93 protein-coding genes, 1 pseudogene, 1 CRISPR repeat array and 3 other annotated features are annotated in these 115,343 nt (G+C 39.5%); of the genes and pseudogenes, 15 read left to right on the forward strand and 79 right to left on the reverse strand.

The window, feature by feature from the left end; genetic code table 11:
* The first annotated feature begins 12 nt into the window (after nucleotides 1-12).
* Nucleotides 13-920: a CRISPR direct-repeat array (repeat unit 33 nt; unit sequence ACTTCAATCCACGCCCCCCGAATAAGGAGCGAC).
* Between the two features lie 271 nt (nucleotides 921-1,191).
* The 3 genes from NFR27_RS04815 to NFR27_RS04825 form a co-directional block, all read right to left on the reverse strand.
* Nucleotides 1,192-2,007 carry a sulfite exporter TauE/SafE family protein gene (locus tag NFR27_RS04815; RefSeq protein ID WP_371875192.1) on the reverse strand — a complete coding sequence of 272 codons (816 nt, stop codon included), beginning with the start codon at nucleotides 2,005-2,007 and terminating at the stop codon, nucleotides 1,192-1,194.
* 428 nt (nucleotides 2,008-2,435) lie between these two features.
* Complete coding sequence (locus NFR27_RS04820) at nucleotides 2,436-3,155, reverse strand: LrgB family protein (RefSeq protein WP_251442057.1); 720 nt, start codon at nucleotides 3,153-3,155, stop codon at nucleotides 2,436-2,438.
* Nucleotides 3,149-3,526, reverse strand: a complete 378-nt coding sequence (locus NFR27_RS04825; RefSeq protein ID WP_251442054.1) for a CidA/LrgA family protein — start codon at nucleotides 3,524-3,526, stop codon at nucleotides 3,149-3,151. The genes NFR27_RS04820 and NFR27_RS04825 overlap by 7 nt, the downstream gene beginning before the upstream one ends.
* Before the next feature lie 201 nt (nucleotides 3,527-3,727).
* Here NFR27_RS04825 and NFR27_RS04830 point away from each other — a divergent pair, with 201 nt between their 5' ends.
* Nucleotides 3,728-4,648, forward strand: a complete 921-nt coding sequence (locus tag NFR27_RS04830) for a LysR family transcriptional regulator (RefSeq protein ID WP_251442051.1) — start codon at nucleotides 3,728-3,730, stop codon at nucleotides 4,646-4,648.
* A gap of 90 nt (nucleotides 4,649-4,738) precedes the next feature.
* On the opposite strand, the gene NFR27_RS10095 is transcribed toward NFR27_RS04830, so the two are convergent.
* The 43 genes and pseudogenes from NFR27_RS10095 to NFR27_RS05055 form a co-directional block, all read right to left on the reverse strand.
* Complete coding sequence (locus NFR27_RS10095) at nucleotides 4,739-8,035, reverse strand: YadA-like family protein (protein WP_277612530.1); 3,297 nt, start codon at nucleotides 8,033-8,035, stop codon at nucleotides 4,739-4,741.
* Nucleotides 8,036-8,094: 59 nt separating this feature from the next.
* On the reverse strand, nucleotides 8,095-11,028 hold the full coding sequence (locus NFR27_RS04850) for a YadA-like family protein (protein ID WP_251442048.1): 2,934 nt from the start codon (nucleotides 11,026-11,028) through the stop codon (nucleotides 8,095-8,097).
* 514 nt (nucleotides 11,029-11,542) lie between these two features.
* Nucleotides 11,543-11,830, reverse strand: a complete 288-nt coding sequence (locus tag NFR27_RS04855; RefSeq protein ID WP_251442044.1) for a hypothetical protein — start codon at nucleotides 11,828-11,830, stop codon at nucleotides 11,543-11,545.
* Between the two features lie 80 nt (nucleotides 11,831-11,910).
* Entirely contained in the window at nucleotides 11,911-13,320 is a 1,410-nt protein-coding gene (locus NFR27_RS04860; RefSeq protein ID WP_251442041.1) for a hypothetical protein, read from the reverse strand.
* Between the two features lie 76 nt (nucleotides 13,321-13,396).
* Entirely contained in the window at nucleotides 13,397-14,692 is a 1,296-nt protein-coding gene (larAH10, locus tag NFR27_RS04865; RefSeq protein ID WP_251442038.1) for an NPN-dependent 2-hydroxyacid racemase, LarAH10 family, read from the reverse strand.
* Nucleotides 14,679-15,875 (reverse strand): DNA polymerase IV, encoded by a 1,197-nt coding sequence (locus tag NFR27_RS04870; RefSeq protein WP_251442035.1) that lies wholly within the window; start codon nucleotides 15,873-15,875, stop codon nucleotides 14,679-14,681. Before NFR27_RS04870 ends, larAH10 begins: the two co-directional genes overlap by 14 nt.
* 11 nt (nucleotides 15,876-15,886) lie before the next feature.
* Nucleotides 15,887-16,222 carry an ArsR/SmtB family transcription factor gene (locus NFR27_RS04875; RefSeq protein WP_115310648.1) on the reverse strand — a complete coding sequence of 112 codons (336 nt, stop codon included), beginning with the start codon at nucleotides 16,220-16,222 and terminating at the stop codon, nucleotides 15,887-15,889.
* A 390-nt stretch (nucleotides 16,223-16,612) separates the two neighbouring features.
* The gene (gene ahpC, locus NFR27_RS04880; RefSeq protein WP_251442029.1) at nucleotides 16,613-17,176 is read right to left on the reverse strand and encodes an alkyl hydroperoxide reductase subunit C; all 564 of its coding nucleotides are present in this window, start codon (nucleotides 17,174-17,176) and stop codon (nucleotides 16,613-16,615) included.
* A gap of 286 nt (nucleotides 17,177-17,462) precedes the next feature.
* A pseudogene (locus tag NFR27_RS04885) lies at nucleotides 17,463-19,019 on the reverse strand (ABC transporter permease/substrate-binding protein).
* Between the two features lie 18 nt (nucleotides 19,020-19,037).
* Entirely contained in the window at nucleotides 19,038-20,165 is a 1,128-nt protein-coding gene (locus NFR27_RS04890; protein WP_251442023.1) for a betaine/proline/choline family ABC transporter ATP-binding protein, read from the reverse strand.
* Nucleotides 20,166-20,569: 404 nt separating this feature from the next.
* Nucleotides 20,570-21,214, reverse strand: coding sequence for a GntR family transcriptional regulator (locus NFR27_RS04895; RefSeq protein WP_251454668.1), 645 nt, complete (start codon nucleotides 21,212-21,214; stop codon nucleotides 20,570-20,572).
* 2 nt (nucleotides 21,215-21,216) lie between these two features.
* Nucleotides 21,217-22,830: a CTP synthase gene (locus NFR27_RS04900; protein WP_251442004.1), complete on the reverse strand. Its 1,614-nt coding sequence runs from the start codon at nucleotides 22,828-22,830 to the stop codon at nucleotides 21,217-21,219.
* Between the two features lie 124 nt (nucleotides 22,831-22,954).
* Nucleotides 22,955-24,619, reverse strand: coding sequence for an arginine--tRNA ligase (argS, locus tag NFR27_RS04905; protein WP_251454672.1), 1,665 nt, complete (start codon nucleotides 24,617-24,619; stop codon nucleotides 22,955-22,957).
* Entirely contained in the window at nucleotides 24,585-25,043 is a 459-nt protein-coding gene (locus NFR27_RS04910; protein ID WP_251454675.1) for a YwiB family protein, read from the reverse strand. The genes argS and NFR27_RS04910 overlap by 35 nt, the downstream gene beginning before the upstream one ends.
* Before the next feature lie 121 nt (nucleotides 25,044-25,164).
* The gene (locus tag NFR27_RS04915) at nucleotides 25,165-25,518 is read right to left on the reverse strand and encodes a GIY-YIG nuclease family protein (RefSeq protein WP_251454677.1); all 354 of its coding nucleotides are present in this window, start codon (nucleotides 25,516-25,518) and stop codon (nucleotides 25,165-25,167) included.
* 7 nt (nucleotides 25,519-25,525) lie between these two features.
* Nucleotides 25,526-26,197 carry a peptidylprolyl isomerase gene (locus NFR27_RS04920; protein WP_308795373.1) on the reverse strand — a complete coding sequence of 224 codons (672 nt, stop codon included), beginning with the start codon at nucleotides 26,195-26,197 and terminating at the stop codon, nucleotides 25,526-25,528.
* Nucleotides 26,198-26,297: 100 nt separating this feature from the next.
* Entirely contained in the window at nucleotides 26,298-27,071 is a 774-nt protein-coding gene (locus tag NFR27_RS04925) for an HAD family hydrolase (protein WP_251454679.1), read from the reverse strand.
* 29 nt (nucleotides 27,072-27,100) lie between these two features.
* The gene (locus NFR27_RS04930) at nucleotides 27,101-27,343 is read right to left on the reverse strand and encodes a DUF1653 domain-containing protein (protein ID WP_251454681.1); all 243 of its coding nucleotides are present in this window, start codon (nucleotides 27,341-27,343) and stop codon (nucleotides 27,101-27,103) included.
* Nucleotides 27,344-27,514: 171 nt separating this feature from the next.
* A complete protein-coding gene (gene ilvC, locus NFR27_RS04935) occupies nucleotides 27,515-28,525 on the reverse strand; it encodes a ketol-acid reductoisomerase (RefSeq protein WP_251454683.1) in 1,011 nt (336 codons plus the stop codon).
* A gap of 109 nt (nucleotides 28,526-28,634) precedes the next feature.
* The gene (ilvN, locus tag NFR27_RS04940; RefSeq protein WP_251441973.1) at nucleotides 28,635-29,123 is read right to left on the reverse strand and encodes an acetolactate synthase small subunit; all 489 of its coding nucleotides are present in this window, start codon (nucleotides 29,121-29,123) and stop codon (nucleotides 28,635-28,637) included.
* A complete protein-coding gene (gene ilvB, locus NFR27_RS04945) occupies nucleotides 29,113-30,834 on the reverse strand; it encodes a biosynthetic-type acetolactate synthase large subunit (protein ID WP_251454685.1) in 1,722 nt (573 codons plus the stop codon). The genes ilvN and ilvB overlap by 11 nt, the downstream gene beginning before the upstream one ends.
* Nucleotides 30,835-30,885: 51 nt before the next feature.
* The gene (ilvA, locus tag NFR27_RS04950; protein WP_251454686.1) at nucleotides 30,886-32,115 is read right to left on the reverse strand and encodes a threonine ammonia-lyase; all 1,230 of its coding nucleotides are present in this window, start codon (nucleotides 32,113-32,115) and stop codon (nucleotides 30,886-30,888) included.
* A 272-nt stretch (nucleotides 32,116-32,387) separates the two neighbouring features.
* Entirely contained in the window at nucleotides 32,388-34,046 is a 1,659-nt protein-coding gene (gene ilvD / locus NFR27_RS04955) for a dihydroxy-acid dehydratase (RefSeq protein ID WP_251441966.1), read from the reverse strand.
* A gap of 140 nt (nucleotides 34,047-34,186) precedes the next feature.
* Nucleotides 34,187-34,336 carry a hypothetical protein gene (locus tag NFR27_RS04960; RefSeq protein WP_251441963.1) on the reverse strand — a complete coding sequence of 50 codons (150 nt, stop codon included), beginning with the start codon at nucleotides 34,334-34,336 and terminating at the stop codon, nucleotides 34,187-34,189.
* Nucleotides 34,337-34,609: 273 nt separating this feature from the next.
* A complete protein-coding gene (locus NFR27_RS04965) occupies nucleotides 34,610-36,004 on the reverse strand; it encodes an amino acid permease (RefSeq protein ID WP_251441961.1) in 1,395 nt (464 codons plus the stop codon).
* Between the two features lie 193 nt (nucleotides 36,005-36,197).
* Entirely contained in the window at nucleotides 36,198-37,565 is a 1,368-nt protein-coding gene (gene brnQ / locus NFR27_RS04970; RefSeq protein WP_251441959.1) for a branched-chain amino acid transport system II carrier protein, read from the reverse strand.
* Between the two features lie 275 nt (nucleotides 37,566-37,840).
* A complete protein-coding gene (locus tag NFR27_RS04975; RefSeq protein WP_251441956.1) occupies nucleotides 37,841-39,853 on the reverse strand; it encodes a molybdopterin-containing oxidoreductase family protein in 2,013 nt (670 codons plus the stop codon).
* A 334-nt stretch (nucleotides 39,854-40,187) separates the two neighbouring features.
* A complete protein-coding gene (locus NFR27_RS04980) occupies nucleotides 40,188-41,318 on the reverse strand; it encodes an Ldh family oxidoreductase (protein WP_251441953.1) in 1,131 nt (376 codons plus the stop codon).
* Between the two features lie 539 nt (nucleotides 41,319-41,857).
* Nucleotides 41,858-42,979 carry a M48 family metallopeptidase gene (locus NFR27_RS04985; RefSeq protein WP_251441943.1) on the reverse strand — a complete coding sequence of 374 codons (1,122 nt, stop codon included), beginning with the start codon at nucleotides 42,977-42,979 and terminating at the stop codon, nucleotides 41,858-41,860.
* Nucleotides 42,980-42,991: 12 nt separating this feature from the next.
* Nucleotides 42,992-44,341 (reverse strand): replicative DNA helicase, encoded by a 1,350-nt coding sequence (gene dnaB, locus NFR27_RS04990; protein WP_251441940.1) that lies wholly within the window; start codon nucleotides 44,339-44,341, stop codon nucleotides 42,992-42,994.
* Nucleotides 44,342-44,343: 2 nt separating this feature from the next.
* The gene (gene rplI, locus NFR27_RS04995; RefSeq protein WP_251441937.1) at nucleotides 44,344-44,790 is read right to left on the reverse strand and encodes a 50S ribosomal protein L9; all 447 of its coding nucleotides are present in this window, start codon (nucleotides 44,788-44,790) and stop codon (nucleotides 44,344-44,346) included.
* Nucleotides 44,787-46,802, reverse strand: a complete 2,016-nt coding sequence (locus tag NFR27_RS05000; RefSeq protein ID WP_251441934.1) for a DHH family phosphoesterase — start codon at nucleotides 46,800-46,802, stop codon at nucleotides 44,787-44,789. The genes rplI and NFR27_RS05000 overlap by 4 nt, the downstream gene beginning before the upstream one ends.
* A gap of 19 nt (nucleotides 46,803-46,821) precedes the next feature.
* Nucleotides 46,822-47,781 carry a YybS family protein gene (locus NFR27_RS05005; RefSeq protein WP_251441931.1) on the reverse strand — a complete coding sequence of 320 codons (960 nt, stop codon included), beginning with the start codon at nucleotides 47,779-47,781 and terminating at the stop codon, nucleotides 46,822-46,824.
* A gap of 163 nt (nucleotides 47,782-47,944) precedes the next feature.
* The gene (locus NFR27_RS05010) at nucleotides 47,945-50,056 is read right to left on the reverse strand and encodes an RNase J family beta-CASP ribonuclease (RefSeq protein WP_277612531.1); all 2,112 of its coding nucleotides are present in this window, start codon (nucleotides 50,054-50,056) and stop codon (nucleotides 47,945-47,947) included.
* A gap of 511 nt (nucleotides 50,057-50,567) precedes the next feature.
* Entirely contained in the window at nucleotides 50,568-51,371 is an 804-nt protein-coding gene (locus NFR27_RS05015; protein WP_251442453.1) for a uracil-DNA glycosylase, read from the reverse strand.
* A gap of 81 nt (nucleotides 51,372-51,452) precedes the next feature.
* The gene (locus NFR27_RS05020; RefSeq protein WP_251441928.1) at nucleotides 51,453-53,168 is read right to left on the reverse strand and encodes an ArnT family glycosyltransferase; all 1,716 of its coding nucleotides are present in this window, start codon (nucleotides 53,166-53,168) and stop codon (nucleotides 51,453-51,455) included.
* Between the two features lie 11 nt (nucleotides 53,169-53,179).
* On the reverse strand, nucleotides 53,180-53,815 hold the full coding sequence (locus tag NFR27_RS05025) for a DedA family protein (protein WP_251441926.1): 636 nt from the start codon (nucleotides 53,813-53,815) through the stop codon (nucleotides 53,180-53,182).
* 312 nt (nucleotides 53,816-54,127) lie between these two features.
* Complete coding sequence (locus tag NFR27_RS05030; protein WP_251454688.1) at nucleotides 54,128-55,417, reverse strand: adenylosuccinate synthase; 1,290 nt, start codon at nucleotides 55,415-55,417, stop codon at nucleotides 54,128-54,130.
* Nucleotides 55,418-55,667: 250 nt separating this feature from the next.
* Entirely contained in the window at nucleotides 55,668-56,960 is a 1,293-nt protein-coding gene (gene purB / locus NFR27_RS05035; RefSeq protein ID WP_251441920.1) for an adenylosuccinate lyase, read from the reverse strand.
* A 123-nt stretch (nucleotides 56,961-57,083) separates the two neighbouring features.
* Nucleotides 57,084-57,968 carry a hypothetical protein gene (locus NFR27_RS05040; protein ID WP_251441916.1) on the reverse strand — a complete coding sequence of 295 codons (885 nt, stop codon included), beginning with the start codon at nucleotides 57,966-57,968 and terminating at the stop codon, nucleotides 57,084-57,086.
* 165 nt (nucleotides 57,969-58,133) lie between these two features.
* Nucleotides 58,134-58,541 (reverse strand): MarR family winged helix-turn-helix transcriptional regulator, encoded by a 408-nt coding sequence (locus tag NFR27_RS05045; protein ID WP_251441913.1) that lies wholly within the window; start codon nucleotides 58,539-58,541, stop codon nucleotides 58,134-58,136.
* A 153-nt stretch (nucleotides 58,542-58,694) separates the two neighbouring features.
* The gene (locus tag NFR27_RS05050; RefSeq protein ID WP_162099764.1) at nucleotides 58,695-58,907 is read right to left on the reverse strand and encodes a DUF1659 domain-containing protein; all 213 of its coding nucleotides are present in this window, start codon (nucleotides 58,905-58,907) and stop codon (nucleotides 58,695-58,697) included.
* Nucleotides 58,908-59,065: 158 nt separating this feature from the next.
* Nucleotides 59,066-59,308 carry a DUF2922 domain-containing protein gene (locus NFR27_RS05055; protein WP_251441910.1) on the reverse strand — a complete coding sequence of 81 codons (243 nt, stop codon included), beginning with the start codon at nucleotides 59,306-59,308 and terminating at the stop codon, nucleotides 59,066-59,068.
* 468 nt (nucleotides 59,309-59,776) lie between these two features.
* On the opposite strand from NFR27_RS05055, the gene NFR27_RS05060 reads away from it, so the two are divergent.
* From NFR27_RS05060 to NFR27_RS05100, 9 genes are all read left to right on the forward strand, one after another.
* Nucleotides 59,777-62,059, forward strand: coding sequence for a ribonucleoside-diphosphate reductase subunit alpha (locus tag NFR27_RS05060; RefSeq protein ID WP_251454690.1), 2,283 nt, complete (start codon nucleotides 59,777-59,779; stop codon nucleotides 62,057-62,059).
* Between the two features lie 102 nt (nucleotides 62,060-62,161).
* Entirely contained in the window at nucleotides 62,162-63,190 is a 1,029-nt protein-coding gene (locus NFR27_RS05065; RefSeq protein WP_251441897.1) for a ribonucleotide-diphosphate reductase subunit beta, read from the forward strand.
* Between the two features lie 366 nt (nucleotides 63,191-63,556).
* The gene (aroF, locus tag NFR27_RS05070; protein ID WP_251441895.1) at nucleotides 63,557-64,561 is read left to right on the forward strand and encodes a 3-deoxy-7-phosphoheptulonate synthase; all 1,005 of its coding nucleotides are present in this window, start codon (nucleotides 63,557-63,559) and stop codon (nucleotides 64,559-64,561) included.
* A 126-nt stretch (nucleotides 64,562-64,687) separates the two neighbouring features.
* Nucleotides 64,688-65,752 (forward strand): 3-dehydroquinate synthase, encoded by a 1,065-nt coding sequence (aroB, locus tag NFR27_RS05075; RefSeq protein WP_251441892.1) that lies wholly within the window; start codon nucleotides 64,688-64,690, stop codon nucleotides 65,750-65,752.
* A gap of 1 nt (nucleotide 65,753) precedes the next feature.
* The gene (gene aroA, locus NFR27_RS05080) at nucleotides 65,754-67,043 is read left to right on the forward strand and encodes a 3-phosphoshikimate 1-carboxyvinyltransferase (RefSeq protein ID WP_251441889.1); all 1,290 of its coding nucleotides are present in this window, start codon (nucleotides 65,754-65,756) and stop codon (nucleotides 67,041-67,043) included.
* Between the two features lie 162 nt (nucleotides 67,044-67,205).
* Entirely contained in the window at nucleotides 67,206-68,321 is a 1,116-nt protein-coding gene (gene aroC / locus NFR27_RS05085) for a chorismate synthase (RefSeq protein WP_251441886.1), read from the forward strand.
* A 2-nt stretch (nucleotides 68,322-68,323) separates the two neighbouring features.
* A complete protein-coding gene (locus NFR27_RS05090) occupies nucleotides 68,324-69,583 on the forward strand; it encodes a shikimate kinase (protein WP_251441883.1) in 1,260 nt (419 codons plus the stop codon).
* Nucleotides 69,564-70,001, forward strand: coding sequence for a type II 3-dehydroquinate dehydratase (gene aroQ, locus NFR27_RS05095; RefSeq protein ID WP_251441880.1), 438 nt, complete (start codon nucleotides 69,564-69,566; stop codon nucleotides 69,999-70,001). Before NFR27_RS05090 ends, aroQ begins: the two co-directional genes overlap by 20 nt.
* Before the next feature lie 562 nt (nucleotides 70,002-70,563).
* The gene (locus NFR27_RS05100; protein WP_251441877.1) at nucleotides 70,564-72,153 is read left to right on the forward strand and encodes a YadA-like family protein; all 1,590 of its coding nucleotides are present in this window, start codon (nucleotides 70,564-70,566) and stop codon (nucleotides 72,151-72,153) included.
* A 273-nt stretch (nucleotides 72,154-72,426) separates the two neighbouring features.
* Here the strand turns inward: NFR27_RS05100 and NFR27_RS05105 are convergent, their stop codons facing one another.
* The 30 genes from NFR27_RS05105 to NFR27_RS05250 all read right to left on the reverse strand — a co-directional run bounded on the left by NFR27_RS05105 (nucleotide 72,427) and on the right by NFR27_RS05250 (nucleotide 106,259).
* Nucleotides 72,427-75,909 carry a YadA-like family protein gene (locus NFR27_RS05105; RefSeq protein ID WP_251441874.1) on the reverse strand — a complete coding sequence of 1,161 codons (3,483 nt, stop codon included), beginning with the start codon at nucleotides 75,907-75,909 and terminating at the stop codon, nucleotides 72,427-72,429.
* Between the two features lie 643 nt (nucleotides 75,910-76,552).
* Nucleotides 76,553-77,188, reverse strand: a complete 636-nt coding sequence (gene epsC, locus NFR27_RS05110; RefSeq protein ID WP_251441871.1) for a serine O-acetyltransferase EpsC — start codon at nucleotides 77,186-77,188, stop codon at nucleotides 76,553-76,555.
* Between the two features lie 83 nt (nucleotides 77,189-77,271).
* On the reverse strand, nucleotides 77,272-78,213 hold the full coding sequence (locus NFR27_RS05115; RefSeq protein ID WP_251454692.1) for a PLP-dependent cysteine synthase family protein: 942 nt from the start codon (nucleotides 78,211-78,213) through the stop codon (nucleotides 77,272-77,274).
* A gap of 69 nt (nucleotides 78,214-78,282) precedes the next feature.
* Nucleotides 78,283-78,565, reverse strand: a binding site (T-box leader).
* Between the two features lie 1,225 nt (nucleotides 78,566-79,790).
* Entirely contained in the window at nucleotides 79,791-80,318 is a 528-nt protein-coding gene (locus NFR27_RS05120) for a hypothetical protein (RefSeq protein ID WP_251441866.1), read from the reverse strand.
* A gap of 738 nt (nucleotides 80,319-81,056) precedes the next feature.
* Nucleotides 81,057-81,611: an SGNH/GDSL hydrolase family protein gene (locus NFR27_RS05125; RefSeq protein WP_251441863.1), complete on the reverse strand. Its 555-nt coding sequence runs from the start codon at nucleotides 81,609-81,611 to the stop codon at nucleotides 81,057-81,059.
* A 37-nt stretch (nucleotides 81,612-81,648) separates the two neighbouring features.
* Nucleotides 81,649-82,350 carry a 7-cyano-7-deazaguanine synthase QueC gene (queC, locus tag NFR27_RS05130; protein WP_251441860.1) on the reverse strand — a complete coding sequence of 234 codons (702 nt, stop codon included), beginning with the start codon at nucleotides 82,348-82,350 and terminating at the stop codon, nucleotides 81,649-81,651.
* A gap of 136 nt (nucleotides 82,351-82,486) precedes the next feature.
* Nucleotides 82,487-83,584, reverse strand: a complete 1,098-nt coding sequence (hisC, locus tag NFR27_RS05135; RefSeq protein ID WP_251441856.1) for a histidinol-phosphate transaminase — start codon at nucleotides 83,582-83,584, stop codon at nucleotides 82,487-82,489.
* Nucleotides 83,585-83,619: 35 nt separating this feature from the next.
* A complete protein-coding gene (gene hisE / locus NFR27_RS05140) occupies nucleotides 83,620-83,943 on the reverse strand; it encodes a phosphoribosyl-ATP diphosphatase (protein ID WP_251441853.1) in 324 nt (107 codons plus the stop codon).
* A 2-nt stretch (nucleotides 83,944-83,945) separates the two neighbouring features.
* Nucleotides 83,946-84,272 (reverse strand): phosphoribosyl-AMP cyclohydrolase, encoded by a 327-nt coding sequence (gene hisI, locus NFR27_RS05145; RefSeq protein ID WP_251441850.1) that lies wholly within the window; start codon nucleotides 84,270-84,272, stop codon nucleotides 83,946-83,948.
* 140 nt (nucleotides 84,273-84,412) lie between these two features.
* Nucleotides 84,413-85,171: an imidazole glycerol phosphate synthase subunit HisF gene (hisF, locus tag NFR27_RS05150; protein WP_251441848.1), complete on the reverse strand. Its 759-nt coding sequence runs from the start codon at nucleotides 85,169-85,171 to the stop codon at nucleotides 84,413-84,415.
* Nucleotides 85,165-85,890 carry a 1-(5-phosphoribosyl)-5-[(5-phosphoribosylamino)methylideneamino]imidazole-4-carboxamide isomerase gene (gene hisA, locus NFR27_RS05155; RefSeq protein WP_251441846.1) on the reverse strand — a complete coding sequence of 242 codons (726 nt, stop codon included), beginning with the start codon at nucleotides 85,888-85,890 and terminating at the stop codon, nucleotides 85,165-85,167. The genes hisF and hisA overlap by 7 nt, the downstream gene beginning before the upstream one ends.
* Before the next feature lie 28 nt (nucleotides 85,891-85,918).
* Nucleotides 85,919-86,530 carry an imidazole glycerol phosphate synthase subunit HisH gene (gene hisH, locus NFR27_RS05160; RefSeq protein WP_251441834.1) on the reverse strand — a complete coding sequence of 204 codons (612 nt, stop codon included), beginning with the start codon at nucleotides 86,528-86,530 and terminating at the stop codon, nucleotides 85,919-85,921.
* Nucleotides 86,531-86,544: 14 nt separating this feature from the next.
* A complete protein-coding gene (hisB, locus tag NFR27_RS05165; protein ID WP_371875194.1) occupies nucleotides 86,545-87,204 on the reverse strand; it encodes an imidazoleglycerol-phosphate dehydratase HisB in 660 nt (219 codons plus the stop codon).
* 46 nt (nucleotides 87,205-87,250) lie between these two features.
* Nucleotides 87,251-88,582, reverse strand: coding sequence for a histidinol dehydrogenase (gene hisD / locus NFR27_RS05170; protein ID WP_251441830.1), 1,332 nt, complete (start codon nucleotides 88,580-88,582; stop codon nucleotides 87,251-87,253).
* A gap of 34 nt (nucleotides 88,583-88,616) precedes the next feature.
* A complete protein-coding gene (gene hisG / locus NFR27_RS05175) occupies nucleotides 88,617-89,234 on the reverse strand; it encodes an ATP phosphoribosyltransferase (protein ID WP_251441828.1) in 618 nt (205 codons plus the stop codon).
* Nucleotides 89,227-90,384: an ATP phosphoribosyltransferase regulatory subunit gene (locus NFR27_RS05180; protein WP_251441814.1), complete on the reverse strand. Its 1,158-nt coding sequence runs from the start codon at nucleotides 90,382-90,384 to the stop codon at nucleotides 89,227-89,229. Before NFR27_RS05180 ends, hisG begins: the two co-directional genes overlap by 8 nt.
* Nucleotides 90,385-90,906: 522 nt before the next feature.
* Nucleotides 90,907-91,764: a histidinol-phosphatase HisJ gene (gene hisJ / locus NFR27_RS05185; protein ID WP_251441812.1), complete on the reverse strand. Its 858-nt coding sequence runs from the start codon at nucleotides 91,762-91,764 to the stop codon at nucleotides 90,907-90,909.
* 97 nt (nucleotides 91,765-91,861) lie between these two features.
* The gene (locus NFR27_RS05190) at nucleotides 91,862-92,542 is read right to left on the reverse strand and encodes an energy-coupling factor transporter transmembrane component T family protein (protein WP_251441804.1); all 681 of its coding nucleotides are present in this window, start codon (nucleotides 92,540-92,542) and stop codon (nucleotides 91,862-91,864) included.
* Nucleotides 92,543-92,552: 10 nt separating this feature from the next.
* Nucleotides 92,553-93,362 (reverse strand): energy-coupling factor ABC transporter ATP-binding protein, encoded by an 810-nt coding sequence (locus tag NFR27_RS05195; protein ID WP_251441802.1) that lies wholly within the window; start codon nucleotides 93,360-93,362, stop codon nucleotides 92,553-92,555.
* A 10-nt stretch (nucleotides 93,363-93,372) separates the two neighbouring features.
* Entirely contained in the window at nucleotides 93,373-94,836 is a 1,464-nt protein-coding gene (locus NFR27_RS05200) for an energy-coupling factor ABC transporter ATP-binding protein (protein WP_251441799.1), read from the reverse strand.
* Nucleotides 94,837-94,888: 52 nt separating this feature from the next.
* Nucleotides 94,889-95,134, reverse strand: a binding site (T-box leader).
* 313 nt (nucleotides 95,135-95,447) lie between these two features.
* Nucleotides 95,448-96,524 (reverse strand): 3-isopropylmalate dehydrogenase, encoded by a 1,077-nt coding sequence (leuB, locus tag NFR27_RS05205; RefSeq protein ID WP_251441796.1) that lies wholly within the window; start codon nucleotides 96,522-96,524, stop codon nucleotides 95,448-95,450.
* A gap of 178 nt (nucleotides 96,525-96,702) precedes the next feature.
* On the reverse strand, nucleotides 96,703-97,191 hold the full coding sequence (locus tag NFR27_RS05210; RefSeq protein ID WP_251441795.1) for a 3-isopropylmalate dehydratase small subunit: 489 nt from the start codon (nucleotides 97,189-97,191) through the stop codon (nucleotides 96,703-96,705).
* Between the two features lies 1 nt (nucleotide 97,192).
* Nucleotides 97,193-98,452 carry a 3-isopropylmalate dehydratase large subunit gene (gene leuC, locus NFR27_RS05215; protein WP_162099749.1) on the reverse strand — a complete coding sequence of 420 codons (1,260 nt, stop codon included), beginning with the start codon at nucleotides 98,450-98,452 and terminating at the stop codon, nucleotides 97,193-97,195.
* Between the two features lie 126 nt (nucleotides 98,453-98,578).
* A complete protein-coding gene (locus NFR27_RS05220) occupies nucleotides 98,579-100,150 on the reverse strand; it encodes a 2-isopropylmalate synthase (RefSeq protein ID WP_277612534.1) in 1,572 nt (523 codons plus the stop codon).
* Nucleotides 100,151-100,509: 359 nt separating this feature from the next.
* Nucleotides 100,510-100,711, reverse strand: a binding site (T-box leader).
* Nucleotides 100,712-100,752: 41 nt separating this feature from the next.
* A complete protein-coding gene (locus tag NFR27_RS05225; protein ID WP_251441792.1) occupies nucleotides 100,753-101,334 on the reverse strand; it encodes a DUF805 domain-containing protein in 582 nt (193 codons plus the stop codon).
* Nucleotides 101,335-101,465: 131 nt separating this feature from the next.
* Nucleotides 101,466-101,858: a DUF805 domain-containing protein gene (locus NFR27_RS05230; RefSeq protein ID WP_251441787.1), complete on the reverse strand. Its 393-nt coding sequence runs from the start codon at nucleotides 101,856-101,858 to the stop codon at nucleotides 101,466-101,468.
* A 72-nt stretch (nucleotides 101,859-101,930) separates the two neighbouring features.
* Entirely contained in the window at nucleotides 101,931-102,689 is a 759-nt protein-coding gene (locus NFR27_RS05235) for an SDR family NAD(P)-dependent oxidoreductase (protein ID WP_251441784.1), read from the reverse strand.
* A gap of 50 nt (nucleotides 102,690-102,739) precedes the next feature.
* Complete coding sequence (locus NFR27_RS05240) at nucleotides 102,740-103,981, reverse strand: L-cysteine desulfidase family protein (RefSeq protein ID WP_251441781.1); 1,242 nt, start codon at nucleotides 103,979-103,981, stop codon at nucleotides 102,740-102,742.
* A 71-nt stretch (nucleotides 103,982-104,052) separates the two neighbouring features.
* On the reverse strand, nucleotides 104,053-105,273 hold the full coding sequence (locus NFR27_RS05245) for a GNAT family N-acetyltransferase (RefSeq protein WP_251441778.1): 1,221 nt from the start codon (nucleotides 105,271-105,273) through the stop codon (nucleotides 104,053-104,055).
* Nucleotides 105,274-105,350: 77 nt separating this feature from the next.
* Entirely contained in the window at nucleotides 105,351-106,259 is a 909-nt protein-coding gene (locus NFR27_RS05250) for a DUF2156 domain-containing protein (protein WP_277612535.1), read from the reverse strand.
* 354 nt (nucleotides 106,260-106,613) lie between these two features.
* Between NFR27_RS05250 and NFR27_RS05255 the strand changes: the two genes are divergently transcribed.
* Together NFR27_RS05255 and NFR27_RS05260 are read left to right on the forward strand one after the other, a co-directional pair.
* On the forward strand, nucleotides 106,614-107,516 hold the full coding sequence (locus tag NFR27_RS05255) for a LysR family transcriptional regulator (protein ID WP_251441774.1): 903 nt from the start codon (nucleotides 106,614-106,616) through the stop codon (nucleotides 107,514-107,516).
* A gap of 191 nt (nucleotides 107,517-107,707) precedes the next feature.
* Nucleotides 107,708-108,289 (forward strand): LysE family transporter, encoded by a 582-nt coding sequence (locus NFR27_RS05260; protein WP_251441764.1) that lies wholly within the window; start codon nucleotides 107,708-107,710, stop codon nucleotides 108,287-108,289.
* Nucleotides 108,290-108,394: 105 nt separating this feature from the next.
* Here the strand turns inward: NFR27_RS05260 and gyrA are convergent, their stop codons facing one another.
* Complete coding sequence (gene gyrA, locus NFR27_RS05265; protein ID WP_277612533.1) at nucleotides 108,395-110,872, reverse strand: DNA gyrase subunit A; 2,478 nt, start codon at nucleotides 110,870-110,872, stop codon at nucleotides 108,395-108,397.
* A gap of 229 nt (nucleotides 110,873-111,101) precedes the next feature.
* Nucleotides 111,102-112,268, reverse strand: coding sequence for a DNA/RNA nuclease SfsA (gene sfsA / locus NFR27_RS05270; RefSeq protein ID WP_251441757.1), 1,167 nt, complete (start codon nucleotides 112,266-112,268; stop codon nucleotides 111,102-111,104).
* A 231-nt stretch (nucleotides 112,269-112,499) separates the two neighbouring features.
* On the opposite strand from sfsA, the gene NFR27_RS05275 reads away from it, so the two are divergent.
* From NFR27_RS05275 to NFR27_RS05285, 3 genes are all read left to right on the forward strand, one after another.
* Nucleotides 112,500-113,495: a DUF1858 domain-containing protein gene (locus tag NFR27_RS05275; RefSeq protein ID WP_251441754.1), complete on the forward strand. Its 996-nt coding sequence runs from the start codon at nucleotides 112,500-112,502 to the stop codon at nucleotides 113,493-113,495.
* A 2-nt stretch (nucleotides 113,496-113,497) separates the two neighbouring features.
* Entirely contained in the window at nucleotides 113,498-114,160 is a 663-nt protein-coding gene (locus tag NFR27_RS05280) for a hypothetical protein (RefSeq protein WP_251441748.1), read from the forward strand.
* Between the two features lie 258 nt (nucleotides 114,161-114,418).
* Nucleotides 114,419-114,706 carry a cupin domain-containing protein gene (locus NFR27_RS05285; RefSeq protein WP_251441747.1) on the forward strand — a complete coding sequence of 96 codons (288 nt, stop codon included), beginning with the start codon at nucleotides 114,419-114,421 and terminating at the stop codon, nucleotides 114,704-114,706.
* A 116-nt stretch (nucleotides 114,707-114,822) separates the two neighbouring features.
* Here the strand turns inward: NFR27_RS05285 and NFR27_RS05290 are convergent, their stop codons facing one another.
* Nucleotides 114,823-115,272: an OmpH/Skp family outer membrane protein gene (locus tag NFR27_RS05290; protein WP_251441746.1), complete on the reverse strand. Its 450-nt coding sequence runs from the start codon at nucleotides 115,270-115,272 to the stop codon at nucleotides 114,823-114,825.
* Nucleotides 115,273-115,343: the final 71 nt, after the last annotated feature.

Genomic DNA, 115,343 nt, shown 5'->3' on the forward strand with positions numbered 1-115,343 from the left:
GTGCCACAAGTAACTTCAATCCACGCCCCCCGAATAAGGAGCGACCCACCCCCGCACATCAACATGCACAAAACCTTGTACTTCAATCCACGCCCCCCGAATAAGGAGCGACAAGTGTCGCAATATCGCCCCACCGTCATCAATAGACTTCAATCCACGCCCCCCGAATAAGGAGCGACTGTAAATAAACCGATTTTGTGTCAGACATACAAAACTTCAATCCACGCCCCCCGAATAAGGAGCGACTATTCGGGCTACTATTGCAGCCGCTGCGCGTGGTACTTCAATCCACGCCCCCCGAATAAGGAGCGACCATCATACTAATACTCTTTCCACATCATCTACAATACTTCAATCCACGCCCCCCGAATAAGGAGCGACAGTAGCAACTGTATTCTTAGATGTTTTATCGATGACTTCAATCCACGCCCCCCGAATAAGGAGCGACACCTTTGCGTATTCCTTTTGTCATCTCTTGAGCAGACTTCAATCCACGCCCCCCGAATAAGGAGCGACAGTAAATCTTATCGTACTTTGAAAAGTCTTCAGCACTTCAATCCACGCCCCCCGAATAAGGAGCGACGTCTTCGTCAATGATTCCTACTTCGTTCGCAAGTTACTTCAATCCACGCCCCCCGAATAAGGAGCGACAAAGACCACCCCCAGTTTTATAGATTACATATGCACTTCAATCCACGCCCCCCGAATAAGGAGCGACCTCCTTGATAATCAATAAAGGCGTGGTATGGGAAACTTCAATCCACGCCCCCCGAATAAGGAGCGACATTCTAAAGGGGAACGGCTTGGAGTGTCCCCTTTAACTTCAATCCACGCCCCCCGAATAAGGAGCGACTTTATATCTTAAAAAGATTGAACAGACAGGTACTACTTCAATCCACGCCCCCCGAATAAGGAGCGACAGCTACATATAGTAGACCAACTCTACTATACCCAGCAAACTGAGCTCTTTCATAAGCTCAGACAATTAATTTCATCAGTATATATAAATATGATAAATTAATTTTAACAACTTTAAGTGCGAAACTCCCATCATTTCACAAAATGCTACAGTTTCGCACAAGTTGATTATAAATAAGCACTATTTAAGAATAATAAAATGTCTAGTTTAAGTGCCTATATCCATCTTACCATATAAAGCACTATTTTTCATTTAATAATTATACTTTAAAACTACCACAATTTCCCAGAGGAAAAGATCAACTGTAGCGCCAACAAACCTACACCTAATGAAAATACTAATAAAATACTTGTTGCCTTCAATCGTTTAGCTATAGCCGCCCCTACTTGTGCCCCTATAACTGCACCAATGCCGCAAGCAATAGCAATATTCCACTGAATATGCCCTAAATAAAAATGAGTCGCTACTCCACTAATCGTAGACAAAAATAAGATAAATTGACTCGTAGCAGTTGCAATATGGGTTGGAAATCCCAATAAATACACGAAGGCCGCTACATGAATTAGACCGCCACCAATGCCAAAGACACTGGAAATAAACCCAACTACAACACTGATTAAACAACCAATTGTTTTACTATAAGTTAATTCATGCAACTGAAGAGATTCCTCTTTTCGTTGCCCTTTTGTAAAATTCTTATAACCAATAAACGTAGACATACATAATAAAAAAAGACCAAACCAAAATTTTAACATGGCTATGTCAAATCCTTCAGAAGCTACTGCACCTAGATAAGACCCAGGAATAGTGGCAATCGTGAACCAAATAGCCGCACTGTATAAAATTTTCTTTTGCTTAATAAACGCCGTCGAAGCTGACATAGCATTAAACATAACAATCGTAAGCGATGTTCCCACTACCATAGCAGGCGACCAATCGGTAAAAGTATATAAAAAAACAGGCACAAAGACTAAGCCGCCACCAGCACCAATTAAGGTTCCAAAAGCACCTACGCCAATGCCAAGCAAAATAAATTGTAAAAGCACACCTATAGACATGCCTAATATTACACCACTTACACCATCCATATTATTAAACTCCTAATCAACAGAATCTACTCTATTTATGACTCACTGCCTATTACCAAAGATCACCTATAGCAATAGTAATAACAATAACAATAACAATAGCAATAAAATAACATTTCAATAATTGAACTTAGTATACCCTAAAATAAACAGAAACGCCATCGCTTCCTAAGCATAACTAATAAATTAGCTATCTTATGTAGCAATGGCGTTTCTGTTTAAGTAAGTTTGTGTAAGTTTGTGTAAATACGTTTATAGTTAACTAACTGGCGAAGCCAGTCAAAGAACTACCTTAATTAGGTACGGACGTTTTTTATTCAATAAATACCGTCCAATTTTCAAATTATGTGTTAGTATAGCTACTGACTAACTATTGACTAACTACAAGTAAACTTAAAATCAAGATTACTTTTTAATCTATATAGCCCTTACAAAACGGCTGATACAGCCGTTACAATTGGTGCAATCACCGTAGTCATAATGCCCATGAAAATCATGGCTAAAGAAGCAATAGCACCCGTTTTAGGGCCATCTTCATACGCTTTAGCCGTCCCCGTGCCATGAGCCGATATACCATAAAGCATGCCTTTTAACAATCGATTATGAATATGAGCACGCTTAATCATCATCGTTGTCATAATCATACCTATTAAACCCGTTGCAATAACTAAAATGGCTGTAATCGTCGGATCCCCACCCATCGTATCAGAGGCCGCTAAAGCAAGTGGTGTTGTTACTGAACGCGGTGCCACACTGTGAACAAGTTCTGGACTTAATCCTACAAGTTCTGCTAGCCCCATCGATCCTAAAAAGGCAATGGAACAGCCCATACCAATAACCACAAGTAGAGGAATAAAATATTCTTTCACTACACTGCGGAATTTATATAAAGGCACGGCAAAGGCTACCGTCGCCGGTTGTAACATCATGGTAATATACTGACTGCCTTCTTGATACACATCATAAGGAATGTTCATCGTCACTAAGAATAAACCAATCACTACTGGCACGGCTAACAAAGGCGTAAGAAATAATTTCTTACCAGACCGTTCATACAATTTTTTGAAAAGAAAGTACAATACTACAGTACCCACTAATGATTCGATGATATGAATACTAATCATCTGAAATAATGTGTAGTTTACCATAATCTGTACCCCTTTCTACGTAATTTCATAATACTCAAAGTAATGACAGTGACAGACACTAAAAGCGTTATAATACTCGTTACGATAACACCTAGTAACATAGCCCCTGTACTACCGAAGAGTTGTGTATACTGAATAATCCCAATAGCCGAGGGAATAAAGAACAACAATAATTCCCCAATCAATACGGCTGCACCTTGCTCTACCCAGTTTAATTTAATAATCCCTGAACAAAGCAATAGGAATAATAAAATCATGCCCACTAAGGTGCCTGGCAATGGCAATTGCAACCAGTCTTTTAGGTAACCACCTAACACCCCAATTAAGGCGAGCAATAGAATTTGACCTACTACCATCGCCACACGTCTCATTCGTCCTTGCCTCCCCTAATAGATATATTCATTCTCCAAATGAATGTTAAACGAATCATTTACTTAAATTGTAATTTATCGATATCCTCTTTGGCATGACTTATTGTATCTCATTTTTTATAAAAAAAATAATATTTTTTCCCTATACGACACTATTCTTTTTAGTTATAATAAATAAAGAAAAAATTGCAGGAGGACAGTATGGATATTACCCATTTAAAATATTTTGTTGAAGTGGCTCGACAAAAAAGTTTTACTAAAGCCGCTCAAACTTTACATGTAAGTCAGCCTTCTCTCAGTAAAGCCGTTCGCCTCTTAGAAGGAGAATGGAATAAACAACTATTTCGTCGTCGTGGCCATCGTATCGAGTTAACTAACGAGGCCTGCGCCGTATTACCACAGATTGAAGCTTTAGTGCGCCAATTTGAAGTATTAGAACATCAAATGCATCACACGAACGATATGGAGTCTGGTGAATTAAGCTTAGGCATTCCGCCGATGATCGGATCTTCCTTTTTATCCCCTATCATTCGCGATTTCATGGCCGCTTACCCTCAAATATCCCTAAAAGTTAGCGAACATGGCTCACCTCAAATTGCCCAATTAGTACAAGATGGACAACTACAAGTCGGCTTTGTTACATTGCCTGTATCGGATTTTACCAATCCAGATACTCAAACCTATATTTTCAATCATCAGCCTCTATACTATGTAATGCAGCCAGACTCGCCATTTGCCAATTATGAGTCCATTACATTACAAGAAATTCGTAAAGAACCGCTTGTATTTTTTCACCCGTCTTTTTCACTCTACGATATCATCCTTGGTCGTTTTCAAGAAATCGGTGTAGTTCCACAAATTGTAGCGCAAAGTAACAATTGGGATTTCATTACGGAGCTAGTAAAAAGTGGTTTAGGTACAGCTATTTTACCGCAAACAATTTGTGAGCGCCTTGACCGCAAACATCTTATATCTATCCCAATTGAACCTCGCATCAATTGGGTCTTAGGTATGATTTGGAATGAACGCTCTATGATTGTACCTGCTATTCGTTTGTGGGTTAATTACTTCCGCTCGCATGTAATTGAACAAACAACCAGTCATGAAGAGATTTCACAATAAGGATTAATATTGTCATAATAAAAAAACTCTGACCCCATAATATGAGGTCAGAGTTTTTTGGTTTAATTAACACTGCTTTTATATAACCTTTTACTGCTTAGCAAATTGCTGTAACAATGCTTCAATCTTCTCATCTTGTTGTTTTAGACGATTTTCTTGTAAAGCTAATTGTTCTTGCTGTTGTGCTACTAAGTTTTCTAAATAATCTACTTTTTCCTGCAACACATAGCTAGAAGAAATTGGGCCTTGACGATATTCTTCTACAAGAGCGCGTTCTTTTTTGCTATCACCAAACTTCCAAGTTACACCTGCATTAGCCATCAATTTACTATTCCCACCATTCATGGCTACGCCCGCACGGAAAAGCAAAGACTCATGTTTATAATGAGCAAGCCCCAAAGCAAAGGCATTTTCACCACCATAATAACCATAGCCTGCCATAATTTGAGTTGGCTCTAATGGATCATACTGAAGTGGACTAAGCGCAGCTAAAGCAGCACCCATAGCATCAGCTCTATCACTATTTTTTTGTAATTTATTTACTGAGTGCGTTACACTTTGTCCTAAATCCCGTAATTGAGAAACATTAACGGCATCTGTATCCGCTTCTCCAGGAGCTACATTCTTGATAGTCTTACTATTAGCATTAAGGCCTGCTTCATTTATATACGTAGCATCGCCTACTTTAAAGGAATCTGCTTGAACGGTCTTAGCCGTTACTGAATTTACTTGAATATCCTTAGCAAGATTGATGGATAATACGCCGTTTTCTGTAGTTGTATGAATATTACTATCACCTTGCACATGGACCTTCGGTGTTTCTTTAGCTATAGTAATTGGCGTTATCGTGTTATCAGCGGTAATTGTGAAATCAAATACGCCATCCTGACCATCTTTTACAATTACCGATTGGCTCTCCTTTGTATTAGGATTAGTCGTCGTAATTGTTGTCTCTCCAGACTTTTCATTTTTTAATACTTCTACTATGCTTCCATCTTTACCTGGAGAACCTGTTTCCCCTTTAGGGCCCTGTGGGCCGGTATCTCCCGCATCCCCCTTAGAACCTTGTGGACCAGTACCACCCGTATCCCCTTTAGGTCCTTGTGGACCGGTAGCTCCTGTTTCACCATTGTCCCCTTTAGGGCCCTGTGGGCCAGTAGCTCCAGTTTCACCCGTATCACCCTTAGGACCTTGTGGGCCAGTACCACCCGTATCACCTTTAGGGCCTTGTGGGCCAGTTTCACCTGTATCACCTTTAGGGCCTTGTGGGCCAGTTTCACCTGTATCACCTTTAGGACCTTGTGGACCAATAGCACCATCTTTGATTATAAAGCTCTGATCATCTGTAAAGGTTACTGTAGTATTACCCTTTCCATCGGACTCAATACTCTTAATCGTAACGCCATCTTTGCCAGGTGCCCCATCAGCACCGGCTTTTATAGCCGTTTCATCAACCCCTACAAAAATTACTTTTTTGCCATCAATACCTTGTTTCTCTTCAGCATATAAACCATCGCCAAAGTCAAAGATCATACCATGAATGGCTGCATTAGTTACCACATTTGTACCTGCTGTATAACTAGTGGCTGCATTTTTGCCGCCATTTACACCAGCAGAACGCAAGGATATGGTAGGTGTAGTAACTGTATTAATTACACTATATAACTGTGATCCATTAATAGCATCAGTCGATGTAGCAGAAATAAGGCCCGCTGCTACATGTTGAATGCGCCGCTCATTCCCCACACTGCCTACACTAATAATGCCATTGCTCTTGCCACCAGCAAAAGTCAACTCCAAGGAATTAATCGTTGCCGCTCCATATTCAGTATTACCAGCAGTATTAGCTGTTTTACTAGCCGCAATACTTGATCCACTGCCTAAAGCCACGGAATTAGCTACTCCAGCACTTGCACCAGCGCCTAATGCTAAGGAATCTTCTTCTACAGCCTCAGCATTGGCACCAAAAGCACTGGCTCCTGACTTCTTAGATTTAGCCTCAGATCCTATGGCTATACCCGTAGCTACTTCAGAATTGGAGTCATTGCCAATTGCAATTGTATTAGATTTCTTAGCTAAAGCAGTATGTCCACTATTATCATTAATTCCTGCACGACTGCCGATGCTTATGTTTTTATCGCCCTGAATATATCGGCCAGACTCCACACCGATGGCCACATTATCATCGCCCGTTACAAATACACCAGCGCGAGCACCAAAAGTCATATTTTCGCCACCAGTAACAAATTGACCACTGTGTTTGCCTAAGGTCACATTACTGTCACCTTTAATATAACTGCCAGCAGCAACCCCTACAGAGAAATTATCTTGACCAGCTACATAATTCCCTGAGGAAAAACCTAATGCTATATTATGCTCTGCCCCATCAACCAGAGTGGTCCCCTTCACATTTACTTGAGGCTCACCAAAACTATCTACATTAGACACATCATAACTGCTAGCTTCATAGCCTACATAACGTCCTGCATTTTCACCAATGCCCACATTGAAATTACCTACAATATTCGAGCCAGAAAACTTACCTAACGCTATATTATTATTGCCCACAGATTGACCGGTAGCACCAGCAGTATTGACAAATTTTCGAATATTTTGACCTGCTTGAGTCCCTAATGCATAGTTACCATCACCATTTACATCTTTACCAGCATCTGTACCAAAAGCATAATTTGAGGTTCCCACAACATTTGTACCTGCCTTCGCACCAAAGGCTACATTATCATTGCCCCGCACTTGCTTACCAGTTTGTGAGCCAAAGGCATAGTTAAAACTACCTATTAAATCTGAGCCCGCTTGATAACCTATAGCTAAGTTATAATTACTATCTTCAGATTTTGCTATACCATTTTCAACAGTTGTAACACTTTGTAGGTCACTGCCAGCACCATCCATTAAAGCAATATTATTATTCCCCGTTACATTGTGGCCAGCTTCTGAACCAAATGCAAAATTATAATTGCCTTTAGATGTCATACCTGCTTTATAGCCCATGGCAAATTTAAAATCACCAGAGGACACTTCATGTGCATAGTCGCCTATACTTACATTATATTTTCCGCTTCTATCACGGCCCACTTGTTCGGAAATAACAGTATTGAAATCTCCACCAATCCAACCAGCATAATTATTACTACTATCAGCTCTGCCATTACCACGAATAAAATTATACTTGCCATTTACGGCCGTATTGCCTGCCCCACCAGCATCAGAAATTTGATTGCCTAAAATGATATTCTTTTTAGTCTCATCATAGGTAACAGTAGCGCCCCATACAGTAGAGCCAAAGTATGTCCCAAATACACCACATACTAAACTAGCTACCATTAATTTATTCAAATGATTTTGCTTTTTTTGCAACTTTCCCATTTACAACTCCTCATAATGTATTAAAGTCCAGTTTTCAGTATTACTGAAAGAATATCTACTTATAGCCCCATACGTTGCATTAACATATCAATTTTAGCTTTCATATCTGCATTATCTTTTTCTAATTGTGTATAATCAGCTATTAATTTTTCATGCATTGCTTTCATCTGAATATTTTCAGCTTCTAAAATTGCCAATTTATCTTGCAACACATAGCTAGAAGAAATTGGACCTTGACGATATTCTTCTACAAGAGCACGTTCTTTTTTACTATCGCCAAACTTCCAAGTTACCCCCGCATTAGCCATTAATTTACTATTACCACCATTCATAGCTACGCCGGCACGGAATAACAAGGACTCATGTTTATAATGTGCAAGCCCTAAAGCAAAGGCATTCTCACCGCCATAATAGCCATAACCAGCCATGATTTGTGTTGGTTCTAATGGATCATACTGAAGTGGACTAAGTGCAGCTAATGCAGCCCCCATAGCATCAGCACGATTACTATCTTTTTGTAATTTATGAATAGAATGACTCACTGTATTATTTAATTCACGCAACTGTCCTACATTCACTGCATCACTAGCCTCTTCGCCAGGCGCTACATTCTTGATAATCTTATCATTAGCATTAAGACCTTGTTCACTAATATACGTTGCCTCGCCTACTTTATACGCCTCTGCTTGAATTGTCTTCGCTGTAACTGAATCAACTGTAATATCCTTAGCAAGACTAACAGTTAACGTATTGCCATTAGCGGTCGTCTGAATATTATTATCGCCATGCACTTGAACGTGCGGTGTATCTTTTGCCACAGTAATAGGTAATACTGTTTTATCCGCTGTAATTGAGAAGTCAAAAGCACCATCTTTACCATTAACTCCATCTTTACCATCTTTTCCATCTTTTACAACAACAGATTTTTCCTCAGCCGTATTAGGATTAGTGGTAATAGTAGTTTCTCCAGTTTTTTCATCTTTTGATACTTCTACTACAGTTCCATCTTTGCCTGGAGAACCTGGCTTAATAACGCTTTGATCCACACCAACTAAAATAACTTTTTTGCCTTCACTATTTTCCTTTTCTTCCGCATATAAACCATCACCAAAGTCAAACATCATACCATGAACAGCCTGATTAGTCACTACTGGCGTGCCTTCTTTATATGTGCTATCTGCTTCTCTCCCTTTGCTAAAGATAGAAATCGTAGGACTAACAATCAGCCCTCTAACGGCCTGAAGCTGAGCCACATTGACCGCATCGGTAGGTGCCATACCAGCTGCCAAATTAGTGATTTGACGCGTATTAGTATCATTACCTACAGATACAGCCCCTAAAGTGGACTTCCAAGTTTTATCAGTTTCAGTTGATTGTATCCCTTTTACTGGATCATAGCCAGCTACGCCAACTGCAGTTCCTGCCACTGATTGTGATCCTAAAGCTACACCATCAACCACAGTAGCTTTAGCATTATGACCTATAACTACCACTTGATTAGCTGTCGCACCTGTTTCATTACCAAGAACAACTGAATTCTTTAAGCTAGTAGCAAAAGCAGATTCGTCTTTCTTATCTCTAAAGCCTAGTATAATATTCCCTTCAACAGCCTCAGTTGCTGAGCCTGCAAGAGTTTGATGATTACCGATTACAGCATTTTTCACGGCATTTTCAAGAGTATTATAGGAGCCACTAATATAGCTATGAGATACAGCTTTACCAGTGTTTTCATACCCGGTAATGGCATTAAAAGCAGCAAAAGAATTTCCATTGATAGCTTCCGTCAATTTAGTATCTCTTGAATTCAAAACAAAATTGGTATCTACACCACGCCCCGTTAAGGTATTGCCTACCCCGGAAATAGTAGAGAATAAGGCGTAATCAGCTTTATTCGCACCGCCAATAATCCCCACAGAACCCATGCGATTATCTTGAGAATACTTGCGAAGCGTTTCTGCTAATTCTTTAATTGAATTATTAGCTACTGTAGGATTTAAGGTTAATGTACCTAAAAATGGCACATTGGTAGAAAGCGAGTCCATTATGATAGGACTATCTGGAGTAATATAGGAATTAGTTATTTCATTGCCCGTACCAAAAATCAGTGCCCCATTACTCTTATTAATACGATTCGCTGTCCCAACAATATTAGAAGCCGTCCCTGAATACATAAGCCCTGAAACAGGATCAGAAGAACCACCCAACAACGAAAAGATATTAGCACTTAATTCTTCATTGCCTTCAATACTATTTAAAGAGCCACTAATACTAGAGCCAAAACCTTGAATAGCAGCCCCAGCATTATGAAGGGCATTCGTACCACGAGTTATCTGATTCCCAACCCAAGATGCCGTTGGCTTATCATACGCTTTTGATATAACATTATAGGAACCATTGATACTAGAGAAGTTCCCCATATTAAATGAGTTATCACCCACTGTAGTAGAACCTACGCCAGTTGTTACATTTGAATTCGCTAATTTTCCATTATTAGCAATTGCTGTTCCACCGATTTTGCCATTAGCCGTACTAAAATCAAAATCACCAATCTGCCCTCGATAGTCGCGATTCCCCAATTCCACATTGCCAATTCGTGCATGTGTATCTTGACCAATAGCAATACCTCCAGTAAGTACTGATTTATCTCGGCCAAAAACAATTATACTTTCATGATTGCCATTACTCATATTATGAGAATGAGCATTAGTACCTATAGCAATACCACCTATAGCGGGACCACCCTCATTATTTACCTTAGCAGTAGAGCCTATAGCTACACTATCTTTTTCTGTAGCTAATGCATTCACACCTATCGCCACTGCATTAACGCCAGTGGCACCGTCACCATTATAATTTTGTCCTGAATTTATTTCGGGATTTGTTGGGCCAATACCTAAAAATTTAGCACCTGTACTTGCTGCGTCTACACTCCCTAAGGTTGTCGCTGTTAGTCCCATTAACACTAAAACACTTAACGTAGTTTTTTTCTTCATAACCCTTTACTCCTTACTAAAAACACAAACCTTACCATTCCTTAAATCTTTTAAACTTAAATTACTCACTAAAATCCAACACACCATTTATACAAAAAAGCAAAATATTCATCATATATTAATTATTACTTTATTTTATTTCTTATTTCACTTTTTTAGATAAACTCTATATCATTATACACAAGTAATTTATATTAATCTATATTTTGACATATATTATATTTGAAATATAACATCATTATTTTACAGTTCTTTTACAATTTTTTCATTATTTTTTAATGTTTTGTTATTTTTCGTGTTTACATATTCACATTGCATAAAAGAATATCCATAGAAAATATTGATAATTTATCTCGATTTGCTGCACAGAGCTAAAAAAATTCTTATATCATCAACATTTTTTATAAATAAACTTCTAAGTTTATCGATATTTTATTGCATAATTCGCAATAATGAAGAAGAAGTTTCTTCATTTATTTTCTTTATTATAATTTTTATAACTAAAGTTTTATAGTTAATACCCTCGTTTAGCCAACGCTCTTTGCCGCTTTTTACAATTCTGTTTAACTGGTCTACAATGGTTGCTACACACTTGGCAACGCCCTTTAGCATCAGTCAACGGCAAAACAGCCCCCTGCTCAGGTTGAACAGTTCTAGTAAATTTACTAGATTTTTCAACATTTAAACTTTGCTTCTTAGGTTCTTGAGGTACTCGTATATCGGAAACCCTCTGCTCAGCCTCATTTTGTTTGCTACTTGTATTAGGCCTAGCAAATATACCAGCTAACACTCCATGAATCAACTCACCAATAAAACCACCCTTGATCGACGTAAGTTGCTTTTTATAAACATCACGTTTTGTAGTATGCCCACCAAGGTCATTTACTTTTTTGGCTTTTTTTGGATGGCTGATTCCACAATATCCAATACTTGAAGAACTGCTGAACGACCTAAATCTTGTACAGTATCCTTCACTTCGCTAGCCTTTTGTTTCACTTGCGTTGCAACGCCCTCAACATTAGCTTTTACTTCACCTGTTTTTTCTTCTGCAGTCTGTAACACTTCTGAGGCTTTTAATTTTGTAGCCTCTACAGTTTCATAAGTTTTTTCCTTTACCTGCTCCGTTGAGGCTTTAACCTCTTTAGCCAACTCTTCACTTGCCGCATCAAAATCTTGATACCATTCCTCACTACGAGCTTCTACATCCTGTTTAGCATGTTTTGCTTTTTTCAAAGCTTTTTTACTTTCTTTTTTAGCATCTTTAGCTAATTTTTTCGCTTCTTTTTTTGCTGATTTTTGAGCTTTTTTAATAGATTTTTTAGCCTGTTTAGCTAACTTTTTAAACTCTTTCCATTCAGTATGTTGCATCAAGTCTTCAATCGTAGCTTGCACTGATTCCCCTTTATTAAGACCCTTACTCAACATATTAAAAATGTCTTGCAAGAAAATCTCCCCAGTAGGGAAGCCCGTTTCTTCAGTGCTATCTTCAATCGCTTCAGAAGTTTTAGAGGAATCATTCACTACATCAGCCTTTGCAGCTTTAGAACTATTTTTTACCACATCAGATGTTTCTGTTTTTGAAGACTGAGTATCTGACTCAGCAACTGAGCTAGCAGTAGCCGCTTTTGCATTAATAACTGCATTAGTGCCCTCTACAGCGTTATCAACAGCTAAATCACTAGCCTCATCACGACCTTGTGTTAATGGCGCCCATGGTACTTCTGTATCATGAAGGGGATTAGCTGATGACACCCCTGAGGTAGCGGATTTAGAATTTGTTAAATTAGGGTTGGTTGTATTCGCTTTAGAATTAACCGAACTTAGTGTTTCACCATCAGACTGTGCTACTACAGTCCCCTCTTGTCGAGCTGCTACCGTACCAGCTTGACGCGCTGCCACAGCACTAGTCTGGCGAAGCGCAAGAGGGCGCTCGGTTACATCCACATCATCCAAATCCACTTGATCAATATCCAACTCTTCACTAGTTAATTCCTCACCTTGACTTTGGAACTCGTCTTCTAGGGAATCATATACGTGAAGTTGTGCTAATAAATCCTGCGTTTCACTGATTTCTTGCCACAAACTATCTAACAAAGCCGTATAAAATAAACGAGACTTTACTTCTTCATAGGCTTGCTTTGTAATATGTAACTCTTCATATGTCAAATCATCGGTTGCATCCAACTCTTCAATCATTTGTTGAATGTGACGATCCTCGGCATACTTATTTTGTAACGAACGACGAACTGAATCAATAACGGACTTACCAATAATGCCATGACGATTATGCATATTCCCAGCTCCTATCTTTTACAAGAAAACGTGCTATCACAATATTACTAACAACTAAAAGTCTTACGTACTGCTTCTATTTTTTCAACATAGGCACCGTATTACTTGCCAACGGCATTATGTTAACTGTGTAATCTTCACGACCTAAAATCTTCGCCGCATGAGCCAAGGCATCATCGATGGACGTAACAACATCGATTCCCACTCGATCACAAGTTTCTTTATTTTCAGGCTTAGTAACTAAAATATGATGATATTTTTGGAAGTCTTCACCTAAATGTAAAGAAATAAACCCTGGTACGGTAAAGCCATTGCGAAGTTTGATTTCACGCTCACGAAGATCACGAGTTTCAAACCAATCAATAAATTCAGCTGGCTCAGCAATGTCATCTAATTCCATCAACAAGATAACAACACCACCTGGTTTACATGCGCCTACGGCATTAACCTGTGTTTTAACCCCTTGATATAAGTTTATATCTTTTGGATAGCCACCAGCCGTAGCAATGACACAATCTGCTAATCCATTAATATCAACACCATAAATTTTTTCAACTAATTGAGTGCCTTCAAGCCATGCATCTTCCCAGTGACCACAAACAAACTTAGCCACTTTGCCTTCTGTATTAGCCACTGTATTGATTAGGAAGTCAGCCTCTACAGCACAACCATGTTCTCTTTGGTCATCATGCATAATATTATGGCTAATATTACCGCTCACAATTTCAGGATTAGTACCTTCCCCCACATTGTCACGTAAACATAAACAATGGTTCTTTTGAATTGCTTCATAGGAGGAAATACCTGGTAAAATCGCTTTGCGACCACCACCAAAGCCAGCCATTAAATGATATACACAGCCCCCTGTTAAAATGAGGCGATCTGCATCAAGTGCTAACTCATTGACTTCAATTGGTACACCATGACTAGTTACACCTAAACGACGGAATTTGCTGTCTGGATTAATGCCACTACTATGTTCAATACGAACGCGATCTACAACTTCATCCCCAAATTCAGCGCGAGATTCGGCTTCTGTTTGTAAACGATGAGCCCCATAGGCAATCAACAAGAAAATCTTTTCATCTGGCACGCCTGCCTCATTCAAGTAGTTTAATAAAGTTGGCAAGAACTTCTGATAGCCAATCCAAGCGCGCGTAATATCTGATACAACTATACAAACTGATTCATCAGGTTGAACAATATCCTTTAAAGGAGCTGTTCCCGTAGGATTATTCAAGCTTTCAACTAACGCACTGCTCATATCTTCAAGGGCTGGATATTCGGCCCCTTCCACTACATTTAATACCTCTTGTGTTGGCAAATCAAACTCTACATAGCCACGGCCATATTTTAATTTAAAATGTTTCATTGTGATTCTCTTCCTCTCTCTTCTGTTGGGTAGCCCGTTGCCAAAGAGCCCCCTTCATAACAATCCCTTCACCAAATTTCGCTTCTAGCCCATCCATCGCTCTTGCCAGTTCTTCCTGAAACGTCTCCTCCTCAAATAGAGATGTCTGCCCCAATGCACCAGCAAAATCACTGACCGTAAGACCTAATAAGCGAATTGGTTTATTTATATTGAGTTTATTATACAACATCATACCTACTCGGTACAGTGTTTCTTCATTATCTGTTGGCACTTCAATTCGTTTTTGGCGGCTCAACGTTTCAAAATCATTAAACCTAACCTTTATAGCAATGGTACGACCTTTCAAATTTTGCTGGCGCAAACGCTTAGCGACTTTATGAGCAAAAAAATACCATTCTTGATTAATAATTTGAGGATCTACTAAATCCTCCTCATAGGTCAATTCATTGCCAATGGAATGTACCTGTCGTTCATATTCAACAGGCCTGTCATCCAAACCACGTGCCATATCATATAATCGCTTAGCTTGATTACCCACAATAGGCTTCAATGCTTGTTCATCCGGCAAGGCTGCCAATTGACCAATTTTATAATAGCCTGCCTCCTGTAAGCGCTTTGCCATATGACGCCCAACGCCCCATAAGCGTTTGACTGGTAATGGAGCCACAAATTCTGCCTCTTTACCATAGGGAACCACCACAAGGCCATTGGGCTTCTTAATATCTGAGGCTAATTTCGCCAAATATTTATTAGGCGCCACCCCTACAGAGGCCACCAAACCGGTAGCCTTCCAAATGTCTTCTTTAATTGCTTTACCTAAGGCGTAAGGGCCTGTAAAGCGACCATGGAGTCCCGTAACATCTAAAAAAGCTTCGTCTAAGGATAAGGGCTCAATATAAGGCGTATAGCGGTGCATTATTTCATGGACTTGCTCTGAAATAGCATAATAGGCAGCAAATCGTGGTCGTAAATAAATCCCCTCCGGACATAGTTCCTTGGCCTTTACCATACTCATAGCAGAATGAACCCCCATTTTACGAGCTTCATAAGAGGCCGTAGCTACTACACCACGCGAAGAAAGGCCGCCAACGATTACCGGGCGGCCTCTATACTCAGGATTATCACGTTGTTCCACTGATGCATAAAAAGCATCCATATCCACATGCATAATCCAACGTCTCATAGTTACTCCTATTATTCTGGCTTATCTTCTAAGCGACAGTATTTAATCTGAGCACAAATACATTCATCTTTAGTTTTATATAACTCAGGCAGAATTTTTACTAACTCATCAAACGTAGTTTCATTAATTGAATACCGTGTCCATAAACCATTACGCTGTGAATTTACAACACCGGCATCAATGAGAATTTTCATATGATAGCTCAACGTGGATTGAGACAGATTAAAACTTGCTAAAATGTCGCAAGCACATAATTCATTACATGACAACATGTCGATTATATGCAATCTAGTCTCATCACTTAACGCCTTAAAAATACTCGCCAATCTCTCGTATGATACTTCCATACCCAATACTCCTTTTACTAAACCCTAGCTTTTCATTCCTTTAACCTTATTCTATGTAATATATTATATACTAAATTCCTCAATAAATCTAATAATTTCAATTCACCAAGTTTTTGATAATAATCATGAATAAAAATTCTAATTCATAATACTTAATTAATCAAGTTTTACTCCCTATCACACACAAGGTTATCAAAATTTTAAATAACAATCCATTTATCAGTCACCTAACTAATTATAAGAGCCGATAAAAAATTATGAACAGCCAGATAGAAAAAACCAGCGGTCGAGAAGCTCTCGCACCGCCGGTTTTTTGAGGAAAAGGGATTAAACTAATCTATGACAGTAGTTAGTGCAAAGGGGGAGGGACGCACTAACCACTTATTTATATTATAGTTTACCTACTAAGTCCAAACCTGGTTTTAAAGTATCAGCACCTGGTTTCCATTTTGCTGGACAAACCTGATCACCATGTTTTGCTACGAACTGAGCAGCCTGCACTTTACGAACTAATTCGTCAGCGGAGCGGCCAATGCCCATGTTATGGATTTCAGCTGTTTCTACTTTACCTTCTGGGTTAACTACGAAGGAGCCACGATAAGCACGGCCATCTTCTTCGGAGAAAGTTTCAAAGAAATCAGCTAATTCATGTTTTTGGTCAGCCAACATAGTGTACTGAATTTTAGCGATGTTAGGAGATGCATCAGCCCATGCTTTATGTACGAATTCAGAGTCAACGGATACGGAGAATACTTCTACGCCCATTTCCTGTAATTCTGCATAATGAGATTGTAAATCTTCAAGTTCTGTAGGGCAAACAAATGTGAAGTCAGCTGGATAGAATACGAATACGCTCCATTTACCAACAACATCTGCTTTAGTTACGGTTACTACATCTGGATTTCTGAAACCCTGTAAGGAAAATTCTGGAAGTTCTTTACCAATAATTGCCATGTGTGAGTCACTCCTTATTATCTACTATAACATCATAAGCTACCAATTAATAATTTTTAATTGATAGTTGTTAACAACAAATAATCTATATTGATTATATATTCATCATACACTATACAACGAAAAAAATCAATCTAAATTAGAAAATCTATTATGCAAACTATGAAAAATGGCGATAAGATACTTTTATCTTATCGCCACCAATATAGCTATTATCTGTAGTTTCACTGATTTCAAATTAAATCAACTCAATTTTAACTGAATCATACTACTTATATACTATTTATTATTTGATTAAACCTTTAGCTACTAAAAAGTTATGAGCTACTTCTTTAGGGTTCTTATGCTCTACGTCTACTTGATAATTCAACTCACGCATAGTTTCTGTATCTAAGGTTGCCATCATACGGTCAATAACACCTTTTAATTCAGGATGGGCTTCTAATGTTTCTTCACGAACCAAAGGTACACCATAATATGGCGGGAATACCCCTTTGTCATCCTCTAGTACTGTTAAGTTATACTTTTTCAACAAACCATCCGTAGAAAAAGCATCTACAACCTGCACGTCACCACTAGCTAATGCTACATAACGAGTAGCGCCGTCAATCCCTTTAGCATCTTTAAAGGTAAATCCATATTCTTTTTGTACCCCTAATAAACCATCTTAACGATTTAAGAATTCAAGCGTAGTCCCTGCATTCAAAGAGCTAGCAACTTGGCTCAAATCACTCATCGTATGCAAGTTATATTCTTGGGCTACTTTAGGATCTACTGCTAAGGTATACGTATTACTAAATGGTGCCGCCGTCAACAAAGCAATCTTATGTTTATCCGCTAATTCTTGCTTAGACGTATTATATACTTGCTCTGCATCATTAATAGGATCATGTTTCAAAATATCTACATACGCTGTACCAGTATAATCAATGTAGGCATCAATATCGCCTTTTTCCATGGCATTAAATAACACCTGCGTACCACCAGCGCCTAAATGACTTTCTACTTTAATATCAGTATTTTTTTCAATCATTTCAGATAACATATTACCAAGCACTAACTGCTCTGTAAACTGCTTACTACCAATTCGGATAGTATTTGGATCTTTGACAAAACTACTGTATACATTGTTACCAAACATAACAACTAACAAAGCTACAACAATACCGACGCTCCACTTTTGACGACGACGTTTCGCTGTAAGCGTAGCTCTAGTTTTTAATAATTCTGGCTGTAAACTTACAGGCGTTACCAAAGACTCTACTTGAGATAATACCCAGTCAATAACTAAGGCTAAAATACAGGCTGGAATCGCACCGGCCAAAATCATACCATTATTGACGGAACTAATACCACTAAACACTAAGAAACCTAAACCACCAGCTCCGATAAAGGCCGCTATTGTCATAAGACCGACTGCTGTTACGGCAGAAATACGAACACCAGCCATCAACATAGGCAACGTCAACGGCAACTGTACTTTCCACAAAATTTGCTGACGCGTTAAACCGATACCACGGGCGGCTTCAATCGTCCCTGGTGAAATCTGGCTAATACCAATGTAAGTATTCTTTACGATTGGCAATAGAGAGTATAGGAATACTACAATGACCGACGGCAAAGTACCAATCCCTAATAGAGGAATCGCAAAACCTAATAGAGCCATACTAGGCACGGCCTGAATTAAATTGGTTGCCCCCATAACAGGTTTATTAAGGGGTTTTACATAACTAATTAAAATACCAAGCGGCAAGCCTACAATAATCGCAAGACCTACGGCAATGGCAGTCAACTGAATATGCTCTAACAAAAGACGCATAATCTGATCTGTATTTTCAAACATATAACTAAATATACTCAATTATATTACCTCCGCATCATCTACATACTGGCTCCCTAAAGTAGTAATTAAGCTACTTTGAGTAATAACGCCTGCTAAACGTTCCGAATCATCTAAAACTAGCATATACGGACGGTGCAAGGTTTGAATTGTTTCAACAATTTCCAATAAGGAATCACCGATATGAGCCACCTTCTGAGGCTGTGCCATAATTTCACTAACAGGCCCTTGTAAACTATCTTGCTCACGAATCATACGAGCATTAACAAGGCCTCTGAAACGGCGGGTGCCACGATCAATAACGATTAAAAAGTCTTGAGGTATATCTTTAATTTTTTTCATACAACGCAACAAACTATCGGTTGGATAGGCTGTATTGGTTGCTTCTATCATAATATCTTCGGCTTTAATAAACTCTGGCGAGTTCCAAATGCGGTTTTTACCGATAAAGCTTTCTACATATTCAGTAGCTGGATTTCGTAAAATCTGCTCTGGTGTATCATACTGTTCTACATGCCCTTCACGCATCAAACAAATACGGTCAGAAATCTTAATGGCTTCGTCCATATCATGAGTTACGAATACGATAGTTTTTTTCAAAGTCTCTTGTAAACTACGCAATTCATCCTGTAAGGATACACGAGTAATAGGGTCAATCGCCGAGAATGGTTCGTCCATTAAAATAACATCGGGATCTACGATAAGTGCACGGGCTACCCCTACACGTTGTTGCTGACCACCAGATAATTCAATGGGATATCGATCTAATAAATCACGGGATAAATCAACCAAGTCCATCATTTCATTAATTTTTTCAGCACGTCCTTCTTGCGGCATATTATGAAGATTCATAACCAATTCTAAATTTTTACGAATTGTCATATGCGGAAATAAGCCGGTTTGCTGGATAACATAACCAATTTTACGGCGTAATGCTACTGGTTCTATATCATGAACATTTTCGCCATTTACATAAATATCGCCACCCGTAATTGGAATCAAGCGATTAATCATTTTAAGTAATGTTGATTTACCGCAACCACTACCACCGATAAGGGAAACGATTTCACCATCAGGGATAGATAAGGTAATATCATGTAATACTTCTTTTTTGCCATAGCGTTTTTTTACATTTTTAATTTCAATCATGTAAGACCTCCCTAAAAAAACTAACAGTTCTAGTTCTTACAGCCTTTTACAATCAATACTACAACTCACACTATCAACTGCACGCTATAATAACTACAACTGTTAATACGCTTACTTACTATATATTTTTATGTATGAGCAGTCACCTCAGGCTGCTTACACATGTATAAACTCACGTATTATATGGATTAATTAAAACTATATATTTTGCCACTCCTCTAAGTGACAACCTTATTATATCACCAAGTTGTTACTTTGGTCAAATATCGACTTTTATAAATATAGAATAATTTTTATTACCTTAATGCATAATAACTGTCTATAATCTAGTGCATACAAAAAAGCGCCCAACCACTGTTGAGCGCTCACTTGTGTTATGTTGTATAAAATTTATAAACAAGAAGCTATATTTCATCTTCCTTGTTTTCACTATATAAAAATCGTTTCAATCGAGGCCAACTATCAGCAGGCCCAATAAAATAAATCTCTTCACCAGCCGTAAAAGTAGCATATGGCCCTGGTGATATAGTCATAGTCTTATCTTGCGACTCAATGGCCACGATAGTAATCCCAGTATGTTGCCATAATTGAATAGAGCCAATAGACTGTCCTAAATAACGGCACTCTTCCGTAATGGCCATCTTCATAGGCTGCAAAGGGTTTTTATACTGATAATGTCCCACTGATTCACTTAATCGCTGCATGGTATCTTTTAAAGTCTGCATCGATTTAATCTGAGCCTCAATTTGCTGATCTAAATCACGACGCAATGAATCAACTGAGTCAAAATCATTAAACTGCATACGAAATTGCTCGGCTTTTTCTTTTGATAAAACAGTGCAACCACTGCCCTTAGTTACCTCAACAATGCCCAAATCAGCTAATAAAGCTATGGCACGGCGTGAGGTTTCAGGGGATACTCCATAGTGGACAGACAAGGCAGAGCGCGCAAAAATACGCTCCCCTTCCTTGTAACCACCCGATACAATTTTACCAGCTACATCAGCCGCAATTTGCTGGTAACGCGCTGTGCGTACAGTTTTACGCACAACTACATACCTTTAAGTTTTAAAATAGCATCAACAAAGCCTTTAAATAATGGATGTGCTTTAGTTGGACGAGATTTTAATTCTGGATGGAACTGAACCCCTACAAACCAAGGATGATCAGCCACTTCCACACATTCTACTAAACGATTATCTGGGGATGTACCACTAATAATCAAGCCTTTTTCTGTCAATAATTGACGGAATGCATTATTAAATTCATAACGATGACGATGGCGTTCGTAAATTAAGTCTTCCCCATACGCTTCCCGTACTTTAGTACCTTCCACTGTTTTACATGGATATACACCAAGGCGCATAGTACCACCTTTTTGATCCACATCCACTTGATCTGGCATTAAATCAATAACTGGGTTTGCTACGCTTTCATCAAATTCCGTAGAATTAGCATCTTCTAATCCAGCAACGTGGCGAGCAAATTCCATAACAGCGGACTGCATGCCTAAGCATAAGCCAAGATATGGCACTTTATGTTCACGGGCATACTGAATTGTGCGGATTTTGCCTTCTACCCCACGATAGCCAAAGCCACCTGGTACCACAATGCCATCTACGTCTTTATAGATTTCTGTTACATCGCAGTCATTTTCTTCTAATTCTTCAGCATCTACCCATTTAATGTTAACTTTTGTATCCGTTGCAATCCCTGCATGCGTTAACGCTTCAGCCACACTGAGGTACGCATCATGAAGGGCTACATATTTACCAACTAAAGCTACAGTAATCTCTTTATTTGGTTGAAGAATCTTTGCTACCATTTCTTTCCAAGCTTCCATATCAGCTGGCACTTCTGGTAATTGTAATTTTTTAACTACAATATCATCAAGACCTTCTTCTTGCATCATCAATGGCACTTCGTAAATCGTATTACAAGTACGGTTTTCAATAACTGCATCTGGATCAATATCACAGAATAACGCTAATTTTTCTTTCATTTCATCAGAAATGTGTTTTTCTGTACGGCATACAATGATATCTGGTTGAATACCAATACTACGTAACTCTTTAACACTATGTTGTGTCGGTTTTGTTTTCAACTCACCAGCTGCACTAATATAAGGCACTAACGTAACGTGAATGTAGAGTACATCATTACGGCCTACTTCTTTTTTTACCTGACGAATGGCTTCTAAGAATGGTAAGCTTTCAATGTCACCAACGGTACCACCGATTTCAGTAATAACTACATCAGCATTATCTTCTTTACCTACACGATATACGTTTTGTTTAATTTCATTCGTAATATGTGGAATAACTTGAACAGTGCCACCTAAATAGTCACCTTTACGTTCTTTATTAATAACAGACCAATATACTTTACCAGCTGTTACATTAGAACGTTTCCCCAAGTTAATATCAATAAAACGTTCATAATGACCAAGGTCAAGATCCGTTTCTGCTCCATCATCAGTAACGAACACTTCCCCATGTTGATATGGGCTCATCGTACCAGGGTCAATGTTGATATAAGGGTCAAATTTCTGAATCGTAACATTTAGACCACGATTCTTAAGCAAACGACCTAAGGACGCTGCTGTAATACCTTTACCTAATGAAGAAACAACCCCACCCGTTACGAAAATATACTTTGTTGCCATGATTCCTCCCAAAGCTATGAATGGTATATACACACTATCGCCGCACTGCGACAGTTTTTAAAAACTAATGTTACAAGCTTTCGCTTATGCCTTAAACGCCTAAAAGCTAACTCTTTTCAAACGCTTACATCTTTTCAGGTGCTGAAATCCCCAAGATATCTAATCCATTGTGTAAAACGGCTGCAATCGCAGTAATCAAACCTAAGCGAGCTTGTTGTAAATCACTATCTACGCCCATGATACGGCCTTGTTTATAGAATGAATGAAATAAACTAGCCAAGTCATAGAGATAGCGAGCAATACGATGAGGTGCGCGATGTTCAGCAGCAGAACGAACTTCTTCTGGATACGCCCCTAATTTCTTGATAATATCTAATTCCAACTCACTTGTTAAGGTATCAAATTTAACACCTGTCCAATCGCCATATTCAATACCAGCGTCTTTCACTTGATTGAAAATGCTATGGATACGTGCATGGGCATATTGAATATAATATACAGGATTGTCATTGCTCTTAGAGGCAGCCAAATTAATATCAAAATCCAATTGGCTATCCAAGGAACGCATAAGGAAGAAATAACGAGCCGCATCAACACCTACTTCTTCAATCAATTCATCAAGCGTTACTGACTGGCCGGTACGCTTCGACATTTTAACAAGCTCCCCATCACGATATAAAGCTACCATCTGCAATAAGAGAATTTCCAAACGATTTGGATTATAGCCTAACGCTTCCATCGAAGCTTTTACACGCGCTACATAGCCATGATGATCAGCGCCCCAAATATTAATCATTTTTTGGAAGCCCCGTTCAAATTTATTACGGTGATACGCAATATCCGATGCTAAATAGGTAGGTTCGCCATTTTCACGAATCACTACACGATCTTTGTCATCGCCATAATGAGTGGAGGCAAACCACAAAGCACCATCTTTTTCATATACATCGCCCGTATCTTTTAAGAACTGCACCGCTTTATTAACTTCCCCACTCTTATGCAAGGAACGTTCACTAAACCAACGATCAAATTCTACATTGAAATTACGAAGGCTTACACGCAAAGCATTTAACTTTTCTGTCAAACCAAATTCTTTAAAAAATGGCAACCGTTCTTCATCAGATAAAATAGCAAAGAAATCGCCACGCCAATTAATAATGCTTTGTGCTGTTTCTACAATATCTTGACCATGATACCCATTTTCTGGGAATTCATTCTTCATATCTAGTAATTCTAAATAGCGAGCATTAATTGATTTGGCTAAATTATCAATCTGATTACCGGCATCATTAATATAATACTCTGATTCTACTTTATAACCAGCAGCCCGCAATAGATTAACAAGAGCGCTCCCATAAGCAGCCCCACGACCATGACCTACATGAAGTGGCCCCGTAGGATTCGCACTTACATATTCTACTTGAATGGTATCGTCTTCACGCACTGGCTGAGTACCATAGCAAATACCTTGTTCTAACACTGATTTCAAAGTGTCATAAACCATATCATTTTTTAAGAAGAAATTGATAAAGCCTGCCCCTGCTTTTTCTGCCTTTTCCAACCAATCATAGTCCATATTAGCAATGATAATATCTGCAATAGCAGCTGGATTCATATGAGCAACTCGGGCAGACTGCATAGCAATATTCGTAGAGAAATCACCAAATTCTTTCTGTGGTGGCACTTCTAGCACAACTTCAGGGTATGTCCCTTCTGGCAATGTGCCCGCAGCCAACGCTTTTGCTAATGCAGCCTCAATTCCTTGCTTGAGCTTGTCCTTTAGTTCCATACTCTAAGTCCTCCTGTAAATTAATATCTAGTTGGTTGTAATATTGCCATTCACCACCAACAGAAATGTCATAGCCTAAATGAATTGAACCAATTCCATCTTGTAACGTTGCATCTAATTCATGAGTTTTAAATGCCATATGCAACTCCCCAAAAGGCGTTTCATATACTGTTTGGCGCGTTTCGCCAAGAACATACTCATGACGCATAGATACCTTCCCATTACGAATTAACACAATGGAATGAGGTTTCAATTTTATGGTTGTATGTGAACCCTCCATCCCAGATAGTTCGGTTTCACTATACATAATATATTTTGTATCGTTTTTTTCGTGATATTCACCGGGAGAAACCATTTCAATGACCGTGTCTTTCCCGTCAGCATCACGTTGCGTGCTTTTCACGCCAACTAAAACGCGCTTCATCGAAGTCCTCCTTCCGCGTTTTTACAACTCACTTCATAGCTTATTTTGATAAACTATACATCAGTTCATTATACCATAGAAAACAAGGAAGTTTAAGAAATTTCTTTCCCCAAATCCAAGCCTATTCTCCAAGATTCCCTTCCGATTTTTGGCCCATCTCACTACCTGACTTAGCCTCTGTCATAAGTTGTTCAATAGCCTCAGGATGTGCTTTAGCAAAAGCTACGACTAAGGCTCTTTTTTGATTTCTTGGCATGCGCTTCACTTGATATTCCATAGATTGAGCGTCTTGCTTACGCTGAAATGATGTATACCATACTAATTTAACTGGCCTACGTGCCCGTGTATACTTAGCGCCACCAGGAATTTCACCATTGTGTTTCGCTACCCGTTGTACCAAATCCATGGTCCAACCTGTATACAAAGAACCATCAGCACATTCTACCATGTAGGTATAAAAGGCGTCCTTACTCATAAGCACCTCATTTAGCACTACCTTGTGTATCCGTAATCGGTTCTAAGGTAATGGACTTAATCACCACTGGCTCAATCGGTTTATCCTTCTTATCCGTGGCTACTTTACCAATTTTAGCCACTACATCCATACCTTGTGTAACCATACCAAAAATCGTATGTTTATTATCTAACCATGGAGTCGGTCCTAAAGTAATAAAAAATTGAGCGCCCCCTGTATCAGGACCTCGGTTCGCCATCGCCAAAAGGCCCATTCTATTAAAATGTAAATCATTTACAAATTCATCAGGAATGGTATAGCCTGGCCCACCTTTCCCATCATCACCGCCTTGAATCATAAAATCATCAATAACTCGGTGGAAGGTTAAATCTTTATAGTAGCCTTGGTTAACTAAATAATCAAAGTTTTTAACTGTAATCGGTGTCTTAGTCCCAAACAGACGGACTTTAAAAGTCCCTTCTGATGTTTCAAACACAGCATAATGATCTTTTACTGGCGTATTATCTAAATTAGGGGCTTGCAAAGTTTTTACTTGCGCTGTAGCTGTGTTTCCCTGTTTAGCCGCATCCGTGTTATCCGTCTGAGCCGCACCACAAGCACTCGTTACTAATAGAGCTACACCCAATAGCCCGGCGGTACACAAACGTCGCCAATTCCCATACTGTTTTATTAGTTTCATTCGTATCTCCTATATATGAAAAACCGCTCACAAACAATATGAGCGGTACTTTTGACATTTCATTATAACATAGGCTATTAAATTACGCTAGGGCAACAACTTAAATCCAACCAAAATTTTTGCACGCTTCATAGATACCATCTCGTTTACAATCAGAGGTAATATAATCAGCCGCCGCCTTTAATTCCTCACGAGCATTACCCATAGCAATATTAAGCCACTCTGAACTGAACATGGATAAATCATTATAGCCATCACCAAAAACAACTACATCGGCTGGCTCCATACCATAATGAGCAATCATACGACGCACACCCTCTGCTTTAGCCATTGGTTCAAAGAGAATACAATTCTCTCCATAGCGAATCAAATCCTTCGTCATATGAACCACTTGTTTACTTGCTTCTTGCTCGGGTGTCATAAAGGCATAAATTTTATAAAAATGCTTTACCTGTCGATAATCAAAGGCTGGATCATATATAGTTTTAAATACATCCCAATCTGGATGCCACTGTAGCACATCTTCATAAGGGGTCACACGCACCAATTCATTCACATCTGTAACCGCCCAATGTAAACCAAGCTCATCTAAATGAGACAAATACTTGACACAAGCTTCACGATCCATGCCTTCCATAAATACAATTTCATTATTAATCGTAACGCTTTTGCCCCCATCAGCCACAAAATCAGTAACACGGGCTAACTCTGCAAATCGTTGCGCATCTTTTTGTAGACGCCCCGTCGCCAAAGCTACTCGATGGCCATTAGCTCTTAATGTATCCAACGTTTCTTGCGCACTCGCCGGAATAACGCCATCTGGCCAAACAGCCAATGTATTATCAATGTCAAAAAAGAAAAATTTCTTTTTCATCCATGCCTCCTATCATACTCGATTAATTTTTACCCTTTGTCACGACCTGACATCAATTTAAAACGTTCTTTTTGCTGTACCTCAGGATATTTTTCATGATCAACAGGACTCGCAAACATACCTAATGGACGAATATACGTCTTTCGCTCACCATATAATTGTTGATATACCACGAAAGGCTCGCCTGTTTCTGAATGGATAGCAATATCTTTTACGTAATAATACATCCCTTTAAAATGACGGTATAAGCCACCAACTACTATTTCCTGCATATAACCTCCAACAAATCGTGTTGTTACGAACGAAAATCATCTTTTATCGTCTTTTATTGTAACACATCAGTTAGAAATGCATAAAGATTTTCTTTATTAAAATTTTCACCCCATAAACACAAAGGGAACACAAATGAAACTTCATTTGTGTTCCCTTTTACAGGAGATATTTTATTTTTTAATCCAAGACATTAAGCCACGAAGTTCAGCACCTACTTTTTCAGATTCATGATTAGCTGCTTTTTCACGGCGCGCATATAATTTCTTGAAACCGTCCTTATAATCGGCTAAGAATTCATCAGCAAAATCCCCTGACTGAATATCCGCCAATACTTGTTCCATTTCTTTGCGTGTATCTTCTGTGATTAATTTAGTGCCTGTAGCATAATCACCATATTCCGCTGTATTGGAAATAGAACTACGCATAGTATGGAAACCACCTTCATAGATAAGGTCAACAATCAATTTCATTTCATGAACGCATTCAAAATAAGCATTTACTGGATGATAACCAGCTTTTGTCAATGTTTCAAAACCAGCTTGCATTAATTCACAAATACCACCGCAAAGAACTGCTTGTTCACCAAATAAATCTGTTTCTGTTTCTTCTCGGAACGTCGTACCTAAAATGCCTGCACGCCCCGCACCAATACCTGTAGCCCAAGCAAGCGCCAATTCTTTTGTGTCGCCAGATGGATCTTTTTCAACTGCATATAAGCTAGGCACACCACTGCCTTCTTGGAAGGTACGGCGTACAAGATGGCCCGGTCCTTTAGGGGCTACCATGAATACATTGGCATCAGCTGGTAGCACAATTTTTTTATAATGCACATTAAAACCATGAGCAAACCCAAGATATACACCTTGTTTTAAATTAGGTGCAATATCCTTTTCATAAGTTTCAGCCTGCAATTCATCAGGAATTAATACCATTACTACATCCGCATCTTTAACAGCTTCTGCGGTGGTCTTAACAGGAAGACCGTCTTTTTCTGCTACTTGCCAAGATTTAGAACCTTCACGAAGCCCTACGGTTACATCCATACCACTTTCTTTTAAATTAAGAGCATGGGCATGACCTTGTGAGCCATAACCTAGAACGGTAATTTTTTTACCTTTTAATGCGTCCAAATTACAATCTGCATCATAATACACTGTTGCACCATAGATAGTTCCTGCCATAATAATTCCTCTCTCTCTGCTAGTTAACTAGCTAACCTATCCTCAACGAATCACGCTATTAATTACGTCCGTCGTAGAATAATAATAAATATATCCTCTTACTATATGCTTATAATCGTTCGCCTCGACTCATAGCCGTCACGCCCGTTTTAGCCATTTCAAGCACTCCATAAGGCTTCATAATATCAATAAAACCACGGAGCTTTTCCTCATCACCAGTCAGCTCAATAATCAGTGAACTTGGCCCTACATCCAATACATTACCACGGTAAATATTGGCAATTTGTACAATTTGCGACCGCGTCTGATCGTCCGCTTTTACTTTAAGGAGCATCAGTTCACGTCGAACTACATCCGTTTTAGGAAACACTTTTACTTTAACAACATCAATAATTTTATAAATTTGTTTTTGAATTTGATCTAATGTATTACTATCTGCATCTACAGTCAACGTCATCCGCGCATAGCCTGATTGGACAGTAACCCCAGAAGTCATCTTTTTTACAGAGTAGCCACGACGGTTAAACAACGCTAACACGCGAGCACCAATACCTGGTGTATTTTTAGTAATCACTAAGATTTGATGTTCATTTGCCATCGTCGGCCACCCCCTTTGCGCCACGCATATCCCCTACAGTCATACCAGCTGGAATCATAGGATACACATTCTCTTCACGCTCTACGATACATTCAATTAATACGCCTTCATCAGATTCAAGTTCCGCTTGTAATTTTGCCTTTAAGTCATGTTGTCCTTCCACTTTAACACTGCGTACACCATAAGCAGCAGCCAAGGTTTGGAAGTCAGGGTTCACGGATAAATCAACGAAGGAATACCGTTTATCATTGAATAATTCCTGCCATTGTCGCACCATGCCCAAATAAGAATTATTTAGTAAGACTACTTTTACTGGCAACTTATATTGCTTGATAAGCAATAATTCATGAGCCGTCATTTGTAAGCCCCCATCGCCAACAATTAAGACAACCTTTTTATGTGGTTGTCCCACTTGCGCGCCAATGGCGGCTGGCAAACCAAAACCCATTGTACCGGCCCCACCAGAGGTGACAATACTATTAGGCGATTGATAGGTAAAATATTGAGCCGCCCACATTTGGTGCTGCCCTACATCGGTAACAATGATAGCGTCTCCTTGTAGCAATTCATTCAATGTAGCCAATACCTTTTGTGGTACTAATTGCGTTTCTGAAACGTCTCGATAGCGTAGGGCATATTCTTCTTTCCACCTATTCGTTTGCCCTACCCATTCTTCATGCGAAAGTTCAGTCATAGCGCTATTCATTGCTTGCAGAACTTGCTTTACATCACCTACAATGGGCACATCTACTTTGCGATTCTTTTCAATCTCAGCAGGGTCAATATCAATATGAATAATCTTAGCTTGTTTACAAAAGGCTTCTGGATTCCCTGCAATGCGATCATCAAAGCGAATCCCCGCTGCTAATACCACATCCGCTTCATCAGTAGCAAAATTGGCCGCTGCCGTGCCGTGCATGCCAAGCATTCCTAAAAATAGTTCATGATTGCCTGGAAAGGAACCAAGCCCCAACAAAGTATTCGTCACTGGAATTTGTGCTTTCGTAGCCAATTCATACAGTTCATCCGCAGCCCGCCCTTTTAATATGCCTGCCCCTGCAATAATGAGAGGCCGTTTGGCAGCTTTCAGCAAGGACACCGCCTTTTTAATCTGTAAAGGATGACCTTTATAGGTTGGCTCATAGCCTTCCAAAGCAAAGGGATCTTCACAAAGACGATCAAATTCAGCTCTCGAAATACTAGCTAACTGCACATCTTTAGGAATGTCTACTAACACTGGCCCAGGACGCCCTGTGGTAGCAATATAATGGGCTTCCCTCAAAATCCGTGGTAAATCATAAATAGATTTAACTAGGTAATTATTTTTAGTAATCGGCATAGTGATACCTACAATATCGGATTCCTGAAAGGCATCTTTACCTAGTAACGACCGCCCTACTTGTCCTGTAATAGCTAATACCGGCACTGAATCCATGTGCGCTGTCATCAGACCAGTCACTAAATTAGTTGCTCCAGGTCCTGAAGTAGCTAAACAAACACCACATTTACCGGTAGCTCTCGCATAACCATCCGCTTCATGCGCAGCCCCTTGCTCATGACGAGCAAAGTAATGGGTTAACTCATGGTATTTATAAATTTCATCATAAATAGGAATAACCGCGCCCCCAGGATAACCAAAAAAGTCCGTTACACCTATGCGATGTAATGTTTCCAGTACGATTCTAGCCCCATTGATTGTCTCTGTACTCATGTGTTCACATCCTCTCTTCTCTTTTACCGCTACCTCGACAACTCTCATTCCTTAGCGGTTATATTCGTTAACTTCACTTGTATTAATACGATGAATCGTATAGCCATGTTCTGCAAACACTTCTGTAATTCGTTGAATATGTTCTTCCCCATTTGTTTCAACCGTTACTTGCAACTCCACTTCATGGAAACGGTCAAGATTTTTAAACTGATTATGTTCTAATTTAATTACATTCGCATTTTGTCCTGCAACAATTTGTGAAACCGCCACCAACTGACCTGGCTTGTCAGGTAAATTAACAGAAAAAGTAAAAATTCGTCCTCGTAAGACAAGGCCCTTATTAATCATAGAAGCGATGGTTAATACATCAATATTGCCACCACTCAAAATAGAGACTACCTTTTTGCCTCTTTCCTTTAACTTCTTGAGCCCCGCTACAGATAAAAGGCCTGCATTTTCACCAACAATTTTGTGCTTTTCTGCTAATAATAAAAAGGCTTCCATCAATTCATAATCAGACACCGTTACAATCTCATCTACATACTCTTTTATGTATTGTAAGGTAACGTCCCCTATTTGCTTCACCGCCGCACCATCAGCAATGGTACTCACACTCTCTAATGCGACTGGCGATTCCGCTTTCAAAGCGGCTACAGCACTGGCTGCCCCTTCTGGTTCAACCCCAACAATTTTAATAGAAGGATTTTTTAATTTAGCCGCTGCCGCTACACCTGCTACTAAACCGCCACCACCAACAGGAACCAATAAAATATCAGCATCAGGTAGTTCTTCCAAAATTTCAAGAGCAATAGTACCTTGCCCTTCAATGACATCTTCATCATTAAAAGGATGAACAAACACATAACCATTCTCTTTTTGTAAACGCACCGCTTCTGCATAAGCTTCGTCATAGACCTCACCAGCTAATACAACCTCGGCCCCATATTGGCGGGTAGCCTCCACTTTAATAAGAGGGCTAGGCTTTGGCATGACAATAACCGCCTTTGTCCCTAATTTTTGAGCCCCTAAAGCAACCCCTTGGGCATGGTTGCCAGCCGACGAAGCAATAACCCCACAAGCCTTTTCCTCTTTAGTTAGCTTAGCTATCTTGTTATAAGCGCCTCGCAATTTAAAGGATCCTGTACGCTGTAAATTTTCCGGCTTAATATATACATCATTTCCCGACTCTTCAGAAAAAACGTTACTGTGAATTAACTTTGTTTTCACCGTCACAGTGCTTAATCGTTCACGGGCTTCTATAAAATCATAAAGTGTTAACATCGTACCAATCCTTTTCTTTTGCTCTCTTACTTGTATTCTCTATACCTAGTTCTCTCTACTCTCTATCCTTCAAATATCAGTTAGGGTTCTCTCAACACCCCTTATTCGATATTTCTTCTATATCTAGTTCTCTCTGCTCTCAAGTTCTCTCTAATTTTCACTAATTCTCACTAGTTCTCCCTATTATAGGGTATTGCTCTTTATAGCATATTGCGTTAAACGCTCTATATAAAATGTCCGCTCTCCCATATGACGATTTCTCACGTCGTCAATTAATATTTCTCAATAGCCCCTTCAGCGGCCGACGATACATGGCTGGCATACTTTTTCAAATACCCTGTAGCCCCTGAATCACGAGGTGTAAACTTGGCCTTACGCGCCGCTAATTCCTCATCACTCAACTGTACTGCTAACTTACGGTTCGGAATATCAATTTCGATAATGTCACCTTCTTCAATCAAAGCAATCGGCCCCCCAGCCGCCGCTTCTGGTGAAATATGACCAATGGATGCACCCCGTGTAGCGCCCGAGAAACGACCGTCTGTAATAAGAGCTACCTCTTTGCCAAGGCCCATTCCCGTAATCGTAGAGGTAGGCGTTAACATCTCAGGCATCCCAGGACCTCCTTTTGGTCCTGCATACCGAATAACAACGACGTCTCCTTTCTTAATCTGATTGCTAGTAATAGCCTCACAAGCTTCTTCCTCACTATTAAAAACTCGAGCAGGGCCACTATGTACCAACATTTCTGGATCCACCGCACCAGCCTTAACTACAGAGCCATCAGGTGCTAAATTACCAGTTAGAACGGCAATCCCGCCCGTTGGATATACTGGATCTGTCCAAGAGTGAATCACATCCTCATCTATTACCTTAGCTACTTGAGCTAACTCACCTTGCGTAACTAATGCTACAGTTTTTGCTGTTTCATGAAGCTTATGTGCTTCTTGTAAACGGTGCAATACGGCTGTAATGCCACCTGCTTCATACAAATCTTCAATGAAATACGACCCTGAAGGAGACAGCTTAGATAATTGCGGTGTAGTTTGTGCAATTCTATCAAAATCTGCTAACGTGAGTGGAACACCTGCTTCATACGCTACCGCTGGCAAGTGAAGCGCCGTATTCGAAGAACCACCTAAGACCATATCTACAGCCACTGCATTTTCAAAGGCTTCACGTGTTAAAATATCCCTTGGCCGTAAATCGGCTTTAAGAACCTCCATAATCTGTAATCCAGCTCGTTTTGCTAAGCGCAATCGTTCTGAATACACCGCAGGAATTGTACCATTACCAGGTAACGCCATTCCCAAAGCCTCAGTCAAACAATTCATTGTGTTCGCCGTGTACATACCAGAGCAAGAACCACAGGTAGGGCATGCGGTATCTTCTAACTGTGCTAGTTCTTCTTCGCTCATCAAGCCAGCCTCTACTTTGCCAACCGCTTCAAACACATCACTAAGACCGACTCGCTTACCCTTATGCTTACCGGCTAACATAGCACCACCACTTACAAAGACTGAAGGAATATTGAGTCTAGCTGCTGCCATCAACATGCCTGGCACAATTTTGTCACAATTAGGAATGAATACTAGCCCATCAAACGGGGTGGCCATCGCCGTGGCTTCAATGGAATCAGCCACAATCTGCCGCGTTACTAAGGAGTATTTCATGCCAATATGATTCATCGCCGTGCCGTCACAAATACCAATGGTATTAAATTCCATAGGAATACCACCAGCTTCGCGAATGCCATCCTTAACAGCTTGCACTAGGTTTCGTAAATGCATATGGCCCGGGATAATCTCATTGAAGGAATTCGCAATACCAATAACAGGTTTACCGATTTCTTCATTCACAAAACCCAATGCTTTTAGTAAGGACCGATGAGGTGCTCTCGCTACACCTTTTGAAAAATTATCACTACGCATGTTCTTCTCTCCTTTATCACCACTAGGTGATGTAATAAAAAAAGACGATTCCGAAGAATCGTCTCAAAAGTACCGTATAAAATATTCGTATTGTCTCGCACAAATATGAAAATGTATTACATGTCCTAAGCTACTTTATATTAGCTTGCAAAACCTCTCATTGAGGTGAGCTCAGGCCCATGATTTGTGGAAACTTTTAAGACGATGTCTGTTAAGTTGTATTCATGGCTAATGACAATAATGTCAATAATAATGAGCAAGCTAATAATGACTACTACTAAACCTAACATGACATGTCCTCCTTTCCACTGTATACGCTATGTGCTAACTAGCACGAAATTATAAATTCATCAAACAATACATCCACTGCTTGTGTATTGTTGTACACTATATTAACACCCTATTTCTAAAATAGCAAGTAAAAATTTTAATTTTTTCAAAATTTTGCGGACAAATATCCATATCTATTAAACAAAACAAATATGCACTATGAGCATATATCCACTCATAGTGCACATTGAATGCATATTCTATTTTATCTTAAATACATATTCTATGTTATCTTAAGAATCACTTCGGTGAGCCTGTCCTAACACACTATGTTTACGACTATAACCCATATAAATCAAAAATCCTAATACACTCCAAGCCATAAATAATTGAATTGTATGGGCTGATAATTGGGAAAAAACAAATGCACAGAATAAAATAGCTAAAGGCGCCACCACATATACAGCAGGACAACGGAAATCTCGTTTCACATCAGGATATACCCGACGCAATACCATAATGCCTAAAGCGGAACACATAAAAGCAAATAAGGTACCAGCGGAACACATTTCAGCCACCACATGAATAGGGGTAAACCCAGAAATCAAGGCTACTACTACGCCAACAACCATCGTAATAATATGAGGCGTACGATATTTCTTATGAATACGACATAAGCTATGTGGAATTAGACCATCTCGGCTCATAGCATAAAAAGCACGGGTCTGCGCATAAATCATAACCAACAACACCGTAGATAAACCACAAAGAGCACCAGTCCCTACAATGGCCGAACCAGCCCGCATACCTACATATTCCAACACATAGGAGGCTGGTGCTGCTGTATCTAATTGAGGATACGGTACTACGCCAGTCATAACAACGCTAACAGCAATATATAAAATCGTACATATAACGAGCGAAGCAATAATACCAATCGGCATATCTACTTTTGGATTCTTCGTTTCTTCCGCCGCTGTAGCTAACGAATCTACACCTAAATACGCAAAGAAAAGAATAGCGGTTCCCGCTGTAACCCCTTGCCAACCATAAGGTAAAAATGGATCCCAATTAGCAGGATCTACATGAGGGGCTGCTAGGAATAAAAACAAGAAGATTGTACCTACTTTGATTAATACAAGCACCCGATTTACTTTGGCACTCTCACGAATCCCCAATACTAAGAGACCTGTAGCAAATAACACCACTAAAACCGCTGGTAAATTAACGATTCCACCATCATGAGGAACCGCTGTTAAAGCATGAGGTAAATCAATTCCGGCAGCATGTAAAATCCCCACCAAATAGGCAGACCAGCCACCGGCTACAGCACTAGCGCCTACGGAGTATTCCAACACTAAGCCCCAGCCAACCCACCAGCCGAAAAACTCGCCTAGGGATGCATATGTATAGGTATAGGCACTACCAGATACAGGTAGCATAGCAACTAGTTCACTATAGGCTAAACAAACAAAGGCACAAGTAATGGCTGCCAATACGAACGAGAGCATCAAACCAGGGCCTGCATAATCAGCAGCACCAATACCCGTCAATACGAAAATACCAGTCCCAATAATAACACCTAACCCTAATAGGGTAACATCAAAAGCACTCAAGGCTTTTGACAATTTTTTCTCCTCTGCCACTGCTGTTAAATCAGCTAAGGGCTTCCTACGCAACCAACTCACCAAAAATCCTCCTATACTACTATAAGCTACTGTTTTACTTATCCATTATACACTATTTTCATAATTTGTAGACATATAAAAAATGAGTAGTTCTATGTAGAACTACTCATTTTATAAAGTTTCTGATTAAGTTTTACCTAAAATCTTATTTACTGATTGTAGTACGCTGATTCCCCCGATTAGCGTCTATCCTTTAGGCTACAGATTCTTCCTGTTCAGGTGCTACTTCTGGTTTAGATACAAGCGTTTTATGGATAAAGCCAATAATTAAACCACCTACCGTAAAGGTAATCCAACCCATACCTACATCATGGAATGGCACATACGTAGCAAACCATTGACCAAAAGCACCAAGATTTACTTCCGCTGTTTCACAACCACTTACAAAAGCACTGATTAAAGTTAAACCCATAGTCCAAACATATACACATTGACGGCCTTGGAATGTGTTATTCAAGAAAGCCAAAGTGATAATAGCAATTGTCAATGGATACAAGAACATTAATACTGGAATAGCGGCTACGATGATAGTTTTCAAGCCATACATACCAATAAAGAAGGACACTACCGAGAAAATAACAGCATAAATTTTATAATTAATGCCAGAGTATACACGGTAGAAATATTTAGCACAAGATGTTACAAGACCAATACTTGTAGTCAAGCATGCCAATAATACAATTACGGCCAAAATTAAAGCACCAATGTTACCAAATAACAATTTAGCACTTTCTGCCAATACAGGAGCACCGGTATCTAAAATACCAAGTTGACTAACGCTAGTAGCCCCAAGATTAGCTACGAAAATATATACAAAGCCTAACCAAGCCACAGCAATTAAACCTGCTTTAAAAGTAGCCGAAGTAATTTCTTCTTTTGTCTGAGCACCAGACAACTTAACAAAATCAATAACAAGAATAGCAAATACTAATGATGCCAACGCATCCATCGTATTATAACCATCTAAAACACCTTGCACAATAGCTACACCAGTAGTAGCATAGGCATCTGTCGGCTCTTGATACCCACCCATTGGTGTAACCAATGATTTAATAATTAAAGCACAAATACTAATTAATAATAATGGCGTCAACACTTTACCAATGCGATCAACTAACTTAGCTGGGTTAATAGATAACCAAAGCGTAAGGGCAAAGAACACAACTAAGAACATAGTTTGCGCTGTATCATTAGCCGCCCCACCTAAAAATGGTTTTACTGCAATTTCATAAGATACTGTACCCGTACGTGGAATCGCAAAAGCAGGTCCAATTGTCAAATATAATAATACCGTGTAAATGAAACCATACACTGGATGTACGCGACTAGCTAAAGCCTGTACGTCCTTAGAACCAGAGTAACCCATAGCCATAACACCAAGTAATGGCAGACCCACACCAGTAATGATAAAGCCTAAAATAGCCCACCAAACATTTTCGCCTGCTTGTTGTCCTAAGGACGCAGGGAAAATTAGATTACCAGCTCCAAAAAATAGAGCGAACAACATCAAGCCAATAGCGATATAGGCTCGGTTACTTAATTTAACATTTTCCGTATTCATAATCCCCATCCTCTCTCTTATTAAATTAAGGTTTGCATTAGATTATACAACGTTTTTAAGAATTGGACAAATGTATTTTGAAATATTTCCTAGTTTTATTTATTACATTTTTGCATATCTTTCTTTAAAAAGAGAAAACCATATAGAAAAAACACATTTCACCATTACAGCGAAATGCGCATTTTCCCTATATTCAAGGCATTTAAATAAACTATTTTTCACCTTTAATAGAACCACTCTATTTATAGAAAATTTTTATGAGATTGCATTAAAAATCAAGATACAGGCCGAATATCTACTTTTACATCATAAAAAGTGCTTCCTTCAGCAAAATCAGTTAACCTTGATGAGGTTAATGCATTAATACCTGCCTGAGCATCTGATGAATAACGTTGCCACCACACACCATACGATACAACCGTCTTAGGTTGTACCCCTTTATCAAAAAATACCGGCATTTGCAAAGTTCCTTGCTCATTAGCGAGTTCTACTAAATCACCTTCTTGTACCCCCAAGTTAATCCCCTCGTCAGGATGTATCCAAGCTGCCATAAGTGGTTTAGTCCTATCAAATACACGTTCACAGAACGAAGAGTCTAAAATACGAATATCAGGGGCATTAATTAAATGGTATTCACCACTAGCCACCGTTTCACTATAAGGTGCTACATAAGTAGGTAACATAGCCTGTTCCCTTGGATTATAAATCTCAATCTTACCTGATGACGTCTTAAAGTTCATCTTATAATTAGCTGGTACGGCCATCTCAACAGGTTCGCCTGCTAATAATTTAGCTTTATCCGCTTCACTAACATGAGTCGCCCTATCTAATGTATCTTGAATTAAATCGAGCGCCGTCTTATCAAAGAAGGGATCTGTAATGCCCATAGCCTTAGCCAATAAGCAAATTGTATCCCAATTAGACTTACTTTCCCCAATAGGCTCAATCGCCTTGTAACCAATAGCACTTGTATAATGGCCATAGGAATTATAAATATCATCTGCTTCTACCGAAGAGGTAGCCGGTAAAACAATGTCCGCATATTTAGCCGTATCAGTTAAAAATCTTTCATGTACTACTGTAAACAAATCCTCCCGCTGTAAACCGCGACGCACTTGATTCTGATCTGGCGCTGTAATCGCAGGATTAGAGGAGTAAATATAGAGACAGCGAATAGGATCTTCTTTTTTATTTAATATATCTCCCAATTTTACCATAGGCACGGTAGGTACTACTTTACCAGCATGAAGGTCCCAAGACATAACACCATCATTAATGTAATAACTACCTTTAGCATCACTTAACATGCCACCACCTAAGGTTTCATAAGCCCCAACTACAGCAGGCAGACATGCAATAGCTCGCACTGTCATGGCGCCATTACCATAACGGGATAAACCACTACCTAAACGGATAAAAGGCGCTTTTGCCTTCCCATAAGCCTGTGCTAAAGCTTCAATTTGTTCTACTGAAACACCTGTAATCGCCGCTACCTTAGTTGGTGTATAAGTACCTAGCTCAGCTCGAACAAGCTTATCATACCCAATAACATGCTTTTCAATAAAATCACGGTTTACAAGGTCATCTCGCTCTAGTATATGAAGAATCCCCATAGCTAAAGCTCCATCGGTGCCAGGTTTCACTACCACTACTTCATCGGCTTGATCACAAGTAATCGTATGATAAATATCAATAACCCAAACTTTAGCGCCACGAGCTTTTGCTGCCTTCACATCATGCATAATATGGATATCTGTAGCAAGTGCATTAAGACTCCACAAGATGACACAATCGCTATGACCTAACTCTTGTGGCCGTGTTCCAAAAGTATTTCCCATTATCATCTGCCAGCCATAAGTTTTAGCAGGAGAACAAATACCTCGATTATGTCGCACCGCACCTAAACGAGCAAACAGAGGAAACCCCGCCGCTTTATGAATTAGTCCCATAGTACCAGCATACGAATAGGGCATAATACTTTGACCACCATACAAAGCCAAACTCTCTTTAAATTTCTGAGCAATGCTTTGAATGGCTTCGTCCCAACTAATTGGCGTAAATTCACCAGAGCCCTTAGGTCCCGTCCGCTTTAAAGGTGTCAATAAGCGTTCTGGGGAATGAATGGTTTCCTCATAATGCGCCATTTTAGGACAGAGCATTCCCCGCGTAAAAGCATGGTTAGGATTCCCTACCACTTTAGTTACACGACCATTTTCAGTTGTTACTATTAGCCCACAGGCATCAGGACAATCGTAAGGACATACGGCATTAATCTCTCTTTTCGTCATACTGCTGACTCCTTTATCTCAAAAACTTGCTATTATGTATTCATCCTCACACTATGCATTTTATTATCACACTGTAAAGATTTTAAATACTTTTAATTACTTTTAAATATTCTATAAATACAACCAATAATTCAAATACAATTATTTTCTTTATTGTATCATGTTAAGCTATCCCTGTTGAGGAGTTATTTCAAGAAGAAACAAAACAGCCCACACTCAAGCGAGTATGGGCTGCCATTCATTCTGCTTAACAGGCTATGCCATTCCTATTAAACTGCGCAATTAAGGATTGCGTCATATGTGCTAGGTGCATTATCAATAAAATGTACTAGTATTAATAGTTACCAGTGAACATATCACCAGCTACTGGTGGTTTGTAATCGCCAAAGTATTTGGAGAAATCAAGACCTAAGTATTCGCAAAGTTCATATACTTCTGTCATTGTTTTATCAATTACAGGGATACCATTTTCTTCACGGTCTTTAACTGCTTCGATTTCTTTTTCACCATGAGTGTAGATGCGAGCTTCGCCTTCAGCTTTAGGAGCTTCACGAAGTTCAGTTAAGAATGTGGAGAAATGTTTTTTGATAGCATCAGCATCACCGAAGAATGCTGGGTTAATAGCCATGAAGCCGTGGCAAATATTGGATTTACCATCTTTCATGCAGTGGTTAGAAGTACCACCCATGGAAAGGATAGCTGCGAATAATTCAACAACCATACCATTACCATACCCTTTATGGGAACCTAATTGTTCAGTGTTACCACCAAGTGGCATGATACCGCCACCTACGTGAGCAGAGATGTTTTTCAATACGTCAGCTGCATCAGTGGAAGGGTTACCATCTTTATTCAAAGCCCAGCCATCAGGTAATTCTTTACCTAATTTATTGTACATTTCTAATTTACCACGAGTTACTACAGTAGTAGAAGCATCGAAGAAGAAGTTGTAAGGTTCAGCAGGTGCTGCCCAAGCTTGAGGGTTAGAACCTAACATTGCTTTACGAGCATATGTAGGAACCATGATAGCTTCGGAGTTTGTGCAAGAGAAGCCAATCAAACCTTCTTCTACAGCCATGTTAGCATAGTAACCAGCAATACCATAGTGGTTGGAGTTACGTACAGAAACGATACCTACACCAGATTCTTTAGCTTTTTTAATTGCTAATTCCATTGCATAATGACCATTTAATTGACCCATGCCATCATGACCATCGATTACAGCAGATACTGGAGTTTCGAAAACAACTTCTGGTTGTGCATCAACTTTGATAGTACCTTTTTCAATACCTTTATGGTAACGAACAAGACGTTGCATACCATGGCTTTGGATACCATACATATCAGACATCAATAATACATCACGAATAATTTTAGCGTCTTTTTCAGAGAAACCAAATTTCACGAAAGCATCTACGCAAAGTTGGTCAAGTTGTTCATACTTAAATTTTACTACGTTTCCCATGTGTCTAATCCTCTTTTCCGAAAACATATACCTGAAACAAGCTCTTCAAGAAATTCCTAATCTAAATCCTAATTTCTGACGTTTTTTGGTCCCCTTCTCAAATTGCTTATTTCCTTTTAAAGACAAGTTCATTATAGCACAGGCCCTTTGATTATTAAATACTCCAAAGCCCGAAAAACGTCTAAAATCCATTACTAAATCTGCATAGCCAAAGCATCTTTGACGAATAACTGACGGTATGGGATGCCCGAACCACTAGTTATCACTTGTTTTTTCCATTAATGCATTTTACTAATAGTTGCAATCCATTTTTTAAAAAATTACGTCTTTTTAGAGTTGATTATTGTAAAAAGACATCTATTTTTCAGAATAATACAATGTATTTTTAACAAAAATAGATGTCAAATTAGAAAAAACACCCCTGCCAACTTCCGGCAAAGGTGTTTTCTTTTCTATTCAAGTATCAGCTAAATTACTACAAACTGAATTACTATAAGCTGAATTGCCATAAACCGTTACAGCTTAGCAAAATTTATATTTTATTTCTTATCTTTTGCTTTTTTGTCCGCTTTTTTGTCCGCTTTTTTATCTACTTTATGATCCTGCTTAGCAATAGCTGCACTTAAAGCCTGTCCCATAGCATTCGCTTTTTCAGCAGAACTTAAAGTCACCAAAGAAGCTCCATTCATCAATACTTGATTACCTTGTACTACAGGCTCACCTACTTGATTATCATGATAATAGCGCGCTAATTTGCCAGCTACTAAATACGCACGCATAGCACCCGTGTAATTGCCGGCTGCCTCACCTGTATAGACAGGTTGATTATTAACATACACGACATCCTCTTTAACCTCTACATGCTTATTAGAATACACATGCAAACGTTTCAAATGATCTGAAATACGTTGACTCATCTTAGGATGATCATTAGGATTAATAATCTGGCCTAGACCATCCGTGTATAACTCGCCATATTTATCGCGAATTACCGCCATGGAAACAGCCGCAGCGCCTACATTAAAGTGACTATCAGCTAATAACTTAAAGCCCCATTCATCAGCTTTCTTCTCTTGGCTCATACTAAATACTTGTTCATTCAAGTAATTGCCAGCTGCATTGCCCAATATTACACTAAGACCGCCTGCATTATTTGTTGCAGCGCCTACAGCGGTCTGCAATGCCACACTTTTACGAAGACCACGAACGATATCTTTATTTTCTCCATGACCTATTTCATGACCTACTACCGAAGCCAATGCATCATCATCTAACATATCCATAAGGCCTTTGTTAATTGTCATAACACGACCTACCCCCATGCTAGCATTAGCATCTGTTTGAGGATTTACAAAAACTACATACGTCCGTTTCACATCAGGAGAGCTAGTCAAGGCCTCAAAGATTCGTTTAGCTCTATCTTGATAGGCATAATTATTATAATACCCTACTTGACTCTTACGCTGTTCAAGCATGTATTGCTGACCTTGCTCAGTATCATCTAAGTTAGAAATTCCTGTATTAACTTCTACCATATTTACTGCGCCACCGAGTAAAACATCAAATAAACTTGCTTCTACGGTAGGTCCCGAAAACCCTACGCCACTAGCTAATAATACACCTAAGGTTGTTGCTCCTAATGTTCGACGCCAACGTTTCATAGTTTTACCTCCCTACATGCCATCTTCTTCCGTACGCAAAGTTGTATCTCTAAATCTCGTTAATTCCCCTTGGAACAAGAGATTAATTGTACCCAGCGCACCATTACGATGTTTACGAATAATAACTTCAGTTATATCTTCTTGTGTATCGTCTTTACTATAATACTTATCACGATACAAAAAGACTACAATATCCGCATCCTGTTCCAAAGAGCCAGATTCACGTAAGTCACTTAATACAGGGCGCTTATCAGTACGAGATTCAACGCCACGACTTAACTGTGATAAGGCAATCAATGGAACATTCATCTCACGGGCTATTAATTTAAGATTTCGAGAAATCTCTGAAATCTCCTGCTGACGATTATCACTATTGCCACCATTACGGCCTGTCATCAACTGCACATAGTCCACAATAATTAAATCTAGGCCTTTTTCTACTTTTAAACGACGCAGTTTAGAACGCATCATCTGTACAGTAAGCCCTGGTGTATCATCAATATATAATTTAGAGGACATCAAACTATCCATCTGTTTTGCCACTTCATCCCAATCAGCTGGCTGTAACTGACCAGTCCGTAGTTTATGGGAAGGTACTTCCGTAGCCGAGGATAAAATACGACCTACTAACTGCTCCGCCGACATTTCAAGGGAGAAAAAAGCAACGGAACCTTTACCTTTAACGGCCACATTATACGCTAAATTAAGCGTAAATGCGGTTTTACCCATAGATGGTCGTGCGGCAACTAAAATAAGGTCTGACCGTTGTAAACCATTGGTAATATTATCCAAATCCTTAAAACCAGTGGATATACCAGTCAACGTATCGCCATGATTCTGTAGTTCCCCTAAGCGCGAAATTAAATTAGGCAACACATTACCTAAACTTACAAAGGACGTTTCTGCTTTTAATTGCCCTGTTACGCCAAGGATTCCTACTTCCGCATCATTGAGAATTTCAGGCACTGATTTAGTCGTCGCATAGCTTTCACCAACAATTCTATTACCTACATCTATTAACCGGCGTAACTGCGCCTTACCAGCTATAATACGAGCATGCTCTTCCACATTATATACAGCCGAGGCAGCATTCGTAATATCGGTAATATAATTAATGCCACCTACTTCTTCTAGCTTTTTAAGACGATTTAATTCTTCTACTAATAGAATCATATCCGGCCGCTGATGAGAGTGCTGAATATTCTCAATCGCTTCATACATAATTCGATGGGCATCACGGTAAAAATCGCTACGAGTAACAATGCTACTAATTGAGTCGTATACATTCTCCCCTGTAAGCAAGGCTCCCAGTACAGCTCGTTCAGCCTCTATACTATGAGGAGGGATCCGTGGTTCTGCCATAATTAACCTTCCACTAATTCAACTTTAATGGTTGTTGTAATTTCAGGATGTACACGAATTAAAACATCATGGGCACCCAAAGTTTTTAATGGCTCTTTTAATTCAATTTTCTTTTTGTCTACATCAACATCAAACTGTTTAGCCAATGCATCAGAAATATCTTTGCCCGTAACCGATCCAAAAACGCGACCAGCGTCCCCCATTTTTACAGGGATTGTTACTTCTACTTTGGCAAGTTGACTGGCTAAGATTTTAGCTTCATCAGCATTTACCTGTTTTTTATGAGCTGCTGAGGCCTGTTGCTGTTTGGCATTATTCAAGTTAGCTGGTGTACCTTCTAAAGCCTGACCTTTTTTGATCAGTACATTACGGCCATAGCCTTCACTTACTTCAATAATTTCACCTTTTTTACCTACTTTTTTTACATCTTCTAACAAAATTACTTTCATTCTGTTTCTTCCTCCTTCTTCATGGAATTAGTCCGTTCTTTTGCCGCTTTTTTAACAGCCGCAACAGCCTCTTCCATGGTCATATCATATAATTGGCCTCCAGCAACGGTTCGATGACCGCCACCACCTAAGGCCTCCATAATAAGCTGAACATTAATCGCTCCTTGGGAACGGGCACTTACGCCAATGCCGCCATCGGCCATTGGATAAAGTACAAAGCTTGCCTCAATCCCTTCAATTGTAATCAAAGTATCCGCCGTTTGTGCCGATATAATAGAGGCATTTTGAATACCATCAGGGCATATAGTTAAAGCTAAACCATCAAATCGTTCGGCGTCGGCCAACATTTTAGCCCGCAATTGAACTCCATCAAAGCTTTCCATAAATAAATGGCGTACAATCGACAAATCAGCGCCCGAACGACGCAAGAATGAAGCTGCATCAAACGTACGCGAACCTGTTTGCACAACAAAATTCTTAGTATCGACTACAATCCCGGCATAAAGAGCGCTCGCCTCTACAACATTTAACGAAATAGGGGCTACAAAATATTGAATCAATTCAGTAACCAACTCACTAGTTGAAGACGAAGCTGGCTCTAAATAGGTCAACAATGGTTTTTCTACAAAATCAGAAGCACGACGATGATGATCAATAACCACACGACGTTTTGCTTTCTGTAACGCTTTTGGTGCGGCAACCATATCAGGTCGATGTACATCCACTACAAATACCAAAGTAGAATCAGTCACAAGCTCTTCCGCTGCTTGTGGCGTAATCAATAAACTTTCAAACCCTGGTTCAGTAGGGAATAAATCAGACAATTTCTTAATAGCTACGGTTTGATCGCTCACAGCGACATGGACCGGTTTACCCGCCCCACGAGCCATAGCAGCTACACCAATAGCGCCACCAATGCTATCATAATCTTCCCGTTCATGGCCCATAACAATAACATTATCCGCATCATCCATTAACTCTTTGATAGCTTGTGCCACTACACGAGCACGCACACGTGTATTCTTCTCAGCACCCTGTGTTTTACCACCATAAAACTTTAGTTCTTCGCCAATATATACGGTCGCTTGGTCACCACCACGACCTAAGGCTAATTCTAAACCAGAACGAGCCCGTTCTGACTGTTCTTTAATGTTTTCTTCGCCAGCAGCAATCCCAATACTAATAGTGGCTGGAATACGGCGACTAGTTGGAATATTATGAACTCTTGCCAACAATGGGAAGTTCTGTTCAATCATATCCATTAGTGCATTTTTAGAAATACAGAAAATATAAGAATCCTCTGCATAGTTACGAACAAAACCATCATAACGGTCAATTTCTTCTACAATGGCATTGTTAATCTCAGCCCACAGATTCGTATATTCCACATCACTTAGCCCTTTAGTTACATCTTCAATGTTATCCATCATAAGAAAACCAAAGGCTGGTGCCATAGCTTCCGCTTCATGACGCAACTGTTCTGATTCTGTCACATCATCAAAGTAAAACGCCATATAGGATTCCACTTCGCTGGACTCTGAATCTTTACGGTCTGTGCCATCAATAAATTTATAAATAACACGATAATATTTATTTTCAATTTTTTCATTAAAATATCCCGATTTGCCCCAAATCTTATCTAAACGCAAACTAGGAATAAAAACATTCAAGCGTTGTGTTTTGTCTGGATCTTGTGGCATCCAATCACGGAATACACTATTGCACCAACAAACACGAGCTTTACTGTCAATAATAACAATAGCAGTTGGCAGATTTTGCAAAGCAAAGTTTGAAGCCTGCGTAATCCCTTTAGCAATCGTATCAAATTGTTCATAAATCTGACGACGCTGTTTATGAATGGCTCTACTGCTATATAAATAGGCTACAACAACAAACAACAAGCCAAATAAAGCTAATTGCCAGTTAAGCCAAGCAATCACTAATAGTAATGCGATAATAACAACAATCGCGGTCTTTTCAAAGGCCCCTAAAAAGCCTTGATTCCCTTTCATAGTCTCGCTCCCTATCCCTTTATTCATCATCTACTGTCTTTTTAGCCAAACGACGACGTAGATCAAAAATTAAATCAAGTATGCCAATCCATAGGGTGGCAAAATTCATTAATAAGGTCAAAAATATCAAAACTAAACGGAAAACTACAGACATCTGATAGCTTTTGAAGATATTCCACAAACAGCCTATCCCTTGTAGCACTAACATATACGTCCCTAAGGCATATAAATTATAGGCTACTAAATTAATCAATTCCGATTGATATTGGTCACCCCAATAGGTGAGTAAAATGCCTAAAGCGAAGATATAAACAGCCCATTGCGGTACGTGCCATTGATCAATCGGCGGTAAGGTAACACCTTGCCCACCAGCTCGGCGCACAACCACATTTGCCACCTTACATATAGCATAACTCATAATCACAGACGATATGAACAAAGCTGCAAAAGCTACATATATCATCTGTTTTAACATAGTCTCCATACTAGCTACCATAGGCTGTATCTGTTCTTCTAATAGACCTTGTTCACGATACGCGGTTTCCATACTAGTAAGAGTTTCTTGCTGAAACTGTTGCCACATCTGCACTAAATCTACCTGCATAACATATTGTGCAATCCCTAGTTGAACGGCAATCATTGCCATCATCGTAAGGGCTGGTAACGTCAATAACCGTGCTGTTGGCCAACGCCGTTCATACCCATAAGCGAGTACAATACCAGGAACACCTGAAGTAAGCACTTGCATAAAAGCCATTAACGGAGTAATGACAACACTCATCACCACACCAGAGGTAATAGTCGCTAACATACTCCAACGTACGCCATGTCGTGCCCCTAGCACGACCAATACGGCAGGCATTAAAATAGAAGCAAAAATACCCATAGCCGGTACGGTTAAGCCAATAAAGGTAAATACCATAATAAGAGCCGTCAAAAATCCTGTTTCCACAACGGCCCGTGTATCTGTATATTTCATGTATAAATAACTCCTAAGAAAATAGTCGTGTGACCAAGGCCACACGACTATTATATCATTTTGTATTGCTTTTGAATATCATTAACCAGTAAATCAAGGGTAGCAATTATGCAAAACACCTTATAAAATCTAGAATAACACAGCTTATAGAGACCCTAACAAATTACACGTCTTGAATAATTGGTAAGATCATCGGACGACGACGTGTCTTTTCATACAAGAATTTACCAAGCGTATCACGAACTTGTGATTTAATAGTAGCCCAATCTTTCATCTGATTCGCTTCACATTTCTCAATCACTTGCTCAATGCGTTTTTGTGCTTCATTCATAAGGTCTTCCGCATCACGAACATACACAAAACCACGAGATACAATATCTGGGCCTGCCACGATTTGACCACTAGCCCGATCCATAGCCATCACTACAATAACCATACCTTCTTGTGCCAACTGCTGACGATCACGAATTACGATGTTTCCTACATCACCTACGCCAAGACCATCTACAAAGACTTTACCAGCTGTTACATGACCGCCTTTGCGAGCTGTACGACTAGTAAATTCAAAAATCTGACCATTATCGCCTACTAATACATGATTTGGTTTTACAATCCCCATAGATACAGCTAACTCACCATGTTTTTTAAGCATGCGATATTCACCATGTACTGGAATAAAGAATTTAGGGCGTACCAAATTAAGCATTGTTTTCAAATCTTCTTGACTACCATGACCTGATACGTGAATGCCACGGTCACGACCATAAATAACATCAGCACCTAAACGCAATAAATTATCAATCGTACGACCTACGGCCGCTTCATTACCAGGAATTGGTGTCGCCGAAATAATAATTGTATCATTTGGTGTAATCTCGATAGTGCGGTGATTATTCGTTGCCATACGAGATAAGCCGGCCATCGGTTCACCCTGACTACCAGTCGTCAAAATCATGATTTCATCATCACGATAGCGATTCATTTCATCCACGTCAATCATTGTACCTTCGGGCACATTTAAGTAACCTCGTTCTTGTGCAATTTCTGAAACGTTAACCATACTGCGACCAAGAACAATGACTTTACGTTTGAACGCTACCGCTGCATCTACAGCTTGTTGTAAGCGAGATACATTAGATGCGAATGTAGCTAACACAACACGACCTCGCGCTTCTCCCACTGCTCGTAACAAAGCAGGACCTACTGTACTTTCAGAAGGTGTAAAGCCAGGTTTTTCCACATTAGTGGAGTCGGACATTAAAGCCAATACCCCTTTATTCCCAAGTTCAGCAAATTTATGTACATCCATTAATTTACCATCTACTGGAGTCTGATCTACTTTGAAGTCACCAGTATGAACTACCGTGCCCACTGGCGTTTCAAAATATACGGCACACGCATCAGGAATAGAATGGTTTGTTTGAATAAAGCCCACTTTAAAAGTACCAATGCGGATTTCATCGCCCGCTTTGACTACATTAAGTTTCACGCCGCCTACTTTATTTTCTTTTAACTTGCCTTCAATTAAGCCACATACTAAATTAGTCGCATATACAGGCACATTAATTTCTTTAAGTAAGTACGCCAAAGAACCAATATGGTCTTCATGACCATGAGTGATAACAACAGCACGCACTTTATCTTTATTTTCAATCAAGTAGCTCATGTCAGGAATAACAATATCTACCCCTGGCATGTCATTTTCTGGGAACGCCAACCCTGCATCCAAGACAATAATATCATCGCCATATTGGAATACTGTCATATTTTTACCAATTTCACCAAGACCACCTAATGGGATAATCATGAGCTTATCTTTTTTATTGGCCGTATGACGAGCATTGGCTTTAGCCGCTTCACTATTACTGTTCGCATTGTTAGTATAGCGTGTATTTTTAGTGCCTTCATTATTATTACGTGAATTATAGCGGCCATTACTCTTACTATTATTCGTGCGATTATTTGTACGTTGCGCTTTAGGTGCCCCTTCACTAGTCGCTGCTACATTCGTATTTTTACGACGCGGTGCACTCGTTTTCGTCCCCTCACCATTGGCAGTACGACGAGTTGTTGTACGCTTAGTTTCACCACGAGTTTCTTCACTACGATTGGAAGTACGACGGGTGTTACGGCGAGGTGCTCCTTCATTAGCAGTTTCCCCAGCAATTACAGCACCTGTTTCTGTAGGAATTGCTGTATTTGCTGTATTCTTAGGCCCATTAGTAGTCGCTTCGCTACTCTGGCCTGTTACTTTATTAAATAATTCTTTCAACATGAGTTCAATACTCCTCCTAAATTTTACTTAACATCTGATTAACCTATATGTACCTACATAAATCGCAAGCGCCTAGCGCTACCAATAACGACTTATCAAACGTATTGTCAGCATATAAACAAAATTCCCTTATAGTAACAGTTACCGTCAAGCCAGTCCTCATTCTGTCTTGTCCCGATAACTCTATCAAGGGAACTCGTTCATTATTAACTTGTCAGTATATGAGCCAATCTATGCACCACAAATGAAAGGATAATCTACTTCTAGACACACCTTTCCCTATGCATAGTACTACTTGTAAAGTTAAAGGGCTGTTCATCAACGAGGCCATGTATATAGCGCTTCACAAGCTTCTATATAAACATGGCGATGAAATCCATTGCCCAAAGCCGAACGAATATCTTAAATCTAGTATATCATATTTATAGCAAAACTCAAAGAACCCCCGAGCTAAGCTCGGAGGTTCTCAGTATAAACACAAACACCTTATGTAACCACAAACAGCAAATCATTAGTTACGAGCGGATAAAGTAGCATAAATTTCAGCAAACTGATCGCGATATTGTTGTGCGCCCCCATTAGCTGGATGTCGCAATGGATAGGCGAAAATAGCTTGTTCTTGTAAAACGCCTGATGATTTACGTCCTACAGCAAAAACACTCGCATTAAGACCCTCACCCGTCATCGCAGAAGCTAGTTCACGAGCCATTGTTTCATCGCCATGAAGAGCCAAATTATTTAACACTAACAATTCTTTAGCAAACGTTCCACCAATTTTTAACTCCGCCTCTGTAGGCGTGCGATTAGATAATAGCTTACCCTCTTCATGAGGGTGGAAGGGGAAAATATTCCATAACAAGGCTTTATATGTATCAATGCCATTATCGAGTAAGGTGGACCATACCACCGTATCAGTAGGTTCATTAAAACCTTCGACTTGCACCTTAGCTTTCGTAAGCAAAGGACTCGTAGCTAAACTCGTACGCTCTCCCTTTCCTTGTGGCAAAATCATGGTAGGCTTTATTTGATTATGAAAACCTAACAACATGCGTTCACAAGTAATAGCAATCCCTGAAAAGCGTCCTCCTTGATACCCCATAGCCTCGGCAATAATCACATACGGACAGCCACCAAGGCGCGCTAGTAAATACTGACGTAATTGTTCTCGGCGAATAGCTGGTGCTTCAAGAGTACTATCTAGACCGTCCTCATAATCTCGCCAAGGGTTAAATACTGTAGGCGAACCTTCATAGGAGGTCAACCGTTCAATAAATTGATTGACCTTAGCTTCTAATTCTACGTACTTATCAGTCATTTTCACAGCAATAAACCTCCTATGGCCAAAACCTATGAAATGTCATAAAGATATACCTTATGACATTTCATAAAAATAAACTTATGGAGTTTCATAAATCAACACTTTATTGATATGTTGCTTCAATTCCACCATCTTATAAAGTGGCGTATTAGCAAAATACGGTTGTAATTTTTCAGGCACAATAATCATGGCTTGTAACGGCACTGGATTATCAATCGGCATTGGGGCCGTCGCCTTTTCACCCATTGGTAAGCGCGTAGGACGCCCTTGATTATTAGTCATGGACCGTAAAATACGCTCTTCATTATACTGTGTTACTTCAAACTGTTGCACCACTTCAGCGACTGTCTTGGTAGGCATAGTATTTTTACCTTCCCAGGCAGCACTTCGCTTCTCACGGATTGACGGAATGGCGTCATCTTCAATCTTTGTAACCTCTTTGTCTGCATAATACACTAAAGAAGCGCTATAATTACCGTAAAAATAAATATTACCATCATACTTAGCTACAATCGGCGCGTAAACTTCTGAGGATCGTTGCTCAATAAGAGGCTGTACCCCTTCATGAATGACTAACCCGGCAATAGCCATAGTGGCAAAAGCAATCACAACAGGCAACATATAACGCTTTCTATTCATGTACATAAGGACTGTTAATATAATCCCTACTACAATAAATACATAGAGTAAATACCAAAAGCCCCAAGGTACAAAGAAGCTGGCCACGCCAAACAAAATCCACAAGAAAAAGGCTGGTCCCATAAGAATCCACCAACGTTTACATGGTGTACCTGGTCGCAATAGTTTAACTACCCCAAAAGCGCCTAAGAAGCTAAAAGGAATTAAACTAATAAAGGTATAGGTTGGATATTTAGTCGCCATGAGGGAGTAAAATAACAACGTACCCCACCCCATGACCATAGAGAACACATAAAATGGTTGTTTCAAACGCCAACCATAATACATACCATATATAATCGCTCCAGTCCAAGGCAATGAAGCAATCGGGAACATGGCTAAATAATACCACCAATGATTCACATCAGGATGTTCTGATTGCGTAGCTCGCACTACATTATGAAGACCTAAGAAACCATCAATAAACTCTTGACCATGCGTCAAATACATGTATCCGTACCAAGGTAAAACAACAATAATAAATGCCAATATACCTTGCCAAACAAAAATATAACGGAACATGCGCCACGAACGCATAACCAAGGCATACACTAACAATAAAATACCTGGTAATACAAGGGCGACTGGCCCTTTAGTAAGAACCCCTAGGCCGGCAAAAATATAAGCCCATACCATAAAGCGTGTCTTACCTTCGGTCAAACCACGATACGCATACGCAAAAGTACCAATCGTAGCCCATAGGAGTACCATATCTGTTACAATACCCCTAGCTAAGAGCCAGAATTCTAAAGATGAACCTAAGATCATGGCGCTCCACAAGGATAACAAGCGACGGCCTGAAATACTGCGTACCACCTGATAAAATAAACCAACGCTTAGCGCTCCAAAGAGAGCGGCCGGGAAACGAGCTGCAAAATCAGTAAAACCAAATAATTTATAACTTAAGCCGATAAGCCAATAAATCATAATCGGCTTATCATACCAATAATTATGATAAATTTGTGGCGATAACCAATCACCAGTTACTACCATTTCCTTTGCCGTCAGTGCATAATTAGACTCTACCGGATCAGTCACCGGCAGTCCTCCATTACCAATAGCATACATAGCCAAAGCAATGAGGAAACAAATAACGGTCAAACGATGAAGCCGCATCAAATCCCTCCTTAGTCTTGCTGGGTATCCTGTGTATCAGACGACGTAGCGGCCGCTTTTTTCTTTTTATTGCGATAATAATGAATACCAAAGAAAAGGGCAATCACAGCAAAAACAGCAAGCATAATCACTAAAAATTCGTGATTATATTCAATCAAATCTTGCCAATGCTCACCTAATTTAACACCTAACCATACGAGAAGAATCGTCCAAGGAATAGTGCCTAATAAAGTCCAAATCACAAAGCGCCCCATAGGGTAACGGGCAATCCCTGCCGGAAACGATATGAATGTACGAATCCCTGGCAATAAACGACCAAAAAATACAGCAGCGCCACCATATTTATTGAACATTTTTTCTGCCATTTCAAATTTATGCTCATTAAAGAAAATATAGGAGCCATATTTTTTTAATAATGGACGACCACCATGTTCACCCATCCAATACGATAGTACTGAGCCAACTACGCCAGCAGCGGTAGCTACAATCATAGTCATATTCATTTCAAACACACCTTGTGCGATCAGATAACCAGAAAAGCCCAATACAATTTCACTAGGAATCGGCACATTGGCATTTTCTAATACCATGGCGATAAACATAGCCGCATACCCATAAGTTTCTAAAAATGAAATTAAATACTCCACGTTTTGTAATCTCCTTTACGAATACAATCCATTACCTCAGTATATTCATTTCTATGAGCCTGCAGTGTCAACATAGTTTCCACTACGAATGGACTACCTCGTCGAACCACCACTAGATACTGTACGCTCATAAAAATAAATATTCAAATTTAAAATATTATGTACTACACTAAATTTTATTTTACCATATTTTGCTAAAAATTAATATAAAATCCCCTTTTTTAAGGAAAATCCTTATAAAATGTCTCTTAAGAGAGGATAAACGTAAAAAGAGTCGTAGAGCAAGCTTACTCCACGACTCTAAATTAATTCTTACGCACCAAATACGTCTTGTAATACAATCGTCTGTTTACGATTAGGACCAACAGATACAATACCAAGACGAACACCTGTTACTTCTGAAATGCGTTCTACATAACGACGTGCATTTTCTGGTAACTCTTCATAGTTGCGAATATGGCTAATATCAGTCTGCCAACCAGGTAATGTTTCGTATACTGGTTGACATTTTTCTAATTCTTGTAAATCAGCAGGGAACCCTTTTACTGGTTCACCATTTAACGTATAACCAATACAAATTTTTAACTCTGGCAATTTATCTAAAATATCAAGACGAGTAATCGCCAAATAATCAAGACTGTTCAAGTCTGCTGCATAACTAACTACAGCTAAATCTAACCAACCGCAACGGCGAGGACGACCTGTTACAGTACCAAACTCACGACCTGTTTCACGAAGCAAATCGCCGGTTTCATCTAATAACTCAGATGGGAATGGGCCAGCCCCTACACGGGTAGCATACGCTTTAACAACCCCTACAATATTTTTCAAATAGTTAGGACCTACACCAGCACCTACTGAAGCACCTCCAGAAATTGGATGGGAGCTTGTTACGAATGGATATGTACCATGGTCAAGGTCAAGCATAGTAGCCTGTGCCCCTTCAAATAATACTTTTTTACCATCTTTAATGTAGGACACTACATTGTAGTTTGTATCCGCTACATATTGACGTAAACGGTCTGCATAGCCTAAATACTCTTTAAGAATTTCATAATAATCTACTGGCTCTGCACCATATACATCACGCAAAATTTTATTTTTAAGCTTTACATTATATGTTAATTTTTCTTTGAAAACTTCTTCATTCATCAAATCGCAAATACGAATGCCAATACGATTTACTTTATCCGCATAGCATGGGCCAATACCATTTTTAGTGGTGCCAATAGAAAGAGCCCCTTTAGATGCTTCTTCCGCTTCATCCAAACGATTATGATAAGGCAAGATTACATGAGCACGATTGGAAATCTGTAAAGTTTTAGCACTTTTTCCTTCTCGTTCCAAGTTTTCAATTTCACCTAATAATACTTTAGGATCGATAACCGTACCAGTACCTACAACATTGATTTTGTCATCATACAAAATCCCACTAGGTAATAAACGAAGAGCAAATGCTTTATCGTCAACCACTACGGTATGTCCAGCATTATTGCCACCTTGACTGCGTACTACCACGTCTGCCTGTTCTGCTAAATAATCTACGATTTTACCTTTTCCTTCGTCGCCCCACTGGGTGCCGATAACCATACTGGTTGCCATAATATTAAACCTCCATTTATCTCACATAGTGTCAGTTGTTGGTATGGCCTACTCTAAATCAGAGTATTCATACACCTCATTATAGCATACCTTTGAAAAGCGTGCATTAGGTAGTTGAGGATAAAAGAGAGATTACTTTAACCATAATCTATTTCTTCAATAAACACAAGAAAAAGGTGCATCTTAGAAAGTAAAACATCTAGTTCCAAGATACACCTTTAATGTATTTATATTCTATTGTATGTCTATATTATAACCCAAAGCGAGCCATAATAGTATCTACATGACGAAGCATACGATGTGGATCAAATAAATGATCTATTTCTTCATCATTCAAATATTTTTTAATATCTTCATCACCTTTTAGACCGGCTTTAAAGTCTTTACCTTCTAACCAACGAGCCATAGCATGACGCTGTACCCAACGATATGCTTGGTCACGAACAGCTCCTTTATCAACCAAGGCTGTCAAAATTTGTTGACTGAAAATTAAACCACCCGTTAATTCCAAATTTTTCATCATGTTTTCTGGATATACTAGTAATTTATCAATTACTTTAATTGTTAAGGATAACATGTAATCCACTGTAATAGTGCTATCTGGTAAAATAACGCGTTCTACCGAACTATGAGAAATATCACGTTCGTGCCACAAAGCTACATCTTCCATAGCTGCTTGTGCATTACCGCGCACCACGCGAGCTAAGCCACAAATACGTTCACAAGTAATTGGATTGCGTTTATGAGGCATAGCGGAAGATCCTTTTTGTTTAGGGCTGAAATATTCTTCAGCTTCGCGCACTTCTGTACGTTGTAAATGACGAATTTCTAATGCAATTTTATCCAAGGTACTAGCAATAATAGCTAAGGTACTACAAAGTTCAGCATGACGGTCACGTTGAACAACCTGAGTAGCAATTTTAACTGGTTCCAAACCAAGTTTTTCACATACATATTTTTCAATAAATGGATCATTTACTGAGTAAGTACCTACAGCACCAGACATCTTGCCAACAGCTACATTTTTCTTAGCATGTTCCAAACGTTCAATATCTCGTTCAATTTCAGCCATCCAAAGGCAAAGTTTTAAACCAAATGTAGTCGGTTCGCCATGAATCCCATGAGTACGCCCCACCATCGGTGTATATTTAAATTCAGCAGCTCGACGACGAAGTACATCACGCAAAGTATGTAAATCTTCCAAAATAATATCACAAGCTTGTTTCATCATAGCTCCAAGCGCTGTATCTTTTACGTCCGTAGATGTTAAGCCAAGATGAATATATTTCGCTTCTTCCCCTACATATTCACCTACTGCAGTTACGAAGGAAATAATATCATGATTTGTTTCTTTTTCGATTTCGTGAATACGTTCTACGTCAAAATTAGCTTTTTCACGAATCACTTTAGCTGCTTCTTTAGGAATGGTTCCCAATTCCGCTTGTGCTTCACAAGCTAAAATTTCAACTTCCAACATTTGTTCAAATTCATTACGTTCGCTCCAAATGTGGCCCATTTTTTCTCTTGTATACCGTTGAATCATGTGTGTTAAACCTCCATGAAAATGACTGAATAATCTCATTTCATTCTATCATAGGACCTATAAGGGGTCAATATAAATAGCCGAACATTATAAAGTTAAAATTAAATAACATTCGGTTTTTAACTACACCTGACGATAGAAATAAATAACTTCTGTACCAGTTTTAGCAAAGGCCGCCCCTGTTACATAAGGGTGATCAAAGGTTGTGCCTACATTGAAAACATAATATTCATACGCATCTCCTAAAGGCTGCGATGTATAGGTATACGAATAATAGCCTAATAGATTTTGTTGCAATTCTTTATTAGTCGCTTCATCAAACAATTGTGAGGTAGCTTGTAAGTGCAAAGTCTGTGTCTTAGCGTCAATGCTATCGCTCCAGAAATCACGCCATGGACCTAAATTACTCAATTCCTTAGATACATTAAAGCGATAATCTGGTAATAGTTCACGTAAGCTATGAGCATAGCGCATATCAGTAGTAGATTCCATTTTAATATACACAGAGCGACTATCCTCTAAATTCGTTTGCATAATGGCTAATTTCATCGCCTCTGCACGATATGGTGCCAACTCATTAACTGTTCCTTTGAACGCAACTTGTGCTTCACCGCCCGCTTTACCAAATTGAGGTACATAAAATACTTGCACATCCTTAGCAAAACTAGGAATTTCTTTTGGGAATCCATCAAAGGCAGGAATCTGTTTATATTGTGTTACATCTGTCATCGGTAACGCTACCTTCAAGGCTTGTTGGCGATATAAAGAATTACTACTATTTGTCAATTCTGTTTTGGCCGTTGATGCTGGTAAATAGGCCTCTAATAATTTCTTTGGTACGCCTCGTTCGGCTAACGGCGCTCCAGTCACAACAGAATCTGCGGTCGTATAATTAACTACATCTTGTAAGCCGCCAGTCGGCACTGTCGCCGCCATAGCACTGCCTGAAACAAAAGTGACCCCCAACAAAGCTAAGAGCCATTTTTTACGAATTACATTCACAAACACTGTACATAACCTCCTTTATCCTTCAGCTAATACATTCCTTTAATTTTAGTATATCGAAATTTACACGCATTTCCTATATATACTATTTTACCAGTTTTTATAATATCTGTGTGCCTATTCTTTATAAAATCGTAACGCAATTTAAAATATAGCTAGACCTTTTATTTACTTAACATCTTCACTTAATTTTTTTAACATCGATAACAAAGTCTCTTGTTCTGTAGTGTCTAAATGAGCCATACTAGCTTGAATGGCTTGCACATTACGAGGTGCTAATTCACTAATAATATCATAGCCTGCTTTTGTTAAATGTAAAATACAGACTCTTCGGTCCTTAGGATCATCTAAACGTTCAATATAATTCAACTTCACCAAATTATTAACGATTAACGAGATGGTACCAACTGTACTTAAAATACGTTCACGCACTTCGCCTACCGTCATATCACCTTTACTATATAAGGCTTCCAAAACCATAAACTGACTAAAAGTTAAGCCATATTCAGCCGCTAAATCAGCAGTTTTTTTATCTAAGGTATTTACATTGCGATGTAAACCAATTAATATTTTCATCTCCGTCGGCGTCAAACTATCACCTCTCTATTCTTTACATATCTAATTAGATACATCTTACCGAGGAACCTTATTTTTGTAAAGTAAAAGGCATAAAAAAACGCTACATACTCGTCAATTCCAACGAGTATGTAGCGTTAATATATTTATCCTTTAAGCTTGAGGTGCTACAGTTGTAGTTTCTACACGAACTACATCTTTATAAGGATATGCACAAAGGGTAGCCATAGCTTGGCCTACTTCTTCAAAATCATCATTTGTCAATTCGGGATTAATATTGCCAATACTAATATTTTTTACCTTTTTATCGCCTAAATCTAAACGAATCTGAATTTTTACTACTTCTTTTACTGCTACGTCTGCCATAATTAACCTCCTAAATACTTCAATCACACTGCTTACAATATTCACAATACTTGTACTAAGCAAACTTACTTTATACACAAAACATCCTTAATCAATCGTCCCTTCTAATTCTCCTAGAATATCGGTACTTCTAGCAGTAGTCGGCACGTCTAATCCTCCTATGCCACAATCGGAGCACTAGTATTGTCTACCATATACGCCCCTTTAAAAGCAGTTAATACTTTACCTTTAGCACTTGCCATTAAATGCTTAGCTAACACCATATCAGCTACAGTTTTAACAGCTCCCAAAGTAACATCTGCTTTTGGTACAGAAATACGTACCGTAGTTTCCTTATTATCTTCATCTAAAAATACGAGTTGTAATTCATGTTTTAAAATATTTACATTGCCTGTTGCCATAATTGCCTCCTAAATCGGTACTGCTCTTAGTCATCTATGACTAAAAAGCATACATCTCACGAATTAAAATAAAATCTATCTTAAATGAAAAGTACATGTACTCTGACTTTCTCAACATTCTCATTGACCATTTGCAAACGCCATAAGCGGTTTTACTTACTTCGTAAGCCCGCTTACACCCCTATACATTCCACCTTAAGGGTCCTGTCAAGTCGAAAAATCTAAAATAAATGTCCGCGCAATGTCCATATGCAAAATTTTCAATCTATATTCAAATTTGCCCCTTTCTTTTCTAATCTGAAAAATAGTATAATGAGGTGTATCTTGTATATGATAAGTAATATCATATACAAGATATTGATTTATAAAACTTTTCAAAATAACTCAACGATAATCCATGTATTTAGAGGGACTGAGTTTTTTTAAGCCAATTAATTAACACTTTGTAAAGGGAAGGAAACGTATTTCATGGCTATTATGATTAAAAAACGAGACGGCCATTATGAACCGCTCTCAGTAGAAAAAACGAAAAAAATGATTGCTTTTGCTTGCTTGGGGCTCGATAGTTGCGATCCTATCGAACTAGAAATGGACTCCAAACTCCAATTCGTTGATGGTATGAGCACCAAAGAAATTCAAAAAATTCTCGTACAAACAGCGATTGAAAAAGTAATCCAAAAAGCAGACGACGGTTTCGGCAACATGGTAAATCGCATGAACCAAGACTGGCAATATGTAGCGGCTCGACTTTTCCTTTTCGACCTATATAAAGAAGCAGCTATCCAGCGTAAATATAAAGCTTTTGGCTACGGCAATTTCCCAGCCCTAGTTAAAACCTTGGTTGAAGCTAATCGCTACGCCGATTTTTTCCTCACTAAATATACACCAGAAGAATTAGAAGAATTGGGCGACTATATTAAACCTAAACGGGACTATTTATTTAACTACGAAGGCATTAAATTATTAGCTGATCGTTACCTAGTAAAAGGTTACAATAAAGAAGTATACGAATTACCACAAGAACGTTTTATGGCTATCGCTATGCATTTAGCCCTCATTGAAGGAGACCGCAAAGTAGAATTTGCTAAAAAATTCTATGACTTAATGAGTACCTTAAAAATGACTACGGCTACACCAACCTTGGCTAATGCAGGTACGCCATTTCATCAGCTCAGCAGTTGCTTTATCTCTGGTGTAGACGATAATTTATGGTCTATTTATGATGTAAACAGCAAGTTCTCCCGCGTATCTAAACACGGTGGTGCTCTTGGGATTTACATGGGCCGTGTTCGTGCCTTAAACAGTGACATCCGCGGTTATAAAAACTCCTCTGGTGGCGTTATTCCTTGGATTCGTTTATATAATGATACAGCCGTTGCCGTTGACCAATTAGGTAAACGTAAAGGCGGTGCTACTGTAACCCTTGATATTTGGCACAAAGACTTCTATGAATTTGTAGAACTTCGTACAAATAATGGGGATGATCGTCGTAAAGCACATGATATTTTCCCAGCGGTTGCTATTCCAGATATTTTCATGGAACGCCTTTTAGCTCGTGAAAACTTCAGTCTATTCGACCCTCATGAAGTACAACAAGTAATGGGCTTTAACTTAGAAGATTTCTATGACGACGATGATAAAAAAGCATTTACAGAACATTACTTACTCTGTGAAAACAATCCAGAGCTTCACTCAATTCAAGTTAGCGCCCTCGATATGATGAAGAAAATCATGCGCAGTGCTGTTGAAACCGGTACACCATTCATTTTCTTCCGTGATACAGCTAATCGCACAAACCCTAACAAACATGCGGGCATGATTTACGCATCTAACTTATGTCACGAAATTGCACAGAACGTTGGTTTTACTAATCTTTCTGATGAAACCATCCACCCAGATGGCTCTATTTCTACCAAAACTATCACTGGTGACATGGTAACTTGTAACTTAAACTCCATTAATCTTGGTAAAATCACTGACGAAGAATTAGAAGAAAATGTAGCCCTTCAAATTCGTATGTTAGACAATGTTATTTCCATTAACCAATTCCCTGTGCCAGAAGCTAAGATGACAAGCGAAAAATACCGCGCCATCGGCCTTGGTACAAGTGGCTACCACCACTACTTGGTGCGTCATCAAATTCAATGGGAAACAGAAGAACATATTGAAGCAGCCGACAAATTGTTTGAAAACATTGCTTACTACGCTATAAAAGCATCCATGGAACTAGCCAAAGAAAAAGGGGCTTACCCTGCCTTCAAAGGCTCCGAATGGGAAACTGGTGCTTACTTTGAGCGCCGTGGCTATACGTCTGAACGTTGGCAACAACTTCGCAAAGATGTAGCTAAATACGGTCTTCGTAACGGTTATCTTATGGCGATTGCCCCTACTGGCAGTACCTCCAATATAGCCAACACAACCGCTGGTATTGACCCAATCTTCAAAAAATTCTTCATCGAAGAAAAGAAAGGTAGCTTCACCCCTAAAACAGCGCCAGATCTTGATAATTCTACCTTCTGGCTCTACAAAGAAGCGCATACCATCGACCAACAATGGAGCATTCGTGCGTGCGCTGCCCGTCAACGTCACATTGACCAGGCACAATCTTTTAACTTGTACATTACACCACAGATGAAGGCCAAAGAAATTCTTAACTTATATGTAGAAGCGTACAAACAAGGGGTTAAAACAATTTACTACATTCGTAACCAATCTCTTGAAATGGATGAATGCACTAGCTGTTCCTCTTAATACCAAAATATTTCAGACGTTTTACAAACAGTCATGCTATACTAAAGGAAAGGCCCTCTTACGGAGGGCCTATCACTGAATCTAGAAAGGGTGAATACCATTATGGAAAAAAAATTAATTTTTAACGAACACGGCGAACGTGGCACAGAAAGTATGATTGGCGGTAACACCACCAACTTACGCGAATGGAACCGCATTAAATACGATTGGGCTACCACCCTCTATCGCACAATGCTTAACAACTTCTGGATTCCAGAAGAGATCTCACTTAACGAAGATATTAAACAGTTCCCATTCCTTACTGACAGCGAACGTCGCGCTTTCGATAAAATTATTTCTTTCCTCAACTTCCTTGACTCCATTCAAAGTGAAAATTTACCCAACTTAAGTCGTTATGTAACGGCCGCTGAAGTAGCGTCACTACTTAATATTCAAGCATTCCAAGAAGAAATTCACGCCCAAAGTTATTCCTATATTTTGGACACCGTAACCAATCCGATTACTCGTGACCGCATTTATGACGAATGGCGTACCGATGAACACCTCTTGGCTCGTAACCGCTTCATTGCTGACATCTACCAACGCTTCAGCGATGATCCATCGGAACACAACTTAATTCGCACAATCATGGCGAACTACATCCTTGAAGGGATTTACTTCTACTCTGGTTTCAGCTTCTTCTATACCTTAGCGCGCCAAGGTAAAATGACCGCTACTAGTACGATTTTCAAATATATCAATCGTGACGAAGTAACCCATCTTGTATTATTCCAGAACATTATTCGTGAACTTCGTCAAGAACGACCTGAGTTATTTACCCCAGAATTAGAAGAAGAATTGACAGACATGCTTCGCCAAGGTACTGAAAATGAAATCGCTTGGGGCCAATATATTACTGATGACAAAATTCTCGGTATTAATAATGTTCTCATTGAACGCTACATTAAATACTTAGCTAACCTTCGTCTTGATGCGATTGGTCTTAAACCGCTATATCCAGAAATTAAAGAAAATCCAATGGCTTGGATTGAAAGTTTCTCCAATCTTAATAGCACTAAAACAGACTTCTTTGAAGCAAAAGTAACAAACTATACTAAGGCAGCTGCCTTCGATTTTGATGACTTGGAATAAAAGACTTTACACTCATTTTGAAAATGTTTTGTAAAAAAGACTTGCCAAATGAAAAACATAGGTTTATAATGTTGGCAATCACTTTTAGAAAGGAGCCAATACAATGAGTATGCAAATCAGCACATTAAACAGCCAATACTTCTATTTTTGGTTCTTTATCCAGTCTACGGGTAAAGGACTATTTGGGCTACGCTGATTTAGGTATCATTGATGGCTTAGTATAGTTAGGGAGCTACCCGTAGTGCACGCGGGTGGCTCCCTTTTTGTATACTTGATAACGATATGATGTTTGATAGATAGAAGGATAGTATTATGGAAGAAACACATTTTCAAATATTCATTACGGAAAAAAGAGGAGAGATTACTATGATTATCACACTAAGAGAAAATGCAACCCCAGAGAAAATTCAAGAATTATCAGCTAAATTAGAAGCCCAAGGTGTTATCTTACACCCAGTGCAAGGGAGCAACTACTCCCTCATCGGACTAATTGGCGATACTTCACTACTCGACAAACGACAAATCGAGTCCCTTGATATTGTTGAGAAAGTAACACGCATTCAAGAGCCTTTCAAAAAAGCAAATCGTAAATTCCATCCAGAAGATACAGTCGTTGATGTAAGTGGCGTAAAAATCGGTGGTGGCCACTTCGCCATCATGGCTGGTCCTTGTTCCGTAGAAACACCAGAACAAGTAATTGCAACAGCTAAAGCGGTAAAAGAAGCGGGTGCTACTATTCTTCGTGGCGGTGCGTTCAAACCTCGTACCTCTCCATACTCCTTCCAAGGTATGGGCCCTGAAGGACTCGAACTCTTAATTTTAGCAAAAAAAGAAACTGGTCTACCTATCGTTTCAGAAGTCATGGACCCATCACAACTACAATACTTCGATGATGTAGATATGCTTCAAATCGGCGCACGAAATATGCAAAACTTCACCTTATTGAAAGAAGTAGGTAAGCTCAATAAACCCGTTCTCTTAAAACGTGGTCTTAGCGCAACTTACGAAGAATGGTTAATGGCTGCAGAATACATCATGAGTGAAGGCAATACGCAAATCGTCCTTTGTGAACGCGGTATTCGTACCTTTGAAACTAAAACTCGTAATACCTTAGATGTAACCGCTATTCCTATGATTCATGAACTTAGCCATTTACCAATAATCATGGACCCTAGCCATGCAGCTGGTATGAGCCGTATGGTTCGACCTTTATCGCTCGCTTCCACTGGTGGCGGTGCTGACGGCCTTATGATTGAAGTTCACATCGATCCTGCTAAAGCCCTTTGCGATGGACCACAAGCACTACGTCCAGACCAATTCGCCGCCCTTACTAAAGAAGTATTCGCTTTACGCGACGTATTGAGTAAGTAATGGGCCATTGTATGTAAACTTCACCAAAGCCACGATAGCCTAACGCTGGCAACTCGTGGCTTTTTTATACTAATCATTGTATACTCAGAATAGATACGTATTCAATTGCATGAGAAAGGATAGTCTATGGAACGAATTCACATCGATGCCTCTACGTCCTATGATGTTATTATCGAAGAAGAAGCACTCCAGCATATTGCCCAATATATTAAGCCTCTCAAAAGTCCACGACCTACCATTATTGTCAGCGATGATCTAGTAGCAACCCACTATTTAGACTGCGTTAAAGCACAACTTGAATCAGCAGGCTATACGGTCTATACCTATGTATTTCCCCATGGAGAAACTGAAAAAAATGCACAACGACTCCTTCATTTAGTGGAATATATGGCAGAAAAGGCCTTAACTCGCAAGGACTTACTCATTGCTCTCGGTGGCGGTGTAGTGGGTGATATGGCAGGCTTTGCTGCCGCCACCTATTTACGGGGCATTGATTATGTGCAAATTCCTACCTCCCTACTCGCAGCGGTAGATTCTTCTGTCGGCGGTAAAACAGCAGTCAATTTATCGGCCGGTAAAAATTTATGGGGTGCTTTTAAACAACCTATTCTCGTACTCTGTGATCCTACGACATTACAAACCTTACCAGCCGAAGAATTTGCTAATGGCTGTGGGGAAATCATCAAGTACGGTATGCTAGGCTATCCAGAATTATTACAAGATTTACAAACCAAACCATTAGAACAAGGTGACTTACCCCATATAGAATCAATTATTGCCCTTTGTGTGAAAGCTAAAGCAGCTATTGTAAGTCAAGATGAGCGAGAAAGTGGCATTCGAGCGCTCCTCAATTTCGGTCACACCTTTGGTCACGGTATCGAACAGTTAAGTCATTTCAAAATAAAACATGGCATGGCTGTCAGTATTGGTATGGCCCTCATGATGCGTTCCGCTTATAAAGCTGGTTATTTAAACCAAGCAGAACTTACTGCATTTTTAGACTTACTGATTAAACATAATTTACCAATTCACACAGACTATTCAGCATCTGACTTATGCCAAGCAGCTTTGCACGATAAAAAAAGTCAAGGAGAAACGATTACTATCGTTCGCCCTATCCAATGGGGCCATTGTGATTTAGTCACCATTCCCCATAACGAATTACCAAACCATGTAGTTAAGGAGGTGTAATATGCCTATATCCACCACAATCAAACAAGCCGTTCCACATGGTACTATCGCGGCTATTCCAGCTAAAGCCCATGCACATAGAGCTTTAATTGCCGCCGCCTTAGCCGATAGTCCATCTTCACTTATTATTGCGCATTATTCCGAAGACATTGATGCAACCATTGCCTCCTTGCAAGGTTTAGGCGCTCACATAGAAAAAATAGCGACAGGTGTAACTGTAACCCCTATTGCGCAATCAGAAACAATTCAAAACACAACAATTAATGCTCATGAATCGGGTACAACTTTGCGATTACTTTTACCAGTCGGTTCAGCCCTTAGTGAATCAACTAACGTCACAGCCGCAGGTCGTTTACCTGAGCGCCCGCTAGAGCCGTTAAAAAGTCAACTAGAAGACCATGGTGTTCGCTTTTCAGCGCCTAAACCACCCTTTACTATGACTGGTAAGCTTAAAGGTGGTACCTTTGAAATGGTAGGCAATGTTAGCAGCCAGTTTTTCTCTGGCTTACTGTTAGCAGCCCCTAAAATAGCACCTGTAACCATTCATAGCACTACAGCCCTACAATCTCGAGACTATGTAGAATTAACCCGTAAAGTTATGGCTGATTTTGGCGTCTTAACCACAGTAAGTGATGATGGCAATACATTTACAGTACCATCCAAACAACACTACGAAGGTCGTCAAGACTATCCTATTGAAGGAGATTGGTCTAATAGTGCCATTTGGCTCGTAGCAGCAGCTATGACAGGTAACACCCTAACAATTACTAATCTGCAAGCAGACTCTACCCAAGCTGATAAACGCATTATAGATATTATTACCTCCACTGGTGCCACCGTAACATGGCAGAATGACAACATGTCCTCAAATTTACATTGTTCAGGTCATGCTCTTAGCCCTATTACAGTAGATTTAGAACAATGCCCTGATTTACTCCCTGTACTAGCAGCCCTTGCTTGCAGTATTGAAGGGGAAAGCTGGTTTATGAATGGTGAGCGACTTCGTTTGAAAGAGTCTGATCGCCTTGCTGCCGTCGAAGAATTGGTCGCTACCTTAGGTGGCGAAGCACGAGTGGAAGGGGATAATTTATATATTACTGGTACAGGGCGTCTTTTGGGAGGTACGGTGCATTCCCATAACGATCATCGCCTAGTAATGGCCGCTACATTAATGGCGCTTATCAGTGAAGAGCCCGTTACCATCACCGATAGTGATGCTATTAACAAATCCTATCCCCTATTTTTTGAACACTGGAATCAACTTGGTGGCGACGCTATAAAAACGAAATAGCACTCATTTTAAAAATTATATATTTCTAAATATAATTTTGCGAACTCTATATTTGCTTTTATATATTTTTATATATTTTTTATGTGTGTTTATAGCCTTTTATATAATTTACTTATATTATATGTTTTTATCACTTTAATTTAATCCCTAGGAGGCCCTTCTATGAGCTCTAGTTTTGGTAAAAATCTTAAAATTTCCGTATTTGGCGCCTCTCATGGCACCGCTATTGGAGCCGTCGTAGATGGCCTCCCTTGTGGTTTTACCATTGATGAAAGCGCACTCTTACGCTTTATGAAACGTCGTGCCCCTGGGCAAAGTTTAGTAACCACGCAACGCAAAGAAGCTGATAAACCTCACTTTTTAGCGGGCCTTGTAAACAGCCAATTAAGTGGTTCCCCTCTTGCCTTTTATATTGAAAATACCAATCAACACTCCAAAGATTATAATAATCTACGCGATGTGCCACGCCCTTCCCATGCAGACTATACCGCTCGTATGCGCTATGGCGAAGCAGTAGATATGCGTGGTGGCGGTCACTTTTCAGGGCGCTTAACAGCGCCACTCTGCTGTGCTGGCGGTGTGGCCTTACAAATTTTAAAAGCAAAGGGCATTGAAATAGGCGCTCATTTACGACAAATTGGTCCTATTAAAGATAAACCAATCAGCTTCACCAAACCCGCTATGGCAGATTTACAAAAAGCTGGTTTAGAAACAGTAGCGATGATTTCTCCGCAAGAACGGCTACGAGCTATTACTTATATTGACGAACTACGTCAAGCTGGTAATTCTACTGGTGGCATTATTGAAGTATTTGCTACGGGCTTACCAGCAGGACTTGGCAATCCAAACTTTGATGGCATTGAAAATCGCTTATCCCAAGCAATTTTTGGCATTCCTGGTGTAAAAGGCGTTGCCTTTGGCAGTGGTTTTGAAGGTTGTCTTAGCACTGGTGGCGAGCAAAATGACCCCTTTATGTTAGAGGACGGAATCGTTCGTACGTTGAATAATAATAGTGGTGGTATCCAAGGTGGCATTACTAATGGCATGCCTTTAATTCTTCAAGTTGGCATGAAACCAACAGCTTCTATTGCTAAAGTACAACCAAGTTTCAGTTATGACAAGCAAGAAAATGTAGACCTTCAAATTAAAGGTCGCCATGACCCTTGTATTGCAGTCCGTGCCGTACCTGTTGTCGAAGCTGTTACCGCCTTAGTTCTATTAGATTTTTTATTAGATAACAATATACAATTTGATGCTACTACTAGCGAAAGGAAGTAACCATGAGTCAAACACCATTGCTCAGTCCCTATGGCCTACTTGGCAAAACCTTGGGGCACAGCTACTCCCCTGAAATTCATAAAGCCCTTGGCAATACGGCCTATACGCTCTTTGAACGCTCACCACATGAGTTAGCACAATTTCTAGCACAGCCTGAATTAAAGGGCCTTAATGTAACAATTCCATACAAACAAGATGTAATGAGTGCCTGTCAAAGTCTATCTGACACTGCTAAGCGCATTGGCTGTGTCAATACCATGGTACGTCAAGCCGATAACAGTTGGTACGGTCATAATACAGATTACGATGGTTTTATTTTCATGTTACAACGGGCTCACATTACTGTAAAACATAAGAAAATACTTATCCTTGGTGATGGAGCTACCTCTCATACCGTTCACATTGCCCTTGAAGATTTAGGTGCTCGTGAAATCGTACATTTATCCCGCAAAGCGTCTCCTTTCTATGAAGACGCACCACAGCACGGCCAAGATACAGATATAATCATTAATACAACACCCGTAGGGATGTATCCTAACTGCCCTGACCAGTTAATTTCCTTAGCTGATTTCACCAATCTTAGTGGCGTTGTAGATGTAGTATATAATCCGTATCGTACCGCTTTACTCATGGAAGCCGAGCAAAAAGGAATTCCTTATAGCGATGGTCTACCTATGCTCGTGGGACAAGCTGTGGCAGCCGCCACTTTATTCCAAAACACAACCTTTGGTCCTGAAGAAACAGAAAAAATTATTACTAATCTGCGAAAAAAACAAGAAAATATCATTCTTATTGGTATGCCTGGGGTTGGTAAGACCACAGTGGGGCAAAGCTTAGCTAACCAATTTAAACGACCACTAATTGATTGTGATGTTGAATTTGAAAAGCGCTATAGCCATCCTGGCGAATATATTGCTACCCATGGTGAAGCTGAATTCCGTAAAAAAGAAACCACCTTATTACAAGAGCTATGCAAAACAACCGGCGCTATTATCGCTACTGGCGGAGGCGTTGTAACTCGTCCTGAAAATTATCTAGCCCTACGCCAAAATGGTCGTATCTATTGGCTCCGTCGTCCATTAACGAGTCTAGCCACTGATAATCGTCCCCTCTCCCAAGGAGGCCTTCAGGCTTTAGAAGCACTCTATAACAAACGCGAACCTTTATATACTGCTTTTTCACAATACGCAGTAGATTTCACAAACCCAGAAGAAGGGGCTCAGCACATTGAGGAGGAATATCATGCACATTTTAATTCTTAATGGTCCTAATATTAATCTACTTGGTCTACGAGAACCTGAAATCTATGGCTCAACCACCTACGAGGATTTAGTCCATCAACTGCGGGAATACGCAGAGTCCCTTGGCATTTCAGTAAGTTTATATCAAAGCAATCATGAAGGTAGCTTAGTCGATCGCATTCAAGCGGCTCGTTTTGATGTAGATGCTATCATAATCAATCCCGCCGCCTATAGCCATACTTCTATTGCTATCTTAGATGCCTTAAAAGCCGTTCACCTACCTACGGTAGAAGTTCATATCTCCAATCCTAAAGAACGTGAAACCTTTCGCCACCATTCCTATGTAAGTGAATATGCTGAAAAAATTATTATGGGTCAAGGTGTAGCTGGCTATAATCAAGCTATTGATTACTTAGTGAACACCTATAAAAGAGCGTAAACTTCAACATTAAACATTAATCATTAAACATTGATCATCAATCATCTATAACTAAATAAGCGCCAATTACTCATCTTACAATTAATATACCTATGTATAACAACAGCTCTTTCTAGAGAATCCTAAGGTTACAAACTTTGTTTGTGGCCTATGAAGGTCTCTAAGTAGCGCTGTTGTTTTTTATTGTTTTTGTTGTTTTACTATATTATTTTTGCTGATTTAGTTCTATTTTTTATTTATTGATTTTTTTACTTTTTTGTATCTTTATATTTTACCTATTTGATTGTTAAATTCTAATTTCATAAAGATAAAATGAATACCGATACACCTAATCATCAAAAGCAATATAATCCCCATGCAAATCATTAGTATTTAACTCTTTTTTAATTATTTAGTGAATTTTCTATTGAAAATTCATAACTCATTCGGTATAATATCTCTTAGGTATCCTCTACAGGTGTACCCCCCTCCGGTAATTTATACGTCTCCAAAAGACACATATAAATTACCGGAGGGGGACATATCAATAGATATATATTTATATTTAGGGGGATTAATTATCATGACAAAAACAAAATCTTTAAAAACACTTTCTTTAGCCTTAGCTGTAGCAGCTTTGACTGGTACTATGACAACAGCCTTTGCAGCTACTAATGTAGTTGGTACAGGCAATGGCGTAGCCTTTGGCGAAGGTGCTGTAGCAACTAAAAAACCAGAAGGTTCTGTTGCTCTTGGTACTAATGCAGATGGCGCCTATAAAGGAAGCGTCGCTATCGGTAATAATGCCGCTCCAAGTGGTAATGATGCCATCGCCATTGGCACAGACGCCCACACAACAGCATCGCCTAATGCTATCTCCATTGGTAAAAATGCTGCAACATCTTGGACCAATAACATTGCTATGGGTACAGATTCCATATCCCAAGGTAGAGAAACTATTGCCATTGGTCATGAGTCTTTTGCAGATGGCGGTGAGGCCGTTTCCATCGGTGTAAAGAGCTCTGCTCAGGTTAAACAATCTGTTGCCTTAGGTAATGAATCCGTTGTTGAACGTAAAGCCACTGCTGGTGTTGCCGTTGGCCATAAAGCTAATGTTAGTGGTAAATATGGCTTAGCAATGGGCGATGAAGCCATCTCCTCAGGAAACTATTCTGCAGCAATTGGCACTAATGCAAAAGCTGAAGGCACTAAATCCTTAGCCTTCGGTCATGGTGCTAATGCTGTATCTGACAACTCTATTGCTTTGGGTAATGCTACTTCCGCTAACGTAGCAGATACTAAAGCTGAAGAATCTTATTTGAGCAAAGAAGCTTATACTTCTGAAGAAGCAGGCGTTGTGTCCGTAGGTAATGCGGACTCTAATTTATATCGCCGTATTACTAATGTAGCTGGAGGTGCTGCTGACCACGATGCAGTAAATGTATTACAATTAAAATCTTTAGAATCCAATCTTAATGATAAAATTGAAAACCTAGATTCTACTAGCGCAACTATTGGCGGTAACACAACTATCAACGAAGGTGGTATTACGGTTACATCTCCTGAAACTGGTAACACTACAGTAATTAATGGTGACTCCGTTACAACAACAACAGTTAATGCTGACAAAGTTGTAGTTGGTGGTAATACATATATCACTAAAGATGGTATAGATGCTAATAACCAAACTATTAAAAATGTAGCACCTGGTGTAAATGGTACAGATGCAGTTAATCTTGATCAATTAAACCAAGCAACTAGCACTTTGAACTCCTCTATCAGTCATTTAGAAACTAATGTTAAAAAAGTAGCTGCTGGCTCCGCTGCATTAGCTGCTTTACATCCATTAGATTTTGATTCTGATGACAAATTAACATTCGCTGTAGGTTTCGGGGCATACAAAGGTGAGCAGGCTGCTGCTATCGGTGCCTTCTACCGTCCAAATGATAACTTAATGTTCAGCATTGGTACTGCTTTAGGTAACTCCGATAACCAATACAATGCTGGTCTTTCCTTCAAATTCGGCGATTCTTCTCCATACACTAACATGAGCAAAGCTGATATGGTTAACAAATTAGAAACACAAGAAAAGAACATGGCTACATTACAAGCTGATAATGCTGAATTAAAAGCTCGTTTGGCTAAATTAGAAGCATTGGTAGCTGGTAACTAATATAGTCTAAATTAATACTTTCTAATTTAATTAAAACAAATTTAATTAAGAGTGTGAAACTAGAAAAGGTTCCACTTCATAGAGGTGGAGCCTTTTTATATAAACAATAAAATTTAAAAGAAAATAATGAATATATGAGAAATTTTTTCTTCCTATACTCATTCCAAAGAGAAATCCCTAGGACAAGTCCTAGGGATTTCTTTTTTCATTTCAAACTATCACATATTCAATCAATATCTAAGTTAATATTTTGAAACTAACGTATATTTAATTTTATTTTTGAACTACTAACGCTTCTAGCTTAGCTAAGCGATCTTTCAATGTTTCAATTTCTTGATTCTGCTTTTCTAATTTAGTCGCCATCTCTGTCTTACTCATATTAGTGTATGGCGAAGAATCACCAAAGCGGAAGGAAACGCCAGCATTGTATTGATCATTGGAATTACCAACTGTAGCACCTAAACTGAACATCAAGTCGTCATTGGCACGATAGAACGCACCAAGAGCCGCTGCATGTTCGCCTTTGTAGCCACCAAAACCTACGGCAAAACTCAATTTATCATCAGAATCAAAATCTAACGGGTGAAGTGCTGCTAAAGCGGCAGAGCCAGCTGCTACCTTATCGACGCGATTGCTCAAACGATTGACAGCAGAACCTACATTGTTAACACCTTGTGCAACTTCATTTAATTGATTCATGTTAACTGCATCTGTGCCCTTAACACCAGGCGCTACGCCAGTAATCGTTTTATCACCAGCATTTAAACCGTTTTCAGAGATATATGTATTGCCACCAACTACTACTTTATCAGCATTTACTGTACCCGTAGTAATCGTATCACCAGTAATCTTTGTAGAGCCTTCACCGTTCGGATTTTTTACCGTAATACCATCTTTATCAATGATTGTATTACCACCAATCGTTGCTTTTTCAGTGGTAAGCTCTTTACCATTATTATTGATAGCTGTGTTGATTTTAGAAATGTCACCTGCAATATGTTCAGCTAAACCTTGAAGTTGACCTTCCGTAGCCGCACGGTCAGCTTTAATAGTTTCAGGTTTATCAGGAGTCCAAGTTGTATTTGTTAAACCAGTGATTTCACCTTTACCATCTTTACCGTCAATCGCTACTTGACCAACTTGAGCCTTCTCTTCAAGGCTTACTTTGGTAGACCCATCAGCTTGCGCCTCTACTTTTACACCAGTTTTATCATCGCCCACTACATTAAGTTTTGCATTGCCATTTTCATCAGTGGTAATGAAATTATTAACATTTTCAATTGCTTTAGTAGCTTTGTCGTCTAAGCCAATAGATACTTGAGCACCCTCTCCAGTAGAAGTTACATCAACTTTTGTAAAGGAACCACCTACGAAGTTTACTTTTTTCGCCCCACTAATGGTAGCCTTATCAACACCACCACCTTGGATAGTCCACGCACCTGCCTGACTTAAGCTTGTAGGATCTACACCTAAAGTTTCAGCCAATTTAGTAGCATCAATACCGTAGGAAATCACATTGCCTTCACGTGTAATAGTCAAACCTTTATCAGCTTCTTTTACATCAAAGGTAATTTCTGGTGCTGTATCACCATCAAGAGCAATGGTTGTGCCTTCACTATCTGCAGTGCCACCTTTAATCTTAAAGCCTTGTGCCAATTTACTGGAAAGAGAATCACCTGCATTAGTTACATCGTCCTTAGTAGCAATATTTTCAATAGTAAATTTTTCATTGTCATTGCGACTAATTGTCAATGTATTACCTTCAAGCTTAGCACCTGTAATGTATTTATCTTGCAAACCATCTACAGTTACAGTACCAGTTACACCATTAGACTCTGTATTTAATGTAATCGTTCCGGTACCATCAGTATTATAAGTAGCGGTACCATCTTTTACTACTGTATCAATCGCATTAATCGTATATTTGGTATAACCAGCTGTCACATCAGTATCAATGGAGCTAATATTAGTGCCTTTTACCATTTCTACTTTAGCCGCTTTTAACTGAGCTACGTTCACCGCATCAGTGTCTAATGAACCAGCTGCTACATTGGTAATTTGACGAGACCCAGCTGGCATGAGCTGATTATTAAGCGTATATTCATCATTACCTATCGAAACAGCACCATATGTCGATTTCCAAACAACAGACTCATTTGTAGAATCCAAACCAGTTAACGGATCATAACCAAGTTTTTCACCCTTTGCACGATTCGTTACAGAGTAAGCACCAAGAGCTACACCGCTATCATGTTTAGCATTTGCCTTTTTACCTAAAGATAAGCTATCAACCTTAGTAGCATAGCTCGAATGCCCAAAAGCAGCCGCACCCTCAACTTTGGCACGAGTATCATAACCTACTGCTGTTGCTCCAACACCAATGGCACTTGAAAGGTCACCAATAGCAATCGCCCGAGGGTCAACATCTGGTAATGATGGATCAAGTACTCCATTTCTATAGCGAGGACCTTTCTCAGCTTTAGCTTTATAACCAATAGCAATCGAATTTCCCACAAGCGCACTAGCACCATTGCCTATAGCCACACTCCATTTACCTGCTTCAGTAGATTTACCAACAGCAACAGCTCCTGAGTCAACAGCTGCAGCAACAGGACCTATAGCGACGGCATTATCTCCTGTAGCCCCGTCATTAGCCAAATTACTCACCTTTCCAGCTTTCTTCTCAGCGCTAGATATAGTCTCATTAGTTAATTTAGAGTTAACAGACATGTATTTTACAGGTGTAATGGAGTCAATTTTAGCTTTAACATCATTGGATAAGCCCACAATCATACCATTAGCAGCTGCTGTAGTGGTCACATTGCCATCACCAGTAATGCTGAAGTTTTGAGTAGCTAAGTTCACTGTACCTGTGCCAACATTACCACTGAATTTTAAGTTAACATTACCAGCATTTTTAGCTAATGTAGCTACATTTTTTAACTGTGCTACGTTTACTGCATCTGTATCTTCAGTGCCAGCTGCCACATTGATAATCTGACGAGTCAATGCACCAGATTTACCAACAGAAACTGCACCGCCAACAGATTTCCACGCTGGGGAGGTTAAGCTAGAGTTTTGACCGGTCAATGGGTCATAGCCAACAGAGCCAGCAGCACGATCGGCTAAGGATTCCCAACCTAATGCCACAGAGCTAGTAGCCGAAGCATTCGCCAATGGTCCTAATGCCATGGACACATCACCTGTAGTTGCTGCTTGATCGCCTAAAGCAACAGAGCTTCTAGCGTCAGCCTTTACATCACTACCAATAGCAATAGCTTGCGGCTTTTCAGCTTTTGCCTTAGACCCAATGGCAACGCCTTTATTGAGAGATGCTGACGTATTATCCCCAATGGCCACTGCGTAGCCATTAGCATATGCATTTTGCCCAATTGCCACGCTTACTGAACCATCAGATTTAGAGTCTGTACCAATGGCGATTGAATCTTTCTCATCAGTAAATGCATTGGTACCTATCGCAATAGCATTCATAGCATGTGCCTTTGCCGTACTACCAATAGCCACAGCAGCAATGCCTGCTACTTCTGATTTTTTACCAATGGCAATGGACTGATTATATAAAGCCTTAGCTTCTTCACCAATAGCGATAGAGTCCTCAGTATTAACTGACGCCCTTGAGCCTGTACCAAGAGCTACCCCTCTACCTTCACCAACTGTATTATCTGCAGCCCATACAGCCGTTGTGACACTGCCAGTTACGGCAGCTACTACCAATGCTAAACCTAATTTTTTCATTTGTTTTAAATCTTGAGACACTAAAGATTCCCTTTCTTAATAAACCACTAATTTCACTAAACAACACATTATTAACAACTTATTATTTTTTGTTTTTATCCTATTTTATCTTTTTTATAAAATAGTCCATATTCTTAACAATAACCTTACTATAAATCAATTTATCTGATTTTTTATTAGCATCAATCAAATTAATCAGATATTCATATAAGGCTGCCTTCTAATAATAATCTATACATTTCGATATCATCAATCAAAAAAAAGTTCATAATCTCCTAAAAAGTCTTTTTGTGGTAGACATTCACAAATTTTCTACTTTATCCCAATATAATCCCTCTAAAATAATATGTTTTTAATTTTCAAGACATTCCACTCTACGTGTACTCAAATCAAAATTTACACGAATCGTGTATCCATAAATTAACTGCTAAAAAACTGCAACGTTACATCAATCTGATGTAACGTTGCAGTTCTCTATATCTATTCAAATTATTCTCTTCTCTATTTTATCAATCCCTCAGGTCTAGCCCCCGCTGAGTCCTGAGGAATTATTTCACCCAATTAGTAAGACCTATATTGCTTCACTTAAAACGTGATTGTCACATCCACATATATTATATTTACAATAAATTATGCCTATGTTTTAAATGAACCAAGCCATATCGTCTGTCATATCTTTTGGAGTGAAGGCTACTTTATGACGCGGCATATGTTTACGCGTATGACTATCTACTAAGTGAATTGTAGAGCGAATCTTGCGTACTACAATGTTTTCTGGTTCTGTTTCATAAATTATAACATTTTCAGGAACATCGCGTTTAATTACAAGATTACAACCAATGCGACTACCACTGCCAACTAAAATATCACCGAGTACCTTAGTCCCAGCGCCAATGAGCACATCATTGCCCACTGTAGGATGTCGTTTCACACGCCTAGAACTCATACCACCAAGGGTTACACCATGAAATAAAGTTACATTATCACCAATAATCGCCGTTTCACCAATCACAACTCCCATGCCATGATCGATGAATAAACCTTTGCCAATCTGTGCACCCGGATGTATTTCAATCCCAGTCACATGGCGAGAATGTAAAGCAATCCGACGGGCTAATAATTTATAGCCACGTTTATATAAGCGATGTGCAAAGAAATGCCAAAATAAAGCTGTAATATGTGGATAGGTCCACAACACCATCAATACGGACGTGGCCGCTGGATCTGAATCCATTACTCGCTTAATATTATAGCGAATCGATTGCCAAACTTCTTTCATATACCCTCCTAGCCAGTAAATCCCTAGCCTCTAACACTATACCCAATACGCGGTCAATTTATTCTCTCTTCTCAAATCCCTAATTAAGCTTTTACATATTCTACGTCATCAAATTCAAGCATAGATAAATATTTTTCTACTCCATCTGGAGCAATCGCTACTACTGGTACGCCAGGATTTTTAGCGCCTAAATCTTTGGCAACTTTAATAGCTGCACCAGCAGAAATACCAATACTAATGCCGCTTTCACGCATGAAAGTCTGAACTTGTGCAATAGCATCATCATCAGTAACTGTTACCACTTCATCCATAAGGGATTTATCAAAGTTTTCTGGAATAAAGCCAGCACCGATACCTTGAATTTTGTGAGCGCCACCTTTACCTTCAGAAATCATAGGTGAACCAGCTGGTTCAACAGCAACGGCTTTCACATCCGCTTTCTGTTCTTTTAATTTACGAGCAACCCCTGTAAAAGTACCACCAGTACCAACACCAGCAACTATGATACCTACATTAGGTACTTGTTCAATAATTTCTGTAGCTGTTGTTTCATAGTGAATACCAGGGTTAGCAGGGTTCACAAACTGGCCTAATGTAACAGCACTTGGATTAGCATCTAAAATTTCTTGTGCTTTTGCCAAAGCCCCTTTCATACCCGTTGCTTTTGGTGTCAAAATAAGCTGTGCACCATACGCTTTTACTAACTCACGGCGTTCTTTACTCATGCTTTCAGGCATTAAGATAACTACTTTAATACCCAATACTGCACCTAACATAGCTAAAGCAATACCAGTATTACCAGATGTAGCTTCTACTAAAATAGTATCTGGTTTAATCAAACCTTTTTCTTGTGCATCTTTTAACATGCCATATACAGCACGGTCTTTAACGCTACCACCAGCATTATATTTTTCTAATTTTACAAATACATTAGAATCACCAATTTGATAAACTGGCGTATTACCAATTAATTGTAATGTATCATTTACAGGTTTTGTACTCATATTAATCATCGTTCCTTTCATACAGAGTATCTCTCTTCTCTAATAGAGTATTTCTCATTTCAATAAAAAAAGCCCTTGGTCACTTTTGTGACCAAGGGCGATATATCGCGGTTCCACCTTGTTTCATTTGATCGTGCGCACAACCAAACCTCTACTGTACAGGTCAAACAATGTACTTAGAAATCAAACTCTCACTGCTTAACTGTATACAGATTCGCTGTAACGGGCGACACCCGAAAAGGACTCCCCTAATAATTAGCTTTGCCCTTATAGCTCCGAGATGCACTTCCACATATCTTTCATGACCCGCTTTCACCATCCGGGCTCGCTGCACATAAACCAATATGTGTACTTTTCTCTTCCTCGCTATGATTCCTATTCAAACCATATGCCTACTATAACACTATGAATTAAAAGTGTCAACTGTAAAATTTAACTTTTTGATTTTATTGTTATATTAACTAACAATATTTATAGTTCCTTATAAATTATATACTGTAAGGAAAGAACAGTCTATAAGAATAGACTGTTTTCCTGTTATACATATATAAATTTATGCTCGGTATAACCTATCGTAAATAGAAAACATATCCTTAGCAGGACATAAATAAAGCAAGACTACAGGGCCTGTAATTCCCGGTCAATAGAGTCCCTCATCTATTGGCTCTTCACAGGCCAAAGCCTCACTGTGAGCTATCACATAACATACTGCGTATGCTGTATTACACTCTCCGAAATAGTCATACCTATCATCTATTCGTGCTGGTTTAATACAAAAATTGATAGCTTTAAAATCTATATTAATTATAGCAAACCTTTTGTGTATAAGGAATATCTAAAATGAATTTGTCACATAAATAGTCGTATCAATTCTGCATAATAAACGTCAAAAAATGGTTTTTCTGAATCCAAAATACCAATCTATTCTCAATTACCCATTTTAAAGCAAATATGTGCCGTTTACCAATAATTACCACAGTTCATCGTTTCGTGTAATTATAAACCCTTAAAAACGTCCTAAAAATGTCAAAAACATTGATGCAATCCAATTTTATTCTTATTTTCTCATATTTAAAATTTTACACACGCCCCACGCTCTGTTGTCTCTATATTGATACTGACAGTAGCTAAGAGTATCAATATCCATCTATTACCTAAACTCATATTTAGCTTGACTTTTATTGGATACAATACGACTAAACTGCTTACTGACGCTTACTGATATAATGCATTCACTCAAAAAACACTCTTATTCCTTATATCTTTTATTCCTTATATAACAAATATTAACTCAGGTATAAACTCTAATAAGTACCAACTTAGATACAAAAAGACTGTAATCTGTGATAAGTTTGTACTATCTTGATTACAGTCTCTTTGGTGCATTGTAGTTTGTAAAGCTCTTTTCTATAAACTTTACATTCGTATATGTGTTGTGAGTATATTATAGGTTACTCTATTTTATATTATAGATGTTTTGTGTTTTTGTGTGTTTTTGTGTGTTTTTGTGTGTTTTTTGTGTTGTATTTATTTTGTGTTTATTTGTGTGTATGTTGATTAGTGTTGTTTCAAGTAAAAAGGGGATTATGTATTATAGTCTATGCATTCATAAATAGACCTGCTTGTGGAGCTGGCGGATTCTGCGGTCTCTTTTCAGAATTCTGATCAGGTTTTACAGTCGCTGGCTTTTTTGCTTCTTTTTTAGGTGGCATTGTTTTTTTCGCATCAGGCTGTACTTTTTGCTCACCTCTTGGTTTTACCATGTTACCATCTTTTGCTTTACGCTGTTCATAGTCATTGGCTAAGGCAACTCTACGTTTTTCTTTAACATCAGCATTTACCTTTGTCTGTGCTTTATCTTTAGTTACCTTAACAGGCTCTGCACCTGGCTCATTACCTGGTTTTACCTGATTTTGTTGATTGTTAATCGGTGCTGCTACCTTTGGCTGGTTACCTTCACGATTTTTTACAGCTTTATCTTGATTTTGATCAGCTTGTTGCCAAATCGCATTATTTGCCTGACCTTTTACTTCATTAAAATCTTGTGCATTTACTAAAACCCCAAAGGAATTAGCCCACAGCGTGACCGCAGCAAGAGGAACCATCAATACAAACTTACGTTTCATAACTATACCTCCTAGTACAAAAATATGCATAATTTTACATTTTCATAGAGCTAATTACTGCCCTATTTACTCTCTATATTCCGTTGTTATCTGCTAAGCAATGATTAGCATGTGTACATAATATCGCCATTCAGTGAGATAAAAATGAATTTTCTCATGAACATTTTGTGAACTTCTTCATAATTCTAATTCTAAAGCTAAGATGAATAATTATACTGCAACAAAAAAATTCTAATAGCTTTACACTATTAGAATTAATCATTAATGGGCTCATTCTGCTCACTATATAACAGGCTTCTTCTACTCACTATATAATGTACTTATTCTGTTCATTATATTATTACGCCCTTTATCCTATTATCTTACTATAGGCTTAACAAGATTATCTACAAACTATAAGAAAGCCATAATATGTATAAAAAGAAAAGTGCCGTTGCCCTTAGGGAGGAGGCAACGGCAAGTTGTTCGTACATATCTGTACTCACGATTAGGTATAGGTATTTAGAGGTTTAACAAGTGGACTCACCCATAAGTACTTCCGGGATAAAGAATTACTTCGAGCTGTAACGCCCAGTTCTGAATAACTGTTAGTTACTGTTCCCTTGTTATGAACCCATTATAACATGTAAATCTAAAAAGTTCAATACATAAAATTTATTTTTTTCGATTTAATTTAAAATTTTCCATATAACAACATCAATCAAAGCTAAATCCCTGATTTTACCTATAGATTCTATACTATTTTAATTTTGGGGCCAACACAGTTAGGGCTGTTTCAAACATATAACGATAGCCTAATTCATTAGGATGCACATCACCAGCATATAAGATTTCACCCCGCTGATCCGCTTCAGCAATCGTAGCATAGAAATCAATATATGTAATCCCATGATTCTGACAATATTGTTTTAATTGTGTATTATATGCCACCAAAACAGCGTCTTCCCCATCAGGATCACAGTCAATCTGAGGCGCTAAACCTATAATGACGTCCGCTCCCACTTTTTGTATTCGTTTCACCGAGCGCAACATATTAAAATAACAATCCTCAGCTGAGCGACCATGCAAAATATCATTGGTGCCACCCATGATACATACTATATCATAAGTCTGTTCACTCAATACCCGTTCTACATTGTTAAAAATGGCTTGCAAAGTAGCCCCATCTACACCAGCATTCACAATTTGCCCGGCCTTGCCTAGCTCCTGCTGTAACAATTCAACCCAACCTTGCCCATAAGGAACATCATAGCCACGAGTCAAACTATCACCAATACATAATATGTTCTTCATTGTATCACCTACTTCGTTCCACCTGTTTCGCCTAACCTTATGCCTTAGTGCCTTTTAAGAGAGGGTCTACTGTCCCATTAAGCTCAAAGGCCTTAATACGATCAATACAAGTACCACAAGTGCCACAAGGAGTATCGCTCCCTTCATAGCAACTCCAAGTCAATTCATAAGGCACCTTAAGATCCAGACCAACCTTCACTAATTGAGCCTTATTTTTGGCCGCAAAAGGAGCTACTACCTGCACCTTATCATAGGTACCAATAGAAATCGCTTTTGCCATAGTACTAACGAATTCTTCACTGCAATCGGCATAAGCATTACCAGCCGCATCATCGGCATGAGCGCCTAAGTAAATCTGCACTGTATCATCAGGAAACAGGCTCATGCCCAAACTAGCTACAGCAGATAACATCAAGCCATTGCGAAATGGCACATAGGTACTCACCATTCCTTCTCCCTCTTCTTCGATTTGCTCAGCATAACTCTTATGTGCAATCTCTTCGGTGGAACCTTGCAACAATGAACAATTAGAATATTTTAAAATTTGAGACACATCTAATTCATAATGTGGTACTTCATAATGAGCTGCTATGTTACGTGCACATTGCAATTCTTTATCATGTTTTTGTCCATAAAAAATTGAAACGGCCGCCACATTGTCTTTGCCCAACTGGTCAATGGCTAAGGCCAAACAAGTTGTCGAATCAACGCCACCACTAGATAAAACAATTGCTTTCATAAGAACATCCTTCCCATCTATCGCTTACAGTATTGGTTAACTATTTGTTATACCATCTAATACATCTAATAAAAGTAGCCAAAATAAGGGCGAATCTTCTCCGATTGCCCTTATCTATAGCTCTATTATTATCATATCACATGGTGCAAGTCTCTAAAAACTGCCCCAATAATTGTTGCATTATTTTACAATCTTCTGCTTCACCGATGGTAATGCGCAGCCATTGAGGCCGTAATCCTACACGAACTTGATAACCCGCTTGTAGCCACATATCAGCTACAGCCTTTGCCTCTTCTGGGGATTTAAATTCTACAAATAAAAAATTCGCTTCACTGGCATAATAATGGAGGCCTTTTTCTGCTAAATACGCTTCCCAACCTGCACGAGCCACTGCATTGGCCGCCACTACACGACGAATAAACGCTTGGTCTCCCAATGCAGCTTCCGCCGCCACTTGTGAAACGCTATTTAAGTTATAGGGTAAACGAATGGTCTGTACATAATTCACTAAAGCTTTTCCTAATACTAAATAGCCCACTCGGTAATTAGCTAAACCATACGCTTTGGAAAAGGTACGCATAATCCCTATATTTTCAAACTCAGCCAATAATGGAAGCGCACTCGGCGCTTCAACAGAAGAAACAAATTCAATATAGGCCTCATCAATAAGCACCAAAACATCCTTAGGGATTTGCTTCATAAATTTACGAATGGCCTCCACAGATACATAGGTACCTGTCGGATTATTAGGATTGCAAAGCCAGACTAATTTTGTCGTTTCATCAATAGCATCTACCATTCCCTCTAAATCAGTAGCCCCAGTCACTTCATTACAAGGTACCCCTTTAATAATGGCCCCTTCCAACTGACCATTAAGGGCATATTCTGAAAAGGTCGGCGTACTGATGACGATAGAATCGCCAGCAGTCAAAAAGGTACGACTTAATAAGGTAATCACCTCATCTAAACCGACACCAATAACTAAAGACTCTGCCGGAACTTTAATAAAATCGGCAATAGCCGTGCGAAGCGAGGTAGCGTAACCGTCAGGATATTGGCTACAATCATAACTATTTACATAAGCGAGTACCGCCTCTTTTACCTGTGACGATGTGCCATAAGGATTTTCATTGGCTGATAAACGAACCAATTTCGTTAATCCTAACCGCTCTTTCAAACGACTAATTGGTTCCTCCGGAATATATGGTTTTAATTGTTGAATACTCTCTTTCATAGCCAATCCTTTCTAACACGTATACTACCTATTACTTATAGATTTTCAATTTTAGGGCGATCCGTAGTCTTACTCACCAAGCCTTCGCGCTGTGCTAATTCCTCAGTAATCGCCTCATAAGGAACGCCTTTTTCAACTAACAATACGAGCAAATGATATAGCAAATCGGCCGTTTCACTCACCAATTCATCAGTACCCTCATTCTTAGCAGCAATCACCACTTCCGTCGCTTCTTCGCCGACTTTCTTCAAAATCTTATCTAAACCTTTAGAAAATAAATAGTTCGTATAAGACCCTTCTTTTGGCGTTTCTTTGCGGTTTTGAATAATATCATATAATTCAACTAATTCTTGTGCCATGCTTAGTTCTCTCCTTCCAAGGGGATTGTGTTAAAAAAACAACTCCTAGCCCCAGTATGACAGGCAGGCCCCTTAGGAATCACTTCTAACAACAAAGTATCGCCATCACAATCTAAGGCGGCTCGAACTACTTGTTGCGTATGCCCACTAATGCCACCTTTATGCCATAGTTCTTGACGGGAACGAGACCAAAACCAGGTTTCTTTAGTCTGTAAAGTCCGCTCATAGCTTACTTCATTCATCCAAGCCACCATGAGCACTTCTTTCGTATTTGCATCAACCACGACGGTGGGCAATAGGCCTTGTCCTTTTGCAAAATCAGGTGTCATCCATCTTACTCCTATCAAATCATACCTTTCAAATTGTATTTTTCAAATCGTATGCTTCCTATCGTATTCTTCATAGCGCACTCTTCATAGCGCACTCTTCATCTCGTACTTTTCCTATCATACCATTCATACTATATAACTTAACGGACTGGTATATTATGAGCGCGCAAGGCCTCTTTCACATCCTCAATTGTTAATTCTTGGAAGTGAAAAATAGATGCCGCTAACGCTCCTGTCACTTTAGTTTGTTGAAATACCTCCACAAAGTGTGCCACCGTACCTGCCCCACCAGAGGCAATAATCGGCACCTGCACTAAATCACCTAAGTTTTTATATAAATCAATATCAAAGCCCGATTTAGTACCATCTTTATCCATGCTAGTTACAAGCAATTCACCAGCCCCTAGCCGAACCGCTTCCTGTGCCCATTCATAGGCCAGTTTATCCGTCTTTTTACGGCCACCATGCGTATAAGCATAGCGTTTACCCGTTTCAGGGTCAGTCTTAACATCAATGGCAACTACAATGCATTGATTGCCAAATTTTTCAGCCCCTTCACGGATAAGTTCTGGATTCGCTAACGCCGCAGAATTCAAAGAAATTTTATCCGCCCCTGCTTGCAATAAACGTTGCATATCGTCGACAGTACGAATGCCACCGCCAACAGTGAGCGGCATAAATACTTCTTTAGATATAGCGGAAATTACATCCTTAAAAGTGCCTCGCCCTTCTGTCGTAGCCGTAATATCTAAAAATACTTGCTCGTCAGCACCCTGCGTTTCATAGGATGCGGCTATGGCCACTGGATCACCTACATCCACAAGATTCACAAAGTTTACGCCTTTTTTTACACGACCATTATCCACATCTAAGCAAGGAATAATTCGTTTTGCTAACATAATTCCTCCTCTAGCGCTACTACATCCGCCAAGGTTAAAGGCCCTTCATAAAGCGCTTTACCTACGATGCAATCAGTAAGCCCTTTAGCTCTTAAACTGATAATATCTTCCTTATGTCGAATCCCACCAGAGGCAATGATAACCGCTTTAGGAAACAACCTTTGTAAATCAGCGAGTAGTGTTTCATTAGCCCCTGACATAGTGCCATCACGGCTAATATCGGTGACTATAAAGTAAATGGCCCCTGCTGTTATCATTTCACGAATTAAATCAACCATAGTCACTTCTGACTGTTCTAGCCAGCCTTCGGTTGCCACTTTACCGTCAATGCCATCGACACCGATAACAATACGTTCAGCCCCGTAAGTCTTAAGCATACGTTTCGTAAAATCTGCCTGTTTCAGTGCCACTGACCCTAAAATAATTCGATTAACCCCTGCCTCCAAATAGGCCTGAATAGTTGCTTCATCACGGATACCGCCCCCCACTTCCATAATGCCTGTGAAAGCTTGACGAATGCCTACAATGGTATCATAATTAACCGGTTTGCCCGCTTTAGCCCCATCTAAATCAACTACATGAAGGGCCTTAATGCCCGCTTTCTCATAGGAAGTGGCTTGATCGACTGGATTGGGATTAATCACGACTTCTTGATTAAAGTCGCCTTTAAATAAACGCACACTTCGTTTATTTTGTATATCAATGCCAGGAAATATCATGTAAACCTCCTCAATAGCGCCTACAACTTTACACAGCGCCACATAAACTACCAAACTGTTTTAACAAACGAAGTCCAATGGCCGCACTCTTTTCAGGGTGAAACTGCATACCATAAATAGATCCTCGCCCCACAATCGCTGGTATCGTAACGCCATAATCAGCAGCAGCTACTATATATTCATCATCACAACAAGCATAATAGGAATGAACAAAATAAGTATATTCATTATCCACAAAGCTAAATGGACTGGCGGGCTTATATACTCGGTTTTGATTCCAACCTGTATGTGGCACCATAAGACCTAAATCAGTAGGAATGGCTTCTACTGTACCTGGAATTAAACCTAACCCCGCTGTCTTGCCATATTCCGTAGACGATTCAAAGAGAATCTGCATACCTAAACAAATCCCTAAGAGGGGCGTTTCCTTAGCGGCTACGTCTTGTAATACAGGCACTAACCCCCTTTGGGTGAGCGTTTCCATAGCCTGTTTAAAAGCACCTACACCCGGCACAACCACCCCATCGGCCTTAAGAATTATCTCCTTATCCGCTGTCAATACAGTAGGAATGCCTAAATGGGTGAACGCCTTTTGCACATTAAATGTATTCCCTGCATCATAATCCACTATTGCAATCATATCTATCCTTTACTCTACACAGTTAAGCTACCCTTGGTGGAATTAATGCCTACAATATCTGCATTAAATGTAACCGCCTGTCGCAACGCACGGCCTGTAGCCTTAAACATACTTTCAATAATATGATGGGTATTACGACCATACTCATTGCGCACATGAAGGTTCATTAAGCCATTCATAGCTAAAGCTTGAAAAAAATCTTCCACCAATTCTGTTTCAAAATTACCACCTAATACAGGGGTGCTAAGCGCCGCTTGATACACTAAATAAGGGCGACCACTTAAATCAATAACCACCTGAGTCAATGCTTCATCCATCGGTACCCACGCATTGCCATATCGTTCAATTTGCTCTTTAGACCCTAGGGCTTGCGTTAAAGCTTGCCCCAAAGCTAAGGCTACATCCTCTACCGTGTGATGCGCATCAATATAGGTATCCCCTTTGGCCGTAATAGTCAAGCCAAAGCGACCATGTTTGGCCAATAAGGTAAGCATATGATCTAAAAAGCCGATCCCCGTCGCAATGTCTACCCCGGTCTGCTCATCTAAATTGAGACTAACTTCTATGTTAGTTTCTGCAGTCACTCGTTTCACAACGCCACAACGCCCCGCACGCTGGCTAACCGTATCAGCCGTAACCAAATTGTTTGTATCAGCCGCAACCAACCCTTTCATATCCATAGCGTTCCCTTTAGTATTACCTAGTGGTATCTCTTTATTCTTAGTGTCCATAGGAACCTCTCGCTTCCTCATCATCAAATGTAAACTGATCGGCTGTTTCGTCAAAACGAATTTCAATAGAACGCGCATGCCCTTCTAAGCCTTCGGTGCGAGCTAAGGTTGCAATGTGAGGCGCTAATTCTTGTAAACGGGCTTTGGAGAACTGCATAAAAGAAGTACGTTTCACAAAGTCATACACACCAAGGGGCGAAGAAAAACGAGCCGTACCACTGGTAGGTAATACATGATTAGGGCCTCCCATATAATCGCCTACTGGCTCAGCCGTATAAGGGCCTAAGAATACAGAGCCTGCATTTTCAACTAAGCTCATATATTCCACAGCATTCGCCAATTGAATTTCTAAATGTTCTGGCGCCACTTCATTCATCAAGGTGAACATATCTTCAATAGAGTCAATAATAGCAATGAAACTCCGCTCTTCAATAGCCGTTCGAGCAATCGCTTCACGCGGTAATTCCTTGAGTTGCCGTTCCACTTCCTTAGCTACCGCATTGGCTAACAATTCACTATTAGTAATTAAAATAGAACGCGCTCGTTTATCATGTTCTACCTGCGATAATAAATCGGCCGCAATGTGAATAGGATTCGCCGTTTCATCAGCTAAAATACCGATTTCAGATGGGCCCGCAATCATATCAATGGATACTTGCCCAAATACTTGGCGTTTAGCGGTGGCCACATAAATATTACCAGGCCCTACAATTTTATCCACTTTTGGCACCGATTCCGTACCATAGGCTAAGGCAGCTACTGCTTGGGCCCCGCCCACTTGATACACCGCATCAACACCAGCCAATTTGGCGGCCCCCAATACGATAGGAGCAATGCCGTCTTTCTGCGGTGGCGTCACCATGATAACTTCTTTCACGCCTGCAATTTTTGCCGGCAACGCACACATTAAAATAGTAGATGGGTACGCAGCGGTGCCACCAGGCACATAAATGCCAACTCGTTTCAAAGGCGTCACCTTTTGCCCACGCAATACACCAGTTGTGTCTAAATCAATAAAGCTTTGATCAATTTCTCGTTTGTGAAAGGCTTCAATATTCGCTTTAGCCACTGTGAGGGCTTCTACTAATTCAGCAGGTAAACTATTATACGCCGCTTCAATATCTTCCTGTGGAACACGCAACACCTCAAGGGTAACACCATCGAATTGTTCGCTGTACTGACGAAGGGCTTCATCGCCACCAGCAATAACCGTTTCAATAATAGTTCGTACCTGCTGTTCAATCGCCATATCCGTCGTTTGTGCTGTATATTCATTAACTAAGTCAATCATCTTAGCTAAGGGCTCTCTATATATCTTCATCGTTCTCTCCTCTTAGTTTTCTCTATATAGGCTGTCAGACTTGAGCAGCCTTTAACTGATCCACAAATTTAAAAATCTCACTACGCTTTTGTTTCAAAGCCAATGGATTTGCCACCAAACGCGTAGAAATAGGCATCAGCCAATCAAAAATTTGCAAGTTATTTTCTCGCAAGGTCGTACCCGTTTCGGTAATATCTACAATAGCATCGGCTAAGCCAATTAAAGGGGCCAGTTCTACAGAGCCTTCAATTTTAATAATTTCTACGTCCTTACCACGACTGGCAAAATAGGCCTTAGTAATGTTAGGATATTTAGTCCCAATTGTATGTCGCCGTGGCTCATTCATGTCATAGCCTGCTAAAGAGGCTAAAATAAATTGGCAGCGTCCTGTCTGAAGGTCTAATAATTCATAGCTCGTATTTTGCTGTTCCTCTAAAATATCACTACCTACAATGCCGATGTCTACGACACCATTATTGAGGTAAGTCAAAACGTCGCCACCTTTAACTAAAATCACTTCTAAACTATCCCCTAGCTGAATTACGAGTTTACGTTTCTTATTGCGTAAAGGTTCACAATCAATGTCACAAGCCTCCAGAAGGGGAATGACCTGCTCCTCCACACGGCCTTTTGTTAGGGCTATACTAAGCATCTTCACTCACTCCTTCTTCAGTGACTACATATAATACAGCATTTTCACGCTCCGCCTGACGTCGTGCGTCCTCCAAACTATCAGCTAGCACTAAGCTATACGCCGGATGATTCACTAAATACGCAGCTGCTTTAGGCCAGGCAGTTGGCTCATAATAAACTAGCACTGGTTTAGCTTTCGGCACTTCCATTTCAGCTACTTGAGCTAGCACATCTAAATCAAAAGCCATGCCTACAGCACAAGTAGGTTCTTTTTGAAAATTAGCTAACAAACGATCATATCGGCCACCACTGACAATATAGCTAGCCACTTCATCAACATAACCTCTAAAGGTCAAGCCCGTATAATACGGCTGCGGTGGTCGACTACTTAAATCAAGGCGAACCTGCTGATTTGACATATGTTGTACCGTTTTCGCTAAATCCATCAATTGATTGACAATTCGTTGGGCTGTCATGGGTAAAATCACTTGATTTAACTCTTGCTGTACTTCTTCTACAGAGCCAAATAAACGAGGCCAAACCACTAAAAGCGGATATAAAGCATTTTCAGCATAACTTTCAATAATCGTTTCATACCGTGGCAAATTCTTATTGAATAAAGCATCAAACAAGGTCTCTTCCTCATCAGCCGTTAAGCCTAAGGCTTCCACAATCGCAGGAGCAAAACGAGCATCACTTAATTCTAAATACAGGCGATTATTTAATAACAATCGATTTACTTGATTGATAACTAGCAAACATTCCAGTTCAGCTCGATTCGACTCATAACCAACTAATTCAATGCCCGCCTGTGTCACTTGATTTGCCCAGCCACGGTGAGCCTGATTCATAGCCAACACGTCACCAATATAGTAAAATTTAGTGGGCAAGCTTACTTGTATGTTGGATAAAAACCGCGCAATTGGTAAGGTTAAGTCTGGTCTCACAACTAAACGCTCTTGCGAACTATCAACCAATTCATAGAGCTTTTGTTGAATGGCTAAATCATAATCATCAAAGACATTTTTATATTCAATTAAAGGTGTTATAATTTTTGTATATCCTCGTTTGTAAAAGCATTTCGATAATAAATTGCTAAGGAGCGCCTTCTTCTGCGCTTCCTCACCAAACTCATCACGAAAGCCTTGAGGCAAGCGTTTTTGTTTCATATCCCAAACCCTCTCTTTACTCGTACTGCCTATCTATATACATCATCAAATAGAAATGATAATGTGACTACTACTTAAATTTTAATCTTGCATTTAACTCTTTATCACTTCATCTAACTAAAGTGTTAAAGATATAATACACTGTAAGACACACTTCGTCAATATAATATTACGCATAGATTTTATGCCTTCCAGTCATATAAAGGTATAAGACCTATGTTCTTATACCTTTATATTATTATATCTTTATGCCTTTATACTCTTTATCCTTATACTCTTATATTCTTACATCTTTATATTCTTATAGTCATATCCCCTAACATCTCCTATCTCTATAAACGAAAACATAGGTGAGTAAGCCAGAACCTCCTAAAGCCATATATACAAAAACATCCTTTACTATATGTCGTCACGTATTCAACGTGAACTTCATGACAATAGTTAAAGGATGTTTTTATTTTTCTGAATCGCTATCTATTAATTATATTTCAATTTATATCAGGTAACCGGCGCTATATAACTCTAAGCCCAAGCCGTTTCAAAAGCACTCACCCCATGGGAGTCAGATCCCACCATATACGGCACGCCCAACGCATAGGCCATCCCTTGGATAAAGGAACTAGGATACATTTCACGACAATTTGTCTTGAATAAGCCAGCAATATTATAATCAAGGGTACGATTCTGGAAGCGTAACGTTTCAAGAATCTGCCGAATCACTTGCTGCGTAACACTATCATAAGTGTTTTTAAAATTAAAATGGTGCTGATACTTTTTAATCAAATCTAAATGACCAATACGCACTGGTGTGTGAGGCCCAAAGTCAGTCTGCACGCCCTCTAAAACCAGTTGGAAATACCGACGATACAGCACATCTTGCTTAGTAAGCCACGGTCCAAAGCCCTTCGCAAACTCCGCTTCACTGTAATCTACACACCAAAAGCCATCGTCCACACCGGGCATAAAATGAACAGACAACAAATTATCCCCCGTATAGGGCCCTACCAAATCTAAAAATTCGCGAGTCGCTTCCTCAAAGCCAGGCAAATAATCCACTTCAAAGCCGATAGATAGATTAATATATTGACCATACTCTCTTTGTAATTCAGTACCTAAGGCTAAATAGGGTTCTACTTGATCCATACGAATTGACGCCGTATCATAGGCTTCTTTATCCCCTTTATACCGCCGAGTAAAACCATTAGGTAGGGGGGCGTGTTCTGTTAAACACAATTTATAAAACCCCAGTTCAATAGCCTTTTCAATTAAAAGAGCAACCTTTTCACCACTCCCATGGGGGCATAATTCAGTGTGTAAATGACCATCAACCAATTGCCCCTCATATTGATTGTGACCTACGATGGAATATTGTTTACTCATAAATGGCTCCTACTTGCTAACAACAAGGCCTAACGTCTTGTACTTATGAGAGGCCCACTTAGATAATACATACTTACCTATAGTGTACAACAATATCTTAGAAAGCGCCACGCACATACATAATAATAGCTACTGTTAAAATAGCTAACACAGATACAACTACATAATCAAGCCCGCGCATCCCTACTGTAGCAACAAAGCTGTGATTTTTATTACCAAAACCACGTAACTCTAGGGAAAGTGCCATCGTTTCAGAACGGCCTAAAGATTTCAATAATAATGGCTGAATAACCGAACCGTAGGAAGCAAATCGTTTGAAAATGTTCCCGTCTAACGCTAAACCACGACAAGCCTGTGCTTCTTGTACGGCTTTACTTTCTGCAATAAAATCTGGCACAAAGCGAAGTGCCGCAGTAAACATAAACGCATATTCATAAGGAATTTTACATTGTGTCACCAAAGCTGCCGTTAAATCCTGCAACTTAGTTGTAGCCAAGAGCATAATAAATACCATCGTCATACAAAGCATGCGCAACCCTGTCACATAAGCAGATTCTAAGGTGCCACCGCCAAGATATTGTACAACTGCTAAGAATACGGCAAAGGCCGCTAAGACTAAAACAGCTTTAAACTGTTTGCCCAAAAGGCCCGTTACTAATAAAATAATAAGCTCTAAGGCTAGTAATAACGTTAATTCGTAAGGAGTTTGGAATAGAACAGCCCATACGGAAAACGCAATAGTCATCAATATTTTGGTAAAAGGTACTAATCGTTGCATGGGTTTCCTCCTAACTGCGACCCTTACGAGCTAGCATTTTTGTTTCAAAATCTTTCATAGACTTACAATAACCAAGGCCTGGTACCGCTTCGGCTAATTCCACACAAGGTGGTTTCGTAAGACCTAAATCAAATAAATCTTCACGAGCAGTAAATAATTCTTCTGGTGTACCATCAAACGCTTTGGTTCCATAACCAATAATGATAGCCCGTGTACAATGGGCCGCCATAATCTCCATATCATGCGTTACCAACAAAATGGTAAGCCCTGTAGAGCGTAAGGTTTCTAATAACTCTAATAATTCCCGTGTTTCTTTGCCATCTTGGCCACTCGTTGGCTCATCTAAAATTAAAATTTTAGACTTCATAGCTAAAGCCGATGCAATCGCTACTCGCTGTTTTTCCCCACGGCGAAGCGTTGGCGGATAAGCATCACGCAAATGGCTAATCCCTGTGGCTGCCAATGCCTTCGACGTAATATCAGCTACTTCTGCTTTCGTATAACCTAATTGTTCAGGGCCAAAGCCTACTTCTTCAGCTACGGTAGGACGAAACATCTGACGGTCTGGTTGTTGAAACACATACCCGATAAAACGACCACGATCAGCAGGGGATAAATTAGTAATATCTTCCCCATCATAGTACATCTTGCCACTTCGTGGCTTTTCAAGACCCATCAGCAAACGAGTAACTGTTGTTTTACCACAGCCATTACGACCGCCAACGGCAATAAATTCACCTTCACCGATAGTAAAATCTACATTATCTATAATATCTTGCCCTAGGACATAGCCAAAGCGCAAGCCTTTAACTTCTAGCATAGTAACCTCCTTATGATACGCGTAAACCAGATTTAGCAGCGGTTACACTGAGCCATGGCTGTTCAAATTCATAACCGGCTTCTTCTAAGCGCATATAGGTTGTAAAGATAGATGGTAAGGCATCTACATAAATAGTATGGTTATACATATAACGCAATGTGTTTTCAGGCACATCATCACAGCGAAGTTCCCCGTCCACCATAAGGGCCATACGATTGGCATATGGTAATACAGCATGTAAATCATGATCAATAACCACAACGGTAATGCCATATTCTTTATTCAAAGAACCTACTAAACGATATAATTCATCGGTACCTTCTGGGTCAAGTGAGCTGGTTGGCTCATCCAACACTAAAATAGAAGGATTCGTAGCTAACACCGAGGCAATCGCCAAGCGTTGACGTTGGCCACCAGAAAGGCTTGTAATCTTACGCTGTTCCATGCCTTCAAGGCCGACTTGTTTAAACACGATAGCACTGCGTTCTTTAATCTGCTCTGGCGTATACCCACGATTTTCCATAGCAAACGCTACTTCTTCCGCTACGGTCATCGTCACAAGCTGCGTATCGTAATCGGCTAACACAACACCGATTTCAGTAGCCAATTCGGAAATTTCCGCTTGCGTTGTCGCCTTGCCATTAACATATACCATGCCTTCCATGCGACCACCATAGAATTTAGGCACGGCCCCAATCATAGCCATACACAAAGTGGATTTACCACAGCCTGCAGGTCCCGTAATTACTAGAAAATCGCCATCATTAACAACTAAGTTAATATCTTTAATAGCGGGCTTCGTTTGTTTACCATAGTAATAGGAAAAATGTTCAATTGAAATTTTAGCATCAGTGGTTGGTACTAATTCATACTGACTATGATCACTAGAAATGACTTCATCTGCATTTGGTAAATAGCCACGACGAGCAAACAAACGTTGGGCTGGCACATAGAGTAATGGCGTTACTACTGCATTACAAAGCGCTACAATTAAAACTAAAGGCCACATCCCTTTAAGATATACATCAAGCGGTAAAGCTAGTACATAAAATAAAATGGTTACGAAAATACCTCCTGACACTAAAGTGCTACAAAACCCAGATACAACAGGAGGAATCATATTCCCACCAATTTTTACTTTGCTAAACATATGCACAATGAAAGCACAAGTTAAAGCACCAGCTGGTTCACTTAATAAGTTAGCATAAGGAAAAGCCGATTTAGAGGTCATCAAATTGATGAGCGCTGCTACTAAGCCAATCCCCAAAGACTGACGAAAATTAGGTCGTGTCAAATGAATAGCTACACAATAAGTAGCAATCATCCAGTTTGGTGTAATCCCTGCTACACTAGGGCTAACTAAGTGCAAAATCGTACCCAAGGCCAACATTAACGTGCTCACTGTAACCCAGCGAAATTGACCGCCTTGCACATGTGTATATACTAATTTTGAAACATCTTGAATTCGCTCCATACTTCTTTCCTCCTAAAAATGGGTATAAAAAAAACCTTTCAATCCCAGAAAATCTAGGGACGAAGGTTATCCGCGGTGCCACCCCAATTGGTCATAAAGACCCGGCTCACTACGTACGGCCTACCCATAGGCGATACGCGCTCCTTTGTTAACGGTCGGAGATGACCGGTGGCGCCTACCAAAGTTCGGGCCACGTCTCCCAGGTCCATTCATTATAAACTCTTGCATCAGGCTCCCACCATTCCCGACTCGCTGTAGCCGAACTCTTATAATTACTCTTCCTGTTCGTCGACGATATCTTTATGTTTTTTTCAATTATACACAGGTAGGGAAAAGAAGTCAATATAAAGTTTAAAAGTTTATAAAACCTTACATAACTCCCTATATCTCAAAGGCTAGACTCATTAAATCTATCTCAAACATTAAAACCGATAGTAACTAGATTACAGAATGGACCTTTCTTGCCGCAAACCAATCTTACCATTAACCGTTCTACTTTAGAAAAGTCCTCTATAATCTCTTTATACTTATAATATTTACAATATTTAAATTAATAAAATCTTAAAACATCAATTCACAAAAATCTATAAATATAAAACTAGTTACATAACTTATTTAATATATGCTAACACCGCCTCCGTCATGCCTTCGGTATTTACTTTTTTCATGCCAGCCTTGTAAATATCACCCGTACGATACCCCGCTACAAGTACGTCTTCCACTGCTTTTTCAATCGCAGCAGCCGCCTTAGGAGCGCCTAATGAATGGCGACACATCATAGCCGCTGATAAAATCGTTCCTAATGGATTGGCAATGCCCTGACCCGCAATATCTGGCGCTGAGCCATGGATAGGCTCATAAAGTGCTGTGCCCGTACCAATCGAAGCTGATGGCAATAAACCAAGGGATCCTGAAACAACCGCCCCTTCGTCACTTAGAATATCTCCGAATAGATTAGTCGTCACAATCACGTCAAACTGACCAGGATTAACTACTAATTGCATGGCTGTGTTATCTACATACAAATAATCAAAAGCTACTGTTGGATTAGCAGTGGCTTTTTCTTGTGCCACTTTACGCCATAAACGAGAGGATGCCAATACATTGGCCTTATCTACGCTCGTTACCTTTCCTTTGCGCTGTTTGGCTGTATTAATAGCTACATCCATAATTCGTTCAATCTCATAGCGATGATACGTTTCTTTATCCCACGCCACTTCATTGGCCCCTTCACCGCTAGCTTCCGAACGTTCACCGAAATAAATGCCTCCAGTCAGTTCACGAACGATAACAAAGTCTACATCCTGCACCAATTCAGGTTTTAGTGGAGAATAGTCCTGCAAGGCTTTGAAAATACGAACAGGGCGTAAATTACAGAATAAGCCCAACGCTTTACGAAGGCCAAGAATAGCCTTTTCTGGTCGAATGGCTGGATCTACCGCATCCCATTTAGGGCCACCTACAGCCCCCAATAGCACAGCATCTGCCGCTTTACAAGCCTCAATGGTCGATTGTGGTAGAGGCTCACCATAGGCATCAATCGCTTCTCCACCAGCCTTATGCTCCGCCCAACGAATTACGATATTATCTTTAGCCACCGCTTTGTCCACAACACGACGAGCGGAATTAACAATTTCACGCCCTATACCATCGCCATTAATGGCGACTACTCGTTTCTCTATACTCATATAAATGCTCTCTTTCTCTCTTCTATTCTCTTTTGTTTATTTTTCTACTTCACTCTATCCTTTTTATAGCTTATTCTATCTTTTTATATCTTATTCTATTTTTCCTGTTTTATTCTATCTATTACCGTTGTATTTCTCTTTTTTCTATTTCATGCTTTCTTTTAAGCGGATTCCTTACTTAGCCCCGCTGTTTAGCAAAGTTTACAAGGCCACCCGTTTTGGCAATGGCTTGTACGAAAGGAGGCAACGCTGTACCTTGGTACGTTTCACCAGTGGTTAAATTATGCACTTCACCTGAACTCATATCAATCCCAATTTCATGGTTCGCCTTAATATGTTCAACCGCATCACCAATTTCAATCACCGGCAAGCCAATATTAATGGCATTACGGAAAAAAATTCGTGCAAAACTATGGGCAATAATACAAGGTACCCCACTCGCTTTAATGACCGCTGGTGCATGCTCGCGCGAAGAACCACAGCCAAAATTCTTACCAGCTACCATCAAATCGCCAGCTTCTACATTAGGAGCGAAGGTCGTATCAATATCTTCCATCGCATGGGTAGCTAGCTCCGCCATATCAGCAATCGCCAAATATCGAGCGGGAATGATTACATCTGTATCTACATTGTCGCCGTAGCGCCAAATTTTACCTTGAAAATCCATATTAAACCTCCTCTGGCCCTGCAATACGCCCAAGTACAGCACTAGCTGCTGCCACATATGGGCTAGCCAAATATACTTCACTATCTACATGGCCCATACGCCCTCTAAAATTACGATTCGTTGTGGAAACAGTTCGCTCCCCCGCTGCCATAATGCCCATATAACCACCTAAACAAGGCCCACAAGTTGGCGTACTAACGGCACAGCCTGCTTCAATAAAGATATCTACCAAACCTGTTTTTATGGCTTGATCATACACATCTTGACTGCCTGGAACTACAATACAACGTACAAAGTCCGCCACTTTTCTATCTTTAAAAATGGACGCCGCTGCTTCTAAATCTTCATAACGCCCGTTAGTACAAGAGCCAATTACTACTTGGTCAATGGCAATATCGTTAGCAATATCTGTAATGTAGTGCGTATTCGATGGCAAATGAGGGAACGCTACCACTGGCTGTAAAGTAGCTAGGTCAATAACTACCGTTTCACTATATACGGCATCTTCATCCGCTACCACAGGCGTATAAGCCCGTTTCACACGACCTGACACATAGGCCTCCGTCACTTCATCATAAGGGAAAACACCACATTTGCCACCTGCTTCAATCGCCATATTGCAAATAGTCAAGCGGTCGGCCATAGTCAAATGGGCAATGCCATCGCCACAAAATTCAATCGCTTTATAACGCGCCCCATCAACGCCAATGCGACCAATAAGTTCGAGGACAATATCCTTGCCTGTTACCCACTGGTTAGGCTTACCCGTCAGCTCCACTTTAATGGCTTCTGGTACTTTAAACCAGGTCTGGCCCATAGCCATCGCCACGCCTGCATCAGTAGAACCTACACCCGTAGCAAACGCGCCTAGCGCACCATATGTACAGGTGTGAGAATCGGCACCAATAATCATATCACCTGGCGCCACCAATCCTTGCTCTGGTAATAGTACATGTTCAATGCCCATACGGCCTACTTCAAAGTAATGAGTGATTTTCTCTTGCCGTACAAAATCACGCATAACTTTCGCTTGTTCCGCTGATTTGATATCTTTATTCGGTGTAAAATGATCTGGCACTAGATAAATTTTCTCTCTATCAAAAACAGGTTTACCAATCTTTTTAAATTCTTTTAACGCTGGCGGAAAGGTAATATCATTCATCAACACGGCGTCTACTTTACACTCTATAATTTCCCCTGCCTTCACCGTTGCTACGCCTGCATGGCGCGCCATATTCTTCTCTGTCATCGTCATCCCCATAACGAATGCCTCCTTATATTACTCTCATTAATTCTCTTAATTTATTTTGCTTAAATTGGCTATTCTTAATTTAATGCTTTTAATGTAATACTCTTGATTTGCTTCTCACGGTATAATTCTTTTGATTTAATTTTCTTGTTCTTCAAATTCTTTTTCAATTTCTTCTGTTAAATACACATAGTTAACCGCATTAATATAAGCTAACACGCTAGATAAAATAACGTCAGTACTCACACCACGCCCATTATATTGGCGCCCATTATAAGCAATAGTCACTTGTACTTCACCAAGAGCATCTTGACCAGCTGTTACCGCTCGCACCTGATAGTCGATAAGTTCTATTGGTAAACCAATGACACGCTGTGCTGCTTTAAGGGATGCATCAACAGAGCCATCCCCAACGGCGGCATCTTCACGAATGCCCTGTGGGGTCTTAAGGCGCACATCAGCATATGCATAGCCACGCTCATTGGATTTATAGTGATGATGCACTAATTCAATAGCTTTTACATGGTCAATATTATCTATAACCAATGCTAAAATATCTTCATCAAAGATCTCTTTCTTGCGATCCGCTAAGGCTTTGAATTTTGCAAATAAATCGTTCACTTTTTCAGCTGTAAAATGGAAGCCCATTGTTTCCAAATGACTGTCAAAAGCATGGCGACCAGAATGTTTGCCGAGGACGATACTCGTTTTTTCAGCCCCTACGCTCTCTGGAGTCATAATTTCATAGGTGGTAGGATTATTTAACATACCATGTTGATGAATGCCTGACTCATGAGCAAAAGCGTTGCGCCCCACAATAGCTTTATTCGGCGGCACGACCATACCAGTTAGCTTACTCACTAATTTACTAACCCGTGTGAACTGCTTCGTATCAATAGCCGTAGTAACACCATACACATCTTGCCGTGTTTTAAGGGCCATTGTCACTTCTTCAATCCCCACATTACCAGCCCGTTCGCCAAGACCATTAATAGTCCCTTCTACTTGGCGTGCCCCAGCTTGAATAGCTGCTAAGGTATTGGCATTAGCCATACCTAAGTCATCGTGGCAATGAACACTAATGATAGCCTTATCAATGTCTTTCACATGCTCCTTGATGTAGCGAATTTTATAAGCAAATTCATCAGGTGTCATATAGCCCACTGTGTCAGGTACATTAAGTATAGTAGCGCCACCAACAATGGCAACTTCAAAGACTTCACATAAATAATCTAAATCTGTACGGGATGCATCTTCTGCGGAAAATTCAATTTCATCAAATTTCCCCGCTGCAAAAGCCAAGCACTCTTTCACAATAGCAATCACTTCTTCACGAGTCTTTTTCAATTTGTATTCCAAGTGAATATCGCTAGTAGCAATAAATACGTGAAGGCGACTGCGTTCAGCCTGCTGTAATGCTTCTGCAGTCCGCTCAATATCCGCCTTATTCGCTCTTGCTAAGCCACAAATAGTAGCTCCTTTCACTTGTTCAGCAATGGTCTTTACCGCTTCAAAATCACCTGGTGATGCCGCTGGAAACCCCGCTTCAATAACATCAATGCCAAGTCGCACTAGATTCTGAGCGATTTCAATTTTTTCCGGAGTCTGTAAAGATACACCAGGGCTCTGTTCGCCATCACGTAAAGTAGTATCGAAAAAATACACTCGATTCACGTCTTGTTTGTTAGTTATTGCTTGTACTTGGCTCATAAGATTACCTCTCTTCTCACTCAATATAGCCCCCTTATTTTGCTAAGAAATGACGCTCTCTCCTTCGTCTTTCTTAATGGCTCTCTCTTCTTTCTCAATAATTACTCTTAGACTTAACTAATTTACACTATTACTAACACGTAGCAAATAAATGACCCGTACTACTTGATGTAATACTGATACTAAAAAACACCCCCGGAAGCACAGCATAACTGCACGTCCAGGGGCGTTATAAGTTAATAGATATAGCTGATACAATTAATGAATACCATAATTAAGAAGAATCACTATGTATATTCTTCTTAATCATCGTATCAAATGAAAGTATCAAAAAAGCCCCTGGAATCACATTACTGTGTTCCAGGGGCATCATAAACTATAACACGGTACCACCCTAGTTGGTTCTCTTCTAGTTATAACGGAACTACCGTCATGGCTTACTTCTATTCAGCCACAAAGCTCACAGGAGAGTTTCGATACTATTCGTCCTATTGCCTCACACCAACCGGCAACTCTCTGTAAGCCACTAAATAGTTCTTTATACCTGCTCATCGCTTATTTCATTTGATGGTTGTTATTCTCTCACAAACACATATACTTTGTCAAGAGATATTTTGCATATTTGACTTAATTTCAGAATAATCTGGTAATGGCCCATACTCATTAGGCCCTAATTGACTTGGCAACAAGGTAAAAATAAAGCAAACCATGCTACCGCCTGGTATAAAATTCAAAAGTAGCCACCAACCACTAAAACCAGCATCATGAAAACGACGAATTTCACAACATAGATTAGGTGGTATAAAAGCTATAAAAAGCACGACTAACAACAGAAAAAATAGCCCCATAGACAGATCATGTCCTACCGTATCACCTAACATAATGGCAGCAAATAGGCAAGGCCCTCCAATTAAAACCCAAAGAGCTACCAATAATAATTGAAATTTCCAATATTCACCGCGAGTGGCACGACCCTGAACTGACCAATATTTTTTAGTCATACACATTTTAAAATTATCTATTAAACCTAACGAGCCTATACGATCAGTTACGATAGGCACTGATGTAATAATAGTTGCTTGACCACAATGGGTACAAAAGCGAGCCCCTGGTTCCAAAGGCTGACCACAATGAGAACAAAAATGACCACCCTGCTGTTCACGCCCACATTGTTTACATGGCATATAGCTCACTCCTCTAAAATAAACTACTGTACGATACTCTTTATTATACATGATTTTTATCAAAGTAACAGTCCTTATACAATAAAAGCAGATGCTAAGAGGCATCTGCTTTTTCATACTGCTAATCTTTATTATTCCCCATAATAACTATAATTAGGGACAGGACCATATTCATTAGCCTCTGGTTTCCCTTTCATAATCGAGAAAATAAACAATACGAAAGAGCCTGCATAAGGGACTAAATGAAGTAACAGCCACCAAGCACTACGGCCCAAATCGTGCAAGCGCCGAACTTGTACCGCTAGGGAAGGCAATAAAAATGGCAAGCCTACAAGAGTCGTAATAATGTCTAATGTGCCTTCATCGAAGGTAAACATCCAAGCGATAATACCTACTATGAGCATAATAATAAACTGCACTAAAACAAACTTCCAATATTCACCACGACTCGCACGCCCTTGAAAAGTCATGTATTTTTTAGTCATACACATTTTAAAATTGTCAACAATTGGTAATGAACTCATATATTCTCCTCACTTTTAAAAAGGCGCCAACTATAGCCAAATTAAGGTTGTAGTTGGCGTCAATCTATAATTTTATTTCTTCGCAATCATAAAGCCTGTCGCTTGCTGATTTGCCATAATCGTAATATCTGAAATCTGTACTCGTTTTGGTTGTGTAGCGGCAAATACGATGATTTCAGCAATATCTTCAGCTTGTAATGCTTCTACACCAGCATATACAGCAGCCGCTTTAGCCTTATCACCATGGAAACGAACTTCACTAAATGGCGTTTCTACAATACCCGGCTGAATAGTAGTCACTTTAATATCTGTTTCAATCGTATCAATACGAATACCATCACTTAACGTTTTAACAGCCGCTTTAGTGGCACAATATACAGCCCCTTTAGCATAGGCATAAATACCAGCGGTAGAACCTAAGTTAACAATATGGCCTTGATTTTTTTCAATCATAAATGGTAATACTGTACGGGACACATACAACAAGCCTTTTACATTCGTATCAATCATAGTTTCCATATCATCAATGGAGCTCGTTTCAAAAGAATCTAACCCTTGAGCAAGGCCTGCATTATTTACTAAAATATCTACACCACCAACGGCTTCAATTTGTTTAGGTATTTCAGAACTTACCGCTTCACGATCGGTTACATCAAGTGCAAAGGTAGTTACTTTAATCTTGTATTCTGGTTCAAACTCAGACTTTAAATTGTCTAACACGTCTAAGCGGCGAGCACATAATAACAAATTATAACCTGCCTTAGCAAATGCTTCAGCCGTAGCTCGACCAATACCAGAGGTAGCTCCTGTAATAAACACTGTTTTACTCATAACTCTCATCCTCTCTACAACGATTCAGTAACGCTTGAATTACTAACAATTTATTTTTCAATCATTGATTGTAAAATAACAATATCGGTTTCACGCATTCCATCTCGAGCAATGCGCCCTACTGTGTGCACTGTATCATCAATGGAGCCCTTCACAATACCATCGCCATTTTTAAAACTATTATTCGTCTTAGCTTGACGATATGATAACAGAGCATTGCCTAAGGACATACCGATTTTCATAGCGCAAGATGCTTTGGCCCCATCACAAACAACCCCAGATGTACCTACTAAAGCATTAGATAAGGTTTCCCAAACAACTTCTTTAGGCTCATCTAAAAGATAGGCAATCCCCGCCGCCGTAGCGGACGCTGCACTAACCACGCCACAATACGCACTTAAACGACCAATATCATGCTTAATATATAAAGCTAATACATTAGCTAGAGCCAATGCTCGATAACGACGTTCTTCTGAAATCTTATATTCTTCTGCATATACTAAAATAGGCACTGACAAGGTAATACCTTGATTACCACTGCCACAATTAATCATAACTGGCATGCTACAGCCACCCATCCGCGCATCAGAACCAGCGGCTGCATAAGCGCGTGCCTTATCAGCAATAGAGGCAGACTCTTCTATAATTAATTTGCCAATATTAGAGCCATAAGAATTTTTCATTCCCTCTTCGGCAATCGCCATATTATATTCAAACTGGCGGCTTAAAATTTCTTTTAAACGCCCTAAATCAGCTTCTTCTGCAAATTCATAACAATCATCAAAGGTCATTTGAAGTTCATCAGCTAATATTTGCTCCATAGGAATATCTAACAATACAACCCCATCTTTTTCAATATGAGTAATATTCGTATGTTTCTGCTGAACAGTAACTTGTACCTCATGATCTGCCGTTTTAGCTGTCACATGAATATATAAATTAGCTACCCCTTCAGCTAAGGCAACCGTACAGAAATTGCTGTCAAATAACTCATCAGCTCGTGCTACATCAGCACTTGTAAGGCCTTCCAGAACTTCTAACTCCTTAGATGCATCACCAACGATGGCCCCCAAAATTAAGCTATAATAAAAACCTGTGCGTCCCTCTGCATTAGGGATAGTCACACTTTTAGCATTTTTAATAATATTACCACTACAATCAGCGTGTAAGGTGGTAGGAAATGTTCCCAAAACCTCTACAGCTTTAGCCGCTGCAAAAGCCAAAGCAATCGGCTCTGTACAACCAAAAGCAGGTAGTACCTCTCTCTCTAACATGCAATATAAATCTTTCATTCGGTCCTCCATGCTTTTAATGACAATACAGTATTATAACTCCATTATATCCATTATAACACTGATTAGCCTTACCACCATTCATTAATGTATGTTTTTTGTTTTGGATATACACGATTCAGCATCATTAAAGCCGTTTCATCACCCTTAATTTTTCCTTCAAATACTAATTCGGTAGCTGTCATGCGGCCTATAAGGATTAAACTTAACGCTCCCACTTCACTAACGACTTGTGCACTCTCTAGTATCTGGTCAGCTATTTTTTTGGCCTGAACACTACCATCGCTTTGAATTGTTACTTCATACGTTCCTTCATTCCAAGTAGCTAATGTATCTTTCACACCTAATGTAAAAGTATATGTACCAGACTCTGAAACGCAAGGAATATGACGCCAATGGCCATCAATATGAACTGGTACACTAGCCATAGCAGTGCTGACATCCACAATACGACTCATCATATACGGCATAGTTGTATGACCTATTTTACCATTAGGATGAAAAATGTACGACTCGTCATGTAACCCTTCATTCCAACGAATAGAACTTCCTTGGGAGCGATGATTATATAAATAATTAAGTAAGCCCTTCTGAGCGCGACGCGAAGTATATACAAACTCAGTCACAGGGATTTCTTCTGCGCCTAAACGATATACAGCATACCCTTCAATTTGCCCCGCTTCATCAGCTACATAGGCTACGCGCACACCTTCAGCAAAAAAACTCCCCAATAAACGACGCCATTCTTTTTCTCCACGAATAGCATAACCAGATAGGCCTTTAGTATACGCTTCATATACAGGCGCTAATGTTTGCCACTCCTCTTCACTCTGTAATAAACCAAACTGCAGCGTCTTATCCGTTAATGGACGAAGTTCTTCCAACGACATGGTCTGCACCCATTGATGCGCATATAATTCCCAACCATACTGCTGATAAAAAGCAGCCTTTGATGGCATAAGAATTGTTATACCTTGACCACGCTGTTTTAACTCCTCTAGTGAAGACAGCAATAATTGGCCACCAATACCACCACGACGGGCTACTGGATCAGTAGCCACCCCTACCATGTAACTAACAGGTAAGGCCGCCCCGCGAACATGTAATGTATATTGGCGCAAATGTACCATACTCGCTAATAACTCACCATCATAGCCTACCATTGTATGTTCTGGTTCATAGGCCTTTGAAAAATAATACTTAAAAAATGGATCCTCGGCTGTTTCAAAACAGTACGCCCATAAATTTTTAACCGCTTCTGTATCTTGAGCTGTTGCTATTCTAAAGTCCATATATTACCTCTACTATTACTATTTAATATTAACCAAATTCTATACAAAAAGAGGAGTCCCATGGACTCCTCTATGAATTATAACTCAATGGGACATTGATCAGCATACACTGCGTCATATTTTTCTGCAAAATGATCTGGATTATATGACTCTTTCGCTTTGCGAAGACCTGGTAAGCCCATATCTTCTTCACGATTTACAAACTCTGTATCGGCAAATTCATGACGAACAAATTCATTATTAATCGCCTGATATAAGCCACGAATTGTTGGATTAGCTTTTTCAATATGAATTAAAGCAATTCGTTCATTCAACAACTGACCAATAGTAAATGCCTCAATACGACCAAATAACTTGATAGCACCGCCAACAAGACCTAACTCATCCCAGTGTTTAAATAATAATTTAATAGCTTCTAATTCATCTTCAATGCCTTCTTCATGATGTGTTTCTACCCAGGACTCAGCAGTAGCAATACAATCAGCAAAAATATCATCCGTAAGTGGCATATACTCATAATTTGTGTATTGCATACGGAACTGATTCAAGTGATTTTTCTTCTGCCGTAATTTTTTACCGGACAAAGAAATTAAATCTTGTGTTTTATAAATATACTCAAAATTATCTCTATCTGGTGTAAATTCATAACAATCAGGGCATAACGTATTCATCCGTTCCATCATAATAGGATTTACCCCTTTAAGACGGAAAGGCAAATTATTTACTTTAAACCATTCTTTTGCCATTTCAAGACCATCTACAAATTTAGCATCTTTACCAGCAAATGGGGGTAACATAAATGGTTCTCGTTTACCGCCCCCTTTAATAAAGAGTACCCCATCTTCTTCAGCCCACTGAATACCATAGGGATCTTGCCACATAAATAAAGTTGTGAAACAACAATCCGATGCTTCGTAATGATGTTCCGCAAAATAATCATCAATAATAGGTTTATCTTTTAATTCAAATCGTTTAAATTCTAAAATAGGACTCGCCTCCTACAATACTGTCTATTTAAAATCCTAAGCCTTCCCTCATAGGGACGAACTCTTTTATTATACTATATAATACTACTTTGTAAAACAAACTATATCTATATATCTCATTCTTTATATATGTATTGTACCATAAAATTGTGCAAAAGAGAATTCCTTTCAATGAAAGTTATAAAAAAGTTACGAATCCTATAAACTTCCTATATCCGCCAGCTTAATTCTTTGGTACTATACATAGTATAAACAGATACTTGCTCACCCATTTTCATATAAGCAGGCTATCCACTACTCGATAATTTAATTACTTTAATTACTTCATCTACCTACTCACCATGAGGAGTTCCTATGACCTTACAACAACTGAAATATATTCTTATGATTGCTGAAACAGGCTCAATCACTGAAGCAGCACGTCGTTTATACATATCACAACCGAGCCTCTCCAATGCACTTCATGATATTGAAAAAACAGTAAAAGAGCCTCTGTTTATTCGTCAACGAAATGGTGTTATCCTTACACAATTTGGGCAACAATTTATAGGATATGCACGTTCCGTATGCCAACAAATGGAATTATTAGAGGATACCTTCATTAATAATCAACCTGAAAAAGTACGATTTGCTGTGTCAACACAGCATTATACCTTTACAGCTAATGCTTTCGTAGATATGGTCAAACAATTTGGCGAAGATCGTTTTGAATTCATCCTCAATGAAACAAGAACGTATCAAATATTAGAGGATGTTAAAAATCGCTTTAGTGATCTTGGCATTTTATATATCAGTGCCAACAATGAAACTGTATTACGTAAAGAAATCGCACAACGACAACTTACCTTTACACCCTTATTTACAACTAAACCGCATGTGTTTTTACGCCGTCATCATCCATTAGCTCATAAAGAAATCATCACCTTAGATGATTTGAAACCGTATGCACGACTTAACTTTTTACAAGGCCCTTATGAATCAGAATATTATGCGGAAGAAATCCTTAGTACTTTACCTACCGATAAAATCGTACGCATTAGTGACCGTGCATCAGTCGTTAACTTATTAATCGGTCTAGATGGTTATACCGTATCCAGTGGTATTATGCCAAGCTACTTACAAGGAGACGCCTTAATCGCTGTGCCACTCGCAGTGGAAGAAACAATTACTATTGGCTATATTCAACTAGCTAATCAACCCCTATCCACCTTAGCTAATTTATATGTAAATGCCCTAAAAAATTATGAACATTTATAACCCTATATAGTGCTGTAACACTTTTATGTAACACATAAATTAAATTTTAAAGGTTATCCATAGTTTTAAGCTATGGATAACCTAATTTTTAATGTATTACCTATCAATAAACAATTTATGATATCCTCTTAACTAATACTACACATTCAAATTTCACTTAGCATATATTATATTAGTTAGGAGATGAATTTATGTCAGCCTATATAGTTAGCAATTTTATTATATACTGTATTATTAATGCCTTTACACCTGGGCCAGGTAATATATTAGCCCTCAATACTACCAATGTATATGGTTGGTTAAAAGGTAAACCTTTGTTTTTTGGAATATTTGTAGGCTATTTTGTAGTTCAAGTTATTTGCGGGCTTTTTGTCTTTTTTATGGGTGCTGCGTTTCCCGAACTATTACTAATTATAAAATATATTGGCATTCTGTATATACTATGGCTTGCTTTTAATATAGCTACTAGTAAACCACAAAAGGCTACAACTACCCAGTCGGCTTCCTTTTTAAAGGGATTTTTACTTCAATTCGTCAATGTAAAAATCTATATTTTTGGCATCACAGCCTTAACAGGATATATAGCACCAATTACAACCGAATTATTTTGGCTGATTACCGCTAATGTATTTATTGCTACTATGGGCTGTATTGCAACGGGTTCTTGGATCGCTGCCGGCCTTGCTTTACAACGAATCTATAATCAACACTTTCGCTTGATTAATTGTATCTTAGCCCTTACTTTATTAGAATGTGTATATAGCATGTTATAAAAAAGAGCTGTAACGTCATTGTGAAATAAATCCACATATCGTTACAGCTCTTTATTATGTGCAAATTTTATAATTTACAATGCCAACTGTTTATAATAAGTCTACTTAGAATAAACTAGTTTCTTCGTCTTCTAATTCTGCTTTTGCAATGATAGCAACGGAAGCTACTTTATCACCTGCATCAAGACTTTGTGTTTTCACACCAGAGATAGCTTTGCCTTTTTTGATAGCAATGTCTTTCATATCAAAGCGAATAATCTTGCCTTGTTCGGAAATCAACATCACTTCGTCATTATCAGTTACGATTTCAACAGCCACTACATCACCGGTTTTGTCGGTAATACGGAAGTTTTTCGTCCCTTTACCGCCTCGTTTTTGGAGACTGTACGCATCTTCACTATTTCGTTTACCAAAACCTTCTTCACTAATAGTGAATACCTGACAAGCTTCACCTGATTCTGTAATGACACCGGCTCCAACTACTTCGTCACCAGCATTCAATTTAATGCCACGCACACCTTGAGCCGATCGTTTCATAAGGCGAGCATCTTCTTCATTGAAACGAATCGCCATACCTTTGCGAGTACCTAAGAGAATGTCTTGACCACCGGTGGTTAAGCAAACGGCAATTAAGCGATCTTCTTCCCCTAAGGAAATAGCATTAAGACCACTGCGACGAATATTGCGATATTCTTCAATAGAAGTACGTTTCACCACGCCTTGTTTCGTTACTAAGAATAGGTTCAAGTCATGATTTACTGTTTCCATATCAATCATCGTGGTAACAGCTTCCCCTACATTGAGTGGTAATACATTGATAATCGCTGTACCCCGTGAATTGCGACTCGATGCTTCTGGCACTTCGTAGCCTTTCAAGCGATATGCCCGACCAGCGGTAGTGAAGAATAGAAGTGTATTATGAGTGCGTACATGAGAAATCTGTACTACATAATCATCTTCCTTCGTCTTCATCCCCACAACGCCTACGCCACCTTTATGTTGGTTGCGATATACATTAGCATTCATGCGTTTAATATAGCCTTGACGAGTTAAGGTAATTACCATTTCTTCGTCAGCAATTAAATCTTCCACATCAAGTTCTGATGTATCAATTGTAATTTCACTGCGACGGTCATCACCATATTTTTGTTTCATTTCCGTCAATTCTTCTTTGATGATACCACGTTGACGTTCTTCGCTAGCTAAAATAGCTTTCAAATCAGCAATAAGAATTTCAAGTTGTTTGTATTCATCTTCGATTTTTTCACGTTCTAAGCCTGTTAAACGACGTAAACGCATATCTAAAATAGCAACGGCTTGCTTTTCAGATAAACCGAATTTTTCAATTAAGGCCTTCTTCGCAATATCATCCGTTTCAGACGCACGAATAGTAGCAATAACTTCATCAATATGATCAAGGGCAATGAGCAAACCTTCTAAAATATGAGCACGAGCTTCTGCCTTGGCCAATTCGAATTGCGTACGACGCACAATAACGCCTAAACGATGATTCAAATAATGGCTCAATACTTCTTTCAAGGTTAATACTTTTGGATGGCCGTCAACTAAGGCCAACATAATAACGCCAAAAGTATCTTGCAATTGCGTATGTTTATATAATTTGTTAAGCACAATATCTGGCTGCACATCAGCACGAAGTTCTACTACAATGCGCAAACCACGACGGTCACTTTCATCACGAAGAGCTGTAATGCCATCAATTACTTTATCACGGCTTAACTCGGCAATATTTTCAATAACACGAGCCTTATTAACCTGATACGGAATTTCCGTCACTACAATGCGGTGCTTCCCTTTATTCATCTCTTCAATGGTAGCGCGAGCACGCATCTTAATGCTGCCACGACCAGTGCTATATGCCTTTTTAATGCCTTCACGGCCAAGAATTAACGCACCGGTTGGGAAGTCTGGTCCTTTGATGGCCGTCATCAAATCTGCTACATCCGCATCTGGATTATCGATAAGCATAATCAAACCATCCGCTACTTCATTTAAGTTATGCGGTGGAATGTTAGTCGCCATCCCTACAGCAATACCAGCCGAACCATTAATCAATAAATTTGGAATCTTCGCTGGTAATACAGTTGGTTCTTGCAAAGATTCGTCATAGTTTGGCATGAAATCAACAGTATCTTTGTCAATATCAGCCAACATTTCCGTTGTAATGCGAGCCATACGAACTTCTGTATAACGCATAGCCGCCGCTGAGTCACCATCAATAGAACCAAAGTTACCATGGCCATCTACCAAGAGGTAGCGCGTATTGAAATCTTGCGCTAAACGCACAGTGGCATCATATACTGAACTATCCCCATGTGGATGATATTTACCAAGTACGTCCCCGACGATACGGGCCGATTTCTTGTATGGCTTATTTGGCGCCATGCCAGTTTCATGCATAGCGTACAAAATACGACGATGCACTGGCTTTAGACCATCGCGAACATCTGGTAAGGCACGCATAACGATTACACTCATAGCATAATCGATATAGGAGCTCTTCATCTCTTTATCAATCTGGATGGGTTCTATTTTCCCATGACTCCAGGTCGTTTCCTCCACAGTCTCACCTCATTTAAAATAACTAATCGCTTGTTTATTCTTCAATTTAATTTATTAGCAACTTATATTATAGCATTTTTAGCGGTATAATGCTACTTATTAGGCTTTATACCTGAAAAATATGGTCTTTAATCATTATTATTTCATTACATACGCTCTCTGTAAAATGATAATCTCCTATCTGTATTTTACATGTAACAAAAGCAGGTTACATAGACCATAGGTCATTTTATTTTGCCTCAATCCCCATCAGTGAATCTAGCCGATTCATGCGGAAATCTTCCACCATGAGCATAAAAGGCTCATGGTGAATGGGGTTGTAGCTACTACCAAAGAGATGGCTTGTACAGTCGCAATCACTACACCCAAAACCCGTAATCTCCCAAGTATCTAGCTGTTGCATCGCCTTTGCTAGCTCACATTCTAAATCGGCACTACTACGAATAGGCATGGCGGCTATCATTTCACAATGGGAACGAAAATAATCTAAATGCCAATGCAATTTCTTACGTTTTCGTTTATGACGCTCCAAGCGTTTCGTCAAATTCGCTTTAGCTGAACCTACATATGTATAATAGCCTCGTTCAAAATGCATAGTCCCTTTACTACCAATTTCTAAATCCATTGTCTCTGGCAAATATAACACTACTAAATAATCCCCTCGATCCTGCCCTTCTTGAGCTACTAAATCAGCCTTATACTGACATTCACGAATAACCGTAGGCATGGTAAAATCCTCAGTCCACCGAAGTGCGACTGCCTTCCAGTCCAGATCACCCGCCACGGCTGCAAAAGTCTGAGCAAAGGCTAAATCGGTATGATAATCAGGTAAAAACCATTGCGCATACTCCCATTGTACTAAAAACAACACTCCTGTATGATAGCCTTCACTTTGTAAATGTTGCAAGTGGAGTAAATGTTTACGCCCACGTTCTGTAATAGCATCAGGGAACATAGCCCCATGACGGCTAAACAAGGTGCAGGACTTCACTTCCAGTAAAAAGGATTCTTCTTCTTCATTAGTGAGTAATAAATCAAAACGACTTTGCCCCACCGTATACTCTCGGCGCACTACAGACCACGCTTCCCAACCGGGAATTTGTTTAGTACTAATTAAATATTCAGCTACATCATTACTATAATTAGTATCTAACATAATCGGTACCCCATCACGTTCGATGCCAATAACACGATATTGGGTTTTAGCACCTACTTTAGGGTGATGAACTACATAAAATTTAACATTTGGATATAAAAGTTCCCACATACGCCCTGGATTTGGCAAATGAGCCGATACAATCTCACCTTGCAAGTGATCCATTGCTAACTGCACGACAAAACGGTTCGGCCGTTTCACAAAGCGTCCTGTAAGAACCTTTTCATATAATTGTTTCATTGTTGCCTCAACCTATCTCAACTATGAGTAAATTGCAATTACGAATCATTTTAAAAGTATATCTAAAAAAATAAAAATGTAGCACTGGCTACATACAAATCATGTAACATGCCCTATAATGAACATGTAAACACGAAGTAGTGTTCCCACAAGATGATACACTACTCTTTAATTATACGTAGAAGTAACGCGCTCGTAAAGAAGCGCCGTCAAGGGAAAGGACGATGAATTATGGCTCAAGTAGCAGGTAACTTACAACGCATTCGTAACGGACAACGCCGTTACGCTATTACTCCACGCATTCCTGGTGGTTTTGTACAACCAGCAATGCTTCAAAAATTTATTGATGTAGCCAATACATTTAAAGCTACACTAAAAATTACTGGTGGTCAACGAATTATGATCACTAACTTAAAACAAGAAGATGTAGATAAAGCTTGGGAAATGCTCGGCATGGCACCAGCCTATACAACATCTAATCGTGTACGCAGCGTAAAAATCTGCCCAGGTACAACCTTCTGTAAACGTGCTAAACAAGACAGCGTTAGTCTTGGTATGAAATTAGATAAATTATATGTTTCACAAGAAATGCCTTCTAAAATGAAAATGGGCGTATCTGGCTGCCCTAACTCTTGTTCTGAATCCATTACTAAGGATATTGGCGTTATTGGTACCGCTGAAGGCTGGCAAGTATACGCTGGTGGCAGTGCCGGTGCTCATCCTCGATTTGGCGATTTAATCGCTGAAGTAGCCACTGAAAAAGAAGTACTTGAATTAGTGGACCGTATGGTGACTTTCTACAAAGAAAATGCTCATATTGAACGTATTGGTGCCTTCATCGACCGCATTGGTCTTGAAGCGTTTAAAGAAGCCGTATTAGGCAATATTACTCCAGTTGATGGAGCTAAAGCCGTAGCTAGCCCTGTGAATACAATAAGCGCTACAGCAGCAAATCCAAATGCTAACGAACCACTTGTGAACTTACCTGGCATGGGTAGTAAAGGAGCTCAAGGCTTAAATCAAGGGGATCCAATTACTGAAAACTCTATCATCCGTGAAATTATTGAAGTTTACCCAAATACAATTCCAGCGCTCCAAGAAATTGGTATGGGCTGCCTTGGCTGTCCTTCCGCTACGTCAGAACCATTATGGCAAGCCGCCTCTATCCATGGTTTTGATGTTGATGAATTAGTAAGTCGTTTAGAAAAAATTCGTAAAGGAGCATAAGCATGTCAGCAGTATTAGGTCATATCCATTTTTGGTTATATAAAAAAATTCGCCTCGTTATTGAGCGCGAACAATTAGTGTATGAAGAAGCGCAAAAAGCGGTAGGCGATTTAGCTGATGAACTTCATTTTGTAGCTCTTGATTTATATGGCAAACCAATTCCAGCGGATCGAAATTTACAGATGATTATCGACCATAATAATATTCATGGCTGGTTACAAAATCAAATAGAAATTGCTACAGTCCGAGAAGCAAATTTTATTAAAGATTTATTGGACTGTGCTGGTAGTGAAGTAGAAGAAGCAATTTTAACAGCCTTCGTAACCCAAGGGGCCGCTTGTGGTAAAGTAGCTGCTGACGAATTAGGCAATGGTGAACATCGTCCTCAAGAAATATACCAAATTATGCAAAATTACTATCTCAATGGCATGCCTTGTGATGGTGGCGATACCGTATTAGCTGATACAGATGCTGAATTTATTTGGGAAGGTAGTCATGCTAATCAAAAATCCAACTGGGCCAAAGCTGGTGTTGATCAGACTTTTATGATGGCCGCTTATCAAGCCTGGTTCCAAGGTTTTATTAGCGCCGCTGATAGCAATTTTAAATTTGCGGTTGAACTCATTGATGGCGAATTCCCACAATATAAAGTAGTTCGTGCCTAATACAAGTCTATAAATACATATCTAATAGCTATTGGTAAGCTAGCGTAAGAGGCCATTTACCTTCGATATAGGTTATGCTGCAACATATAGTTTGAAACCCTGTAAAAACCTATAATGCCTTACTGTTGTAGCATACTTATATATATCTTGCCGGCAGGTGACCCATTGCGCTTTCTTACTAATTACCTTTCCCTTATAGTGTGAAACGCAACGTACTGTCGGCAAGTATTTTTTTGTATTCTCTAAGGAGGAATTCCCATGGTAGGTACTGAAAAGAACGACTTAGGTTTATTATTCCAAGGTCCTAATTTTATCGTAGTAAAAAAAGGTGGTAAAGCTGGTGAAAAAGTTGAAAACCACAACCATCCTGAAGCAAATGTAGTCTTTACTGTTGTAAAAGGCAAAGTAGATGTACAGCTTAACCAAGAAGAACAACATATATTAACACCAGGTACGGTACTTCAATTTAATGGTGACAACTTTATTCAAGCCACATTAGTAGAAGATAGCGAATTTGTTGTTACTTTAATTAATAAACCTGAATAAAATACATAGTTATAAAACAATACATAACAAAAGAGAGCCAAGGAAATCCTTGGCTCTCTTTTTATAAGGGACTGCCCTAAGGCAGTCCCTTTACTGATTCAATTTGTTAACTGCTATTATTTTAACAAAGCAATTACATCATCAGTGATGTTTTCAGCAGTAGAGTTTGGCTCGATGCTTACGATTACGCTAGGGTTAGCTACGATGAATGGTAAGTTTTTCTGAGCACGTACTTGATCCAATTTTTCTTGGATTTTGCTATCTACAGGAGCGAAGATTTTATTCATTTCTTCATTGTATTTCTGAGCTACTGGTGCATATTTTTTATCAATAGCTTCCTGTTTAGCTTTTTCATCTTTAATAGCATTAATTTCAGTTTCTAATTTCTGAAGTTTAGGCGCATATTCCTGTTGAACTTTTTGAGCCTGCATCTGAATAGCACCATAACCAGGGTAAGATTGCATTACTTGACTCATATTAACTACGCCTACGTTAGCTGCGCTAGCTGCACCCAAACCAATTGTTCCAATAACTGCTAAAGCAGCAAGATTCTTTTTAAAATTCATGTCCCAAAGACCTCCTTACAAATCTAGAGCCTACATTACTCTATACTCTTTATAGTAACAAAAATGTGAGT

The sequence above is a fragment of the Veillonella intestinalis genome, assembly GCF_943192895.1.
In the GTDB taxonomy this organism is placed as follows: Bacteria; Bacillota; Negativicutes; order Veillonellales; family Veillonellaceae; genus Veillonella_A; species Veillonella_A intestinalis.

Coding starts and splice junctions, on each gene's coding strand:
- aroF (WP_251441895.1), top strand. CDS start 63,557: ATGATTATCACACTAAGAGAAAATGCAACCCCAGAGAAAATTCAAGAA.
- NFR27_RS04915 (WP_251454677.1), bottom strand. CDS start 25,518: ATGAGTAAGGACGCCTTTTATACCTACATGGTAGAATGTGCTGATGGT.
- NFR27_RS04890 (WP_251442023.1), bottom strand. CDS start 20,165: ATGATTGAAATTAAAAATGTAAAAAAACGCTATGGCAAAAAAGAAGTA.
- hisJ (WP_251441812.1), bottom strand. CDS start 91,764: ATGAGTAAACAATATTCCATCGTAGGTCACAATCAATATGAGGGGCAA.
- dnaB (WP_251441940.1), bottom strand. CDS start 44,341: ATGGCAGAACCACGGATCCCTCCTCATAGTATAGAGGCTGAACGAGCT.
- NFR27_RS05225 (WP_251441792.1), bottom strand. CDS start 101,334: ATGCCATGTAAACAATGTGGGCGTGAACAGCAGGGTGGTCATTTTTGT.
- larAH10 (WP_251442038.1), bottom strand. CDS start 14,692: ATGAAACATTTTAAATTAAAATATGGCCGTGGCTATGTAGAGTTTGAT.
- ilvD (WP_251441966.1), bottom strand. CDS start 34,046: ATGCGTAGTGATAATTTTTCAAAAGGTGTAGCGAGAGCACCTCATCGG.
- NFR27_RS05030 (WP_251454688.1), bottom strand. CDS start 55,417: ATGGCAACCAGTATGGTTATCGGCACCCAGTGGGGCGACGAAGGAAAA.
- NFR27_RS05195 (WP_251441802.1), bottom strand. CDS start 93,362: ATGCTAGAAGTTAAAGGCTTGCGCTTTGGCTATGTCCTAGGGCAAGAT.
- NFR27_RS04985 (WP_251441943.1), bottom strand. CDS start 42,979: ATGAAACGTTGGCGTCGAACATTAGGAGCAACAACCTTAGGTGTATTA.
- NFR27_RS04925 (WP_251454679.1), bottom strand. CDS start 27,071: ATGAAAAAGAAATTTTTCTTTTTTGACATTGATAATACATTGGCTGTT.
- NFR27_RS05190 (WP_251441804.1), bottom strand. CDS start 92,542: ATGCAACGATTAGTACCTTTTACCAAAATATTGATGACTATTGCGTTT.
- ilvA (WP_251454686.1), bottom strand. CDS start 32,115: ATGTTAACACTTTATGATTTTATAGAAGCCCGTGAACGATTAAGCACT.
- NFR27_RS05230 (WP_251441787.1), bottom strand. CDS start 101,858: ATGAGTTCATTACCAATTGTTGACAATTTTAAAATGTGTATGACTAAA.
- NFR27_RS05120 (WP_251441866.1), bottom strand. CDS start 80,318: ATGAAACGTAAGTTTGTATTGATGGTTCCTCTTGCTGCGGTCACGCTG.
- aroQ (WP_251441880.1), top strand. CDS start 69,564: ATGCACATTTTAATTCTTAATGGTCCTAATATTAATCTACTTGGTCTA.
- NFR27_RS04825 (WP_251442054.1), bottom strand. CDS start 3,526: ATGAGACGTGTGGCGATGGTAGTAGGTCAAATTCTATTGCTCGCCTTA.
- NFR27_RS05275 (WP_251441754.1), top strand. CDS start 112,500: ATGGCTCAAGTAGCAGGTAACTTACAACGCATTCGTAACGGACAACGC.
- NFR27_RS05200 (WP_251441799.1), bottom strand. CDS start 94,836: ATGGAGCGAATTCAAGATGTTTCAAAATTAGTATATACACATGTGCAA.
- NFR27_RS10095 (WP_277612530.1), bottom strand. CDS start 8,035: ATGGGAAAGTTGCAAAAAAAGCAAAATCATTTGAATAAATTAATGGTA.
- aroC (WP_251441886.1), top strand. CDS start 67,206: ATGAGCTCTAGTTTTGGTAAAAATCTTAAAATTTCCGTATTTGGCGCC.
- NFR27_RS04975 (WP_251441956.1), bottom strand. CDS start 39,853: ATGACGAAAAGAGAGATTAATGCCGTATGTCCTTACGATTGTCCTGAT.
- NFR27_RS05055 (WP_251441910.1), bottom strand. CDS start 59,308: ATGGCAACAGGCAATGTAAATATTTTAAAACATGAATTACAACTCGTA.
- NFR27_RS04860 (WP_251442041.1), bottom strand. CDS start 13,320: ATGCATAATCGTCATGGCATTATTGGTAAGTCCGTTATTGATTCAGTT.
- NFR27_RS05000 (WP_251441934.1), bottom strand. CDS start 46,802: ATGAAAGGGAATCAAGGCTTTTTAGGGGCCTTTGAAAAGACCGCGATT.
- NFR27_RS05100 (WP_251441877.1), top strand. CDS start 70,564: ATGACAAAAACAAAATCTTTAAAAACACTTTCTTTAGCCTTAGCTGTA.
- NFR27_RS05065 (WP_251441897.1), top strand. CDS start 62,162: ATGGAAAAAAAATTAATTTTTAACGAACACGGCGAACGTGGCACAGAA.
- NFR27_RS05285 (WP_251441747.1), top strand. CDS start 114,419: ATGGTAGGTACTGAAAAGAACGACTTAGGTTTATTATTCCAAGGTCCT.
- NFR27_RS05255 (WP_251441774.1), top strand. CDS start 106,614: ATGACCTTACAACAACTGAAATATATTCTTATGATTGCTGAAACAGGC.
- NFR27_RS05060 (WP_251454690.1), top strand. CDS start 59,777: ATGGCTATTATGATTAAAAAACGAGACGGCCATTATGAACCGCTCTCA.
- aroA (WP_251441889.1), top strand. CDS start 65,754: ATGCCTATATCCACCACAATCAAACAAGCCGTTCCACATGGTACTATC.
- leuC (WP_162099749.1), bottom strand. CDS start 98,452: ATGGGGATGACGATGACAGAGAAGAATATGGCGCGCCATGCAGGCGTA.
- NFR27_RS05005 (WP_251441931.1), bottom strand. CDS start 47,781: ATGAAATATACAGATACACGGGCCGTTGTGGAAACAGGATTTTTGACG.
- hisC (WP_251441856.1), bottom strand. CDS start 83,584: ATGAAAGAGAGTATTCAACAATTAAAACCATATATTCCGGAGGAACCA.
- sfsA (WP_251441757.1), bottom strand. CDS start 112,268: ATGAAACAATTATATGAAAAGGTTCTTACAGGACGCTTTGTGAAACGG.
- NFR27_RS05010 (WP_277612531.1), bottom strand. CDS start 50,056: ATGTTGAAAGAATTATTTAATAAAGTAACAGGCCAGAGTAGCGAAGCG.
- NFR27_RS05220 (WP_277612534.1), bottom strand. CDS start 100,150: ATGAGCCAAGTACAAGCAATAACTAACAAACAAGACGTGAATCGAGTG.
- NFR27_RS04960 (WP_251441963.1), bottom strand. CDS start 34,336: ATGTTAGGTTTAGTAGTAGTCATTATTAGCTTGCTCATTATTATTGAC.
- NFR27_RS04920 (WP_308795373.1), bottom strand. CDS start 26,197: ATGAAACTAATAAAACAGTATGGGAATTGGCGACGTTTGTGTACCGCC.
- NFR27_RS05020 (WP_251441928.1), bottom strand. CDS start 53,168: ATGCGGCTTCATCGTTTGACCGTTATTTGTTTCCTCATTGCTTTGGCT.
- NFR27_RS05015 (WP_251442453.1), bottom strand. CDS start 51,371: ATGACTGATAAGTACGTAGAATTAGAAGCTAAGGTCAATCAATTTATT.
- ahpC (WP_251442029.1), bottom strand. CDS start 17,176: ATGGCAATTATTGGTAAAGAACTTCCAGAATTTTCCTTACAGGGTTTC.
- NFR27_RS05210 (WP_251441795.1), bottom strand. CDS start 97,191: ATGGATTTTCAAGGTAAAATTTGGCGCTACGGCGACAATGTAGATACA.
- ilvN (WP_251441973.1), bottom strand. CDS start 29,123: ATGGCAAATGAACATCAAATCTTAGTGATTACTAAAAATACACCAGGT.
- leuB (WP_251441796.1), bottom strand. CDS start 96,524: ATGAGTATAGAGAAACGAGTAGTCGCCATTAATGGCGATGGTATAGGG.
- NFR27_RS04930 (WP_251454681.1), bottom strand. CDS start 27,343: ATGCAGGAAATAGTAGTTGGTGGCTTATACCGTCATTTTAAAGGGATG.
- aroB (WP_251441892.1), top strand. CDS start 64,688: ATGGAACGAATTCACATCGATGCCTCTACGTCCTATGATGTTATTATC.
- NFR27_RS05180 (WP_251441814.1), bottom strand. CDS start 90,384: ATGAAACAAAAACGCTTGCCTCAAGGCTTTCGTGATGAGTTTGGTGAG.
- NFR27_RS04980 (WP_251441953.1), bottom strand. CDS start 41,318: ATGGGAAACGTAGTAAAATTTAAGTATGAACAACTTGACCAACTTTGC.
- argS (WP_251454672.1), bottom strand. CDS start 24,619: ATGGAACTAAAGGACAAGCTCAAGCAAGGAATTGAGGCTGCATTAGCA.
- NFR27_RS05240 (WP_251441781.1), bottom strand. CDS start 103,981: ATGAAAGATTTATATTGCATGTTAGAGAGAGAGGTACTACCTGCTTTT.
- NFR27_RS05290 (WP_251441746.1), bottom strand. CDS start 115,272: ATGAATTTTAAAAAGAATCTTGCTGCTTTAGCAGTTATTGGAACAATT.
- NFR27_RS04850 (WP_251442048.1), bottom strand. CDS start 11,028: ATGAAGAAAAAAACTACGTTAAGTGTTTTAGTGTTAATGGGACTAACA.
- hisE (WP_251441853.1), bottom strand. CDS start 83,943: ATGGCACAAGAATTAGTTGAATTATATGATATTATTCAAAACCGCAAA.
- NFR27_RS05245 (WP_251441778.1), bottom strand. CDS start 105,273: ATGGACTTTAGAATAGCAACAGCTCAAGATACAGAAGCGGTTAAAAAT.
- queC (WP_251441860.1), bottom strand. CDS start 82,350: ATGAAAGCAATTGTTTTATCTAGTGGTGGCGTTGATTCGACAACTTGT.
- NFR27_RS05045 (WP_251441913.1), bottom strand. CDS start 58,541: ATGAAAATATTAATTGGTTTACATCGCAATGTAAATACCTTAGATAAA.
- NFR27_RS04830 (WP_251442051.1), top strand. CDS start 3,728: ATGGATATTACCCATTTAAAATATTTTGTTGAAGTGGCTCGACAAAAA.
- NFR27_RS04910 (WP_251454675.1), bottom strand. CDS start 25,043: ATGAAGCGCGTTTTAGTTGGCGTGAAAAGCACGCAACGTGATGCTGAC.
- NFR27_RS05090 (WP_251441883.1), top strand. CDS start 68,324: ATGAGTCAAACACCATTGCTCAGTCCCTATGGCCTACTTGGCAAAACC.
- hisB (WP_371875194.1), bottom strand. CDS start 87,204: ATGAAAGGGTTGGTTGCGGCTGATACAAACAATTTGGTTACGGCTGAT.
- NFR27_RS05280 (WP_251441748.1), top strand. CDS start 113,498: ATGTCAGCAGTATTAGGTCATATCCATTTTTGGTTATATAAAAAAATT.
- ilvC (WP_251454683.1), bottom strand. CDS start 28,525: ATGGCAGGAACTATCTATGGTGCAACAGTGTATTATGATGCAGATTGT.
- hisH (WP_251441834.1), bottom strand. CDS start 86,530: ATGATTGCAATAGTGGATTATGATGCAGGGAATACATTTAATGTGCAA.
- NFR27_RS04870 (WP_251442035.1), bottom strand. CDS start 15,875: ATGAGACGTTGGATTATGCATGTGGATATGGATGCTTTTTATGCATCA.
- hisG (WP_251441828.1), bottom strand. CDS start 89,234: ATGCTTAGTATAGCCCTAACAAAAGGCCGTGTGGAGGAGCAGGTCATT.
- epsC (WP_251441871.1), bottom strand. CDS start 77,188: ATGAAAGAAGTTTGGCAATCGATTCGCTATAATATTAAGCGAGTAATG.
- NFR27_RS05125 (WP_251441863.1), bottom strand. CDS start 81,611: ATGAAGAACATATTATGTATTGGTGATAGTTTGACTCGTGGCTATGAT.
- NFR27_RS05115 (WP_251454692.1), bottom strand. CDS start 78,213: ATGAAAGGAACGATGATTAATATGAGTACAAAACCTGTAAATGATACA.
- NFR27_RS05050 (WP_162099764.1), bottom strand. CDS start 58,907: ATGGCAGACGTAGCAGTAAAAGAAGTAGTAAAAATTCAGATTCGTTTA.
- NFR27_RS04875 (WP_115310648.1), bottom strand. CDS start 16,222: ATGGAAGTATCATACGAGAGATTGGCGAGTATTTTTAAGGCGTTAAGT.
- hisF (WP_251441848.1), bottom strand. CDS start 85,171: ATGTTAGCAAAACGAATTATTCCTTGCTTAGATGTGGATAATGGTCGT.
- hisA (WP_251441846.1), bottom strand. CDS start 85,890: ATGATATTTCCTGGCATTGATATACAAAATAAACGAAGTGTGCGTTTA.
- brnQ (WP_251441959.1), bottom strand. CDS start 37,565: ATGAATACGGAAAATGTTAAATTAAGTAACCGAGCCTATATCGCTATT.
- hisD (WP_251441830.1), bottom strand. CDS start 88,582: ATGAAGATATATAGAGAGCCCTTAGCTAAGATGATTGACTTAGTTAAT.
- NFR27_RS05105 (WP_251441874.1), bottom strand. CDS start 75,909: ATGAAAAAATTAGGTTTAGCATTGGTAGTAGCTGCCGTAACTGGCAGT.
- purB (WP_251441920.1), bottom strand. CDS start 56,960: ATGATTCAACGGTATACAAGAGAAAAAATGGGCCACATTTGGAGCGAA.
- NFR27_RS04815 (WP_371875192.1), bottom strand. CDS start 2,007: ATGGATGGTGTAAGTGGTGTAATATTAGGCATGTCTATAGGTGTGCTT.
- NFR27_RS05235 (WP_251441784.1), bottom strand. CDS start 102,689: ATGAGTAAAACAGTGTTTATTACAGGAGCTACCTCTGGTATTGGTCGA.
- NFR27_RS05260 (WP_251441764.1), top strand. CDS start 107,708: ATGTCAGCCTATATAGTTAGCAATTTTATTATATACTGTATTATTAAT.
- rplI (WP_251441937.1), bottom strand. CDS start 44,790: ATGAAAGTAATTTTGTTAGAAGATGTAAAAAAAGTAGGTAAAAAAGGT.
- NFR27_RS04820 (WP_251442057.1), bottom strand. CDS start 3,155: ATGGTAAACTACACATTATTTCAGATGATTAGTATTCATATCATCGAA.
- hisI (WP_251441850.1), bottom strand. CDS start 84,272: ATGACACCTGATTTTGCAAAAGGACAAGGCCTATTGCCCACCGTCGTG.
- NFR27_RS04900 (WP_251442004.1), bottom strand. CDS start 22,830: ATGGCAACAAAGTATATTTTCGTAACGGGTGGGGTTGTTTCTTCATTA.
- ilvB (WP_251454685.1), bottom strand. CDS start 30,834: ATGAGTACAGAGACAATCAATGGGGCTAGAATCGTACTGGAAACATTA.